This window comes from Segatella sp. (genome assembly GCF_977051555.1).
The window spans coordinates 1-115,343 of sequence record NZ_CDRSSE010000002.1; the positions used below are offsets into that span (position 1 = coordinate 1).

At 45.3% G+C, this 115,343-nt stretch carries 82 protein-coding genes and 2 pseudogenes (1 of these 84 running past the window's edge); 51 read left to right on the top strand and 33 right to left on the bottom strand.

Features of this window, described 5'->3' with window-relative positions:
* Positions 1–132: 132 nt before the first annotated feature.
* From ACWJAO_RS00660 to ACWJAO_RS00780, 25 genes are all read left to right on the top strand, one after another.
* On the top strand, positions 133–2,844 hold the full coding sequence (locus ACWJAO_RS00660) for a pectate lyase family protein (RefSeq protein ID WP_449138896.1): 2,712 nt from the start codon (positions 133–135) through the stop codon (positions 2,842–2,844).
* Between the two features lie 109 nt (positions 2,845–2,953).
* Positions 2,954–4,522, top strand: coding sequence for a pectate lyase family protein (locus tag ACWJAO_RS00665; protein ID WP_449138897.1), 1,569 nt, complete (start codon positions 2,954–2,956; stop codon positions 4,520–4,522).
* A 248-nt stretch (positions 4,523–4,770) separates the two neighbouring features.
* Complete coding sequence (locus tag ACWJAO_RS00670; protein WP_449138898.1) at positions 4,771–7,737, top strand: SusC/RagA family TonB-linked outer membrane protein; 2,967 nt, start codon at positions 4,771–4,773, stop codon at positions 7,735–7,737.
* Between the two features lie 84 nt (positions 7,738–7,821).
* Positions 7,822–9,483, top strand: a complete 1,662-nt coding sequence (locus ACWJAO_RS00675) for a RagB/SusD family nutrient uptake outer membrane protein (protein WP_449138899.1) — start codon at positions 7,822–7,824, stop codon at positions 9,481–9,483.
* Positions 9,484–9,495: 12 nt separating this feature from the next.
* Positions 9,496–10,893 carry a DUF5114 domain-containing protein gene (locus ACWJAO_RS00680; RefSeq protein ID WP_449138900.1) on the top strand — a complete coding sequence of 466 codons (1,398 nt, stop codon included), beginning with the start codon at positions 9,496–9,498 and terminating at the stop codon, positions 10,891–10,893.
* A gap of 18 nt (positions 10,894–10,911) precedes the next feature.
* Positions 10,912–11,997 (top strand): glycoside hydrolase family 53 protein, encoded by a 1,086-nt coding sequence (locus tag ACWJAO_RS00685; RefSeq protein WP_449138901.1) that lies wholly within the window; start codon positions 10,912–10,914, stop codon positions 11,995–11,997.
* Between the two features lie 37 nt (positions 11,998–12,034).
* Positions 12,035–14,485, top strand: a complete 2,451-nt coding sequence (locus ACWJAO_RS00690; protein ID WP_449138902.1) for a glycoside hydrolase family 2 TIM barrel-domain containing protein — start codon at positions 12,035–12,037, stop codon at positions 14,483–14,485.
* A gap of 146 nt (positions 14,486–14,631) precedes the next feature.
* On the top strand, positions 14,632–17,511 hold the full coding sequence (locus tag ACWJAO_RS00695; protein ID WP_449138903.1) for a two-component regulator propeller domain-containing protein: 2,880 nt from the start codon (positions 14,632–14,634) through the stop codon (positions 17,509–17,511).
* Positions 17,512–18,187: 676 nt separating this feature from the next.
* Positions 18,188–21,124, top strand: a complete 2,937-nt coding sequence (locus ACWJAO_RS00700; protein WP_449138904.1) for a SusC/RagA family TonB-linked outer membrane protein — start codon at positions 18,188–18,190, stop codon at positions 21,122–21,124.
* Positions 21,125–21,144: 20 nt separating this feature from the next.
* Positions 21,145–22,665 carry a RagB/SusD family nutrient uptake outer membrane protein gene (locus ACWJAO_RS00705; protein WP_449138905.1) on the top strand — a complete coding sequence of 507 codons (1,521 nt, stop codon included), beginning with the start codon at positions 21,145–21,147 and terminating at the stop codon, positions 22,663–22,665.
* 15 nt (positions 22,666–22,680) lie between these two features.
* Entirely contained in the window at positions 22,681–23,583 is a 903-nt protein-coding gene (locus tag ACWJAO_RS00710; RefSeq protein WP_449138906.1) for a DUF4984 domain-containing protein, read from the top strand.
* 18 nt (positions 23,584–23,601) lie between these two features.
* Entirely contained in the window at positions 23,602–25,185 is a 1,584-nt protein-coding gene (locus tag ACWJAO_RS00715) for a DUF5003 domain-containing protein (RefSeq protein WP_449138907.1), read from the top strand.
* The gene (locus tag ACWJAO_RS00720; RefSeq protein WP_449138908.1) at positions 25,185–27,869 is read left to right on the top strand and encodes a DUF4458 domain-containing protein; all 2,685 of its coding nucleotides are present in this window, start codon (positions 25,185–25,187) and stop codon (positions 27,867–27,869) included. The genes ACWJAO_RS00715 and ACWJAO_RS00720 overlap by 1 nt, the downstream gene beginning before the upstream one ends.
* Before the next feature lie 21 nt (positions 27,870–27,890).
* Positions 27,891–29,939 (top strand): BACON domain-containing protein, encoded by a 2,049-nt coding sequence (locus ACWJAO_RS00725; protein ID WP_449138909.1) that lies wholly within the window; start codon positions 27,891–27,893, stop codon positions 29,937–29,939.
* 31 nt (positions 29,940–29,970) lie between these two features.
* On the top strand, positions 29,971–32,061 hold the full coding sequence (locus tag ACWJAO_RS00730) for a subtilase family N-terminal domain-containing protein (protein ID WP_449138910.1): 2,091 nt from the start codon (positions 29,971–29,973) through the stop codon (positions 32,059–32,061).
* A gap of 11 nt (positions 32,062–32,072) precedes the next feature.
* Positions 32,073–32,810: a DUF1573 domain-containing protein gene (locus ACWJAO_RS00735; protein ID WP_118063527.1), complete on the top strand. Its 738-nt coding sequence runs from the start codon at positions 32,073–32,075 to the stop codon at positions 32,808–32,810.
* A gap of 47 nt (positions 32,811–32,857) precedes the next feature.
* On the top strand, positions 32,858–33,340 hold the full coding sequence (locus ACWJAO_RS00740) for a lipocalin family protein (RefSeq protein WP_449138950.1): 483 nt from the start codon (positions 32,858–32,860) through the stop codon (positions 33,338–33,340).
* Between the two features lie 95 nt (positions 33,341–33,435).
* Positions 33,436–34,398 carry a bifunctional hydroxymethylpyrimidine kinase/phosphomethylpyrimidine kinase gene (locus tag ACWJAO_RS00745; RefSeq protein ID WP_449138911.1) on the top strand — a complete coding sequence of 321 codons (963 nt, stop codon included), beginning with the start codon at positions 33,436–33,438 and terminating at the stop codon, positions 34,396–34,398.
* Positions 34,399–35,048: 650 nt separating this feature from the next.
* Complete coding sequence (locus ACWJAO_RS00750; protein WP_449138912.1) at positions 35,049–36,662, top strand: hypothetical protein; 1,614 nt, start codon at positions 35,049–35,051, stop codon at positions 36,660–36,662.
* 182 nt (positions 36,663–36,844) lie between these two features.
* Positions 36,845–37,561 (top strand): DUF5036 family protein, encoded by a 717-nt coding sequence (locus ACWJAO_RS00755; protein WP_287583899.1) that lies wholly within the window; start codon positions 36,845–36,847, stop codon positions 37,559–37,561.
* Between the two features lie 380 nt (positions 37,562–37,941).
* Positions 37,942–40,143 (top strand): outer membrane beta-barrel protein, encoded by a 2,202-nt coding sequence (locus ACWJAO_RS00760; RefSeq protein ID WP_449138913.1) that lies wholly within the window; start codon positions 37,942–37,944, stop codon positions 40,141–40,143.
* Positions 40,144–40,387: 244 nt separating this feature from the next.
* The gene (locus tag ACWJAO_RS00765; RefSeq protein ID WP_449138914.1) at positions 40,388–42,589 is read left to right on the top strand and encodes a peptidase domain-containing ABC transporter; all 2,202 of its coding nucleotides are present in this window, start codon (positions 40,388–40,390) and stop codon (positions 42,587–42,589) included.
* 486 nt (positions 42,590–43,075) lie between these two features.
* Complete coding sequence (pdxS, locus tag ACWJAO_RS00770; RefSeq protein WP_006847583.1) at positions 43,076–43,951, top strand: pyridoxal 5'-phosphate synthase lyase subunit PdxS; 876 nt, start codon at positions 43,076–43,078, stop codon at positions 43,949–43,951.
* Positions 43,951–44,520 (top strand): pyridoxal 5'-phosphate synthase glutaminase subunit PdxT, encoded by a 570-nt coding sequence (pdxT, locus tag ACWJAO_RS00775; protein WP_153119003.1) that lies wholly within the window; start codon positions 43,951–43,953, stop codon positions 44,518–44,520. Before pdxS ends, pdxT begins: the two co-directional genes overlap by 1 nt.
* A gap of 563 nt (positions 44,521–45,083) precedes the next feature.
* Positions 45,084–46,205: an AAA family ATPase gene (locus ACWJAO_RS00780; RefSeq protein ID WP_449138915.1), complete on the top strand. Its 1,122-nt coding sequence runs from the start codon at positions 45,084–45,086 to the stop codon at positions 46,203–46,205.
* Positions 46,206–46,522: 317 nt separating this feature from the next.
* Here ACWJAO_RS00780 and ACWJAO_RS00785 read toward each other — a convergent pair whose 3' ends face one another.
* A complete protein-coding gene (locus ACWJAO_RS00785) occupies positions 46,523–47,824 on the bottom strand; it encodes a UDP-N-acetylmuramoyl-tripeptide--D-alanyl-D-alanine ligase (protein WP_443918975.1) in 1,302 nt (433 codons plus the stop codon).
* Positions 47,825–47,967: 143 nt separating this feature from the next.
* Here ACWJAO_RS00785 and ACWJAO_RS00790 point away from each other — a divergent pair, with 143 nt between their 5' ends.
* The 6 genes from ACWJAO_RS00790 to ACWJAO_RS00815 all read left to right on the top strand — a co-directional run bounded on the left by ACWJAO_RS00790 (position 47,968) and on the right by ACWJAO_RS00815 (position 53,794).
* Complete coding sequence (locus tag ACWJAO_RS00790; RefSeq protein ID WP_118254376.1) at positions 47,968–48,189, top strand: hypothetical protein; 222 nt, start codon at positions 47,968–47,970, stop codon at positions 48,187–48,189.
* A gap of 348 nt (positions 48,190–48,537) precedes the next feature.
* A complete protein-coding gene (gene folP, locus ACWJAO_RS00795) occupies positions 48,538–49,383 on the top strand; it encodes a dihydropteroate synthase (RefSeq protein ID WP_449138916.1) in 846 nt (281 codons plus the stop codon).
* Positions 49,380–50,150 carry a diadenylate cyclase CdaA gene (cdaA, locus tag ACWJAO_RS00800; protein WP_449138917.1) on the top strand — a complete coding sequence of 257 codons (771 nt, stop codon included), beginning with the start codon at positions 49,380–49,382 and terminating at the stop codon, positions 50,148–50,150. Before folP ends, cdaA begins: the two co-directional genes overlap by 4 nt.
* Before the next feature lie 235 nt (positions 50,151–50,385).
* Positions 50,386–51,432 carry a phosphate acetyltransferase gene (pta, locus tag ACWJAO_RS00805; RefSeq protein WP_449138918.1) on the top strand — a complete coding sequence of 349 codons (1,047 nt, stop codon included), beginning with the start codon at positions 50,386–50,388 and terminating at the stop codon, positions 51,430–51,432.
* Positions 51,433–51,469: 37 nt separating this feature from the next.
* A complete protein-coding gene (locus ACWJAO_RS00810) occupies positions 51,470–52,672 on the top strand; it encodes an acetate kinase (protein WP_022121092.1) in 1,203 nt (400 codons plus the stop codon).
* A gap of 75 nt (positions 52,673–52,747) precedes the next feature.
* Complete coding sequence (locus tag ACWJAO_RS00815; RefSeq protein WP_118141656.1) at positions 52,748–53,794, top strand: sugar kinase; 1,047 nt, start codon at positions 52,748–52,750, stop codon at positions 53,792–53,794.
* 90 nt (positions 53,795–53,884) lie between these two features.
* Here the strand turns inward: ACWJAO_RS00815 and ACWJAO_RS00820 are convergent, their stop codons facing one another.
* The 5 genes from ACWJAO_RS00820 to efp all read right to left on the bottom strand — a co-directional run bounded on the left by ACWJAO_RS00820 (position 53,885) and on the right by efp (position 57,563).
* Positions 53,885–54,649 (bottom strand): UDP-2,3-diacylglucosamine diphosphatase, encoded by a 765-nt coding sequence (locus ACWJAO_RS00820; protein WP_449138919.1) that lies wholly within the window; start codon positions 54,647–54,649, stop codon positions 53,885–53,887.
* A gap of 61 nt (positions 54,650–54,710) precedes the next feature.
* Positions 54,711–55,031, bottom strand: coding sequence for a metal-sulfur cluster assembly factor (locus ACWJAO_RS00825; RefSeq protein ID WP_295416086.1), 321 nt, complete (start codon positions 55,029–55,031; stop codon positions 54,711–54,713).
* A 101-nt stretch (positions 55,032–55,132) separates the two neighbouring features.
* Positions 55,133–55,822, bottom strand: coding sequence for a RadC family protein (radC, locus tag ACWJAO_RS00830; protein ID WP_006847571.1), 690 nt, complete (start codon positions 55,820–55,822; stop codon positions 55,133–55,135).
* A 52-nt stretch (positions 55,823–55,874) separates the two neighbouring features.
* Positions 55,875–56,933, bottom strand: coding sequence for a glycosyltransferase (locus tag ACWJAO_RS00835; RefSeq protein ID WP_449138920.1), 1,059 nt, complete (start codon positions 56,931–56,933; stop codon positions 55,875–55,877).
* A gap of 63 nt (positions 56,934–56,996) precedes the next feature.
* Positions 56,997–57,563 (bottom strand): elongation factor P, encoded by a 567-nt coding sequence (gene efp, locus ACWJAO_RS00840; protein ID WP_022121096.1) that lies wholly within the window; start codon positions 57,561–57,563, stop codon positions 56,997–56,999.
* Positions 57,564–57,784: 221 nt separating this feature from the next.
* On the opposite strand from efp, the gene rpmH reads away from it, so the two are divergent.
* The 5 genes from rpmH to ACWJAO_RS00865 all read left to right on the top strand — a co-directional run bounded on the left by rpmH (position 57,785) and on the right by ACWJAO_RS00865 (position 62,316).
* Positions 57,785–57,940, top strand: coding sequence for a 50S ribosomal protein L34 (rpmH, locus tag ACWJAO_RS00845; protein ID WP_004351099.1), 156 nt, complete (start codon positions 57,785–57,787; stop codon positions 57,938–57,940).
* 225 nt (positions 57,941–58,165) lie between these two features.
* The gene (locus ACWJAO_RS00850) at positions 58,166–58,900 is read left to right on the top strand and encodes a PASTA domain-containing protein (protein WP_006847567.1); all 735 of its coding nucleotides are present in this window, start codon (positions 58,166–58,168) and stop codon (positions 58,898–58,900) included.
* Positions 58,901–59,041: 141 nt separating this feature from the next.
* Positions 59,042–60,100 (top strand): RluA family pseudouridine synthase, encoded by a 1,059-nt coding sequence (locus tag ACWJAO_RS00855; protein ID WP_449138951.1) that lies wholly within the window; start codon positions 59,042–59,044, stop codon positions 60,098–60,100.
* A gap of 5 nt (positions 60,101–60,105) precedes the next feature.
* On the top strand, positions 60,106–61,101 hold the full coding sequence (locus ACWJAO_RS00860) for a D-alanine--D-alanine ligase (RefSeq protein ID WP_449138921.1): 996 nt from the start codon (positions 60,106–60,108) through the stop codon (positions 61,099–61,101).
* A gap of 66 nt (positions 61,102–61,167) precedes the next feature.
* On the top strand, positions 61,168–62,316 hold the full coding sequence (locus ACWJAO_RS00865; protein ID WP_287862670.1) for a 1-acyl-sn-glycerol-3-phosphate acyltransferase: 1,149 nt from the start codon (positions 61,168–61,170) through the stop codon (positions 62,314–62,316).
* Between the two features lie 525 nt (positions 62,317–62,841).
* Here ACWJAO_RS00865 and ACWJAO_RS00870 read toward each other — a convergent pair.
* The 4 genes from ACWJAO_RS00870 to ACWJAO_RS00885 form a co-directional block, all read right to left on the bottom strand.
* On the bottom strand, positions 62,842–63,870 hold the full coding sequence (locus ACWJAO_RS00870) for a Rid family hydrolase (protein WP_287871468.1): 1,029 nt from the start codon (positions 63,868–63,870) through the stop codon (positions 62,842–62,844).
* A gap of 180 nt (positions 63,871–64,050) precedes the next feature.
* Positions 64,051–65,013, bottom strand: coding sequence for an acetylornithine carbamoyltransferase (locus ACWJAO_RS00875; RefSeq protein ID WP_317585186.1), 963 nt, complete (start codon positions 65,011–65,013; stop codon positions 64,051–64,053).
* 72 nt (positions 65,014–65,085) lie between these two features.
* Positions 65,086–66,372 (bottom strand): glutamate-5-semialdehyde dehydrogenase, encoded by a 1,287-nt coding sequence (locus ACWJAO_RS00880; RefSeq protein ID WP_449138922.1) that lies wholly within the window; start codon positions 66,370–66,372, stop codon positions 65,086–65,088.
* A gap of 234 nt (positions 66,373–66,606) precedes the next feature.
* Positions 66,607–67,764 (bottom strand): PDDEXK nuclease domain-containing protein, encoded by a 1,158-nt coding sequence (locus tag ACWJAO_RS00885; RefSeq protein WP_449138923.1) that lies wholly within the window; start codon positions 67,762–67,764, stop codon positions 66,607–66,609.
* Between the two features lie 515 nt (positions 67,765–68,279).
* Between ACWJAO_RS00885 and ACWJAO_RS00890 the strand changes: the two genes are divergently transcribed.
* The 8 genes from ACWJAO_RS00890 (at position 68,280) to ACWJAO_RS00925 (ending at position 73,388) form a co-directional block, all read left to right on the top strand.
* The gene (locus ACWJAO_RS00890) at positions 68,280–68,588 is read left to right on the top strand and encodes a Cys-Xaa-Xaa-Xaa repeat radical SAM target protein (RefSeq protein WP_287801980.1); all 309 of its coding nucleotides are present in this window, start codon (positions 68,280–68,282) and stop codon (positions 68,586–68,588) included.
* A gap of 510 nt (positions 68,589–69,098) precedes the next feature.
* Positions 69,099–70,307 carry a radical SAM peptide maturase, CXXX-repeat target family gene (locus tag ACWJAO_RS00895; protein WP_449138924.1) on the top strand — a complete coding sequence of 403 codons (1,209 nt, stop codon included), beginning with the start codon at positions 69,099–69,101 and terminating at the stop codon, positions 70,305–70,307.
* A complete protein-coding gene (locus ACWJAO_RS00900) occupies positions 70,304–71,278 on the top strand; it encodes a CXXX repeat peptide maturase (RefSeq protein WP_449138925.1) in 975 nt (324 codons plus the stop codon). Before ACWJAO_RS00895 ends, ACWJAO_RS00900 begins: the two co-directional genes overlap by 4 nt.
* Before the next feature lie 33 nt (positions 71,279–71,311).
* Positions 71,312–71,587, top strand: coding sequence for a CXXX repeat peptide modification system protein (locus ACWJAO_RS00905; protein WP_449138926.1), 276 nt, complete (start codon positions 71,312–71,314; stop codon positions 71,585–71,587).
* A gap of 37 nt (positions 71,588–71,624) precedes the next feature.
* Complete coding sequence (locus ACWJAO_RS00910) at positions 71,625–71,873, top strand: Sec-independent protein translocase subunit TatA/TatB (RefSeq protein WP_287801985.1); 249 nt, start codon at positions 71,625–71,627, stop codon at positions 71,871–71,873.
* A complete protein-coding gene (gene tatC / locus ACWJAO_RS00915) occupies positions 71,863–72,648 on the top strand; it encodes a twin-arginine translocase subunit TatC (protein WP_449138927.1) in 786 nt (261 codons plus the stop codon). Before ACWJAO_RS00910 ends, tatC begins: the two co-directional genes overlap by 11 nt.
* A gap of 181 nt (positions 72,649–72,829) precedes the next feature.
* Positions 72,830–73,057, top strand: a complete 228-nt coding sequence (locus tag ACWJAO_RS00920) for a DUF3791 domain-containing protein (RefSeq protein WP_449138928.1) — start codon at positions 72,830–72,832, stop codon at positions 73,055–73,057.
* Positions 73,058–73,181: 124 nt separating this feature from the next.
* Positions 73,182–73,388 (top strand): DUF3791 domain-containing protein, encoded by a 207-nt coding sequence (locus ACWJAO_RS00925; protein WP_317605967.1) that lies wholly within the window; start codon positions 73,182–73,184, stop codon positions 73,386–73,388.
* 434 nt (positions 73,389–73,822) lie between these two features.
* Here the strand turns inward: ACWJAO_RS00925 and ACWJAO_RS00930 are convergent, their stop codons facing one another.
* The 3 genes from ACWJAO_RS00930 to ACWJAO_RS00940 form a co-directional block, all read right to left on the bottom strand.
* Positions 73,823–73,951: a hypothetical protein gene (locus tag ACWJAO_RS00930; RefSeq protein ID WP_254949479.1), complete on the bottom strand. Its 129-nt coding sequence runs from the start codon at positions 73,949–73,951 to the stop codon at positions 73,823–73,825.
* 28 nt (positions 73,952–73,979) lie between these two features.
* Positions 73,980–75,398 carry an AAA family ATPase gene (locus ACWJAO_RS00935; RefSeq protein ID WP_449138929.1) on the bottom strand — a complete coding sequence of 473 codons (1,419 nt, stop codon included), beginning with the start codon at positions 75,396–75,398 and terminating at the stop codon, positions 73,980–73,982.
* A gap of 239 nt (positions 75,399–75,637) precedes the next feature.
* Positions 75,638–77,254, bottom strand: a complete 1,617-nt coding sequence (locus tag ACWJAO_RS00940) for a DUF6377 domain-containing protein (protein ID WP_449138930.1) — start codon at positions 77,252–77,254, stop codon at positions 75,638–75,640.
* Positions 77,255–77,588: 334 nt separating this feature from the next.
* On the opposite strand from ACWJAO_RS00940, the gene ACWJAO_RS00945 reads away from it, so the two are divergent.
* The 3 genes and pseudogenes from ACWJAO_RS00945 to ACWJAO_RS00955 form a co-directional block, all read left to right on the top strand.
* Complete coding sequence (locus tag ACWJAO_RS00945; protein WP_449138952.1) at positions 77,589–79,793, top strand: alpha-galactosidase; 2,205 nt, start codon at positions 77,589–77,591, stop codon at positions 79,791–79,793.
* 284 nt (positions 79,794–80,077) lie between these two features.
* Entirely contained in the window at positions 80,078–80,329 is a 252-nt protein-coding gene (locus tag ACWJAO_RS00950; protein ID WP_203055297.1) for an AAA family ATPase, read from the top strand.
* Positions 80,330–80,618: 289 nt separating this feature from the next.
* Positions 80,619–80,864 (top strand): annotated as a pseudogene (locus ACWJAO_RS00955) (IS982 family transposase); the annotation flags it as partial.
* A gap of 95 nt (positions 80,865–80,959) precedes the next feature.
* Here the strand turns inward: ACWJAO_RS00955 and ACWJAO_RS00960 are convergent.
* From ACWJAO_RS00960 to ACWJAO_RS00990, 7 genes are all read right to left on the bottom strand, one after another.
* On the bottom strand, positions 80,960–82,786 hold the full coding sequence (locus tag ACWJAO_RS00960) for a sugar-binding domain-containing protein (RefSeq protein WP_287828555.1): 1,827 nt from the start codon (positions 82,784–82,786) through the stop codon (positions 80,960–80,962).
* Between the two features lie 29 nt (positions 82,787–82,815).
* Positions 82,816–83,574, bottom strand: coding sequence for a glycerophosphodiester phosphodiesterase family protein (locus tag ACWJAO_RS00965; RefSeq protein WP_373690186.1), 759 nt, complete (start codon positions 83,572–83,574; stop codon positions 82,816–82,818).
* A 268-nt stretch (positions 83,575–83,842) separates the two neighbouring features.
* Positions 83,843–85,750: a RagB/SusD family nutrient uptake outer membrane protein gene (locus tag ACWJAO_RS00970; protein WP_287819241.1), complete on the bottom strand. Its 1,908-nt coding sequence runs from the start codon at positions 85,748–85,750 to the stop codon at positions 83,843–83,845.
* Between the two features lie 21 nt (positions 85,751–85,771).
* On the bottom strand, positions 85,772–88,924 hold the full coding sequence (locus ACWJAO_RS00975) for a TonB-dependent receptor (RefSeq protein ID WP_287828557.1): 3,153 nt from the start codon (positions 88,922–88,924) through the stop codon (positions 85,772–85,774).
* A gap of 294 nt (positions 88,925–89,218) precedes the next feature.
* Complete coding sequence (locus ACWJAO_RS00980; protein WP_287859368.1) at positions 89,219–89,542, bottom strand: carboxypeptidase-like regulatory domain-containing protein; 324 nt, start codon at positions 89,540–89,542, stop codon at positions 89,219–89,221.
* A 92-nt stretch (positions 89,543–89,634) separates the two neighbouring features.
* The gene (locus tag ACWJAO_RS00985) at positions 89,635–91,644 is read right to left on the bottom strand and encodes a hypothetical protein (protein WP_287828560.1); all 2,010 of its coding nucleotides are present in this window, start codon (positions 91,642–91,644) and stop codon (positions 89,635–89,637) included.
* A gap of 19 nt (positions 91,645–91,663) precedes the next feature.
* Entirely contained in the window at positions 91,664–92,677 is a 1,014-nt protein-coding gene (locus ACWJAO_RS00990) for a glycoside hydrolase family 43 protein (protein WP_118154081.1), read from the bottom strand.
* A 179-nt stretch (positions 92,678–92,856) separates the two neighbouring features.
* Here ACWJAO_RS00990 and ACWJAO_RS00995 point away from each other — a divergent pair, with 179 nt between their 5' ends.
* Entirely contained in the window at positions 92,857–96,873 is a 4,017-nt protein-coding gene (locus ACWJAO_RS00995) for a hybrid sensor histidine kinase/response regulator transcription factor (RefSeq protein WP_449138931.1), read from the top strand.
* Between the two features lie 53 nt (positions 96,874–96,926).
* On the opposite strand, the pseudogene proB reads toward ACWJAO_RS00995, so the two are convergent.
* The 8 genes and pseudogenes from proB to ACWJAO_RS01035 form a co-directional block, all read right to left on the bottom strand.
* Positions 96,927–97,694, bottom strand: a pseudogene (proB, locus tag ACWJAO_RS01000) (glutamate 5-kinase); the annotation flags it as partial.
* 68 nt (positions 97,695–97,762) lie between these two features.
* Entirely contained in the window at positions 97,763–99,421 is a 1,659-nt protein-coding gene (locus tag ACWJAO_RS01005) for an AMP-binding protein (protein WP_287828564.1), read from the bottom strand.
* A gap of 10 nt (positions 99,422–99,431) precedes the next feature.
* Entirely contained in the window at positions 99,432–99,986 is a 555-nt protein-coding gene (locus ACWJAO_RS01010; RefSeq protein WP_449138932.1) for a helix-turn-helix domain-containing protein, read from the bottom strand.
* A 23-nt stretch (positions 99,987–100,009) separates the two neighbouring features.
* On the bottom strand, positions 100,010–100,792 hold the full coding sequence (locus tag ACWJAO_RS01015; RefSeq protein ID WP_449138933.1) for a pyrroline-5-carboxylate reductase family protein: 783 nt from the start codon (positions 100,790–100,792) through the stop codon (positions 100,010–100,012).
* Between the two features lie 121 nt (positions 100,793–100,913).
* A complete protein-coding gene (locus tag ACWJAO_RS01020; RefSeq protein ID WP_449138934.1) occupies positions 100,914–102,989 on the bottom strand; it encodes an outer membrane beta-barrel protein in 2,076 nt (691 codons plus the stop codon).
* Between the two features lie 21 nt (positions 102,990–103,010).
* Positions 103,011–104,069, bottom strand: a complete 1,059-nt coding sequence (locus ACWJAO_RS01025) for a tetratricopeptide repeat protein (protein ID WP_449138935.1) — start codon at positions 104,067–104,069, stop codon at positions 103,011–103,013.
* Positions 104,070–104,081: 12 nt separating this feature from the next.
* Positions 104,082–104,603 carry an energy transducer TonB family protein gene (locus ACWJAO_RS01030; protein ID WP_449138936.1) on the bottom strand — a complete coding sequence of 174 codons (522 nt, stop codon included), beginning with the start codon at positions 104,601–104,603 and terminating at the stop codon, positions 104,082–104,084.
* A 5-nt stretch (positions 104,604–104,608) separates the two neighbouring features.
* Positions 104,609–104,977, bottom strand: a complete 369-nt coding sequence (locus ACWJAO_RS01035) for a LytTR family transcriptional regulator DNA-binding domain-containing protein (protein WP_449138937.1) — start codon at positions 104,975–104,977, stop codon at positions 104,609–104,611.
* Between the two features lie 324 nt (positions 104,978–105,301).
* Between ACWJAO_RS01035 and ACWJAO_RS01040 the strand changes: the two genes are divergently transcribed.
* Together ACWJAO_RS01040 and ACWJAO_RS01045 are read left to right on the top strand one after the other, a co-directional pair.
* Complete coding sequence (locus ACWJAO_RS01040; RefSeq protein WP_449138938.1) at positions 105,302–107,428, top strand: TonB-dependent receptor domain-containing protein; 2,127 nt, start codon at positions 105,302–105,304, stop codon at positions 107,426–107,428.
* Between the two features lie 137 nt (positions 107,429–107,565).
* Positions 107,566–109,137, top strand: a complete 1,572-nt coding sequence (locus tag ACWJAO_RS01045) for an AAA family ATPase (protein WP_449138939.1) — start codon at positions 107,566–107,568, stop codon at positions 109,135–109,137.
* A gap of 224 nt (positions 109,138–109,361) precedes the next feature.
* On the opposite strand, the gene ACWJAO_RS01050 is transcribed toward ACWJAO_RS01045, so the two are convergent.
* The 5 genes from ACWJAO_RS01050 to argR form a co-directional block, all read right to left on the bottom strand.
* Complete coding sequence (locus ACWJAO_RS01050; protein ID WP_449138940.1) at positions 109,362–110,504, bottom strand: aspartate aminotransferase family protein; 1,143 nt, start codon at positions 110,502–110,504, stop codon at positions 109,362–109,364.
* Between the two features lie 109 nt (positions 110,505–110,613).
* Entirely contained in the window at positions 110,614–111,615 is a 1,002-nt protein-coding gene (gene argC / locus ACWJAO_RS01055) for an N-acetyl-gamma-glutamyl-phosphate reductase (RefSeq protein WP_449138941.1), read from the bottom strand.
* 2 nt (positions 111,616–111,617) lie between these two features.
* Positions 111,618–112,820 (bottom strand): argininosuccinate synthase, encoded by a 1,203-nt coding sequence (locus ACWJAO_RS01060; protein WP_089544441.1) that lies wholly within the window; start codon positions 112,818–112,820, stop codon positions 111,618–111,620.
* 79 nt (positions 112,821–112,899) lie between these two features.
* Positions 112,900–113,511, bottom strand: coding sequence for a GNAT family N-acetyltransferase (locus tag ACWJAO_RS01065; RefSeq protein WP_449138942.1), 612 nt, complete (start codon positions 113,509–113,511; stop codon positions 112,900–112,902).
* Positions 113,512–113,600: 89 nt separating this feature from the next.
* A complete protein-coding gene (argR, locus tag ACWJAO_RS01070; RefSeq protein WP_294821383.1) occupies positions 113,601–114,089 on the bottom strand; it encodes an arginine repressor in 489 nt (162 codons plus the stop codon).
* A 331-nt stretch (positions 114,090–114,420) separates the two neighbouring features.
* On the opposite strand from argR, the gene ACWJAO_RS01075 reads away from it, so the two are divergent.
* Positions 114,421–115,343, top strand: the 5' portion of a protein-coding gene (locus tag ACWJAO_RS01075; protein WP_287867258.1) for an inositol-3-phosphate synthase. It continues 406 nt past the right edge of the window; 923 of the gene's 1,329 nt are visible here — the first part of the coding sequence; the start codon lies at positions 114,421–114,423; the stop codon falls past the right edge of the window.

Consider the following 115,343-nt stretch of genomic DNA (forward strand, 5'->3'; position numbering starts at 1 on the left):
CATATTTTACATGAGGATTTTGTCTCAGCAACCATCCAAGATATATAGATGGTTGCCAAGCCTCTGTGTCCCTTATATAAAAACATTATAAAGCCTTTAGATAGAGCTCGTTATCCCGAACTGAGGTCAGAATTGAACTTTGCCAAAGGTTTGCTCTTTAAGTGTGGTGCTGCAGTTGCGTCAAGTAATGGCACTCCTGCTAATCAGAGTGGTAAAATCCGCTTGAACTATAAGTCTGAATATTTGGAGTTGAATGGTTCTAATCTTGTTGTAACTATTCCTAATGTTCAGAAAGACTGGGTTGTAACTGTTGTTTGCAAGACGGCAAGTAGCAAAACATCCCGTGGACTTTATGCAAGTGCCAATATTGATGGAACTACCGGTTTCGGTACAAAGTCTACGAGTCTGACTACTTGTACAGGTACTGTTACAGAGGCTGGTAATGTAACTTTGACTACTACTGATGGTGGTATGTTGATTTACAGCATTTCTGTAAAGGATCCTAATTCTATTGTTCCAGACCCTGTAGATCCTGATGAGTCTAATAAGGTAAACAATGCAGTTAGCCGTGATACTTATAAGAATCAGATGTTTGTAACTACCAATAGTGGTTCTGTTAAGTATTACAATACAGAAGACTTGACCAAGGTAACTTTCGAGGGTGACAAGACCATCGTAGTTCCAGCTAAGGCTGGTGCTGAGAATGATGAGTTCAATGCTACTGTTAAGGAGTTGAGCTTTGCCAAGGCTGCAGAGCGTGGCGAGAGTGGTGAGGTTACTGAGAAGGGTATCACTATCACTGAGAGCAAAGGCTGGCAGGAGAGTGCTTACGCTAAGTGGACTCTGCTTTCTGATACCAAGAGCTACAACGTATATGTAAAGGGTGGTCAGTATGCTGACTATACCAAGGTGGACCAGCAGCTCGTTCGTAACTACGGTTCTTATGGTCGTGTGGATGTTGTTGGTTTGAAGGCTGGCAACTATTCATTAAAGGTTGTTGCTGTTGATGCTAGTGGCGCAGAAACTTCAGCTTACGGTATTGCCGACAACTTGAAGGTTGTCAACTACGACCGTCAGGGTTTTGCTCATAAGGGTATCAGCGATGGTGTAGGTGCTTACAACAATGATGGTACTTTGAAGGCAGGTGCTAAGGTTCTTTATGTTACAAAGAATACTTTCAAGACTATCAAGGCTTCTTTGAGCGATGGTAAAAAACCTGTTGAATATACAGGTATTGGCGATATCCTTCTTGCAAAGCAGAAAGGTCAGGATAAAACTCCTCTTGCTGTTCGCGTTATTGGCGAAATTAAGACTGCTGATGCTGGCGACCAACTTAAGACTGACCAGAAGGGTCTTTTGTTGAAAGGCAATAGCGAAACTACAGTCATGAATGTTACCATCGAGGGTATCGGTGATGATGCTTGTTTCAATGGCTTCGGCTTGGGAATCATCAATGGTACAAATGTTGAGGTTCGTAATATGGCCTTCTTCAACCAGGGTTCAAGCAACGACAACATGGAGATTAAGGGAACTCAGCACATCTGGGTTCACAACAACGACTATTTCTATGGTGAGAAGGGTAGCGGTGACCACGGTAAGGGTGATGGCTCTTTGGACTCTAAGGATGGTGCTTCTTTCTGCACATTCTCTTACAACCACTATCACGACACAGGTAAGTCAAACCTCTGTGGTATGAAGAAGGAAACTGTTGATAACCTGATTTGCTACCACCACAACTGGTTCGACCACTCAGACTCTCGTCACCCACGTGTACGTACATCTTCTGTTCATATCTGGAACAACTACTATGATGGCGTTGCTAAGTATGGTGTAGGTGTGACAATGGGCGCAAGTGTATTTGTTGAGTCAAACTACTTCCGTAACACCAAGTATCCTATGATGATTTCTAAGCAGGGTACAGATGCCAAGGGCGATGGTACATTCTCTGGTGAGAGTGGTGGTGTATTGAAAGCTTATGGTAATATCTTTGCAGAAAAGAGCAAATACTTCAGCTATATCACCTGGAAGAACTCTAACACCGATTTCGATGCTTACGAGGTAGCTTCTCCTTCTGAGACAGTTCCTTCTTCTGTTGTAGCCAAGGCTGGTGGTACTTCTTACAATAACTTCGATACTGATGCTTCTAAGATGTATGCTTACACTCCAGATGCAGCAGTTGATGTACCTGCTAAGGTAACTGGTTTCTATGGCGCTGGTCGTTTGAATCAGGGTGATATTCACTATACATTCAATAATGCTACAGATGACGCAGACTATGGTCGTTGCGCAGGTCTCGATAATATTCTTTCTTCTTACAAGACAGGTCTTGTAAATATCTTCGGTGATGAGAGCGCATCAAGTGGTGAGACTGGTTCTGGTTCTACTGAAGGTGGCAGCACTGGTGGTTCTGGTGAAGGTACTGGCTCTGGCGAAGGTGGTAGCACAGGTGGCTCTACTGGTGGTTCTGAAGGTGGTAGCACTGTTACTCCTATTGAGGGTACAGTAACTTGCAGCTTTGCTACTGATGGTACTCTTTCTAACACAGCATTTGCTTTGACAGGTACAAAGAAAAATGTAAGAAAGGAGAGTACCACAATAGAAGGTGTTACTTATTCCGCAAGTCTTAAGATGGAAGAAGGTACAGAAGTATCTTTCACCACATCTCAGAAGATGACTTTGTATGTATATTATGGGGTTTCTGGTGCAAAAACTAATGTAAAGGTTGATGGTGTAAAGCAGGCAGGTGCTCCAACTACAGTTGTACTTGAGGCTGGTGCCCATAAGATTACAAAGGGTGAAGCTACTACAATAGCTCTCATCAAACTTGTACCAGTAACAGAATAATGAATGTGTTTTACCCGATGAGGGAAAGATGTATACAATAATTTTAAGGGCTGTCTTTTCTTGAAGAGGACAGCCCTTTTTTAAGAAACAAAAACTAATCTTATCTAAAATGAAACAAACAAATTCTACTTTTTCTGCACAGTTCAAGGTTGTTTGCCGTAAAACCATATTGGCTACAGCTTTCTTCTGTGGCTTCTCAATGATGGCAAATGCACAGACCCAGGATGGTCGTGACTTCTCTATAGATGGCTTCGCTGCCTACGAAGGTGTTCCTGGTACTAACTGGTTTCGTGCCGGAGGTACTACCGGCGGTGCCGGTGGCAAGGTGGTGAAGGCTGATAACTTCTCCCAGTTGCAGGCTTATCTCCAGGCAACAGATCCATATATCATTATCGTAGATCATGATATTACTACAGGTATCAAGTGTTATGTGGATGATTTGAGTACCGGTCGTTTGCTTGACGACCAGAGTGGAAAGTCTGGTGTGGAGTCAGTCTATGGCGAGCGTATTATGATAGCTTCTAACAAGACATTGATAGGTGTCGTGAATCCTACAACAGGCGAGGCTCCTCTCTTCTCACATATCACCTTCGTGATGCAGTCAGTTGATAACATCATCATTCGTAACTGCCGTTTCACCATGAAGGGTGTTCCTGTGCTCAGAACGGGTGAGAATAAGATTGTGGCTTGGCGTGATGGTGCACAAGTAGAAGTGGGCGACCCAGACTGTATCGGAATCCAGGCTGATAAGGTAAGTGCCAAGACCAATTGGGGTGGACATATCTGGATAGATCATTGTGAGTTTTTCAATGGTGGTGCTGCCAATAAAGACCGCTATGATGGTTTGCTTGACTGCAAGAATAATGTGCAGTGGATGACATTCAGCTATAACTATTTCCACGACCATGACAAGAGCTGTTTGTGGGGTAAGGGTGATTCAGATGTTTATGAAAACTGCCGCACCATCTCTTTCCATCATAATTTCTTTGATCAGATCGAAGGCTCCCGTCTTCCTCTCCAGCGTGGTGGTCATGTACATTATTATAATAATTATATGCGTGGCTGCGAGGATGGCTGGGATATCCGTACAGGAGCTGTGGCATACGAAGAAGGTTGCTATTTCGAAGACACGAAGTCGCCTATCCGTTCAGATAGAGGTGGTAGCTTGAATATCTCTAAGGCAGAAGGCTATGATTGTATCTACAAGGGCTGTAACAACTTGATGGAAGGTTACACAAATATTGATGGCGCTAAGATTAGTAAGTCACTTCCTGTTACCAAGATAGATTGGGTTCCTACTCAAACCACATCCTCTTACACCCAGCATTATCTCGACAAGACGGTGGATGTTCCTGCTATCTGCGAGAAGTATTCTGGTGCAGGTAAGGTAGAAATCTGGAAGGCTTATACTTCTTCACTTCCTACGGTAGACATGTCTGAACTCGATCATGCCATCAAGAACTACAGCACAGCTAAGACCTACGATGCAGAAGGAAAGGTATTGACAAGTGCTACTACAGGCATCTCTTTTGCAGAAAAGGCATCAGAAACCGGCTCCTCTCGCATAGAGTATTATGATTTGGCAGGTTCCCGTCTTTCAGCACCTCAGAAAGGTATCAATATCGTCAAGAAGGTGAACCATGATGGACATGTAAGCGTGAAGAAGGTAATTTTCTAAAGAATAAGGTAATTTTCTAACAGGAAAGTTTTTACCGGCGAGATATCAGGTATGAATCCGATAAAGATTCCTGCTTTTTAAATGACAAAACGGACAAAAGCTAGATAAAGATTTGCTTTTGTCCGTTTTTTCTTTATTTTTGTCTTAAATCTATCTGCTGTTTTCTTCTCTTTTCTCTACTTTTGCAAGCGAAAACAATTTTAAACGCAAACGCATTTAAACGTAAAACGCAACCTAAAAGTAAAACAATGAAAGCAATCCAGAAATTAGCAAAGAGAAGTTTGCTTCTCGTGGCATTGTTGCTCATCGGATGTCTGCAACTCATGGCGCAGACAAGAACCATCAAAGGTGAGGTGACTGATGCGCAGAATGGTGAGGCTCTGATTGGCGCCACTGTCATGGTGGAAGGCGAAAAGGGCGGTACAGTTACTGATTTTGACGGTAACTTCAGTCTTCAGGTATCTTCTTCAGCCAAGAAGATCAAGGTATCTTATATCGGTTATATTGATAAGGTACTCTCGATCTCTGACAATATGAAGGTGAAACTCGAATCCGACAGCAAGGCGCTGGCTGATGTCGTGGTCATCGGATATGGTACAGCAAGAAAGAGCGACCTTACTGGTTCCGTGGCTACCGTGAAATCGAAGGACTTTAACAAAGGTCTTGTTTCTTCTCCAGAACAGTTGATCAATGGTAAGGTTTCGGGTGTACAGATTATGTCCAACAGTGGTTCTGCCTCTGCCGGTAGTACCATCCGTGTGCGTGGTGGTGCATCTCTTAATGCCAGCAACGATCCTCTTATCGTGCTCGATGGTGTGCCATTGGAGCAGGGTGGTATCTCTGGTAACAGCAGCAACTTCCTCAGCATGATCAACCCTTCTGATATCGAGAGCATGACAGTATTGAAGGATGCTTCTTCTACAGCCATCTATGGCTCCCGTGCATCTAACGGTGTCATCATCATTACCACCAAGAAGGGACAGCAGGGTGCTGTAAAGGTGAACTTCAATACTACCAACAGCATGCAGACCCGTGCGCAGATGGTAGATATGCTGAGCCGTGATGAATTCGTGAATGTCATCAACCAGTTTGGTACAGATAACCAAAAGTCATTGCTCGGTACAGCCAATACCGACTGGAACGATGAGGTTTACCGCACAGCTTTCGGTACAGATAATAACCTCAGCGTGAGCGGCAGTATCGACAAGTGGTTGCCATTCCGCGTGTCTGTAGGCTATTACAACCAGAGCGGTCTGGTTCGCAAGGATAATGTAGAGCGCTGGACAGGTAACGTGGTATTGACTCCTAGCTTCTTCCAGGATCACCTGAAGTTGACCATCAATGCCAAGGGAACCCTCAATAACAACTCATTCAATAATGGTGGTGCCGTATGGGCAGCTGCCACATTCAACCCAACCATTCCGGTTTATTCCGGTAACGACAAGTATGGTGGCTATAATGAGGCACTCGATGCTGATGGCTATCCAGTGAATGCTGGTGTAAGAAACCCTCGCGGTCTGGTTGATCTGTATGATTCAAAGAGTGAGGTAAGCCGCTTCATCGGTTCGATGGATGTAGATTACAAGGTTCATTTCCTGCCAGACCTCAAGCTCCATGCTACCGTGGGTGCTGACTATGCCAAGGGCGATGGAACCATTCATGTCCCTGTCTATGCAGCACAGAGCTACAACAAGGATGAGTCTTTGGGCGGTAGCGATTATAAGTATGGTCCTCAGAAGAACGAGAACCGATTGCTTACCCTCTATGCCAACTATGCAAAGTATTTCGAAGATATCAAGAGTAATGTAGATCTGACAGCCGGTTACGACTACCAGTACTGGAAGAGTACTACACCTCTTTATTATACCAAAAGTGCGGCAGGCACAACCCTGTCAACCGTAAAGGCATCAGATTACCGTCATGTAATGTTGTCATATTACGGACGTATCAACTATTCATTCGATGGAAAGTATCTCCTGACGGCTACCGTTCGTCGAGACGCATCTTCCCGTTTCTCTAAGGATACCCGTTGGGGTACTTTCCCATCGGTTGCTTTGGGCTGGACTTTGACAGAAGAGCCTTGGTTGAAGAACCAGAAGGTACTTTCTAACCTGAAACTCCGTGCCAGCTATGGTGTTACCGGTCAGCAGGAAGGTATCGGCAACTACAATTATCTGCCGGTTTATACCTACAGTGTAGCAGGTGCCGAAGCATTCATCAACGGACAGTATATCAATACCTACCGTCCTGAGGCATACGTGTCAGACTTGAAGTGGGAGACAACAACCTCTTGGAACTTCGGTCTTGACTTCGGATTCCTGGATGGCCGTATCGGTGGTGCCATCGATTTCTATACCCGTAAGACCAAGGACCTGTTGGCTTCTGTACCAACAGCTGCAGGTACCAACTTCTCAAAGACTATCCTTACCAACGTAGGTAATGTGGACAGCAAGGGTATCGAAGTTTCTCTGAACGCAACCCCTATCCAGACCAAGGACTGGGAGTGGAACCTGAGCTACAACTTCACCTGGCAGGACATGAAGGTGAAGAACCTCTCACTCACAAAGGGTGGAAGCCAGACCAACGTGAAGGTAGGTCCATCTATCGATGCTTACCAGTTCCAGGTACTCTCAGAGGGATATGAGCCATACATGTTCTATGTATATCATCAGCTCTACGACTCTAAGACAGGCAAGCCAATCGAGGGTGCTTATGCTGATCTCAACAACGATGGCGAAATCAATGAGTCAGATCTCTACCGCTATCATTCTCCAGCCCCTAAATACATCATGGGCTTGAGTACATCTTTGAGATACAAGCAGCTGACACTCGGTATGAGTTTCCGTGCCAACATCGATAACTATGTATACAACGGAATGGGTATGAGTACAGGTGCTTTCGAGACCGTAAGCTACAACAACTCACAGCTCAACAACCTCAACACCAGTTTCCTGAAGACAGGTTTCAAGACCCGTCAGTATCTCTCAGATTACTATGTAGAGAATGCTTCTTTCCTGAAACTCGACAACTTGAGTTTGAGTTACAATGTAGGCAAGATCAACAAGTGGGCTTCGCTCACCGTATCTGCGATGGTACAGAATGTATTCACCATTACCGGCTACTCTGGTACCGATCCTGAGGTGCCAAACGGAATGGACAACTCATTCTATCCACGTCCTCGCACTTACTCAGTAAGCCTCGGACTTCAGTTCTAGTTAATAGTTAACAGTTAATAGTTAATAGATTGAGGCTTTACAGATCATAAAGCTCAAAGTTCAACGTTCAAAGTAGAAATAACAATGAAACTTAAGAATATATTATATAGTATGATGTTGGGAACAGCGGTGCTGACAGGCACAACCAGCTGTGTTTCCGATCTCGACCAATATCCTCATACGGAGACAACCTCCAAGAATGTTTATACCTCGCTTGCCAATTACGAGGCTGTGCTGGGTAAGATTTATGCTGCCATGGTGACCAGTGGTCAGGGCAAGGGCGGCGACAACAAGGATATGGAATCCGTATTGAACAATGGTAGTGGTTTCGATTACATGCGTATGTTTATCAATATGCAGGAGTGTGGTACCGATGAATTTGCCTCCACCTGGCTGACAGGTGAGCAGACCACGGGTCTTACTTATCTCTCTTGGGATGCCAACGATGCTTGGATCTCAGATATGTATTATCGTATCTACTACAACATCGCCCTCTGCAACGAGTTCCTGCGCAATGCCAACAGTGCCAGTTTCTCAGGTGCTGATGCAGAGAAGATGAAGGAGTATAAGGCAGAAGTCCGTTTCATGCGTGCTCTGTTCTATTACCATGCCCTCGATTTCTATCGCAACATTCCGATGGTGACAGAGAATGACCCTGTGGGCAGCTACATTCCTCCTCGTTATACTCCTCAGCAGACATTCGATTATATTGAGAGCGAGTTGAAGGATTGTGTAGGCGATATGCTTCCGGCATCCACCTGTCCTTACGGTCAGGCTTCTCAGGGTGCTGCCTATACCTTGCTTGCCAAGCTTTATCTGAACAGCGAGGTTTATACCGGCGTTGCCAAGTATGCCGAGTGCAAGGAGGCTTGTAAGAAGGTGATGGATATGGGCTACTCTCTGGAGTCTGATTATAGCAAGCTCTTCAATGCAGATAACGACAAGCGTACCAACGAGATTATCTTCGCCTTGCCGGTAAGTGCTGAGCATACTGTAAGCTGGGGTTCTTCCACTTACTTGGTGTGCGGACAGTTGAGTATGTCGAATGCCAACCAGAATGTTGCCGACTTCGGTGCTACCAGTGGCTGGAGCGAGTTCCGTCTCCGTCCGGAGTTCGTGGATAAGTTCACCCAGACAGATATCGATGGCAATGGCGACAAGCGTTGCAAGTTCTTCACCAACGGTCAGAGCAAGGATGTAACCAGCATGACCGATGAAACCGCTGGCTATCTTTCTGAGAAGTGGAGTAATCTGAAGGATGATGGTACTACGGCATCCAATACAGACAATGATGGTGTTGATACCGATTTCCCTCTCTTCCGTCTTGCCGATGTTTATCTGATGTATGCCGAGTGCGTGGTTCGTCTGCATAACGACTGGGATAACTGGGCTGGTGGTAGCGATGCTGCAGATCCTGACGTGATTGCTTCCCGCAAGCAGGGCGCTATCTATTGGATTAACCAGCTTCGTGAACGCTCTAATGCTTCTGATGTTTGGTCTAGCAATTTTGCCAACGATGATGCCTTCCTCCAGTTCATCCTCGATGAGCGTGCCCGTGAACTCTATCATGAAGGTTATCGCCGTACCGACTTGATTCGCTATGGTCAGTTTACTACTAATAAGTACATCTGGCAGTGGAAGGGTGGTGTCCACGATGGACAGGCTGTTGACAGCAAGTACAACATCTATCCAATCCCTAACACCGAGCTTACCGCAAATCCAAATCTTCATAACGACAACTATTAATAGGATAAAAGAATGAAAAAGATATTTAGAAACCTGATGATGCTTCTCTGCGCACTCACCGCCCTGGTGAGTTGCGACGAAAGTGGCGACAAGATATATCTGGATGGCTTCAAGGCATCCGATCTGATGGCATCGGCATCCGATGTGAAGCTGTCTGTAGATAACAGTAAGGACGTTGTCCTCTCGTTGGCTTGGCAGAATCCTAGCTTGCTTTCGAGCGATGAAACCAAGCCTGCGGGCAGTGGAGTGCTGAAAACTTATCTGCAGGCATCAGCCTCAGAAGATTTTACTTCAGAAAAGGAATACACCGTAACCGACCTTTCCAAGGCTTTCATCGGTGCAGACCTCAATGCTGCAGCCAAGGATCTCGGCTTGACACCCGATGTGAGTTCACCTCTTTATTTCCGTATCAAGAGTCAGATGGGTAGCAATCTTGATGCTGCTTACAGCAATGTGTGCCAGGTAAAGGTTACTCCATACCTCATTGATATGAGCTATATCAATATCCTGAAAGAGAAAACGGATGTGGACCACCCACTGACCTATCTTTATTCTCCAAACTCTGATGGTGTTTATTCTGGCTACATGAATGCCTCTTCTTGGTTCAATATCTGGGGTAAGGAAAATGATGGTACCATTTGGGGTAATGTAGGACTGGATAACCATGTGTACGAAATGGATAATACGGAGTCGGCATGGAATTTCTGGTTCCCTGGACAGACAGGTATTTATTATACAGTGGTAGATACAAAGGCTAAGGAATTCAAGCCAACCTACATCAAGGCTATGCAACTGAATGGTGAGGACATGACTTATGATGCTCCTAACTATGCTTGGACCAAGGTCATTACAACTACAGCCGATAATACTCCAGTCAGCATCGTAGCTACAGGCGCTGAGTACAGCAAGGCTACAGGTACAGATGATGCTGCAGCTGTGGTGAAGACCATGAACTATACTTTGGCTGATGGCAAGATGACAGACTCTGAAAGTGCTGGCAGCGTGAATATTGCCAAGGCAGGTACTTATACCATAACCGTGAAGGTTGGTGAGCACAGTCAGTTGGAATATACCATCGTTGAGGGCGACCAGACAACTCCAGAGCCAGAGGTTAGCAATACCCTCTGTATGTTCTCTAAGGATGGCAACACCCTTCTTGCTGTAATGAATAAGGTGAGTGATGGCGTTTATACCTGCACGTACAAACCAACTGCTTGGGAGAACTTCCGATTTATCTACGTAGGTGAAAACAAGGACGACAAGCAGACTTGGTATGGCTCTGTTGCAGACAATCTCTTTAATTTATCTACTGCAGGTGACTGTTGGGACATTTGGTTCAAGGATGATGTAACTGGTGGTGAAGTTACCGTTACCGCCGATCTCAACACCATGACATGGAAATATGAATAATTAATAAGAAAAATAGCAATGAAAAATATATTTGGAAAAGCCATGTTGCTGGCTACAGCGCTCTTGTTCTCTATTACGGGAACAAGTTGCAGCAGCGACGATTCTACTGTTCACGAGCAGGAGAAAACATACGATATGAGCGGTTTTGCCAAGGGCGCCGATGTTTCCTGGCTCACAGAGATGGAGAAGGATGGTGTGAAATTCTATAATCAGAATGGCAAGGCTACAGAATGCATGAAGCTCCTCCGCGAAGAGGGAACCAATTCCATCCGTCTGCGTGTCTGGGTAAATCCGGAAGGTGGCTGGTGTGGCAAGGATGATGTCATCGCCAAGGCTTGGCGTGCTCAGCAGCTCGGCTTCCGTCTGATGATTGACTTCCACTATTCTGATACCTGGGCTGACCCGGGTAACCAGAAAGTTCCTGCTGCATGGCAGGGCTATACTGCTGAGCAGATGAAGCAGGCTGTGGCTGATCATACCAAGGATATATTGAAAGCCCTGAAGGATAGAGGTGTAACCAATGTAGAGTGGGTACAGGTGGGTAATGAAACCCGCGACGGAATGCTCTTCAACAGCGATGAGGCTGTAACCGGTCAGGTATCAAAGAATGCAGCCAACTTTGCTGCTTATGTCAACGCCGGATATGATGCCGTAAAGGAAGTTTATCCTGAGGCAAAGGTCATCGTGCATGTAGATCAGGGTCAGGACCTCGGCGGGCTTACCTGGCTCTTCGATAAATTGAAGAACAATGATGGAAAATGGGATGTCATCGGACTTTCTCTTTATCCAGAGGATGATAACTGGCAGAGTTATGCAGAGAACTGTCTCGCTAACATCCAGACTCTTTCTACCACGTATGGCAAGGACGTCATCATTTCAGAAATCGGTATGTGGTGGGGCTCTGAGCAGGCTGCGCCAATGATGAAGAAGATGGTGGATGGCTGCAAGGCTATTTCTGCCTGCGAAGGTATCTTCTATTGGGAACCAGAGGTTTACAACAACTGGAAACCAGCCAACTATACCACTCTGGGTTGGGCTGCATATATCAAGGGGGCCTTCGACAACAGCGGCAAACCAACAGCTGTATTCGATGCATATAAATAATTCGATGCATACAAAATAAGAATTTTAACGAAGAGATATGATTAAGAGAAGCATTACTTTCATGACTCTTGCCCTGGCACTTTCCACATTGTGCCAGGCGCAGAGCAGAAAGGTTATCAACCTGCCATCGTGGGATTTCTCCCGTGATGGTGAGTCGTGGCAGCAGGTTGCTGTTCCGCACGATTGGGCTATCTCGGGACCTTTTGATAAGAAATGGGACCTGCAGATGGTGGCTATCGAGCAGAATGGCGAAACCGAAAAGACCGAGAAGTCGGGCCGTTCGGGTGCGCTGCCTTGGATAGGTGAGGGCATGTACAAGATGAACTGGACGGCTCCTAAGGGCTATAAGCGCGCCGTACTCGTCTTCGACGGTGCCATGAGCCAGCCTGTTGTCACCGTCAATGGCAAGGAGGCAGGCAAGTGGGCTTACGGCTACAATGCCTTCCGCATCGACATCACACCTTTCATCCAGTTTGGTAAGAGTAATCTCATCGAGGTACATCTTAATAATGTAGAGGAGAGCAGCCGTTGGTATCCGGGAGGCGGTCTTTACCGTCCTGTTTCCGTAGAACTCTATGGCAATGAAAACTTCGCTACCTGGGATACTTTCGTGCGCACGCTGAAGGCTGATAAGCAGGAAGCTGAGGTGGAAGTAAATGCGCTCCTCGAAGGCAAGACCGGTAAGTCGGGCAAGACCGTCATTGCCCTGTTGGATGAGGCTGGCAAGAAGGTTGCCGAGCAGACCATCCCTGGTGCAACTCCTGCCGTAAAGACTACCTTGAAGGTGGCAAACCCACAGCTCTGGTCGCCGGAATTTCCTTATCTCTATCAGGTAAAGCTTACCCGATATGAAGGAAAGAAGGTGGCTGATGTCCAGACGCTGAAGACCGGTATCCGCACCATCTCGGTATCCAAGGATTATGGTTTCCAACTCAATGGCGTTACCCGCAAACTGAAGGGCGTCTGTCTGCACCACGACCTCGGTCCATTGGGTGCAGCAGAGAACAAGGCTGCCCTCATCCGTCAGATCAAGATGATGAAGCAGATGGGTTGCGATGCCATCCGTACAGCCCACAACATGCCTTCTACCATGCAGATGGAAATCTGCGACTCTCTCGGTATGATGGTGATGGCAGAGAGTTTCGATATGTGGATTTATCCTAAGTGCAAGAACGGCTATGCCAACTTCTTCAAGGAGTGGAGCGATAAGGATATCATCAATCTGGTGAAGCACCATCGCAACCATCCTAGCATCGTGATGTGGAGCATCGGTAACGAGATTCCTGAGCAGTGGAGTCAGGAGGGTGTACAGATCGCCAAGCATCTGCAGGATCTCTGTCATCAGTACGACCCTTCCCGTCCTGTTACCCAGGGTATGGATAGGGCAGAAGATGCCCTGAAGAGCGGTTTTGCACAGACCATGGATGTGCCGGGCTTCAACTATCGTGTACATAAATATTATAAGAATATCGAGCAGTTGCCTCAGGGCTTCCTCCTCGGTTCAGAGACCGCCTCTACGGTCAGTTCCCGTGGCGTATATAAGTTCCCGGTTGTCGTGAGCGATAAGGCTACCTATCCTGATGGGCAGTGCTCAAGCTATGATACGGAATACTGTTCATGGAGCAATCTTCCGGATGATGACTGGAAGATGCAGGACGACTACAGTTGGGTAATCGGCGAGTTTGTATGGACCGGTTACGACTATCTCGGCGAGCCTACTCCATACGATACCTACTGGCCAAGCCGCAGCAGCTACTTCGGCATCTGCGACCTTGCCGGACTTCCTAAGGACCGCTACTATATGTATCGTGCCCGCTGGAATGAGCAGCAGCATACCACCCATCTTCTTCCTCACTGGAACTGGAAGGGTAGAGAGGGCGAAGTGACTCCTGTATATTGCTATACCGATGGCGTGGAAGGCGAACTCTTCGTCAACGGCAAGAGCCAGGGCAGGGTTCGCAAGGACAAGTCAAGCCGATTGGACCGCTACCGTCTGCGCTGGAACAATGTGAAGTATGAACCAGGTGAGATTCGCGTGGTTACCTACAACCAGTATGGCGATAAGGTAGGTGAGGACGTGAAGCGTACTGCCGGCGAGCCTGCACAGATGAAGTTCAGCGTAGAAACTCCAGACCATGAGTCTATTGCCTGCATGGTAGAAGGCTGTACCGATGAGCACAATGTGCTTCTCAATGCCGATGGCAACGACCTTGCCTTCATCACCGTGAGTCTGCAGGATAAGGACGGCAATGAATGTCCGCTTGCCGATGATGAACTGACCTTTGAGGTGAGTGGTGCCGGCACTTTCAAGGCAGCCTGCAACGGCGATGCCACATCGCTCGAACCATTCACCCAGCCACAGATGAAACTCTTCTCCGGCAAACTCGTAGTCATCGTACAGAGCAGCAAGCAGAAGGGTGACATCATCCTGAAGGTAAAAGACTGCAAGCGAAATATCGAAAAGTCGATTACGCTCCAGGCAATATAAGATGTTATTAGAGTATTAAGTCCATATACATTTTTTATCGTATCCTCTGGGAATAGCAATGGCTATTTTCCCAGGGGATTCTTTTTTATATGATTTTCCTCCGATTTTTTTTGGCATTATCATGAATATTGTGTAAATTTGCACGCATGAAAAAGTCAACAAAACCTATATACCGCATCAGCATGGCAATTGCTATGCTCTTTGTTTCGCTCGCTATCCATGCGCAGCGCTTCGTCAACACCTCCCTTGAAGGTGCGCAGACAGTTTGTGCCATAACCCAGGACCATGAGGGAATGATATGGCTCGGAACCGACAATGGTCTTTACAGCTATGATGGTTATCATGGTTATCGCCATTTCCAGGAACATACTTTCAGCAATACGCGTGTCAATGCGCTCGGTTTCGAGGGCAGAATGCTCTATCTGGCTACCGGCAACGGTATTCTGAAGTTTGATACCGAAGATTATCAGTATGCTGAAACACCTGCCATGAAGGCTTTTGCCGATGAGACGAAGCGCAGGCAGTTGAAGGAACTCCGTGTGCTCGATATGAAAGGCGGTAAGACAGAATTCGGGGGCGATGTCTATGCTTTGCTCTCTACTCCGAAAGGCTTGCTCGTAGGTTCGCTTGCTGGTCTGCATCTCGGCAGCAGACTGATTCCGCTCCGTGCCGGAGAACAGCCGCTGGTCAATGCACTTGCCTATGATGCCAAGCGCCGATGCTACTGGATTGGTACCGAGGGTGCTCTCTATTGTGCCGATCTGCAGCTCAGGAACTTCTCCCAGATTCCTGCTCTCAACGGCAATTCCATCAAATGTCTTTCTACAGATGCTGCCGGCAATCTCTATATCGGAACCGATAACGGACTCTATCAGATGGCACTCTCCAATGCCATCACCCATTATATCCACGATTCCCGCGATGATGCTTCTATTCCTAACAACATCGTCTGGGCTTGCTTTGTAGATAAGTGGCAGAATGTATGGGTGGGTACCGACAATGGTCTCTCCCGTCTCACTACCCATACCTATTACCGCTATGTGTCGCTCGATAAGATAACGATGTCGGGTGAGGGCAACTGTCTGCATGCCATGCTCCAGACCCGTAACGGCGAATGGTGGATGGGCGGTACCAATGGTCTGATTCGTTTCACCCGCAATACTGAAGGTTATCAGAATGTGGCATGGTACAAGCAGAACAGCTCTGCCTTCCCGCTGAGTCATAACCGTGTTCGCAAGATTTATGAAGACCATGACGGCGATGTATGGATCTGTACCGACCACGGTATCAACTTCTATGACCGCAATTCCCGTCAGATGCGCAACTTCATCGTCTACGATAAGAGTGGCAAGTATTCTACTGCCTGGGCTTACGATATTCTCCAGGACAAGAAGGGCAGGATATGGATGGGTTCTTATCAGGGCGGTGTCTTCGTGATGGATAAGGCGGCTCTGCTGAGCGGCAAAACCATAGCCGACTGGCATTACTCTGACAAGGGAAAGAATGCGCTCTCTGGTCTGCATGTAGGTCAGATGGTGATGGATGGAAAGGGTAGGATTTGGGTTTCTACCTATACCCGTCTCAACTGCATCAATCCGAACACGATGAAGGTGGTGCAGGTGGCTAACTCTGATGTTGTCAACTATCTGATGGCAGACAGCAAGGGCAATATCTGGATGGGTGATAATACTTCGGTAACCTGTTATTATGCATCCGGTTCAGTGCTGGGTAACAGTTTTTCTTCCAAGACATGGCAGATTGGTGGCAAGGTAAGTACCATGTGCGATGTGGAAGGGAAGATATGGGTAGTATCGGGCAATGAATGCTGCGTAATCGATCCTCAGGGCGGGAGCCAGCGCTTCATGATTCCTTCTCTCGTGCCGCTTACCATCTGTTACAGCAGACAGACTCATCAGGTAATGATGGGTGGCAATGACGGCTATGTGGCAATCAGTTCTGATGTCGCGCAGAAGCCTAAGCAGTTTACCCGTCTGATGCTGGCAGGAATCATCGTAAACGGACAGGCTCGTGAGGAGCGTGGAGAAATCCTGAAACTGAAGAGTGATGAGAACAACTTCACCCTGCAGCTCACCGACCTTCCTTTTGCCGACCATCCTTCAGCTGTTTACGCCTATCAGCTCGAAGGCAGCGACCACGACTGGCATTATCTGAACTCCGGCAATATTGATATCACCTATAACGGCTTGTCTTATGGCGATTATCATCTTACGGTTCATGCCGTGGATGGTGAAGGCAAGATTGCCGCCGAGGTTTATTCGCTCGACATCTCCGTCCTGCCACCTTGGTATCTCTCCCTGTGGTGCAAGCTCTTCTATATCACAGCACTCATCGTGTTTGTGGCATGGTTGGTAAGCTGGTATTTCCTGCGTAAGGAACTGGCTGATGCCCAGAAGCAGAAGGCTGAGGTGTTGGAGCAGGTACAGATGCGTATGGACTTCTTCAACCGTTTGACGGAAGATTTGAAGGCAGCCGTAGCTCATCATTCGTTCGAAGAGGTAACCGATCTGATGGTCCGCTATCTGAATGTAAAGATACCGAAGGAGCCATCATCTGTTGCTACAGAGTTATCCGCTTCGCCAGTATCTGAGCCAGAGTCATCATCCTCAGAACCGGTTCCTGTACTCTCAGAGTCTTCTGATGAGGAAAAGAAGGGAGTAGACGTCAGCGAATTGGATCCGGCAGATAAGCGTCTGCTCGAAGAGATCAATGAGGCGATAGAGAAGCACATGATCGATTCCGACTTCAATGTTTCGATGTTGCAGGATGTGATAGGCATTGGTGGAAAGCAGTTGTATCGCAAGACGAAGGCGATAACGGGTCGTACGCCTGTAGAGTATATCCGTGAGATGCGTATGAGCCGTGCTGCCGAGCTCCTGAGCCAGGGCAAGTTCAGTGTTTCCGAGGTGATGTATACCGTTGGTTTCTCCAACAGCAGCTATTTCTCCAAATGTTTCTCCAAGGAGTATGGCATGACACCTACTGAATACATGAAGGTTAAAAGGTAAATTAATGAAGTGCTTCCGTTTGCCTATAGATATGGCTGCGTGGGGTTAAGAATATGACTGCACTGGGTTAAGGATATAACTCCGTCGGGTTACGGATACGACTCCGTAGGCTAATGGAGACGTATCCTTCGGCTTGTCGAGATATCTGCGTCAGCTGATTGAGCCACTTGAGTCAGCTGATTGAGCTACTTGAGTCAGCTGATAAAATACGTTCCGATGCAGTAAAAAATGCGTCGGGATGTAGCATTTGCTACGTCCCGACGCAGCAAAAGATACGTCCCGACGTAGTACAAGATGCGTCGGGACGTAATTTCAGTTTTATGAAAACGGCTGCATAGAAACAAAAAAAGGTGTGTATTGAACTTGTTTTTGCAATCTGTAATCGGACGTGACGAAAAATCGACAATTAACTAAATTTATGAGCATATATGCTAAAAAACATAGATATTTCGTGTTAATTATTTAATTTTTAAGCGATTATCTTGTGCAAATAAGAAAATATTCGTAATTTTGCACCGATTTAAGTTAAATAGGTATTTCCATGCGTGCATATTAGTGAAAGAATGTATAAATGGAGGGGCGAAGTGTTGCCCTGAGTGCTTTCGGCTTTTACCAAACGAGAAAAAAATGAGAAAAAAATAATAATTATTAATTAATAAACTTGAAACAAACAAGGATGAGAAGATTAACTCTTTTACTTGTCTCACTTGTATTGTTGTCTATCCAATCGGTCTTGGCGCAGAGTTTCAGCGTCAAGGGTACAGTCGTGTCTGCTGATGACAACGAACCGATGATTGGTGTGACCATTATGCAAGAGGGAACATCAAATGGCGTAGTGACCGATATTGACGGTAACTATACCATCGAAATTAAGGGTGCTTCGAAGGCTACGCTTGTCTACTCTTATGTGGGCTGCGTTACGCAGAAGCACGTTGTGAAAGCGCAGACAAATACGCTCAACATCACCCTTGCTTCGGATTCCAAGATGATGGATGAAGTGGTTGTGGTGGCGTATGGCGTGAGAAAGAAGGGAACCATTGCGGGTTCCGTGTCTGCCGTAAAGTCTGAAAAGATAGAAAATGTGCCGGCGGCAAGCTTCGACCAAGCTTTGCAGGGACAGAGTACTGGTTTGCAGGTCATCTCTTCTTCGGGTGAACCTAGCAAGGCGGCTACCTTCCAGATCCGTGGTACCAACTCTATCAACTCCGGCAAGTCGCCTCTCTTTATCCTCGACGGCGTGCCAATCTCAAGTTCTGATTTCAATACCTTGAGTCCTAACGACATCGAAAGTATCTCTGTATTGAAAGATGCCTCTTCTACCTCTATCTATGGTGCACGTGCTGCCAATGGTGTGGTTGTCATCACTTCCAAGCGAGGCTTGGCAATGGACAAGGCGAAGATTACGCTCCGTGCACAGTATGGTTTCTCTGAGTTGGCACAGACCAACTGGAAAATGATGAATACTGATGAGCGTATCCAGTTTGAGAAAGAAGTAGGTCTGGATACAGGTAAGGATTACAATCTCCTTTCAAGAGTAAACGTAAACTGGCTGGACGAGGTGTTCAACGACCGCGCTCCGCTGCAGAGCTACGAACTCTCTATCAACCGTGCTACCGACCGACTGAACTACTATGTTTCTGGTGGTTTCTACGATCAGGACGGTATCGCACAGAATTCAACCTTCCGCCGTTACAACATCCGCACCAATGCTGATGTAAAGGCAGGCAAGTGGTTGAAGGTAGGTACCAACACCATGGCTGCCTACGAGGAAGCTCAGCAGGCTGACGACGGCAGTTATACTACCGTTACTCCTATCTCTGCTTGCCGATTCATGTTGCCTTACTGGAATCCATACGCAAAGGATGGCAGTCTGGCTTCACTTTCAGCAGGCAACTGGGCAGGAACCAGCGAGAACCCTATCGTTTACATGGGCATGAATCCTATCAAGAACAAGAAATATAAGGTGCTCTCTACCATGTATGCTGAAATCTATCCGATAGAGAATCTGACTATCCGTACTCAGTTTGGTGCCGATTTCACCCATTCTACAGCGTTCCTCCAGTCGTTCCCAAGTCTCTCTTCAAACAACGGACAGGGTACTGCGGCACGCCAGAGCAGCGATGCCATCAACCTGACAGAGACTACTACGGCTAACTACCGTTTCACCCTGAACGATATCCATTCGTTCAACGTGATGCTGGGTCAGGAGGCTGTGAATTTCCACTCAGAGGGTTTCCAGGTATATTCCAAGGGTCAGACCAGCGACCTCCTGACCAATGTATCATCAGGTACACGTGCCAGCCGCTGGGCAGATTCATCTTCTGACTACTCTTACCTGTCATTCTTCATGCGTGGCGAGTATAACTATAAGGAGCTCTACTATGCCGACTTCTCTCTGCGTACCGATGCTTCTTCACGTTTCGGTAAGGATCATCGCTGGGGTACATTCTGGTCGCTCGGTTTCATGTACAACGTGAAGTCAACCGACTGGCTGAAGGATATGAAGTGGCTCAGCACAGCCCAGATTGCCGTAAGTACCGGTACATCGGGTAACTCTGAAATTCCTAACTATTATCACCTGGCTCTGGTATCGGGTGGTGCCAACTACGATGATACTGCCGGTTTCTATCCATCACAGAGTGGTAATGAAGATTTGGGTTGGGAGTCAACCTGGGCTAACAACTTCGCCCTCCGTCTTGGTTTCCTCGACAGAATCAACTTCAGTTTCGAGGCTTACTACAAGCGTACCTCTAACATGCTGATGCGCGTACCTGAGTCTTACACCGTAACCGGCGAGGGTTATCGCTGGAAGAACGTAGGTGTGATGGCTAACAAGGGTATCGAGTTGAGTGCTGACGGTGATGTAATCCGCACCCGCGACTTCACCTGGAATGTAAGTGCCAACGTATCTTACAACCAGAACCGCTTGAAGGAACTCTATAACGGTGTAACCGAGTATGTAAACTCAACCACCGGTTTGAAGTATGTAGTAGGTCACTCAGTAAGCGAGTTCTTCCTGAACCGTTATGCCGGTGTGAACCCAGCGAATGGTGAGCAGCTCTGGTATGACAAGGACGGCAACGTAACCAACGAGTTCCGCGAGAGCGACAAGGTGATGACAGGCAAGACCTATGATGCACCTTGGATGGGTGGTTTCGGTACAAGCTTCCGTTGGAAAGGCTTGCAGCTTTCTGCCCAGTTTAGCTGGATCGGTACACGCTACGTGATTAACAACGACCGTTACTTCGAGGAGAGTGGTGTAACCTTCGGTACAGCTTACAACCAGTCAAACCGTCTGTTGTACGACCGCTGGAAGCAGCCAGGCGATATTACCGACATCCCACGTTGGGGCGAGGTAACCCAGCTCGACGACCGCTTCTTGGAGAATGCATCGTTCCTCCGTCTGAAGAATCTCAGTCTGTCCTATTCATTGCCACAGAGCTTGTTGCGCAAGACCAACTTCTTCTCTATGGTCAGAATCTATGGTCAGGCACAGAATCTCTTCACAGTAACCGGTTTCAACGGTCTGGATCCTGAGGTTTCATCCAATATTTACCAGGCACAGTATCCGGCATCACGCCAGTTTACTCTGGGTGTTGAATTGCAATTCTAACCAAGAAAGGAGAAAAAGAAATGAATATCAAAAATATAAAGACATACATCCTGTCGGGAATCCTAGCCCTCTCGATGTCTTCCTGTCTTGATAAGTATCCTGAGGATTCTATCCGCATGGACGAGGCTATCAACACGGTGGACGATATGGACAAGCTGGTGTACGGTATCTACGACAGTTTCAAGAGCAGCGCCCTCTATTCGGGCAATCTGACTATCCTGCCAGATCTGCAGGCAGACTTCGTGTACTGCGTGAAGGGCTACTCTAATGCCTATGGCGATATCTACCGTTGGAAAGATATCAAGGCTACCAACACCGACATCGAGTCGGTATATGGTGCGCTTTATGGTGTTATCAACAATGCCAACTTCCTGCTCGATAATGTAGATAAGGTAAAGGCAAACACCAACAGTGATCAGGAGCTCGACAAGTTGGAGCAGTATCAGGGCGAGGCTTACTTCGCACGTGCACTGGCTTATTCAGAGTTGATCAAGTGCTTCTGCAAGGCTTACGATAGCGATGAGCAGGCAGAGAAGGAACTCGGCGTGGTACTCACAGAGCACTATTACGGCAATGAGCCACAGAAGAGAGCCACTCTGAAGGAATCATACGATTTCGTATTGAGAGACCTTGACAAGGCTGCTGAATATCTGAAGGTAGACGAAGACTTCACAGGTACTCTCTATGACGAGATTTACTTCAATGAGTATGCCTGTCATGCCTTGCGTGCGCGCGTATCCTTATATATGCATCGCTGGGATGATGCCATCAAGTATGCATCTAAGGTAATCGATAGTAAGTATTACGTGCTGGCAAGCTGCACACAGAAGATAGGCAACACCAGTTATTATCAGTATCAATGGACAGCAGGTAAATCTACAGAAGGAATCTGGAAGGTAGGCTTTACCGTGAACAGCTATGGCGGTGCACTGGGTACCATCTTCGATAACTACAACTTCGTAACTTATCGTCCAGACTATGTGCCTGAGACATGGGTCATCAACTCATTCGACAGCAATGACCTCCGTGCAGCAGCCATCTTCACAACCCGTGTAACAGGTTATGAGCACGGTTTGCAGTGGCCTTTGCTGAGCAAGTATTTCGGCGATGCAGAATTCCGGAACAACAATATCCTGCATGTTCACCAGCCAATGGTATTCCGTCTCTCAGAGCAGTATCTGATTCGTGCTGAGGCTTACGCCATGAAGAAGGACTATGGTAAGGCAGGTAAGGACATCTCTACCTTGCGTACAGCCCGCTATTCATCTTATGGTGGAAACACCTCGATGAGCGAGAGCAACGCCATGAAGATAATCGAGGCAGAGCGCGTGAAGGAACTCTATATGGAAGGCTTCCGTCTGAACGACCTCAAGCGCTGGCACAAGGGATTTGAGCGTAAGGCTGCCGACCAGCCTGCTGCCAACTTCGTGCAGAGCAGTCTGAAGGTTGAAAAGGATGACCCTCTCTTTGTCTGGCCAATTCCTCAGCATGAGCTTGAGGCACCAGGTTCTGAGATTCAGCCTAATGAAAGTAACAAATAAAATAAGGAGACGATCATGAAGAAAATAATGATGGGATGTTTGGCAGCCGTAGCTGCACTCATCGCTCTTGTGAGCTGTTCACAGGATTATACCACTTATGCTGGTCCAAGTCATATCATGTTCTCTGATACGCTCTATCAGTATGCTGTACAGGAAAGCAACGAGGTTTTCAATGTGCCTGTATCAGCAACCGAAAAGGCTGACTACGACCGCACCTTCGGTGTAGAGGTTGTAGACAAGCAGAGCAATGCCATCGAGGGTAAGCATTACCGCATCCTCAACAACACCGTTACAATCAAGGCGGGCGAGATGGTAGGAAATGTGAAGGTTCAGGGTATCTATGATAACATCGGCAAGACCGATTCGCTCGGCTTCACCCTGAAACTGGTGATTCCGGAGAAGTATAATTGGACGGAACTCTATAAGGACTATGCCCACGTGGTAATGCAGAAGTATTGTCCTTTCGATATCCACAACTTCTCAGGCTGGTGTAAGGTAACATCTACCTTCTACAGCCAGTATCTGAACAACGTAACTGACCGTCTGATCAAGACAGAGGTAGTGGAAGGCGAGGAGAATACCGTTCTCTTGAAGGATGTTTATTATAAGGGCTACAACCTGAAGTTGAAGTTCAATACAAAGAACATTCTTGAGCCAAAGGTAGAGATGGATGACCAGATAGCCGGTGAGACCGGCGAGGCGTTCGGTACCATCTATGGAGATGGCAAGTTGCGCATCAGCCAGCCTTCTCTCTATACCTCTTATTATAACACCTGCCAGAACTATGTATTGCAGTATGTCACCATGAGTGTAGACAACAAGGATGGTTCAACCTTCGGCAACGTAGGAACCTTCATCAATATGTATGAATGGATCAGCGATGCAGAGGCAGAGAAATTGAAAGAACAAGGATATTAATCGTAGAATAAAAAGAAAATGAAAACATTGATTTCAAAATATTGGCTCGTATTGATGGCGCTGGTATCAGTGACTCTGTTCACAGCTTGTTCCAGCGATGACGACGATGCCGTAACTCCTGTGTTCCCACAGGTACAGACTATCGGCGGTGCAGCTGGCGCTGAGTTGGACTTCACCTTCGATGCCAACGAGAGCTGGAGCCTTTCTTCAGACAAAATCTGGTGTAAACTGGTGCAGGGCGAGAAAGCAGACGCCTTCGTACTCAATGGTACTGCAGGCAAACAGACCATCAAGGTTAAGATTACTGCTGATGATGCCAGCAAGGATATGAGCGTGGCTCAGCTCTTCCTGAATATGGGTGGACAGAAGGTTGCCATCGCTGAGGTTAAGCGTTCGGCTGCCGACCATATACTGACGGTTTACGATGCGGATGGCAATGATATCACCAAGACAGGTATCACTGTAGGTTACAATGTATACACCAAGTTTACTGTAAAGTCAAACTTCCGTTTTGCTGTTACCAATACTCCAGCTTGGGTAGACTTGGAAGGCGGCTTCCTGGTAGGTACACCTAACAAGGCTGTTGTTGGCGGTGTTGCCTTCAAGGAGAATCAGGGCGTAAGTGCTAAGTATGCCATCGCTAAGGACGGCAACTACACCATCACCTTCACTTCTGAGGATGGCAAGGCTGCTGTAACCATACCTGTTATCTATAATGGTATGACCACCAGCACCATGGATGTTACTTATCCAACCTCTTCACAGTGGGCAGTATGGAATGTATCTCTCGATGGTAAGGTGTTCACTCAGAATGGTTCTAGCCTGAATGGTGGTGATACCAACAATTTCACCTTCTACAACTTCGTTCCTTTCACCCTCAAGACCTTGGGTGATGCTTACCAGCTGGTAGTCTTCGAGAAAAAGGAGAATGGTTTGTTCGAGGCTGAAACTGGTGCGGTGAAGCTGCAGGGTGAGAAGGGTGATGTTAAGCTCACTATTGATGCCTTGAGCAGCGGAAGCCGTGAGTTCCTGGTTTATGCATTGCCACAGAGCGTATTCGAGAGTCTGGAGAATGGACTCGACGGAATGCTGGAGAACAACTTTACAACTGTGAAGAGCGATTATGACCGCTACTTCCTGATGGATGTTGTACAGAAGGAGGCCAACTCTTCTGCTGATGATCAGTCTGCAGCACCGACAATCTTGAAAATGGGCAATTTGCCAGTAGAGTGCAAGAAGGATAAATCAATGTATGGTTCTATCATATCAGAAACATTTGGCTACAATGGTGACGAAATATATGTCGCTCAGTCAGAAGTAGGAAGCTCTCTTACAGTTGATCCTAATATCAAGGATTGGGATCCTACCACAATGATGGAGACAGGCTATCTTACAGTTATGGATAGCAACGGAAATGATGTTAATGCAGAGCCTAATATGGATGCGAATAATAACTGGATATTCTTCGTAAATGTTCCTGCTGCTACTCCGATGTTTATGGTATTCAAGGACAACGGAACTCCTGTAAAGGTTCTTGTTGTTGAATCTCCTGGTGAGGGAATGAGTAAGAAACATACTTCTATCAGAAAAATTAGAAAGTAATGAACAGAATGAAAATATTTTCAAAGGCACTCTTGTTGCTCTTGGTCTCTCTCCTGACCTTTGCAGCAACAAGTTGCTCGGATGATGAAACCGAGGGCTGGGACGGCACATACGGATATGTGCAGTTCAAGCTCAGCAAGAAGGTTTCTTCTAGAGCTACCCGTGCTGCTGCCCTTGACAAACTTGAGAAACTGGATGATGCCAAGAAAATCAAGGTGGTCATGGAGCACAACGGTACAACTGTGTCTCAGACACTGGTGCTCAATTCTTATAATTCAGAGAATGCTGAGTATGGTCTGAGAAGTGAAAAACTGCAACTCGCTTCGGGTACTTACACCGTCATCGGTTTCTATCTCTATGATGCTGTAGACGAGGAGTTGCTGGCTTCTTCTGCCGGCGAAACATTCACTGTAGTAGGTGGCGGTCTGGAAGTACAGAACCTCATGGTGGAGACTGTGGAGCGTGGTAAGGTGAAGTTCAATCTCGTGAAGGAGTGGGAGAAGACCCGTGCCGGTGGCACAGAGTATCTCTTCTCTAACATCCGTCTCGTTGACGTAAGCGTAACCAACCTCTTTACCCGTGAAACCTATACCTTCCCTGAACTGAAGGTGAAATATAAGGAGGGAAGCAAGGAGAATCAGAATCCTGACAATGAGAACGATAAGTATATGGATACAGGTACAGCTTACTGCGATTCTACCGTATGGCTGCCTGCCGGTACTTATCAGGTTACCTCTTATACCACCTACGGCAAGACAGGTGCGGTGAAGACCAAGTACGAAACCCAGCCTGTAAAGGGTAAGGCGTTTATTGTAGAGGATAATCAACTGAATGATACGGCTCAGGTGCCTATCCTCCTTTCCAAGACAAAGGAGTATATCAAGGATTATGAGGCTTTGAAGGCTATCTGGGAATCTCTCCATGGTAAGGAGTGGAGCTTCTATGGCGATGCTACCTTCAAGGGAGCTAACTGGAACTTCAACAAGGAACTCGATATGTGGGGCGAACAGCCGGGCGTAACGCTCAACAGCAACGGCCGTGTCATCGGTCTCGTTATCGCCGGTTTCGGTGCAAAGGGAATCGTACCTGATGCCATCGGACAGCTGACAGAACTCCAGGTGCTCAACCTCGGTTCTCACGATGAGAAGATTGGTGCCAACATCTTCAATGATTATGATGCAAACAGTCTGACTGCTGCAAAGAAGAGCAGCATGCGTCACGACTATGAGAACAAGTTCCTGAAGTATGACCCACGTGCCAACATGTCGAATATGATTGTAGAAAGCTACAACTCAGATCCTAAGGTGGCACCGAAGAACAGAATCAAGAAGGACAGCCGCATCAACCTGAAGGATGCACAGATCGGTACATTGACCAACAAGATTACAGGTGTATCTAAGGCCATCTACCGTCTGACTAAGTTGCAGCAGTTCTATATCGGTAACTCTTCTATCACATCCGACTCGGTTTGTGCGGAGTTCTACAATGCTAAAGATCCTGTTTATGGTAAGTTTGCACAGGAGTTTAAGGAAGAGGATTGGGACAAGATGGAAAACCTGACCGATATCGAACTTTACAACTGTCCGAAGATCAGTCGCATTCCAGACTTCTACTATAAACTCCCTAAATTGCAGGCGATGAACCTGGCACGATGCAAGGGCATCTCAGCTAATCAGTTGAGAAATGATTGGACCCGCTTAGCTGAGGAGAAGACAGGTAAGACACTCCAGATTCTCTATATGAGTTACAACAACCTGGAGGAGTTCCCTGAGACATCTGCCTTGAGCAAGATGGTAAATCTCGGTCTGCTCGACCTGGCTTACAACAACATCAAGAAGTTGCATCCGTTCGGTTCTGGGGTAGCGCTTTCTTCACTCTATCTGAACAACAACCAGATTGAGGAGGTTCCTGCTAATCTCTGTGCCTTTACAGATGATGTAGAGAGTCTGACCTTCGCCCACAACAAACTGAAGAAGATTCCGAATATCTTCGATGCAAGTTCTGTTCGCGTGATGGGTTCTGTAGACTTCTCTTACAACGAGATTACAGGTGTAGATAATAATAATGGTACTTACAAGGGTATCAATGCAGCAACCGTTACTCTGTCTAACAACAAGATAGAGAAGTTCCCTTCAGAGCTGTTCACAGCCGGTTCGCCAATCACAACCATCGATTTGAGCGGCAACCAGATGCGTACCATCCCTAAGGGTTCCATCAAGGGCAAGAAGGCTTATCTGCTGCAGGTCATCGACCTCCGATTCAACAAGTTGACATCCCTCTCTGATGACTTCCGCTCAACCACATTGCCATACATTACCAATATGGATTTGAGTTACAACTGCTTCACCGAGGTGCCAACCCAGCCGTTGAACAGTGCCGTGCTCCGTGCCTTTGCCATCAACCACCAGCGTGATGAGAATAACGACCAGCGTTGCCTGCGTACATGGCCTACAGGAATCACAACCTGTCCGAGCCTGATCCAGTTCCAGATTGGTTCCAACGATATCCGTAAGGTAGAAGAGACACTGACCTCTCACCTTTATATCCTGAATATCGCAGACAACCCTAACATCTCTATCGATGTAACCAGCGTCTGCCCATACATCAAGGCAGGTAGGTATAAGCTGTTCTACGACAAGAATCAGGACATCCGCGGTTGCGATGCTTTGGATCTCGAAAATTAAACCCTATAAGAAAGTAGTAATATGAAATATATGAATAAACTGACATTAGGTATCGTTCTCGCTGCCGGGCTTTTCACAGCCTGCAGCGATAAGGATGATGTCGATATCCCAGGAGGACTGGCACTCGATAAAAAGGAGATAGCCATAGGTCCTCAGGGTGGAACAGAGCAGATTGCCATCGCTGCCTCACAGGACTGGGTGGCAAATACCTCTGAGCCTTGGCTGGTGCTTTCGCCTGCCAACGGCGTGGGCTCTGTTGAGGGTACCATCAAGGTGGATTCTACTCTTTCCAACACGCTCCGCAGCACAGAACTCAGCTTCCAGGGTGCCAACGGACAGAGTCGCAAGCTTACCGTCACCCAGTTCGGTTATGGCAAGCAGATCTTCCTGAAGAATCCTGTTGTAGAAATCGAAAACTCCGGTTCTTACGATAAGCGTGCTTTCGAGAGTTTGATTTCTGCCAATGTGGAATGCAAGATTGGTAAGATTGAGTATTCTTTCGAGGGTGATCTGACCGATGCTGAGAAGGCTGAGAACGAGAGCGAGCGTGAGGGCTGGCTCCTGAACAGCAAGGATGAAGATAAGCTGACAGGTACTAACCTGGGCATCGTGCTTGACAGAAAGTATCGTCCTCGCACCGTGAACTTCAAGTTCCGTTGGGCGATGAACGTTGTTCCTGCTGTTCGTGTGGCAAAGGTTCACTTAGTACCGGTAAAAGCTGAAGATAAACTGGTGGATGCAGATGGCAAACCTACAGATGATGTTATCCTGACCGTTCGTCAGAAGGCAGCACCAAAGATTGAGGACAACCGTGCCGGTGACTCTCTCTCTGTCATCATGATCAATCAGAAACTGGGTAGCATTGCTACCTTCGATTCCAGCGATAACATGCGCAACTGGAGCGGCGTAACGCTCTGGGAAGCTACTGATGCTTTCGTGAAGGATCATCCAGAGGCTTTAGGACGTGTACGTTCTGTCAAGTTCAGCATGGTCAACCTCAAGAGTGGCGAAACTCTTCCTAAGGAAGTGGGTAATCTCAAGTTCCTGGAGTCATTCTCTGTTGCTGCCAACGAGAATAACCAGATTCGTGAAGTGAAGCTCGGTGAAGAAATATGTTCGCTGAAGTACCTGAAAAATCTTACCGTTCAGGCTTACGGTCTGACTCAGTTGCCTGCTAGCTTTGTTAAGCTGGGCAAGAGTCTTGAATCGCTCAACCTGGTAAGTAACAACTTCAACCAGTTGTCGGATATCACCAATATCGTCAACGAGAAGAACTTCCCTAAGTTGCGTAACCTCATTCTCTATGCACAGCGCCGTACGGATGTTGTCATCGACATTAAATCGCTGGGCGAAAAGAATGGATCAGGTGTCTATGTTTATAATAACTATCCTATCGGACTGTATGGTAAGGTAAATGACGGATCCGCAGACCGCCAGGCGCTTCTCAAGCTCCTGACATGGGATAAGTTGAATACACTGGAGTTGTCTTACTGCTTCCTGGAGGGTGAACTTCCTACCGATGAGGAAATGACCGATGCGCTGGAGGCAGCCGGAAAGGCTACCCGATACAGCAAGTCAGACTTCTCCACCAATAAGTCTGATTATCTCGACAAGCTGGTAGGCGATACCTGCAAGTGGTTGCTCTCAGGCTGGAATAATCCTGTAACCTGCAAGCACAAGGATGGTTCTGTAGTATGCGAGGATGTTTATCCTCTCAATGTGCCACGTGTATTGCCAAACTGCCGTCAGTTGTCACTCAACCTGAACTTCTTTACAGGTGAGGTGCCTAAGTGGATTCTCTTCCATCCACACCTGGTAGAATGGAATGCACCAACGATGGTATTCAACCAGCAGCCTAAGGGTAAGAACAGCGATGGCGCTGCCGTAGGTTTCTCTAATATGACAGAAGACAGCTACAGCTACGACTACTATTACGGAACCAGCGACCCAGGAAGCAAGTGGGAGGTTCCGGGTGTAGCTTATCCGCTCTACTACCGTACATACGTGGCAGCAGGCGATATTGATGAAGCTGCGCTGATGGCTAAGTACAGGAGAAACAAGAAAAAGTAAGATAAACATAAAAACAATATAGAAGCAAACAATGAAGAAAAAGTTTTTCTATATAGCAATGGTCGCATTGGCATTGACAGGCTGTTCTGACAGCCTGTCAACCATCGGCTCTTCTGACGGCAATTCAGAAATCACCATCCCTGCAGATGCTGAGGCTGGTGAGCTGCTGATTAAGTTCAGTCCGGAGATGAGCGATATCCTCGACCAGGCACAACTGGGCAAGACACGCGCCGGAAAGGCTACCCGTTCGGGTATTCCATCTACCGACGAGGTGCTCGACATCCTGGGAAGCTACAGCTTTGAGCGTGTGTTCCCGGTAGATGCAAAAACTGAGGCAAAAACCCGCGAGGCGGGACTCCACCTCTGGTATACGGTGAAGTTTAACAAGGGAACCGACCTGAAGGCTGCTGCCGAGCGCCTGAAGCAGTTGGGCGAAATCTCAAAGGTTCAGACCAACGGCCGCATCAAGCGTGCTTACAATACCGACAGCAAGCGCATCTATCTCAGCGATAAGGCGCTTCAGCAGAAGTCTACCCGCGCAGCAGCTGAGGGTGAGCCAAACGACCCAGGCTTTGCCAGCCAGTGGCACTACCGCAACCTGGGTGAGGGCCACTATGGCTTCGAGAATCTCAATAATAATCACGTAGGCGCTAAGGCTGGATGTGATGTGAATGCACTTGAGGCATGGAAGACCTGTACGGGCGATCCTTCTATCATCGTGGCTATTCTCGATGAGGGTGTGATGTATACTCACCCTGATCTGGCTGCCAACATGTGGTGTAACCCGGGCGAAAGTGTTCAGGGTGCACAGACTGACGGCGACGGAAACGGTTATGAGGGCGACCTTCATGGCTACAACTTCGTAACTGAGAGTGGCGATATTACCTGGACTGATGCGAATGACACCGGTCACGGTACTCACGTAGCTGGTACCATTGCAGCCGTAAATAATAATGGTATTGGTGTATCTGGTATTGCCGGTGGTGACGGAACTCCTAACTCTGGTGTCAAGATTATGTCTTGCCAGGTATTCTCCGGTCAGAACAGTGTAACCTTGGCAGGCGAGGCAAGAGCCATCAAATATGCTGCCGATAATGGTGCAGTCATCCTGCAGTGCAGTTGGGGTTACAACTCTTCAGAGTCTAGTATCATCAATGGTTATACTCCTGGACCTGCTACCGAGAAGGAGTGGGCAGAGACTTATCCTTTGGAGAAGGAGGCTTTGGATTACTTCATCAACAATGCCGGTTCGCCTAATGGTGTCATCGACGGCGGTATTCCAGTCTTCGCAGCCGGTAACGAGTATGCTGGCAATCCTGCTTTCCCTGGTGCTTACTCTAAGTGCGTCTGCGTATCTTCAGTAGCAGCCGACTTTACTCCAGCCTGCTACACCGATTTCGGTTCGCTCGTAACCCTGAGTGCTCCTGGTGGCGACTTGGAATATTACAGCAAGATTGGCGAGCAGGAAGATGAATACTGGGCAGAGACGACAACCGAGCAGAAAGGTGCTGTGCTCTCTACTTTGATACAGAACGGCAAGCCTGCCTATGGCTATATGGAGGGAACCTCTATGGCTTGTCCTCACGTTTCGGGTGTAGCTGCCTTGGGTCTCGCTTATGCTGCCAAGACGAACCGTCATTATCGTGCTGCCGACTTCGTAGCCCTGATGAAGAAATCAGTAAAGGAACTGGATAGTCATTATCAGAATGGTGCAACCAAGACCTACTATATGAACCATACTACCGTAGGTGCTTCGCCTGAGATTGTACAGCTCTCTAAGTACATCGGCAAGATGGGTGCTGGTCTGATTGATGCAGCTCAGCTCTTGAATAACATCAAGAACAAGGAACTCAGTTCTGATATGAAGTTGCCTAACGTGTATGTGGGCATCGAGAAGACTGTTTCTCTCAACCTCGCTGCATATTTCGCAGGTCAGATAGAGGGATTCACTTGCTCTGTAGCGAATAGCAGCGTAGCTTCTGCTTCGGTAGATGGCAAGACGCTCATCGTGAAGGGACTCGTTGCCGGAAGCACATCGCTCACCGTAACAGCTGCCGATGGTACCAGCCAGACCGTAGTTGTGACCGTTAGAAAGAGTGCCGGTAACAATGGTTGGATGTAATTGGATGTAATATGAAGATATTTGCTTTCCTGTCGCTTTTCTTCCTGGCTTTGCCTGTTACGGTGAATGCGCAGAAGGAACTGCTGAAGTTTGAGCATCCGCTTATCGATGCGGGTACGATGACCGAGGACGATGCGCCTCGCACCTTCACCTTCGTGGGTAAGAATGTGAGCAAGAAGATACTGCACATCACACAGGTGAGAACCACCTGTGGATGTACCAGTTCTTATGTCAGGGGCGATGTGATGAAGCCTGGCGATACCTGTCAGGTGCAGATCACCTTCACGCCTAACCGCTATCCGGGCACCATCAATACGGGTGCTTATCTCTATCTGAAAGAGGTAGAGGGACAGCCTGCCGTTAAGCTTGCCTTAACGGGCAAGGTGCTGCCGGGTGCTGACCAGTGGGCGCGCTATCCGCACAAGATGGGCGCACTCAGACTGAAACAGGCGAAGGCAAGTATCACAGAGGTAAGGCCGGGCACAGAGCCTGAGGCACGTATCCTCTGCGGAAACAGCGGCGACAAGCCGCTCCGTATATCCAGCCTCCTTCTTCCTCCTTATGCCCGTCTTACGACAGAGCCTGAGGTGATAGAACCGGGTGATGAGGCTGACCTCGTCATCACCATCATAGCCGATAAGATTCCGGCTACGATGCCCGAATCCTTCACCTTCCCTGTTATTCTGGAGGGCTTGGATGCCCGTCCGTCTGACAGAACGATACAGGTCGTTGTAAAGGTAAAAAGGTAAAAAAGGAAAAAAGTAAAAAAGAAAAAAATACCAAGACAATGAAATATTTGAAAAAACTCTTCACCCTCCTGGTGATTGCTTTGTTTGCCTGCGGCTTTGCAGCCTGCAGCAGCGATGATGATGAACCGGAGGAGCCTTCTCTGGAAGTTACTGCTGCCAATCTTCATGGCACATGGAAGTTGGCTGAGTGGAACGGTGAACCTCTTGCTGAGGGCACATACTGCTACATCGTTCTCAACCGCAAGGACCAGACTTTCGAGATGTATCAGAAGTTTGATAGTATGTATGGTCGCCATATCACCGGTTCGTTCGCTATCAAGAACGATCCATACCAGGGCTACATTATCAGCGGAAGCTATGATAACGGTAAGGGCGACTGGAACCAGAGTTATCTCGTAACCCGTCTCCTGGCATCGGGTTCCATGATATGGACTGCCAAGGACGATGTTACCGACATCAGCCGCTACGAGCGTTGCAATGAGGTACCTGCCGAGATACTCAAGGAATGTAAAGATCTCACCGAAGAATAAAAAAAAGAGCGAATTATCTGCAAATTCTGCGGATTATTCGCTCTTTTTTTGTATCTTTGCCCTCAAACTTATCATCGGGTTCAAAGTTTAAGGATATGATATTAACGATTACAGGTTCAGACAGCACCGGCGGCTCTGGTGTGCAGGCGGACATCAGGACGATTTCTGAGTTGGGCGGTTATGCTGTTTCGGCAATAACCAGCATCACTGTGCAGAATACGCTCGGTATTCAGGAGTTCTTCGATATTCCTGCCGAGATTGTTTCGGGGCAGATTGAGGCTATCATGAACGATATGCAGCCCGATATTGTGAAGATTGGTATGATACGCAGGGTGGAAACGCTGAATGTGGTCATCGATGCGCTGACCAGATACCGTCCTGCCCATATCATCTATGCCCCTGCCATCTGGTCGAGCCAGGGCGATGCGCTGATGACGGAAGATGTGGTGAGCCAGATTAAATACCGCCTGCTGCCGCTCTGTTCGGTAGTCGTGGCGAGAAAGAAGGAGAGCGACATCATTCTTCAGAATTCCAAACTGCTGAGCCTTGCCGAGAAGCAGGGACTCCGGATCTATCGCCTCGACAATGCCAATTCGCATGGTCTTATGAACCGTTTCTCTTCAGCTCTTGCCGTCTATCTGAATCTGGGCAAGAAGATGGAGGAGGCGTTGGCGATGGCGCAGGATTTCATCAATGTAGAACTCGTGCGCCAGAGTAATCTGCAGGGTAGGAGTTCCGAACTCTACAACCAGTTTATCTCGCAGGTGAATAACTTCTGCCGCACTTACAGCGATGTTCATTTCTATGCTGACCAGTTGAATGTGAGTGGCCGTTATCTGGCTCAGGTTACCCGTCGCATCTCCGGCAAGACGCCGAAGGCAATCATCGATGAATACATCGTGAAGGAGATAGAGCGCGAGCTTTCTACCACCACGCATACGGTTCAGGAGATAGCCAATACCTTCGGCTTCTCATCCCAGGCTCATCTCACCAAGTTCTTCAAGAAGATGAGAGGGGTAACGCCTTCTGCTTTCAGGCAACCAAAACCTGTTGATTAAAATGAGTCCAGCCAATTAAGGAAATAAAATACGGCCAACTGAGGAAACAAAATTCAGCCAACTGAGGAAATATCGAAGAAAAGATGGTGTTTTTGTAGTTCCTATCAGATGCTTGAAAGATTAAAACAAGGCTCATTCTACTTCTTGCCTGGTAACGGTACTAAGTTGCATCAGCGTAGTGTATGAACGAAGAAAAGTTAAAGTAATTAAGTTAAAATAGAAACACGGACAAATTGAATTTGTCCGGCTCTTTTGTCCGGTCGCTTGTAAAGTGTTAAATATTAGTAACTTATAAGCTACTGGACAATTTGTCCGGACAAATTCAATTTGTCCGTGTTATTTTTTTCTTTTTATCTCTATGTTTTCCACCTCGGAACTCATAGACTTTGGAGCCATAAAACTATGAGTTAGTATTTTTAACATAATGACTCCTGACAACCAAAGCGTGAGATTCTGTTATCTGATGCAGAAAGGTTGGTAATGCGAAAATACGACTATTATTTAGACCCTCTTTTGTTATAAATATTATATATATACCTGATAATCAGTTGTGTTGTGCTTTTCTGCAGACTTTGTATTTTAGACCCTATTTAGTTCTATTATTGAAAAATATTTTGTATTTTTGCGCCCAGAATGTAATTATACTAAATATGGGAAGAAGTATTTCGTTTACGATATTGTTTTTTATGATGCTTTCGGTGTTGGTATCATGTCATCAAAGTCATAAGAGAGAGTTAGACTTAGCTTATACGTTGGCAGAGTCTAAGCCAGATAGTGCCTTGGCCTTTTTGAACCGTATCAATCAAGGTAAACTCTCAGATAAAGATATGGCGAAGTATGCCCTCATTTATTATATGGCACAAGATAAGTCGGGTTTGGATGTGGATAACGATTCTTTGATTCGCATAGCGTATGATTGGTATGAGGGTCACCAAGAAGATTCTCTTTATGCTTCATCCTTATATTATATGGGAACATGCTTTCTGCTGAATGATAGTATGGAGCAGGCAAAGAGTTGCCTGGAAAAGTCGTATTCCATATCTGACAGCCTCCATAATATGAATTTAAAATGCTTGGCATTGGATAAGCTGATTGAAGTAGAAGAACAGCTGGCACCTTACAAAGCTTTGAACTATGCTAAAGCTTTGGTGAAGATGTATGACTCTATGGCAAATGTTACTATATATAATAAGGTGGCAGCACGTTTGAGATTGGGTGAGAACTTCTTTTATGTTGATAGCTTGCAGCATGCTTTAGAAGAAGAGAGAAAAGCATATAGAATGGCAATGAAAGCTGGCGATAGCAACTTGTTGTCTTATGTAAGGCAAAATCTAGCTAGTACATTTGAGGAGATGGGTGAAAAAGATAGTTGTTTGTATTATGCACGACAGGCTTATGACTTGACTGCTGCAAATAGATTTTCTTGCTTGTTGACGTTGGCTTCTGCTTATATCTCTGTTGATTCTATAAACCAAGCCTTTAGGTTGTTGAAACAAACAACGCCAAAAACGGCAGAAGACCGCTATTCTGTGTTTTATATTCAAAGTCAAGCTGCTATGAAAGCGCATGATTTCAAGTCTGCTAAAAGTTTTAGCGATTCGGCGTACCATTATTTGGAGGATATGTATCGAATTGCATTACAAGGTAAGGCTGCTTATTATACATCCTTTTTGAAAAAGGAAAGTGAAAGAGCTAAAATGCAAGGTAAAGCAGAAATGCAGCAGTGGGTATTTAGTTTGATAGTCTTATTGTGTTTTATAGTAGTCATATTTATTTTATATGTTTATAAATCATATAAGCACCAGATAAAACTACGTATGGAGCATGAAAGAGAGGTTCTTCTCCAAAAGCAACAAATGCAGGAAAAAATACACCAAGAGGAACTTTCGCATAAAGAGATTCAACTATCTGTGATGCGTAATTATTTACAAAAGAAAATAGATGTTGTAGAAAAATTAAATTCGATAGTTCTAAATGAGAATAAGCATATAGTGTTGTCGGAGAGTGATTGGGACGAATTGGAGATGTTTTTAGATAGTGTGGAAAACCTATTTGTAAAACGACTCAAGCAAAAACATCCGAATTTATCTAAGACCGATTTACGGCTAATGATGCTGTTGCGTTTAAAGCTGTCGCAAAAAGCGTTGGCTTCTATCTATTGTGTGAGCGAGAAAGCTATCAAGCAAAAGTTGTTCTTGTATAAGGATAAGGTAGGCATTAAAAATGAGCATTTTTCGCTTCGTAATTATATAGAAAACTTCTAGAGATAGGGACTATATACAGCTTTTTAGACCTCGAAAATCAAGGCGGCAACTGTAAGTGTTTGGAGCTTAGAATTATATGCAATATGTTCGATGTTAAAGAAATAGACCTGGTTTATTAGGAATGTATTGGAAAAACGGATAATTTTGCAGCTGTGATTAATAACAATTAAAATGGCAAGGTTATGAAGAAAGTAAAAATGTTTGTTTTGTTGGCATTGAGTTTGTGCATTACTCTGTTTGCTACAAGTTGCAGTGAAGATGAAACTTCACAGGTATCTTTTACCTCACTGAATATGCTCGATGAGAATCATGGCAAGACCCTGTTAGGTGAAACGGGAGTTTATATAAACGGCTCGATAAATTTCCGGTCTGACAGTTGGCAAGTAGTTGATTTGGGAATCTCTTCAAGTTTCCCGAGTAAGACGATGCCAATTTTGGATAACTTGTCAAACGAAACAAGCGTATTGCCAAATCACCGGTATGCATGTTGTAATACCGAAAATGTTTTGACTTTTCCTTCTCATAAGAATGCATATGAGATAGGATGCAAATATTATCAGTTTGTGGTATCTTCTTTCTTAGAGAAAGAAACTGGCAAGATTGGCGCTGTCGTAGAATATATGTCGTCTTTGTCTAATGAAAATGAATTGCCTCAAAAAGATACTAACATAGGTAACTTGTTTGGACTAGACGACCAATTGTCGTTTGATGCTCTTGGTGCAGAAGAATATTGTTTTTTCGGAAAGAGTGAAGACTTTGCAATAAGTCTGTCTAATGGACATTTAAAAGTGGCTTTGCGTAAGTCTTCAAATGAACTCTATGGGCCTTATGGCAAATATTCGATATATCTACGCAAAGGCAATGTGTATACTAAAGTGACATTTGATGTCAATCTTTAGCTTATGTTTAACAACGGATTTCCCATGATGCTCATTTTGAAGATTGGCTAAAAGTGTTGCTGTATCCAGTGGTGGGTTAGTATATTCCATACGCATATAAACAAAAAGTTCTAATTTCTATAAAATTCCCATTGTGAATCATTGGATATTTGGTATTCCGGAAGAATAGTAAACCTACATCATTTTTACATAATAAACTGGGTTATAAATATTATATTATGTGAGAAATGATGTAAAACGTTTGGCGGTTTGAGCAATTTTCGGTATTTTTGCACCGAGATCATTTTAATTTACTGAGCCTACTTTCAACAAGCCTTACTTTTTTAAGTGGACTCAGTAAATGAAAAAGGTGATTCTTTAAACTTAAAGGTTATATTAATATGGTTGTTAAGATATTTTTTATAAGTATGTCCATGTTGCTCTTGGGTGCGCTTCTGTTGCAAGCTAAGAATATAATAGAAAGGGATATGGGAGTTAACAAAGGTGATGTTCCGGCAAACATTGCTATCCTTGATTCTGATAGTAGCGTTGTTGCCAAAAACATGACCGGTATCTCGGATTCTACAGCAATCTCTCTATCTGATGTAGAGGTGATAGGGCATCGCAAAAACATAAAGTTGTCTGGTCATAATTTACTCGTAGACGTAGAGCATGATTCTATTCTTAACCATCAGAATGATATATATGAACTGATTGGTAAGGTTCCTGGTGTCTTACATTTAGGGAATTCGTTCAATGTGTTGGGTAAGGGAGCACCGGTCTATTATTTAAACGGGCGTAAGGTGAGAGATCAAAGTCTTATCGATAACTTACCAGTTGATCAAATCAAATCTTTAAAAATCGTTGCCATGCCAGGGGCGGATTATGACACGTCGGGTTCACCTGTGATTGATATAAAAACTAAGATTTTAGGAGATGGTGTGGCATTTAATGTCATCGGAAATGTCACTCAGGCAAAGCATTTGGCTCATAAAACAGGTTTCTCTTCAACATACAATTCCGGAAAAATAGATTTGTATGGTAAGTATTACTATAGGAGAAATAATGCTTCCGAAAGTTCTGATTATGATAAACAGGTATTAGCTGATACCATTTGGAATAAAATGCAACATATTGAAAGCTTGACGCATTCCGGTAGTCATACTTATTCTGCTGGTATGACTTATCATCTGTCTGATAAATCAGAACTGGGAATGCTTTATAGTGGAATGTACACGGATGGAAAGGTTGAGACTCGGGATACATTTAGTGTAGTGCCAAATGCAGGACCTGCATATTATCTCTTTGATAAGAATAAATCCAAAAACAACCTCCTTACGCATCATGTCAATATGTATTATGATGCAAGTTTGAATCATGCCTGGCACGTGAGTGTAGTGATGGATTATATTTCTAAAGCATCGAACACTAATTCTGCTTTAAAGGAAAATCATATAGGTACGAGTTCAGAGGTTTCATATATGGGACATTCTAAATGGAATGTCCTGGCTTCTAATTTCCATGCTACCCATGATTTTGGAAAGTGGGGCACTTTGGGTATGGGATATGATTTCAGCTATAGTGAGGGAGTAGACAAGATAGATTATGAACGGTTGAAGTTCGATGGTCGCTTTGAGAATAAGGAAGTTAAAAATGCTGTATTTATCAACTACGAATTAGCCTTGGGGAACTTTTCTTTGAGTACAGGAATACGTTATCAGAATCTATATTCTCGTCGGAAGAATGAAAAGGCGTCTGTGATAGAGGCGCATAGTGATAATACATTCTTGCCATCGGTAACCCTAAGCTATAGTCATGGAATGTTGGTGCAGAATCTTAGCTATTCGATAGGAACAGAGCGGGCTAATTATGCAGATATGAATGATAATGTGACGTATGTGAACCGTTATGAGCAATCTAAGGGTAATAGCCAGTTGAAGACAGCCATCACTCATAGCTTGTCTTATCTGTTGATGTATAAGTCTTTGTTTCTTACATTAAATTATGATTATGTTTATCGTCCATTATTGCCGGTGATTTATTCTTTGGAAGGTAACTCAGCAGTAACGGTTTCGTCACAAGATAATTTGTCGCATCGTCAAGCTTTGTCGGCGATGTTGAATTGGCGTAAGACCTATAAATGCTATACTGCATCGTTGACGGGATTCTTTCAGAAGTCAATTATGCATTATCCGGGTATTGATGGAACAACATTTCATGATGGACATCCGTCGACAATTCTTAATTTTGATAATGATTTCAAGCTTCCTAAGCATTTTTTGCTCTCTTTATCTTGGCAACAAGTTTGGGGTGGGTACATGGAGTCGATAAATGTAAAAGCATCTTCTTCCGTCAATTTGAGTATCAAAAAATCTTTCTTTAAAGATAGGTTGCGATTATCATTAGATGGGTATGATATTTTTAATGGAGATAGAAATCGTGCTTGTAGGCAGATTTATAATGTTAAATCTAGTTTTAATACAAAGTATGAAACTCGAAAAGTAGGATTGACGTTAACATATCGTTTCCATAAGATAAAAGAAAGAGAGAATCAAACATCAGCAGAGGTAGAAATGAAGAGACTTGGTATTCCGGAAGAATAGACTTTTCTTTGCTATTTTCTAATGAAACTAAGACATGGGGTAACTATAAAAATCATCTTGCTCTTGTCGATGCCTCCATCAGTTGTGGCTTTAGGAATGGTATGGAGTTGAGTTTGATAGCGCTTAATCTTTTCAATCAGGGCACCTACGGCAATACCGTTTATTCAGGGGTGCCCCGTACGAGCAAGGAGTATCAGTTGCGAGGTAGAACAATATTAATGTCTATATTTTTTTATTTTTAGTAATGGCACATATAAAGATAGAACATCAGCATGACAGCATGCAATGCGGTATCACCTGCTTGCAGATGATATGTAGATATTTCGGCAGGGAATACTCTTTGGACTCTCTGTCGAAGATTTGCTTTGCAACAACGGAAGGTGTCTCCATGCTGGGCATCAATGAGGCTGCAAGAATATTGGGATTTCAAACGGTTTCGGCTAGGGCTACAATAGAGGAACTTAGCGAGACTCCGCTCCCTTGCATCCTTCATTGGAACCAGAACCATTTCGTGGTATTATATAAGATGAAGAAGGGCAAGAAATTCTATATCGCAGACCCTGGCAAGGGAAAGACAACTTATAATCTTGAAGAATTCAGGCGGCATTGGATAAGCACTCGCTCTAATGACGAGGACAAGGGCATCGCCATGTTCTTCGAGACTACTCCTGCCTTCTTCACCTATCAGATGGAAGGAGAAGATAGACAGAAGGAGAAGCGTTCCTTCAAGTTTCTTTTCAGATATTTCAAGAAATACCGCAAGGCATTTTCCTGGATAGTCTTGGGACTGCTTGCGGGCAGTGCCCTGCAGCTGGTGTTGCCGTTCCTTACCCAATCCATCGTGGATGTCGGTATCAAGAACCAAGACATTGGATTCATCTGGCTCATTCTCTTGGGCCAGTTGATGCTCACCATCAGCCGAACAGCGATAGACTTTGCCCGCCGATGGTTCCTGCTTCGCATCTCCATGCGTATCAACATCTCCCTGGTGAGCGATTTCTTCATCAAACTGCTGAAACTGCCGATGTCGTTCTTCGACACCAAACTGATGGGCGACTTGATGCAAAGGATGAGCGACCATAGCCGTGTGAACAACTTCCTCACTCAGCAGACGCTCAACATCACCTTTGCCATGCTTACCTTCGTGGTGTTCTCGGTAGTGCTTTTTATATATAATAAGGTGGTGTTTGTCATCTTCTTATTGGGCAGCATCCTGTATGGAGGATGGATGGCTCTCTTCCTGCGTCGAAGAAAGGTGCTCGATTATGAACTCTTCGAGCAGCAGGCCATCAATAACAACAGGACATACGAGTTCATCACTTCGATGCAGGAAATCAAGTTGCAGGATTGCGAGCAGCGCAAGCGGAAGGAGTGGGAGGAGACACAGGTGAATCTTTTCAGGGTGCAGCAGAAATCTCTAAAACTACAGCAGACCCAGGAGGCAGGAAGTATTTTTATCAATGAGGTGAAGAATATCGTTGTGACGGTGGTTGCCGCTACGGCGGTAATCCAAGGGCACATGACCTTGGGTATGATGCTCGCCGTGCAATATATCATCGGACAGCTCAACTCGCCGGTGGAACAGCTGATGAACTTCTTCTATTCCGTTCAGGATGTGAAAATCAGTCTGGAACGAATCAATGAGATTCATCAGATGGATGATGAGAACGGAAAGGAGGGCTTGCTAACAGGTCTTGAACATCCTGAGGATGGTATCCATATCAGCAACATCCTGTTCAAGTATGATCCTCATGCCCTCAGAAAGACAATAGATGGGGTGGATATTCATATTCCTCAAGGCAAGGTGACGGCGATAGTGGGAGCTTCGGGCAGCGGAAAGACCACGCTCATCCGATTGATGCTGGGGTACTACCCGGTGCTGGAAGGAAAAATCACCATTGGCAATACCGACATCAATCAGCTCAACAGGAAATGGTGGCGCAGGCAGTGTGGCGTGGTGATGCAGGAGGGTGTCATCTTCTCGGAGAGCATCGGGCGCAACATAGCTGTGGATGATGCAGAAATAGATGAAGCCCGTTTGATGAAAGCTGCTGAGATAGCTTGCATCAGGGATTATGTGATGGCCTTGCCGCTGAAGTTCAACACCAAGATTGGGCGTGATGGCGTGGGACAGAGCCAGGGACAGAAGCAGCGCATCCTGATAGCGAGAGCTGTTTATAAGAACCCAGACTATATCTTCCTGGACGAGGCAACCAACTCGCTAGATGCCAACAATGAGCGTAATATCGTGGAGAACCTGGATAAGTTCTATCAAGGCAAGACGGTTGTGATTGTTGCTCATCGCCTGAGTACCGTAAAGAATGCCGACCAAATCGTAGTTCTTGACCAGGGAAAGGTGGTTGAGGTTGGCAACCATGAATCTTTAACCGCCAAGCGAGGGGCATATTATAATCTTGTGAAGAATCAGTTGGAATTGGGAAACTAAAATGCGTTTGAGATGGAATAAAAAGAATCAAATAATATAGAGTTGAAACTTCTTGATATCCTATCAAAGTCCAATTTGGAGCGAGTTTTTTTGTTGAAACATAGATAAATCTCTCTTGCAGAATCGCCAGCGATGCTGTAGAAAGGCTTCGCTGGCGATTTCTCTGTATATAATCTTACTCAATCATATTCTTGAGTATCCATTTCCTGAAGAATGGGTCTTCTATATTCCATAATCGAAATTTTTCGTTACGAAATTTTTCGCTAAGATACAAAAAATATAGAAGTTCAGAAGGTGAACTCCTCTCGGTTTCTCTTTGCAGCGCAATTTGTGTACTGCTTTATATATTCAGGAATATCTCTTATATATTTGCGAATCATCCTTTATACAAAATGACTCAATGTTTGCAGAAAATGGAACTTTTTTCGGCTATTTCGTTGAAAAATGTTTCCTTTGCAGCCGTAATTAAATAAAAATATAAGAATTATGGCAGAAAATAGACAAGAATTGAACCGCAACTTGGCTCAGATGCTCAAGGGTGGTGTGATTATGGACGTAACAACTCCAGAACAGGCAAAAATCGCAGAGGCAGCAGGTGCATGCGCAGTAATGGCGTTGGAACGTATTCCAGCTGATATCCGTGCAGCAGGTGGTGTTTCTCGTATGAGCGACCCTAAGATGATCAAAGGTATCCAGGAGGCTGTTTCTATCCCTGTAATGGCTAAGTGCCGCATCGGTCACTTCGCTGAGGCTCAGATTCTTCAGGCTATCGAAATCGACTATATCGACGAGAGCGAGGTGCTCTCTCCAGCTGATAATGTTTATCACATCGACAAGACTCAGTTCGACGTGCCATTCGTTTGTGGCGCCAAGAACCTGGGCGAGGCACTCCGCCGTATCGCTGAGGGTGCTACCATGATTCGTACCAAGGGTGAGCCAGGAACAGGTGATGTAGTTCAGGCTGTTACCCACATGCGTATGATGCAGAGCGAAATCCGCCGCTTGGTTTCTATGAGCGAGGATGAGCTTTATGAGGCTGCCAAGCAGTTGCAGGCTCCTTACGACCTGGTGAAGTATGTTCACGAGAACGGCAAGTTGCCAGTAGTTAACTTTGCTGCCGGTGGTGTGGCTACTCCAGCTGATGCGGCCCTGATGATGCAGCTCGGTGCTGAGGGTGTATTCGTAGGTTCTGGTATCTTCAAGAGCGGTAACCCTGCTAAGCGTGCCCAGGCTATCGTGAAGGCTGTTACCAATTACAACGACCCTAAGATGCTGGCTGAGTTGAGCGAGGACCTCGGCGAGGCAATGGTAGGTATCAATGAGCAGGAGATTGCTTTGCTCATGGCTGAAAGAGGTAAGTAATGAGAATAGCAGTATTAGCTTTACAAGGCGCTTTTGCTGAGCACAGACAGAAACTGGCTCAATTGGGCGTGGATAGTTTTGAGGTTCGCCAGTTGAAGGATTGGGACCAGCCTAAGGATGGCTTGATTATTCCGGGTGGTGAGAGTACCACTCAGGCGAAACTCTTGAATGAACTGGGATTGATGGAGCCTGTGAAGGAGGCGATTGCTGCCGGCTTGCCAGTTTATGGTACCTGTGCCGGATTGATTCTTCTTGCCAAGAAGATAGAGGGCGAGCCAAGTCATCGCATTGCTTCGATGGACATCACGGCTTTGAGAAATGCCTACGGTCGCCAGTTGGGCAGTTTCTACATCGAGGCTCCGATGAAGGGTATCGAGGGAAATATCCCTATGACTTTCATCCGTGCTCCTTATATTAAAGAGGTATGGGGAGATGCTGAGGTTCTGGCTGAGGTAGATGGCAAGATTGTGGCTGCCCGCCAGGGCAACCAGCTGGTTACCGCCTTCCATCCTGAACTGAACGAAAGTCTGGAGATTCATAAGTATTTTCTGGGAATGTGCAGCAAGTAAGCTTCATCCTGAGATGAAACTTATTTCGTTGGCCGATGAAACAGGCTTCATTGGCACATGAAGTTATATTGCAAAGTATCTTAGGATACATTGCCAAGTATCTTAAGATACATGAGCAAGTATCCTAAGATACTTTTTTTATCACTTTTTCATCTACCATAATAGCTCTATTTGAGGATTATTTCTTATTTTGATTGTAAAAGTGCAATAAAGTCTTTAATACCAGCTGGTTACCATTCTTATACTTTGCTAAAATGCATATTTTTGTCCTTCAAACTTTGCTAAAATGCATATTTTTATCCTTCAAACTTTGCTAAAATGCATTTTGTTGCCCTTTAAACTTTGCTAAAATGCATATTAGACATGAATGTTGTAGCAGCTTCCCAAAGTGGACACGAATAGGCTTCATAGATGCATGATGCTATATAGAAAAGTATCCTAAGATACTTTTTTTTGAATGTCAGATACTTTTTTCCGATAAATGTTTGCTGTTTACAAATATTCATCGTATCTTTGCATTATGAAATCTTCGTTACGTAAAATTCATAATGATGTAAATGCTTATGGTACAGTTAAATCCTTTTATTATTGAAGGCTATCTTTCGCCGGAATATTTCTGTGATAGGGTAGAGGAAACAGCTCTTCTTACCCGCCATTTGACCAATCGGTGCAATGTCGCGTTGATTGCGCCAAGACGTCTGGGTAAGTCGGGACTGATTTATAATTGTTTTCAGCAGGAAAACATCCGTGAGCAGTATCATTGCATCTATATTGATATTTATGATACGAAGAATTTTAACGAATTCGTCTATGCGCTGGGCAAGGGAATCCTGACGGCACTCAAGCCAAAGGGCAGGAAAGTATGGGAATTTTTCCTGAATATGCTCCAGTCTCTGAAGTCAACTATCTCTTTTGACATCAATGGAAATCCGGAGTGGAGTGTTGGTTTGGGAGATATTCAGGCTCCGGATATTACGCTGGATGAGATCTTCGCTTATCTCGAACAGGCAGATAAACCTTGTCTGGTGGCGATAGATGAGTTTCAGACAGTTGCAAACTATCCAGAGAAAACCGTTGAGGCAACCTTGCGTAAGCGAATACAGAATTGCCACAATGCAAACTTTGTCTTTTCTGGCTCCAAGCGCTATATGATGGCATTGATGTTTACTTCCCAGTCACGCCCGTTCTATCATAGTTCGAGTATCATGGGGTTGGAGGCAATCAATGAGCATACTTACCTGGAATTTGCCAATCACCATCTTGCCAGGAACAATAAAGAGATAAGTGCAGCGGCTTTTACCTATTTATATCATCATTTCGATGGCATTACCTGGTATATTCAGTATGTTCTCAATATGCTTTATACTTCTATATCTGATAAGTCTTTGTTGCAGGAAGATGATGTCAGAATGGGTATTGATGGCATCCTTTCCCAGCAACGCTTTGCCTATCAGGCCTTGCTGTATCAGCTTACAGCCAAGCAGAAACAGCTTCTCATAGCCATTGCTCAGGAAGATAAGCCTTCTTCCCTAATGTCGCAAGAGTTTTTGCAGAAGTATCATCTTGGTGCAAGCACCGTGCAAGGAGCAGTCAAGACCTTACTGGACAGAGACTTTATCACGCAAGATGAAGGCGTTTATCAATTATGTGACAAGTTTTTGGAGTTGAGCTTGCGAGCTGGTTGAGTAAGTAAAAGATACGTCTGAGTAAGTCTACAGATACGACTGAGCAAGCACACGGATATGACAGAGCAAGCACACGGATATGACTGAACAAGCACAAGGATACGACTGAGCAAGTGAAAGAATACGTTTGCTCAGGTTCAAGAAGTCGGAATATCAGGTTCAAGGAGGCTGTTTCTAAGAGATTCCCACTAGGCTCAGCAGCTCTGCTGAGCCTAGTCAGCAGGTCTGCCGACTGCAGTCAGCACATCTGCCGAGCCTAGTGGCAACACCCTATAATCGTACAACTACACACCTTTTAGTTGTACGATAATAACCGTTTATAACAACTCCGGAAGCTGGAAGAGCTTCACGCTGTTGCTGCCCTTGATGAGGATGTAATGGTCGTGAGGCTGGTTTGCCTTGAGTGCTTCCTTCACTTCCTCTACATTCTGGAACTTGCGGTAGCTGCATGGAATATCCTTGAATTCATCGCCTACCAGCCATACATTCTCCAGACCGGCTGCCTGCAACTGGTCTACTACCTTCTGGTGCTCCTCGTGGCTCACTTCGCCGAGTTCGCCCATCTGTCCGAGAATTGCCATCTTATGAGGCACATCCATCACGTGGAAGTTCTCGATGGCGGCTGCCATGCTCGATGGGTTGGCATTGTAGGCATCTACCACCAGCTTGTTGTGCGCCGTCTCTTCCAATTGCGAACGGTTGTTGCTTGGGATGTAGTTCTCCAGGGCATGATCTATCTGCTGAGGCTTCACATCGAAATGAAGACCGATGGTGATGGCGGCAAGCATGTTGTCGATATTGTAAGAGCCGATGAGATGGGTTTGAACCTCATGCCAGTCGAAACTCTCGGTGCGCCAGCGGAACTTCAGGAAAGGAGCGCAGGAGATGACTTCTCCCCATACATCGCAGTTTTCGTCCTTGCCGTAGGTGATGAGGCGGTTGATGTTGCGCTGCTCGGCCATCTGCATCAGATGCTCGTTGTCTGCATTGATGAAGACGAGGGCATCGTTGGCTGCGAGGTAATCATAGAGCTCTCCCTTGGTCTTCTTCACGCCTTCGAAACTGCCGAATCCCTGCAGGTGGGCACGGCCTACGTTGGTAATCATACCGCAGGTTGGCTCCACGTATTCCACGAGTTTTCGGATGTCACCAGGATGGGAAGCACCCATCTCTACAACAGCAATCTCGTTTTCCGGAGAGAGACGGAAGAGCGTCTTTGGTACGCCTACGTCATTATTGAAGTTGCCCTGGGTGAACATCACGTTGAACTTCTCGCCGAGAACAGCAGAGACGAGTTCCTTGGTGGTGGTCTTGCCGTTGGTTCCGGTGATTCCTACTACAGGAATATCGAAGTGGCGGCGATGCTCACGGGCTAGTTCCTTGAAGGTGGTGAGGCAATCCTCTACGAGGATGTAGCGCTCGTCGCCTTCCTTGGCATACTCTTTTTCATCAACAATCACATAGGCACAGCCTTTCTCCAAAGCCATGTCGGCAAACTTGTTGCCATCAAACGATGCGCCCTTCAAAGCCAGGAAGATGCTGCCCTCTGGGCAGTCGCGGCTGTCAGTGGTAATCACTGGGTGCGCTTGGTAAATCTGATAGAGTTCTGAAATATCCATAGTCTATAACTGTTATTTTGAGTGCAAAAGTAATCTAAATTATGGACATAACAAACAATTTTCCCAAAAAATGATGGTAATCTCGAATATTCTTTCTATTTTTGCAGAAATATTCGATGAATCTTTAGAAAGTGAGGCTCTTTATGGGTAGTAGAGATGAAAAAGATAAAACGAAAGTAAGGAAGGAAAAGCTGGCAGGCTATTTCTATAATCTATCCCAGTTGATATTTACGGGAACTGGGGTTGGAGGCGTGTTGCCGTTTTTACATGGAACGGCTTCATCAGGTGATATTTCCGTATTAGTTTTTGGCGCAGTTGCAACAGCAGGCTCTGCATACTTCGCCAATAGAATTTTAAAATATTAGGATTTATGAGTTATTTAGCGTTATTTTTTATGATAACTTCTATTGTTATTATTGCTCTTATAGCTTGGAGTTATACAAAGTCAGGAGAAAAGTGGCTTAAAGAATTGTAGTATTATGAGCTATTTGGCATTGTTCTTTTTAGTATGCTCGATTTTCGGTCTTGGTTTTATAGCTTGGACTTATACTAAGTCGGGTGAAAAGTGGCTTAAAGAATTGTAGAATATTAAGCTATGGAAGTTTACAATGGACTATTGTTTTTCTTTGTGGTTGGAACAATCATAGGTGGAAGCTTTCTTGCCTGGACTTACACAAAGCCAGGGAAAAAGTGGCTTAAAGAATTGTAATCCGATGGAATATACAATCAATATCAAGGGGCGCTTGATGGATTTGAGTACCCCTCAGGTGATGGGCATCCTGAACGTTACGCCCGACAGTTTCTACTCTGGCAGTAGAAAACAGACAGAAATGGAGATAGCTCAGAGAGCTAATCAGATTATAGAAGAAGGTGGAAGCATCATCGATGTGGGTGCTTTCTCCACCCGTCCCGGTGCCGATGAAGTATCGGAAGAGGAGGAGGGAAGACGCCTGAAGTTCGCTCTCGACATCGTTCGCAGAGAGCAACCGGATGCTGCCGTCTCCGTAGATACCTATCGCCCAACCTTGGCACGCAAGTGTATCGAGGAGTGGGGAGCTGACATCATCAACGATGTATCAGAAGGTGGAATCACAGGCATCACCTTTGTGCCGCTGGAGCAGAGACAGGAGGAATATCCTGAAATGTTCCGGGTGGTGGGCGAACTGAAGGTACCTTATATATTACTGTCGGTGCAGCCAACGCTCGAAGCGATGATGAAGGGCTTTGCCAAAGAGGTGCAGCAGTTGCGCGACCTGGGAGCCAAGGATATCATCCTCGACCCGGGTTTCGGCTTCGGCAAGAATCTCATCCAGAACTATCAGATTTATAATGAGATGGAGAAGTTGAACGTGATGGAACTTCCGGTTTTGGTAGGAATCTCTCGTAAAACTATGATATATAAGCTGTTGGGTGGAGATGCTACGACATCGCTCAACGGAACTTCCGTGCTCGACACCATCGCCCTGATGAAGGGCGCAAGCATCCTCAGGGTTCACGATGTGAAAGAAGCTGCTGAGGCCGTCAAGATTGTAGAAGCAATGAAGGAGGGACGCACATGATAGAATTTGGAATCAAAGACTTTCTCGATATTCTCCTGGTAGCCTCGCTGCTGTTCTATGTTTATCGTCTGATGAAGGAATCGCGCTCACTGAACATCTTCGTGGGCATCATGCTCTTCGTGCTTATCTGGCTCTTTGTGAGTCAGATACTGGAAATGCGCCTGCTGGGTTCTATCCTAGATAAACTGGTGAGTGTGGGAGTCATCGCCCTCATCGTCATCTTCCAGGAGGATATCCGCAGATTCCTCTATGAGATAGGTTCGCAGAAAGGTATGCGCCGGCTGGTTCGCTTCTTCCACTCCAGCAAGGAGAGCCAGAAGGAGGCTAACAAGGAGACCATCATGCCGATTGTTATGGCGTGTATGAGTATGGCGAAGAAATACGTAGGTGCTCTTATCGTTATAGAGCGGGGCGTTCCACTGAAGGACATCATGGATACGGGCGAGGAGATAGACGCCAAGATTAACCAGCGGCTGATAGAGAACATCTTCTTCAAGAATTCGCCGCTTCATGATGGAGCCATGGTGGTGAGCAATAAGCGCATCATGGCTGCCGGATGTATTCTGCCTGTGAGTCATAACCTCGATATTCCGAAAGAACTGGGACTCCGCCACCGTGCAGCCCTCGGAATTTCTCAGAGCAGTGATGCTATCGCCGTCATCGTATCTGAGGAAACCGGACGAATCAGCGTGGCCATCAAGGGCGAGTTCAAGCTCCGACTCTCTGCCGAGGAATTGGAAAGCATCCTCACTCAGGAAATGTTATAATAGTGAAGAGTGAAGAACGAAGAATTCTTCACTTTTCCTGCTACGTAAACCTTTACGATATGAATAATCTCCCGATTTAGCTTTTTTTACACATTTTAATCGCTGCTATTTCAAAGAAAATGTGTACTTTTGCAAAGTCGATGTGGCAAAAAGGCGAAAAACAAGATAACATCGCCTAACACTTTGACAGATCTACTTAGGAAACAACAAAATATATAAAATATTAAAAAGTAAAATGGATTTATTACAGCAAATCGTAGCTCGCGCTAAAGCTGACAAGCAGCGCATCGTGCTCCCTGAAGCAGAAGAGGAGCGTACATTGAAAGCAGCCGATAAAGTTTTGGCTGATGATCTCGCAGACATCATCCTCATCGGTAACCCTGCCAATATTAAGAATCTCGCTGCTCAGTGGGGTCTTAACAACATCGACAAGGCTACTATCGTTGATCCACAAAACAACCCTAAGACTGAGGAGTATGCTGAGAAGCTCGCTGAACTTCGCAAGAAGAAGGGCATGACCGTAGAGCAGGCTCGTGAACTCGTAACTAAGAACAACCTCTATCTCGGTTGTATGATTATCAAGACTGAGGGCGCTGACGGTCAGATTTCTGGTGCGTTGAGCACTACTGGCGATACACTTCGTCCAGCTCTTCAGATTATCAAGTGCACTCCAGGTATCACTTGCGTAAGTGGTGCTATGTTGCTCATCACAGACCAGAAACAGTATGGTCAGGATGGCATTGTAGTAATGGGTGACGTTGCTGTAACTCCAAACCCTACAGCAGACCAGCTTGCTCAGATTGCCTATACTACAGCTCATACAGCTCAGTCAGTGGCAGGTATTACTGATCCACAGATTGCCATGTTGAGCTTCTCTACAAAGGGTAGCGCAAAGGATGCTATCAACAAGGAGACTGGCAAGAGCGTTTATATCATTGACAAGGTAAAGGATGCCGTAGCTATTGCTAAGGAGAAGTTCCCAGAGCTTCATCTCGATGGTGAACTTCAGGCAGATGCAGCCCTCGTTCCTGAGGTAGCTGCCAAGAAGGCTCCAGATTCTGACGTAGCTGGTAAGGCTAACGTATTGGTAGTTCCTAACCTCGAGGTTGGTAACATCGGCTACAAGCTCGTTCAGCGCTTGGGTGGTGCCATCGCTATCGGTCCTATCCTTCAGGGTATTGCCCGTCCTGTAAACGACCTCTCTCGTGGTTGCTCTGTAGATGACATCTACTACATGGTAGCTATCACAGCTTGCCAGGCACAGGACGCTAAGAAGGCTTAATTCAACATTCAACATTTAACATTCAACATTTAACATTATGAAAGTATTGGTTCTGAACTGTGGTAGTTCATCTATCAAGTACAAATTATATAATATGGACGATGAGTCTGTATTGGCACAGGGTGGTGTAGAGCGTATCGGTCTTGATAACGCTTTCATCAAGGTGAAATTGCCTAACGGCGAGAAGAAGCAGATCATGCACGACATGCCTGACCACAAGGAAGGTGTAAACTTCGTGTTCAAGTGCTTGCTCGACCCGGAAATCGGCGCTATCAAGGATTTGAAGGAAATCGACGCTGTAGGACACCGTGTCGTACAGGGTGGTGACAAGTTCAAGGAGAGCGTTATCGTTGACAAGAGCGTAGAGGATGGTATCGAGGAACTTTGCGACCTCGCTCCTGTTCACAACGCAGGTCACCTGAAGGGTATCCGTGCCGTTGACTCATTGATGCCTGGCACTCCTCAGGTTTGCGTATTCGACAACGCATTCCACAGCACAATGCCTGACTACGCTTACCTCTATGCAATTCCTTACGAGTTGTACGAGAAGTATCACGTACGCCGTTATGGTTTCCACGGAACATCTCACCGCTATGTTTCTAAGCGTGTTTGCGAGATTCTCGGTCTCGACCAGAACAACTCTAAGATTATCACTTGCCACATCGGTAACGGTGGCTCTGTAGCTGCTGTATTGAATGGTAAGGTATTGGATACTTCAATGGGCTTGACCCCATTGGCTGGTTTGATGATGGGTTCACGTTGTGGTGACATCGATGCTTCTGCCGTTACCTACTTGATGGAGAAGTTGAACATGAAGCCACAGGAAATGGCTGACTTCCTGAACAAGAAGAGTGGTGTGCTCGGTATTACAGGTATTTCTTCTGATATGCGCGACATCGAAAAGGCAGCTAACGAGGGTAACGAGAAGGCTCAGTTGGCTCTCCGTATGTATGAGTATCGCATCAAGAAGTACATTGGTGCTTACACTGCAGCTATGGGTGGCGTTGACGCAATCGTATTTACTGCTGGTGTTGGTGAGAACCAGACCGATCTGCGCGAGGAAGCTTGCAAGAACCTGGAGTATCTTGGCATCAAGATTAACAAGGAAGTTAATGACAAGGTTCGTGGTGAGGAAGCTATCATCTCTACTGACGACAGTAAGGTGAAGGTAGTAGTAGTTCCTACCGACGAGGAGATTGTTATCGCTCGCGATACAATGGAGTTGGTTGCTAACAAGTAATCATACGCTATATATAATAAGGTGAAGACTAGAAACATAAGTGAATGGTCTTCACCTTTTTAAATTTTTAGAATTATGAAAACAAAGATTGTAACTTTCGGAGAAATATTGCTTAGGATTTCTAAGCCTGGTTATCAACGTTTGTTTCAGGGACATCATATGTTTGGCAATTATGGTGGCAGTGAGGCTAATGCAGCCATCTCTTTGGCTTATTTAGGCGATAATGTAGAGTATGTAACCCGTGTGCCATACGGTGAGATGGGTGAGGCGGCGTTGATGCATCTCAGAGAGTACGGTCTGAATGTTTCTCATGTTGTGCGTGGCGGCGAACGTCTCGGAACTTATTATTTCGAGGAAGCTGTAGCTATGCGCAATTCCCGTGTGGTTTACGACCGCAAGAATTCTTCTTTCTATACGCTGAAGCGCGGAATGGTGAAATGGGAAAAGGTGCTGGCTGATGCAGCTGTATTCCATTGCTCCGGCATTACCTGTGCTATCAGCCGCGATGCGATGGAGTCAACTATGGATGCCATCAAACTTGCTGTTTCTGACGGGTTGACCATTTCCTGCGACATTAATTACCGTAAGAATCTCTGGGGATATGGTCTGGAGCCTCATGATGTGCTATTCCAGATGATGCAGTATAGCGACATCATCTTTGGTGACCAGAATGAGTGGGAGGTAGCCAGCGGTGTGCCTCATATTCCTTTCGAGGCTTTGGATGCAGACTATGAGATAGACAAGGAGGCTTATCTGGAGTATTTCCGCAAGATGCATCAGCTCTTTCCTAAGTGTAAGAAGATGGTGATGGCGGTAAGAAATCAGATTGCCAGCAGTCATCATACCTTGAGCGGCTTGCTCTATGATGCAGTGGAAGATCAGCTCTATACTACAAGAATCTATGATATTGAGCCGATTGTTGACCCGATGGGTGTAGGTGATGCCTTTATTGCTGCCTATATTCATGCCCATCAGAAGTGGGGCGACAAGAACCAGTATTGCCTGGATTTCTCACTGTCAGCAAGCGCAATAAAAAATACGGTTCCGGGTGATCAGAATCTGGTTACAGAAGAGGAAATCATCAATAACATGACTTCTTCAGGAGGTCGCATACAGAGATAAAAGTTTAGTTGATAGTTAATAGTTTATAGGGCAATCTGGCTAAAAGCGGTTCCTGCTATAAACTATCAACTATTAACTATCAACTATTTATTACGGTTGGCTTTCGCCTTCCACATATTCTTCCATAAACATGTGTTCGCCATCAAACACGGCGTAGGTGAACTGCCATATCCAGTCGCCCAGAATCATCAGTCGGGTCTTTTTGCTCAACATCAGATCCAGTTCGATGTGGCGATGGCCGAACATGAAGTAATCTATATCCTTGTGGCTTTGCATATACTGTTTGGCAAAGCGCACCAGGAACTCCTTCTTTTCGCCCATATAAGGCTCTTCCTTTCCGTCAGCACGTTTCAGTCGGCTATGCTTAGCCCAGTTCAGACCCAAAGCCATTCCCCAGCGAGGATGGATGGCGTTCAGTAGGCGTTGGCAAGTATGGTTCTGGAACATTCTTTTCAGGAACTTGAATTTCTTGTCTGGGTCACCCAGTCCGTCTCCATGTGCCAGATAGAATACTTTATCGTATATCTCTACGGTCTGAGGCTTGTAATGTACGGTGACGCCACACTCTTCCTCCAGGTAGCCATAGGTCCAAAGGTCGTGGTTACCCGTAAAGAAATGTACTTCCACTCCCATATCGGTCAACTCAGAGAGTTTGCCTAAGAAGCGTGTGTAGCCTTTTGGTACGACATATTTATATTCGTTCCAGAAGTCAAACATGTCACCCAGAAGATAAACTGCAGCAGCCTTCGTCTTGATGCTGTCCAGAAAACGAACCAGGCGGCGTTCTTGCATGCGGGCATGCGGAATGGCTAATGAGCCAAGGTGCGCATCTGAGAGGAAATATACATTTTTCATAAGCGATTCTTTTTAAGTGAAAAGTGAAGAATGATGAGTGAAGAATTCAACGGCTTTGTCTTTATTCAAAGCCGAGTTCTACGCGAGCTTCCTCGCTCATCATACTCTGATCCCAAGCCGGTTCGAATACCAGGTTCACATTGGCAGATTTTACGCCTTCTACACTGTCTACTTTGCTTCTTACATCCTCCAGGATGAAGTCGGCAGCAGGGCATGAAGGGGCTGTGAAGGTCATGTCGAGTTCTACGGTGGCATCGTCCTTCACATCTATTTTATAAATCATACCTAGGTCCCAGATGTTGACAGGAATCTCTGGGTCGTAAACGGTCTTGAGCACATCTACGATCTTTTCTTCTATCTTTGTCTTTTCTTCTTGTGTCATAATAATCTTTGTTTTTGCCTACAAAGATAACAATTATTGCAGACAAAACAAAGAGAAAAGCTGTTTTTTTCTTGCAGAAGGTCTAATATACCCCAAATAGACTACAATTTACCTTTATCGTGATATGAATAAAAGGCACCATCGGTTATGATGACATGGTCCATAAAGAAGAGGCGCATGATTTCGCAGGCTTTGGCAATCTTCTGGGTAAGTACATCATCGGCTTTGCTTGGCTGAGGATTGTTGCTGGGATGATTGTGGCAGAAGGCGATAATGGTAGCGTTGTTGAGCACCGCTTCTTTGATGATAAGACGGATATCGGTTGCCGTTTCTGTAATGCCGCCTTTTGAGATGCAGCTCGCTTTGATGAGCTTGAAGTTCTGGTTCATCATCAGGAGCCATGCTTCCTCTGTATCTAAATCTTGCATCTTTGGAAGCATATAGTTGTAGATGGCAAGGGATGAGCCTAAGTCGGGACGTGTGCCAATCTTATCAAGAGCACGACGCTTGCCCAGTTCGCAGGCAGCAAGGATGGTGATGGCTTTGGCGGGTCCCATTCCTTTATATTGCGTCAGTTCTCTGATGGACTTCTTTCCTAGCTGGTTCAGGTTGTTGTCGCAATCCTTCAGAATGCGTTTCATCAGGTCTACGGCACTTTCGTCAGTAGATCCCGAACCAATCAGAATACCTAAGAGCTCGGCATTGGATAAAGCTGAGGCTCCCAAGCGCTCCAGTTTCTCGCGAGGCTTGTCTTCTTCTGCCCAATTGGCAATGGTTAGTTTCTCTGCCATAATAATAACTGATTAGTAGATTATGATTGGCTTCTCTTTTGGCGGGGAAGTCTTATTTGTAGAAAGTCTTGTTGTATGCGCTGAATTCGCTCTGTCCCCGTACGCATCTCTTCCACCATGCAGAAAGAAATCCGCATCCGTAACCCATCAGCTGTGTGAAGGCAGCGCGAATGCTCAGCAAGCCTATCTTCACGCTGTGATTCTCTCTGCTGCTGTCGATAAACAGTGCGATGGTATAGAGAATGATGCCGGCGAGACCGATGCAGCCCAATGCTGCCATCGCATTGCCTAAGGTTGGGAATACGTGAACGGTGCCAAGCATGTATGGCAGGAAGCCGAAGAAGAGCAGAAGCAGCGTGCCTATTACGCCCACGGTGAAGACCATAGGAAGGAGATGCACGAGTTTGAGACTCTCTGGATATTTCTTGTAGAGATTGATGCGGGCGATGCCACTGTTGTAGACCTGTCGCCAGAACTTGCGGAAGTCGGTGCGGCGCTTATGCCAAACCCATGCTTCAGGGAACAGACGGCAACGGCAGCCTGCCTTGAAGATACGGATAGAGAAATCAATGTCTTCACCGAAACGCATGTTAGAAAAGCCATTCAACCTGAGATAAACATCCCTGCGGATGCCCATGTTGAATGAACGGGGATAGAACTTATCCATCTTCTTCTTTCCGCCACGGATGCCACCGGTGGTAAAGAAAGAAGTCATGGAATAAGAAATGGCTTTCTGAGTATCTGTAAATGATGAGTGCGCCTTGTCGGGACCGCCGAAAGCATCGGCTGGCTCACGGCTCAACTCATCACTTACAGCCTTCAGATAGCCCTCTGGCAAGACCACGTCGCTGTCGAGTATCAGAAGATACTCACCCTTGGCGCGCTCGGCACCATAGTTGCGACTCTGGCCCGGACCAGAGTTCTCCTTATAGTAATAATGTATATCCATCATGTGCTCATATCGCTTGCACACCTCCTCGCAGGGAGTTTGTGAGCCATCCTCAACGATGACAACTTCGAAGTCTTTCTCTGATTGATGAGTCAGACTCTCTAAAAGTTCGTCCACTTCATCAGGACGATTAAATACAGGTACTATGATGGAATATTTCATTCTTCTTACTATTAAGGGTTAGTTTTACTCAATAAGAGCACAATCTTCCTGTTGGAGGATGTATTACTCGCTTACACGACCGAGGTAGCTACCGTCACGGGTATCGATCTGGATAGTCTCGCCTTCGTTGACGAACAAAGGAACACGAACCTCAGCACCAGTCTCCAATGTAGCTGGCTTTGTAGCGTTGGTAGCAGTATTACCCTTTACACCTGGCTCAGAGTGAGTAATCTTCAAAGTAGTCTTCACTGGCATTTCAGCCAAGAGGATAGTACCATCAGTTGTATCAGTAACAACCTCAACAACGTCACCCTCCTTCATGTACTGGCCACCAGTAACGTTCTCCTTAGCGATAGGCACCTGCTCGAAAGTCTCCTGGTTCATGAAGATGCAACCAGTAGCGTCCTCGTAGAGGTACTGGTAAGGACGGCGCTCAACGCGAACATCCTCCAATTTGAAACCTACCTGGAATGTACGCTCCAACACACGACCGTCGGCAACATTCTTCAATTTTGTGTTCATTACGGTGTTACCTTTACCTGGCTTTCTGTGCTGAAAGTCGATGCAAACCCATACTTTGCCATCCATGCGGATGCAAGTACCAATCTTAATTTCCTGTGAATTAATCATTTCTTGTTTATCTTGAATGTTATTATAATAATCTCAAAATCGAGTGCAAAGTTACGGCAAAAACATGAAAAATCAAAGGAAATATCGAAAAAAACATAAATATTTAAGCTAAATTTGGTAGTTTTCTTGGTTATTTCAGAAAATATGCGTAATTTTGCAGCCCAAAAAGGGCGTGTTTTGCACTTTTGTGAAGAATATTAATTAAAAAATAAATAAGAAAAATGAAAAGAACATTTCAGCCTCACAATCGTCGTCGCGTAAACAAGCATGGTTTCCGTGAGCGTATGGCAACTAAGAATGGTCGTCGCGTATTGGCTTCTCGCCGTGCTCATGGCCGTAAGAAGTTAACTGTATCTGACGAGCACCACGGAAAGTAATTCCGAGGAAAGATTCGTCTGTTGACGATGACATTAAAAGCAGCAAGGAGGTATTCTTTGCTGCTTTTTGTTGTTTATAACGCCCCTTTCTTTTCTGAGATTGCTCTTTTGGGAACAAAGATGTTTTGTTTTTATATCATAAAATAGGTGGTGAGAGTGCAAAAACTTTCCTTTTTATTTTGTTCTTCCCCCAAATACTTGTATCTTTGCACAAAAAAATAATATATGACTTCATCAGAGTTTATAAATAAGTTTAAGAGTAAGTACCTTTGGGGGAATATCGGTGCCATGATTCTGGTACTGGTGTTGCTCTGTGTCGGTGTCAAGTACGGCATCGATATCTATACCCATCATGGTGAGGCCATCCGTGTGCCGGATATTCGATATAAGAATATCGATGATGCTACACATATTCTCGACGATGCGGGATTGGAAATTGTTGTAACGGATACGGGATATGTCCGCTCTTTGCCGCCTGATGTCATTCTGGAGCAGACTCCGGTTTTCGGAGAAGTGGTAAAGTCGGGACATGTTATCTATGTTACCATCAATTCAGATCATTCTCCACGTATCACCATTCCTGATGTCATTGACAACAGTTCGTTGCGAGAGGCAATGGCTAAACTTACTGCTATGGGATTCAAACTGGGTACACCTGAATATATTCCTGGCGAAGAGGATTGGGTTTATGGTATCCTCGTTAAGGGTAAGCATGTTGTAGCTGGTGATAAGGTTTCTATCGATGATGTGCTTGTCATACAGGTTGGCAATGGTAAACGGAGCGTTGATGATTCTATCGATGTGGTAGATCCGGTTTATCACGGCGAAGAAGATGTGATGGAAGGCGAAGGTGACATGAGCGGAGAAACTCATGAAGACAACTTCGAGGTGGTTCCTGGTACGGAAGCCACAGAGCCTGCTCCTTCGCATGAGCACCACCAGAAGGAAGTGGTGGAGTAGGAGAAATGAAAAGTGAAGAATTCAATAGTAATACGAATGATATTTTTAGATTATATATATAATAAGGTATATGCTCCTGTAGAGGATGACTTCGGGTTTGATGATGCAGGAGATATGGACGAACTGGATGATGAACTCCAGATGGAGGAAGGAACCGCTGCTTCTGGTGGAGGAGGAGATGAACTCTATGAGCACTGGAAGGTTCAGGTGGATGCCAACCAGGATCCGGTCCGCATCGATAAGTACCTGGCTGATAAGATGGCCTATCAGAGCCGTAACCGCATTCAGCAGGCTGCTGATGCCGGATTCATCCATGTCAATGGTAAACCGGTAAAGAGCAACTATAAGGTGCGCCCTAATGATCTGGTTACTCTGATGCTCGACCGTCCTCGTCATGAAACGAGTATCAAACCTGAAGAAATCGCTATCAATGTGGTTTATGAAGACGATCAGCTGATGGTGGTCAACAAGGCAGCAGGTATGGTGGTGCATCCGGGTGCGGGCAACTTTCATGGAACCTTGATTCAGGCGGTAGCCTGGCATTTAAGGGATATGCCTGAGTTTGATGCCAATGATCCGGAAGTGGGCTTGGTGCATCGCATCGATAAAGATACCAGCGGACTGCTCGTTGTGGCAAAAACTCCTACGGCAAAGACCGCACTGGGTAAGCAGTTCTTCAACAAGACTACCCATCGCAGTTACAATGCGCTCGTTTGGGGCAATATTGTAGAAGATGAAGGTCGGATAGAAGGCAATATCGGCCGTGATCCGAAGAACCGCCTCCGTATGAAGGTCTTCGATCCGGACAGCGGAATAGGCAAGACGGCGGTTACGCATTACAAGGTGTTGGAGCGTTTCGGTTATACCACCTTGGTGCAGTGTGTGCTTGAAACAGGCCGTACCCATCAGATTCGTGCTCACATGAAGCATATCGGTCATCCGCTCTTTATGGACGAAACGTATGGCGGAACAGAGATTCTTAGAGGTCAGCGTAGTAGCAGCTACAAGGCATTTATCCAGAACTGCTTCAAACTCTGTCCGCGTCAGGCTCTCCATGCCAAGACACTCGGCTTCGTGCATCCTACAACCAAGCAGCAGATGGATTTTGACAGTGAGTGGCCAAATGATTTTAGACAATTAATAGAAAAGTGGCGCGGCTTCATCGCTGGCACCACACAAGATACATTCAAAAATATTTAGTAATTATGGAAAATAGCAAGAGAACGATAGCCATCGTATGTGGTGGTGATTCTTCTGAGCACGATGTATCATTGCGCTCAGGACAGGGGTTGTACTCTTTCTTTGATAAAGAGCGCTACAATATTTATCTCGTCGATGTGAAGGGCACCGACTGGCATGTTGCTTTGGATAATGGTGAGACTATCGAGATTGACAAGAACGATTTTTCTTTCGTTATGAACGGCAAGCATGTCTATTTCGATTATGCTTATATCACCATCCACGGACAGCCTGGTGAGAATGGTGTGATGCAGGGTTATTTCGACCTCATCCATCTGCCATACTCTACAAGCGGTGTTCTGGTAGAGGCAATGACTTTTGATAAGTATGTGCTCAATAATTATCTGCGCGGTTTCGGTATAAACGTAGCAGACAGTATCTTGCTCCGTCGCGGTGAAGCTTATGATGAAGAAGAGATTGCCAAGCGTATCGGTATGCCTTGTTTCGTAAAGCCTGCTGCTGACGGAAGTAGCTTTGGTGTGAGCAAGGTGAAGAATGCTGACCAGCTGGCTCCAGCCCTCCGTGTGGCTTTCATGGAGAGCAATGAGGTAATGATTGAGGGCTTCCTTGATGGAACAGAGATTTCACAGGGTATCTACAAGACAGCCGAGAAGAGCGTTGTACTGCCGGCTACAGAGGTGGTTACCACCAACGAGTTCTTCGATTACGATGCCAAGTATAACGGTCAGGTACAGGAAATCACTCCAGCCCGTCTCTCTCCTGAGACTGCAGAAGAGGTAGCCAAGACCACATCACGCATCTACGACATTCTTCATGCCAACGGTATCATCCGTATCGACTATATCATCTCTAAGGATAAGGATGGTAAAGACAAGGTGAACATGCTGGAGATCAATACCACTCCAGGTATGACCGTTACCAGTTTCATTCCTCAGCAGGTTTGTGCAGCAGGTCTTGATATCAAGGATGTGCTCAGCGAAATTGTGGAGAATCAGTTCTAGAATAACAAACTCATATATGGTTCTGCGACTTTTTCGCAGAGCCATATATATTAATAGGTATATATTATGAATATCCCTCAAGAATTTGATACCATCCGTCCTTGGGAGCCTGAAGATCTCCCAGAGGTATTCGACCGTTTGCTTTCAAACGATCAGTTTAAACAAGTGCTTGCCTATCTCTATCCACAAGTACCTTTCGAGATGATTGCCCAGAAGTTGAAGGCATGTAAGACCAATCTGGATTTCCAGCTGGCTTTTGCTTACGATTTTGTTCATGGCATTCTGAAGAAGGCAGCAACAGGCTGCGAGATGGATTGCTCATCGCTCGATAATACCCGTAATTATACTTTCATCAGTAATCACCGTGATATCGTGCTCGATTCAGCCATTCTCGATGTCCTTCTTATCGATAACGGGTTTAAGACCACTTGCGAGATAGCCATCGGTGATAATCTCCTTTCTCTTCCTTGGGTCAAGGACCTGGTACGAGTCAACAAGGCGTTTATCGTAGAGCGTGCCCTGAGTATGCGACAGATGCTGATGTCGAGCAAGCGCCTCTCCGACTATATGCATTTCGCCATCAAGGAGAAGAACGAGAACATCTGGATAGCCCAGCGCGAGGGTAGAGCCAAGGACAGTAATGACCGCACCCAGAAGAGTATTCTGCAGATGATGTCGATGGGCGGTGAGGGCAGCATTATCGACCGCCTGAAACAACTCCATCTCGTACCGCTCTCTATCAGTTACGAATATGATCCATGCGATTTCCTGAAGGCACAGGAGTTCCAGCAGAAGCGCGATAATGCCGACTGGAAGAAGGGACCAATGGATGACCTGGTAAGCATGCAGACCGGTATCTTCGGTTATAAGGGTCATGTTCATTACCATGCAGCCCCATGTCTTGATGATTATCTGGACAGTCTTGATCCTGATATGCCTAAGCAGGATATATATAATAAGGTAGCCGCCTACATGGATGAGCAGATATTCAAGAACTACCGTCTCTATCCGGGCAACTATGTGGCTCTTGATTTGCTTGAAAACTCAACTGCTCATCAGGCTGAATATACAGCCGAAGATAAGGCAAAGTTTGAAAAATATATGGCTGGTCAGCTTGCGAAAATTGACCTTCCAAACAAGGATGAAGCTTACTTGAGAGAGAGAATTCTCGAGATGTATGCCAATCCTGTACGTAATTACCTTGCTGCTCAATAGCGGCAAGGTAATACTTTTTCTGTTTGATGATGTTGGAAACTGTTATTGTCTGCCTGTTTTAATCAGATTCCTAATTGGTAATTCATAAGCTGTTTACGACAGACAGTTAACAGGCAAACCACAGACAGCCTACTGGCGCTATAGCCGCTAGTGGACTGTTCGCCTAGAACAGCCATCCCCAATGCCTTTGTTTCGTTTTTATGCGAAGCTTACGAAGAAATACTCTTCACTCTTCACCTTTCGCTCGGAATCCCCTGTGTTTATCGACATTCCGGGCGGTGAAGAGTATTCGGGCACTCTTCACCTACTCTTCACCACTCTTCACCTTTCTTCGCCTCTTTGTTTCGGCGGATTTGCGTTTCTTCTTACGCCTCGATGCCTAGTGCCTAGGTGAAGAGTGGTGAAGAGTGGGTGAAGAGTCGCTGATAGCTCTTCACCCCTTGAAACGCCCTGTTTATGGGCGTTTCAGGGCATAAGGTGAAGAGTGAAGAGCTTTTGGCTGTAAATTCCTGCATTTATCAGCATTTATTTCTGTTCTTGTTTTTCTGCAATGCATTCCATTTCTATCAGCCAGCCTGGTCTGCATACTCTTGCCTCTACGGTGATATGCGGTATCTGAGGATAAAACTGATTCATCAGTTGCTCTACGGTATAATAGTCTGAGATGTCGCGCAGGTAGATGATAAAGTATTGGATATCGTTCATCATAGCATCGCCATCCTTCAATAAAGCACCGATGTTCTCGAGCAATCTGCCAGTTTGTCTTACAATATCACCTTCGTATACAACCGCTCCATGTTTGTCTATACTGGCTGTTCCTGATATGAAGTATTGTTTCTTCTGGGGCAGAGAAAGGCTGGTTCCCCGTTCAAAGGCTACTCCGTATTCGTGAGTAGGATTCAGATGGTTGAGTGCCTGAAGATATTGCTTGTCTTCTTCCCTGATGCCGGGAACGGTCAGAAAGTCGATAGCTACAGATGCATGACGTACGGATGTTGCTCCGCCGATGCCCGTACTGGCTATATAATGGTTTTCTGCCGTCAGACCTTGCTGGTCGAAAACATCATTGCGCGCTTCTACTACTCCCTGATAGTTTACATCGATATGAGTTACGTATATCCATGTTCTTACCAGGTTGCGCTCCATCGTCATATCTGTACCGGCGATAAGTTGCAGGTATTTGTCGAATAGCATTCGGGTCTGTTCGTATGAATCCTTTCCCTTCGCTTCTTCCTCAGTGAGGCGAAGACTATGGAACAGGATAGGGGTCTTATCGTCTGTGGTCTTGATAAGAAGTGAAATCTTGCTCCCGTTGAGCGGAGGTTGCTCCACAACCGTAAGATGGGTATCCTTAAGAAACTCCTGATAAAGGAGTGATTCCTCAAACTCTCTTATCTGGTTCTGGGCGTCGCTGAGGAATACTTTACAATATTGCAAAGTACGATTTCCCAGTTTCTCGGTGTCGAGATAGTTACCTAGTTTCAGATACAGAAAATTCAAGCGGTCGTTGAACGTCCCCTTAGCTTCTGGTGATAGTATTATGTATTTGTCCATCTTGTTTTTCTTTTTTCGCCGGCAAAGGTACGGATAATATATGAGATATAAGAATATAGACAGGATGAAAAGATGAAAATACCGAGAAATGGGGATAGGAACAGGTTGGGTAGAACGGAAAAGAGGGAAATAAAGGTTTGTTTTTCTTTACTTCCCCCTATCTTTTTCTTATTTCCTGCTTTAGAGTGATTCGAGCATGCGCTTGATGACAACCTCGGCTGAAATCTCACGGTTGGCTGCTTCTGGAATCACCAGACTGTTCTTGCTCTCGATGACATCATCGGTAACAATCAGTCCACGGCGTACTGGCAGACAGTGCATGAAGCAACCATCGTTGGTCCAGCTCATGTGCTCCTCGTCGATGGTCCAGCTCATATCCTTGCTCAGGATTTCGCCATACTGTGCTGGGTCTTTCACGCCCGGACAGCTCCAGTTCTTGGCGTAAACGAAGTCTGCACCTTCCAGAGCCTTCTTCTGGTCGTATTCCACCTTGGCATTGCCCACAAACTTAGGGTCCAGCTCATAGCCCTCAGGGTGAGTAACCACGAAATCAACATCGGCTGCGTTCATCCACTGGGCGAATGAGTTCGGAACAGCCTGAGGCAGGGCACGGCAGTGAGGAGCCCAGGTCAGGACTACCTTAGGACGAGCCACCTTCTTATGCTCCTCAATGGTGATGAGGTCGGCGAATGCCTGGAGTGGGTGAACGGTGGCTGTCTCCATGGCGAAGACAGGGCGACCGCTGTACTTTACAAACTGGTTCACGATGGTCTCGGCATAATCGTAGTCACGATCTTTCAAACCGGCAAAGCTGCGCACACCGATCAAATCGCAGAAGCTACCCATCACTGGGATAGCCTCCAGCAGGTGCTCGCTCTTGTCGCCATCCATGATGACGCCACGCTCTGTCTCCAGTTTCCATGCACCGGCATTCACATCGAGTACGATAACATTCATGCCCAGGTTCATCGCAGCCTTCTGTGTACTCAGTCGGGTACGGAGGCTGTTATTGAAGAATATCATCAGCAAGGTTTTGTTCTTGCCCAACTCCTGATAACCGAAACGGTTTGCTTTCACTTCCTGTGCCTCGGTGAGCGCTGCTTTCAGGTCGCCAAGGTCTTCAACATTAAAGAATGTCTTCATTGTTATTTCGTTTTTTTGTTTGTTATTTCTGATATAAAGCTATTGAATTCTTTACTCTTCACTTTTCGTTCTTCACTTCCTTGTTTGTCCATTTCCTGTAATCAGCCACTTGTAGGTAGTAATTTCTTCTAGTGCCATTGGTCCGCGGGCTCCAAGCTTCTGGGTACTGATACCAATTTCTGCGCCCAATCCGAACTGTGCGCCATCGGTGAAACTGGTTGGAGCATTCACATAAACGCAGGCTGCATCTACCATCGCCTGGAATTTCTTCTGGGCAGTTTCATTGTTGGAAACGATGCTCTCGCTGTGACCACTGCCGTAGGTAGCGATGTGTTCGAGTGCCTCATCTTCCGAAGCTACGGTCTTGATACCCATCTGCATGCTGAGCCATTCGGTGTTCCAGATGCTCTTCACGTTAGTATCTGTTTCTTTCATCTTCGCTTCGCTTTCTTCTGCCTTATATAATAAGGTATCAGGATAGTGTCCCTTTAAGGCTTCGTAAGCCTTGGCATCAGCATGAATCTTGGTTTGCTTCTCGGCGAGAGCCTCGCAGAGGGCAGGGAGGTCGCTTAATCTGCTTTCGTGAATCAGCAGACAGTCGAGTGCATTGCATACGCTCACTCTTCTGCATTTGGCATTGGTGATGATGCGCTTGCCCATCTCCAGGTCGCCATCCTTGTCGAAGTAACAATGTACCACGCCGGCTCCTGTCTCGATAACAGGAACTTTGGCAGTATCACGGACGAAGTTGATAAGCTTCTTTCCTCCACGAGGAATACAGAGGTCAATATAGCCCACGGCATTCAGCATTTCGCCGGTAGCTTCATGGGTAGCAGGAAGGAGCGTGACTACATTCGGGTCAATACCAAAAGTTATCAACACTCTGTGGATAAGTTCGACACCCGCTGAGTTTGAGGCGTTTGCATCCCTTCCACCTTTCAGTACGCAAGCATTTCCACTCTTGAAACAGAGTGAGAAAACATCGTAAGTCACATTAGGACGGGCTTCATAAATCATACCGATAACTCCGAAAGGAACGGCAACTCGCTGCAGGTGCAAACCATTTTCGAGTGTTTTGTCTTTGAGAACTCTTCCGAGCGGTGCGGGCAGGGTACTTACGTGTCTCATATCCGAAGCAATATCCTGGAGTCGCTGCTCTGTGAGTTGCAATCGGTCGTAGAGCGGGTTCGCCTTGTCCATTTTCGCCAGGTCTTCTGCGTTAGCTGCAAGGAGCGCAGGAGTCTCTGCGATGATAGCATCCGCCACCGCCTGCAGAATTTCATTACGTTGTTCATCAGTTAGCAAACCAAGTGTTTTGCTAGCTGCCTTCACTTTTTGGAAAGTCTCTTTCAGTTCCATTCGCTATTTCCTTTCTTATTTTTATGATAAGATATTTTGTAATGTGTTACGAGTTCCCTCTTAACAACGGCAAAGGTAAGCATAAATATCGGAAATTGCAAACTTTATGCAAGAAAAAGTAATGATTTTATAGATAAATGGATAGTTATACGGAAAATGAGATTTAAAAAGGTCAGGCAGCGCCTGACCTTTTTGTAATGGTTCCTTCTAATTATTCTGATACTGCCAGAAGAATTACTCTTTATCGTTTTCTTCAGAGTGAGCCATTAGATACAGTTCCTTCTGTCGTTCGATTTCTCTTCTCAAGTCTTCCTTGTCTGGCAGGTATAACTTGTATTTAGCTGCGAACATCTGGTCGTTTTTGGCGAGGGTAGAGTATCGTGCCACATCCGAATCTGTTTCGGTACAAAGGATGATGCCGATGGTTGGGTTGTCGTCTGGTCCTTTTTTCATCTTATCGTACATTTGGAGGTACATATCCATTTGTCCTACATCCTGGTAAGTGATGCGATTTACCTTCAAATCGACCAAAATAAATGATTTGATGAGGTAATTGTAAAACACCAAGTCGATATAGTAGTCATTTTCCTCAGTTCGAATATGTTGCTGGCGAGCCACGAGCGCATACCCTTTTCCCATTTCCATCAAGAATTTCTCTAGGTTGTTGATGATGGCTGTCTCCAGTTTTGATTCTGCAAGGGATGAGTCTTCTGGTAATCCAAGGAATTCCAAGACAACTGGTGATTTGATGTATTCGAGTTTGTCTTGCTGATAAGCCTTTGTCTTGTCTTGCATCTCCTTAACAACAGGCTGCTTCTTCGTTGACATAAGAAGACGTTCATAATATAATGTGTTGATATTGCGGTTGAGGGTTCGGTAACTCCAACCTTGTTCGAATGCCTCCTTTGCATACCATTCACGTGCCTTCTTATCTTCTACTCGTATTAGACGCTCGTAATGAGACCAAGGAAGAAGGCGTAACTCGGATTGGGCAGGCGCTGTCTGACCTTTTTGGGGAAGCAAAGAAGATTCATCAGACAGTGTCTGATGTTTTTGCTTTTTAAATTCTTCAGACACTGTCTGAAGAATTTGTAAGTCGTTGAATGTCAGATAAAACCTTTTGTAATTGGCAATATTTGTATATGAGAATCCTTTACCGAATTCCTCCGTAAGAGCAGCCGAAGCGATTTCTATCACATGCTTTCCGTATTCTGCACGTGATGCTCCGTTCTGTTCCTGTTCCACAATACGTTGTCCTATTCTCCAGTTTCTTTCCACCAGAGAATAATTGACGGCAGCAAATGCTTTGCTGCGAGCCTTGCTGACGATGGAACGCAAGTCGTTGACGAGCATGTTGTCTTCATCGTTATATTTCTTGTTGAGTTGCTTCATAATGCTACTGATTTTAGCTGTTCAAAGTGCAAAGATACGATTTTATATCGAAAAAGCAATCTTTCTCTTCACTTTTTTCAATAAAAGTTTGGAGGTTTCGAGATTATTTCTTATTTTTGCAACCGACTCAGTTAGCCCGTTTGTATGGGTGAGTGGGTTATTTACTGGTAAAGGACGTTTACGGAACGTAAATCTTCAGATCTCAAATCTCGCAAATTTGACAATCATCGGAAGAGATATGGCAACGAGAACGTCCACGAAGGGTGTATTATATCCTGTCGTATCTGAACATATTGTTGTTTAATTACAATAGTATGGTCATACGTGGTATACTATAATGCGTCATGACGTGGGCTATCTGTGTTGCTTATCCTCGATGATGGGCAATGCGAGAGCCTGAGACTGGGATAAGCGAGAAGTAGAGACTCCCACGTCTTTTTTAGTATCTTATAGCTAAGAACTATTTATAAATCGCCTAATCTCGGGAAGTTCTACAAGGCATAATCTATTTTGTTATGGCAAATAAGAAGAAAAAGGAAGAGCTTCAATCTCGTAGAGATTTCTTCAAGAATGCGGCTAAAGGTGTGTTGCCAGTTTTAGGTGCAATTGTTTTATCAGGTATTCCTAACCTTGTGAAGGCCGAGAAAGCACCGATGGGATGTCGATACGGCTGTTCTGGTAGTTGCTTGGAAAATTGTTATACTACATGTTATCAGTATTGTTCAAGTAGCTGTAAAGGAACTTGTAAATATACTTGTCGTGGAAATTGTCGTGAATCTTGTACCGGAACTTGTAGTGGTGGATGTTATGGTATGGAGTATTAAATAGAAATATATGGAACAGAATATTCATTCTCGTAGAGAATTTTTCAAAAAGGCAATTAAGACCTCATTGCCAATCCTCGGAGTTTTGGCTTTGCCAACAGGACTGTTTTCTTCATGTAGTTCTTCTGATGATGGATTGTATGATGACGAGGAGGATGGTGGTGGCTCTTCCTCAGGTGGTGGAGGATGTGGAGGTTCTTGCACTTCTCATTGTATGAACGAATGTCGAGGGGTGGCCACTACTTCGATTCCTGCAAGTTGCAAAACGAGTTGTCAAGCAGCTTGTGTTAGTACTTGTAAGTCAACTTGCATAAGTTCAGCAAAATCACATTCTTCTTCTGGATGTGGTGGAGGATGTTCTGGCATATGCACAGGCTCTTGTGGTAATAGCAGTTGTGCTGGTCAATGTAAGGGGAGTTGTGGCTCTGGGTGCTCTGGTAAGTGCTCTAATGCTTGCCAATATGCTTGCTCTAAAACTTGTCGTACAAATTGTACAGGAAGGGTTCATTAATGGCTAGCATAAAGAAAAATGCTGAAGCTTGGCAAGATGGCATGGCCAAGAATATCACCTTCATTGTCACCAAGGACTGCCAACTCGCTTGCAAATACTGCTACCTCGTAGGTAAGAACTCGAAAGAGCGAATGACCTGGGAGGTAGCTAAGGCTGCTATAGACTATATCCTCGATCATGAGGATGATATGAAAGAGGAAAGTGTCATTTGGGACTTTATCGGCGGTGAGCCTTTCTTGGAGATAGATTTGATAGATAAGATATGCGATTATCTCAAAGTGGAGATGTACCGTAGAAACCACCATTGGTTCAATTCCTATCGCTTTTCCTTCTCCACTAATGGCATCAACTATGGCTCGGAGAAAGTGCAGAACTTTATCAAGAAGAATCGAGAACATCTGAGTATTGGTATTACCATTGATGGAACCAAGCGCAAGCACGACCTCAACCGTATTTGGAAAACCAAGGAGATGGAGCAAGGTATCCAGCCAAAGCCTGAGGATGAGAAAGGCTCATACGAGGATGTGGTGAAAAACATTCCTTTGTGGTTGGAGCAATTCCCTGGGGCAGGTACGAAGGTGACGATTAGTAGTGCTGACATTCCTTATATCAAGGAGAGCGTGCTGCATCTCTATAGTCTTGGCATCCACGAGGTGAACATCAACTGTGTGTTTGAGGAAGTTTGGAAAGATGGGGATGATGCACTCTTCGAGGAACAGCTAACCAGTCTTGCGGATGCCATCATTGATGGTGGCTATTATCAAGACTATGCTTGCTCGTTCTTCTCAGAGCACATGGGCAAACCGATGGATTGTCAACTGCAAAATCAAAATTGGTGTGGTGCAGGCATGATGCTTGCTGTGGATGCAGAAGGCAACTTCTATCCTTGTACTCGATTTGCCCAATATTCACTTCGTAGCAAGAAGGCTTGGATTATCGGAAACATCCATGATGGAATCGACAAGAATAAGCTTCGTCCTTTCTTGACCTTGGATAGATGTACGCAATCTACCCAAGAGTGCATCGACTGTGAGGTGGCAGAGGGCTGTGCTTGGTGCCAAGGTGAAAACTATGATGCTGCCGACACGCCTACCATCTATCAGCGAGCCACCGCCATTTGCAAGATGCACAAGGCTCGTGTGCGTGCCAACAACTATTATTGGAATAAACTCTATCGTAAACTCGAAAAGGAAGGAGGTGCAGAATGATACAATATCTCGTGATATTACTGGATGATACATCTGTTTCTTTCTGCCATTATCAAGATGATAAGAAAGAACGGAATCTGATGCCGTTTGAAACCTTGAAAGCTGGCATCGTCTATGCGATGAAGGAGAATCTGAACATTCAGTTCGTTTATCCCAGCTATTCTTTGCCAAAGGATTACTTGGAGGTGATAGATTGTATCGACCATACGGACATCAAGCCTGCTAGCCTTGGGGATGAGGCTGATGTGGTGGTGATTGATGGCATCAATCAAGTTCCTAGTGCAAATGACAATGATTTTAAGCAGGGTGTATCATACGTACTGAGGCTCTCTAAGCATGAACTATTCGAAAAAATAGCTAATGTTAGTGCTTTGTTAAATAAGGTGGAGCGATTGAATGTGGTGATTACTGATGTTGAAACTTTCAAGGATGCTGATTTCGAATGTTATTCGGAAGTGCTTAGAATGCTTTTAGAAGAAGTGGAGAAACTGTATGTCGCAGGCAAGGTTGTTCAGTTGAATCTCTTGACCGACCGCATGATGCTCGACAAGATGAATAACTGTGGTGCAGGTGATACGAGTATCACCTTGGCTCCTGATGGTAAGTTCTATGTTTGTCCAGCTTTCTATCTTACAGATGAAGATGATGGAATGGGGGCGTTGCATACTTCCATTGGAGATGTGAAGCATGGATTGGACATCAAAAATCCACAGTTGTATAAACTCGACCATGCTCCGCTATGTCGTCGTTGTGATGCCTATCAATGCAAGCGTTGTATTTGGCTAAACCATAAGATGACTTACGAGGTGAACACCCCAAGCCACGAGCAATGCGTGATGGCTCACTTGGAACGTAATGCCAGCCGAGATTTGCTGAATGCAATCCGTAAACATGGCGCATTCTTGCCTGAGCAAGAGGAAATCAAGGAGATAACTTACCTAGATCCTTTTGAGGTGAGAAAAGAATGGTAAGGAAATATGTGTATTTTTTAACAAGATAATAGTATGGCAACTAGAAAAGTAGTGGGGCAGGTTACCCCAGAAGAGAAGAATGAAATCCAAATGTTATTTGAGCGTCGCAATGGCTTGAATGAACTGGCTAAGATTTTGACAGCAGACAATGCTGAGTTGTATGAGAAGTTGGTGAAAGACCTTGGTGAGACTGGGACAAAGTTTCAAGCTTGGTGGGACAGAATGGGTGCCAAGTATCAATGGGAGAGCGTTGAAGGTGGCAACTGGGAAATCAACTTTGATACTTGTGAGATTTATTTGGTTGCATAAGAATTGTGGCAGGTAATAATTCTAAAAGATTAGGCATATGATAAATTTAGTGTTAATGATAGGTACATCGGAGTTGCTGCTTATTGCAGCTTTAGTACTCTTGCTTTTTGGTGGTAAGAAATTGCCAGAGATGATGAAGGGCTTGGGGCAAGGTGTGCGTAGTTTCAAGGATGGGATGAAGGAGGTAACGGATTTGGATGAAGGCGTTCCTGCTTCTGAAACATCCCAAAATGCTTCTGATAAGAAAGAATCTTCCAACGAACAAGTAGAGAATAATGGAAAATAATCAGAATGATAATCTGATGACATTCGGAGAGCATCTTGAGGTATTCCGCAAGATGCTCTTTCGCATCATTGGTATTACGGTATGCTTAGCTGTCATTATTTTCTGTGCAAAGGATGTTACGTTCCGTTTGTTGTTGAGTCCAAGTGATAATCACTTCATAACTTATCGCCTAATAGAGGAGGGTTTTGCAAGATTGGGGATCGATTTTCATTTTGATTCATACTCAATACAGTTGATAAATACAGAGTTGACTAGCCAATTTATGGTTCATATGTCAACATCTGTATATTTGGCATTGCTTCTTGTGTCTCCTTATATTATGATAGAATTGTATCGCTACATTGCACCTGCGCTGTATGAGAATGAGCGCCGATACTCCGTGTCGGTGGCAATAGCTATATACTTATTGTTTATATTGGGAGTGTTAATGAGTTATTTTATATTGTTTCCATTCTCTTTGCGCTTTTTAGGTACGTATCAAGTGTCGACGAGTGTGGTTAATCAAATCAATTTAGATTCGTATATTTCTACCTTTGTTACTTTGACATTGATGATGGGATTGGTATTCCAACTGCCTGTCTTGTCTTTCTTCTTAGCTAAGATGGGGATATTGGAGGCTGGTTTTATGAAGCAATATCGCCGTCATGCATTTGTGTTGATAGGTATTGTTGCAGCAGTGATAACTCCTCCGGATTTATTCACATGTTTTATGGTAATGATGCCAATGTATGGACTTTATGAACTAAGTATATTGATTGTTGGACGAGTAAACTGACGGCTGTGCTTAGGAGGCAAGGCTTTTCTATCACTTGAAACAAAGAAGCTTTGTTTAACCTCTGTAAAATCAGGAAGCCAAAGAAAGTTCGTTTTTTCGTTTAAAAAGTTGCAGATAAAAATTGTATTTCCAAAAGAAAGTAGTATCTTTGCATCATCGTTTAATATAAAACATAAATATTATGGGTACAGCAGAAACTCAACAGGCATTGGCTTTTGTAGCGATGTGTGTCGATCTTACTGCAAAGGCAGAAGGATGCAGTAGGCAAGAAATGTACTTGCGGATGAAAAAAGTTGGACTGATACATGGTCTTACCACAAGGCTTGATGCCCTTCATACACAGAGTAAAGATTATGTTGTAGCAGCTTTGCAAACTGCCCTTCATCGTCTGGAAACAGCAAATAATTAATAACTATGCGTACGGTTTTTCATGGTGCAACTCGAATAGTGGACTAGCCGATTATATCTGCGGAGCCGTTAAACGATTTAGCAAGAAAGGAGGTAAAGTCATGTTAAGAGATTCACAGCTTTGGATGAAGATAGGTAGAATATGTACATTGTTGGCAAAGCGATTGGATATTTCTCCAGAAAGAGCGTTTGATATTTTTCAAATGAGTAAGACCAACGAACTGCTCCATGATGAACGTTCTTTGCTCTATCTGATGAGTGATTTGTATATTGTTGATGATGTGATTATGGAATTACAATCAGCTGATGGACCTCACAGAATTTATAAGTAGAATTCTTCTAATTTGGAATTCTACGACTATGGCTACTGTATTTGAGGCGTTTGCTGCCATAGTTGTTCTACTAAGATTTTGTTGTTGTACAACTACAAGGTGTAAGGTTGTACGACTATAGGGGGTAAGGTTGTACAACTATAGGGTGTAAAGTTGTACAACTATAAGGTGTGTTGTTGTACAACAATAAGGTGTTGTCACTATAGTCAGCAGATGTGCTGACTGCAGTCGACAGACCTGCTGACTAGGCTCAGCAGAGCTGCTGAGCCTAGTGGCAAACTCCGAGAAGCAGTATTCTCTTACCCAAGAAACTGTCTCCGCTAACTCAAGAAGCTATCTCCGTTAACCCGAGATTCAGTATCCGTAAGCTTAAGCAACCACATTCTCTTACTAAAGCAACCACATTTTCTGGCTTGTTAAAGCAGTTAGGGAATCTACATATCCATAGTGTAGTTGTGGAGATATTCCCAAGCATCGTTCAAATCACGCAAAGGGAGGCGCTCTTTTACGAGTTTTATCTTTAATGCCTTGCAGAATGCTTTCAGAACAGATTCTGTTGCCATCTCCTCCAACTTAATATAGTTAGGACGCTTAGAGAACAAACAAGTCGTCCATTGTTACTACCGACTGAACATCCCAGGCATAAGGATTGTCGCATAATCCCATGGTCGTAATCATTGTAAGATGCACGGCTTTTTCGGTACCAGTCTCTTGGATGAAGCGCTCTCGCTTGTTTTGTAAACTCGCATCTATCGTATTAGTTATCTGAAATGGAGCCTTGGAGTATTTGATTTCACAGAGATTGATGACATCATCGTTCCTGTCTATCAGCAAGTCGATTTGTGCTCCCGGCTTTTCCTTGTTCCCAGCTACACTCCAAGAATAAACCGTGGTGATAACGCCTTGAATGCCAAGCTTTGCCTTGATTTGCTCCACATGTTGTAGGCATACTCGTTCAAAAGCCAAACCGCACCACGTATTGTACTCGGGTTTGCCGGTAATCTTGGTCCAATATTGTGCATCATTGATATAGCTGTCCTTGATAAACTTATAATAAAATAAGGTGTAATTATCCATTAGCTGGAACAAGGCATTCTTGGCTTTCATTCCGATGCAATTATATTTTCGGATAAATCCGCAATATTCCAAGTTCTCTAAGTATTCCGTCAATTTGCCATTGTCGGTCAACTTGGTTGCTTGTAAGATTTCTGTTCGGGTCATTCCAACTTTCTTGGTTGCCAAAGCATCTACTATCGAGAGATAAGGCTTAGGCTGTTTGAACAAAGAGTCGTATAAGTCATCAAACTCGTGACGAAGATTGCCATCTTCTGAGAAAAACAACTGGTTGATGTTCTGTGCCAGACTCATTCCCGGTTTCAGTTGAGACCAATAAAACGGAACACCTCCCATGATCATATAGCCTTCTAAAACCTGTCGGCGATTGAAGCGCAGTCCCATTTCTTCGGAATAGAGTTCGCATTCCCTTAAGCAAAACGGTTTCAGATGAATACGGACAGACACACGGTTGTGCAATCCACCATGATTTTTTATCACCTTATTGATAATCCATGAGGTAGCACTGCCGCAAACGATGAGGAGAATATCCTTGCGGGCGGAAGCCCATCCATTCCAGAAATGTTCCAAAGCCGAAAGAAAATTGGAGCGTGGAGAATCCATCCATGGCATCTCGTCGATGAACACTACTTTCTTGGGGATAGTAGATTGTGCCAACAGTTGCCCCAACCTGTCAAAAGCATCATACCAATCTTTTAACTTCGACTGTTTCTGTTTGCTATATGATGTGAGTGAACGGTTGAACTCTGCCAATTGTATGCGATTGGTCTCATTTGCCAATCCTGTATGATAAAAGGCAAAGTCATTGTTGAAGGCCTCCCTTACCAGGAAAGTCTTTCCCACTCGTCTGCGCCCATATATGGCAACAAACTTCGACTCATCTGCAATCAATGCTTGATGAAGTGTCTTCAGTTCTTCTTTTCTACCTATTAACATAGTTCAAATAGTTATATTTCTGGGGCAAATATACGAAAAAATAGTGAGATAACGTGCGGAATCTATCTTTTTTAGATACATTCCGCACGTTTAAAGTATATTTTTAACGTTTGTTGCTATAAAAAGTAAAGAAAAGAGTATGCGGAATAGCCCAAATATGAAGCGATATCTAAGAAAATGTGCTTTAAACGTGCGGAATGTGTCTTTTTTAAGCACATTCCGCACGTTTAAAACACATTTTAGCCTATCACATTGCATAGTCGGTTGATGGCTGCATCAAAAGTGGTGAGGTCTTTGGCTCGCTTTCTGATGGCTGCCTTGTAATTATAGATGGTTTGCGTAGAATAGAACAGGAGGGTGGCCAGTTCCTGACCATCCGTAATTCCCAGTCGCATCAGTGCATAGATACGCAGTTCCTTGGTGAGACTGTTAGGGGCAGGGAGAACTATTTGCTTTTCTGGCAACAGCAGTTGGTTGAACTCTTCCACGAAATTCGGATACAAGTCAATGAATGCCTTGTCGAAGCGAATATTGAAGTTGGCTGCCTCTTCTTCTGCCAGCTTGTAGCTGTTGGTGGCAGTCAGAAGATCGGCAGTTTGCTTTGCCTTGATTTTGCGGCTTACCAATTTGCGATAATCATCCAGTTTCTTGATATATACGGCACTGATGTCCATAAATAAATGCATATAGGTCTCTCTTCGCTTATTGGTGTTGAGCAGCTTCTGGTTCAGTTCGTCCAAGAGTGTATTTTGGCTTTTTATCTCCCTACGGCTCTTGGCTAGACGCTTGTTCATCTTGAATGCAAAGAAAGCCATGGCAAGGAATCCTAGCGACAGGATACTCACGATGACGAGAGAGGCTGTTACGATGCGGTTCTTGCGTACTTCTGCCTGATGGTTCGTTTCTGTGATAAGGGGAAGTATGCGGGAAATCTCAACCATGCGGAGACGGTTGTTGTAGAATTGGGCATCCTCCATGGAGCAATAGATGTATTTGGCAACCCTCTTTGCATAGGAGGCATCCTTATGATATAGATAGGTGGAAAGTTCCTGAAGGGCCAGATTCTCCTTCAGGGGACATATCTGGTCTGAGATGGCTGCTTCTACAATATACTTTTCGTATAAATCCTTTTGGTCGGTATCATAATAATAGCGGGCTATGCAATAAGCCGATGAGGCATGCACACGGCTGTTCAGGGGACTGGCAGAAAGCGCCTTCATGTAGAACTGAAGCATCTTTTTGCTTGTACGCTGCTTAAGATATTCAAACTCTCCTGACAGATAGTAATAAAGAGCGGATTCCTTGTTGCCGATATGCTCAAGAGTCTTGCCTAAATAAAAACGTTTCTTGGCTGCCAATCCTTCTTGAAACTCCGACTTGTTGCAGAAAGTTTCCCAGTAGTTATATACCCAAGTCAAGGTATAATAATAGTATTGCAATAACTTAGGTGACATTTTCTCCACATCCATTGTGAGCATTAAGTCTTCTGCCTGGCTGTAGAAACCGCCTGTTGACAGTACTGCCGCACGATTGATTTTATTCAGGTTGATGAAATAATCATCCTGAAGTTGTACTGCCAGCTGGTAGCCCTTCTTGGCGTATGTCATGGCAGAGTCGTAACGGTAGGTATAATACTCCCTGTAGATTTGGTTATAGAGCCTAAGCTGGCTGCGCTTGTCGGAAGTCATGTATAGTTGCTTTTTGAGTCTTAGCAGTTTCGCTTCTTTTCTTTGGGTAAACTTGCTTCGCTGAGCGATGTAACTGTCTAAACGATGGAACAGCTGTTCCTCGTTTAAGGAAGAAGCATTTGCCAGTAATGGCATAAACATCATTAAGAACCACAATACTACTTTCATAACTATTTAATTGTTATTGTTACTATCTGATAGGCTATAAGAAAGCCTTATAATTGTATTTACTGCAAAGATACTACATTTATTTTTCTTTTTAACATCTACTCTATTAAAAAGTATTAATATCTTTGATGTCTTGATTATTAGTGGCCTATGAACTTAATAAACCTAGTATTTATCTACTCGTAACCTACACATGATGTCAATGTTTGAAAAATCTCCTTAACTTTGCAACTGCAATCGAATCGCATTCGGTAGCAAGTGAAATCATGTACAACTAAGAATAAACAACTGTAAGATTTGTAAGATTATGAACTTAAGAATCCGTACATTCTCTATGGAACGTAAAAAACAAAGAACAACGAAAAAGGTATTTATGATTATCGCAGCGATGTGCATGACATCTATTATGGCATCTGCTCAAAAGACCATCAGAGTGTCAACCGACAAGACCGACCTCGTGATGCAGGTTTCTCCTAAGGGTCGCCTCTACCAAGTGTATCTGGGTGACAAGTTGAAGAATCCTTCAGATTACAATCATCTGAAGTGGGATGTATATGCGGCTTCTGATGGTTCCGTCTGCCAGCGAGGTCATGAGGTCTATGCAACCTCTGGTGCTGAAGATTTCTTTGAGCCGGCAGTGGCAGTGACCCATGCAGATGGTAATATGACTACCTATTTGTATTATCAGTCTTCTGAAGAAAAGGCTATCAGTGGAGGTGTTGAGACCATCATCACGCTTAAGGACAAGGTGTATCCGCTGACCGTGAAACTCCACTATGCAGCTTATCCTAAGGAGAACGTCATCAAGGCATGGAGCGAAATCTCTCATAAGGAGAAAGCTCCGGTTACGCTTTGGAGATATAGCTCAACAATGCTTTATTTCAAGGCAAACAAGTATTTCGTTACCAATTATCATAGCGATTGGGCTAAGGAAGGACAGCCTGAGACTTGTCAGTTGACTGCTGGTAAGAAAATTGTTGATACCAAGTTGGGTACCCGTGCAGCCATGCAGGAGGAGCCTTTCTTTGAACTGGGATTCGATGAGCCTGCCAAGGAGAATGAGGGCAAGGTGATGCTTGGAACCATCGGATGGCCTGGCAACTTCCGCTTTACCTTCGAGGTAGATAACGTGGGAGCCCTTCGTGTTATCCCTGCCATCAATCCATACGCCTCTAACTATAAGCTGAAGGCTGGTGAGACGTTCACTACCCCTGAGTTTATCTTTGCCATGAGCGATAATGGTATCGGTGAGGCTTCCCGTAATTTACACAATTGGGCTCGCCAGTATCAGGTAAACATGGGTATGGAAGATCGCCTTACGCTCTTGAACAACTGGGAGAATACCGGCTTCGACTTCAACCAGAAGAGTCTTGCAGAGTTGATGAAGGATGCCAAGGACCTGGGTGTAGATATGTTCTTGCTTGATGATGGTTGGTTTGCCAACAAGTATCCTCGCAAGGACGACCATGCAGGTCTCGGCGACTGGGAGGCTACCAAGAGCAAGCTGCCTGATGGAATCCCTGGATTGGTAAAAGATGCCAAGAAGGCTGGTGTAAAGTTTGGTATTTGGATTGAGCCTGAGATGGTGAATCCTAAGAGTGAACTCTTCGAGAAGCATCCTGACTGGGTCATCATGCAGCCAAAGCGTGATACCTATTATTACCGCAACCAGCTGGTACTTGATATCAGTAATCCTAAGGTACAGGATTATGTGTTCGGCATCGTGGATCGCATCATGACAGAGAATCCGGATGTGGCTTACTTCAAGTGGGACTGCAACAGTGTGATTACCAATATCTATTCTCCATATCATAAGGAGAATCAGGGTAATTTCTATATCGATCATGTGCGTGGTATCTACAAGGTGCTTACCCGTATTCATAACAAGTATCCTAAGTTGCCGATGATGCTCTGCTCTGGCGGTGGCGGCAGAATGGATTACGAGATGCTGAAGTATTTCACTGAGTTCTGGTGTTCAGACGATACGGATCCATACGAGCGCCTCTACATCCAGTGGAGCCTGTCAAAGTTCTTCCCAGCCAAGACCATGGGTTCGCATGTAACCAATTGGAACAAGAATACCAGTGTGAAGTTCCGCACCGATGTTTGCAGTTCATGTAAGTTGGGCTTTGATATCGACCTCAAGTCGCTTTCTGGTGATGACTACAAGTTTGTGCAGAATGCTGTTAAGAACTACGATAGCATGAAGCCTATGATTCTTGAGGGCGACCAGTATCGCCTGGTTTCTCCTTACGAAGGCAACCACTGTGCCATTAACTATGTAAGTAAGGACAAGCAGCGTGCCGTTCTCTTTGCTTACGACTTGCATCCACGCTACAAGGAGCCTGTGATGAATGTGAAGATGCAGGGATTGGATGCCGATAAGGTTTATACCGTAAAGGAAACCAATCTGATGCCTGGAAAGGAATCTGATTTGGAGTTCAATGGCAAGCAGTACAGTGGTGACTATCTGATGAAGGTCGGCTTGAATGTATTCGGTCAGACAGATGGAACGAGCCACGTATTGGTATTAGAATAAAGTATCTCTGTAAGAATCAGATAATAAAGAAGTTAATCAAGACTGGTTTAATCTTATGCATAAACCAGTCTTGATTTTATTTGTTTTATAGTATGTCATCTGCCCGTTATCGCATGGCTGGGGCAATAATACATTCTGGTATTTCTAAAAAGTTTAGACTTTTATGGATTCAATTCCTTAAAAGTTATGCTTTTTATGGAATTAATTCCATAAAAGTGTTGTTTTGTTTGGATTTCCCAACGAAAGTATGTACTTTTGCACCATCTTAACAATGAAATAAAAAAATGATTAATAGATATTTAGAGTCAATTATAGGAGGTAGAATGGGACAAGGCAAGGCAATAGTCTTATTTGGAGCACGTCAAGTAGGCAAGACTACTATGCTGAAAAACTTGCTGGCAAGGCGTGACGACGTGCTGTGGCTTAATGGCGATGAGCTGGATGTGCGCAACTTGTTTGAGAACGTTTCATCTACAATGCTAAAGACGATAATAGGCAAGAAGTCTGTGGTGGTGATAGATGAAAGGATTCACTAATTTCTTGTTGCCTAGTTTCATGCGCCATTACATATTTTATGTAACAACTTTTTTGTAATGGCAAAGATACGGCTTTTTTCTGAATAGAACAAATAAAAAGCCCAGAAAGTATATACTGGGCTAAGAAATGATATAAACTTCTCTATGTTTGTCTGATGTTCCCTTGGCGATTTTATATCTTATTTGTCAGGATGCGCCATGAGGTACAACTCCTTTTGTCGCTCTATCTCTCTTCTTAGGTCTTCCTTATTTGGCAAGTAGAGCTTGTATTGTATGCTCGGCATGAGCATTGTCTAATGGGTGCAAGTCCCTAGTAAGCCCTAATAGCGGGAATTACCTAGCCAAAGGAAAGGGTGTCTTTCTGTTGTTTCACTTCGGGAGTTATCGTAATTTCAAGCATTATTATCTCTCATTTATAAAGCTTGTATTGAAGAAAGAGTTTCCAACAGCTGTATCATACAATCGCTTTGTGGAGTTGGAAGGAAGAGTTTTCTTCCAGATGATGTTCTTCCTGAACTTGCAGGCTTTTGGAAGATGAACTGGGGTAAAAACTAAACATGAAGAGTATATTAAGACGAAAAGGGAAGGCTTATGAGTTCAAGCCTTCCCTTCCTTCCACTAAGAAAAACATTATTGATTGAATAGATGACAGATTTCTTGATTTACTTTTCTTACTCTATCTTCTTCCACCTTAATCACTTTACGGTCGTATGTCATTAAGCCATTCACTTCTCCTTCCACATCCGTGGTCTGGGTATAGACGGCAGCAGAAAAACCTGTGTGAGCCAATTTCTTAAGCTTTTCGGCATACTTCACGTACTCGTCGGTAACTTCCTTTGCATTCTTGAACTGAACATATCCCCAGTTCTTGTCTGCTTGCCAAAGATGCCCTTTGATAGGTAAGCCAATGCCTCCATATTCTCCTAGAACTGTAGGCCTTTCTCCATCGGCTAGATACATTTCAGGACCTGGGTAGTTGTGAAGGTCGAGCATATCACCTGTATGATAGAAATTACCACCACTGGCAGGATTCACCAAACGAGAAGAATCATATTTCTTGGTCCATTCTGCTATTTCGATAGTCTTAAACTGTCCCCATGCTTCATTAAAAGGAACCCATGTAACGATAGAAGGGTAAGAGCGCAGACAATCTATGATTTCTTTCCATTCCTTCTTGTAGTTTGCTTCTGATTCAGCTGAACGTATTAGTTCTGAACCATTGAAATACTGGTGATTCTGCCATTGAGGTGATTTGTCTCCACTAGGCATGTCTTGCCAAACCAAGATTCCTAATTGGTCGCAATAGGTGTACCAGCGTGCTGGTTCTACCTTCACATGCTTGCGAATCATATTGAAACCGAAGTCTTTGGCTTTTTGTATGTCATAGCGGAGTGCCTCATCCGTAGGCGCTGTATATAAACCGTCAGGCCACCATCCTTGATCCAATGGACCAAACTGGAAATAATCCTTGTTGTTCAGCTGTAAACGAACGATGCCATTACCATCTCTTTGGGTTGAAATCTTTCGCATGGCAGCATAACTCTTTATTTTGTCTTGCAATTTACCGCCACTGAATAGTTTTACCTCCACATCATATAGCGAAGGAGATTCTGGCGACCATAGCTTAGGATTCTCAATGGCGATATCTACAGGTTGACCTACAGCACCTTTGGCATTGGCAACAACGGTGTTTCCGTCTTTGACCTGAATGTCAACAAGGTCTCCCCAAGTAGTTCCTTCCGTAGCAACATGAACGGTCAACTTTTGAGAGTCAATGTCTGGAGTTGATTCGATATGGGTGATATGCTTGTTGTTGACAGGCTCCATCCATACGGTTTGCCAGATACCAGTAACAGGGGTGTACCAGATGCCATTAGGATTTGCATTTTGCTTTCCTACAGGTTGGTAACCATCCGTTGTCGGGTCCCACACTTTTACCACCAGCTTCTGATTTCCCGGCTTGAGATAATGTGTGATGTCGAAACAGAATGGAGTATATCCACCCGTATGTGAGCCGATTTTAATGTCATTCAGATAGACCTCAGTCTTCCAATCGACTGCTCCAAAATGCAGCAATACCGTCTTGCCCTTCCAAGATGATGGAACCGTAAACGTGCGCTTATACCAGAGTTCCTTATCTTTGCCAACTTGCTTTTGTACACCAGATAGACTTGATTCCACGGCAAAAGGGACTAAAATCTTGCCCTCAAAGGCTTGTGGCTCTTTTTGTCCGATTGGTTGGATGGCGTATTCCCAAAGTCCATTTAAGTTAGCCCAGTTGGAGCGTTCCATGATAGGGCGGGGATATTCGGGCAACACATGGTTGGGATCCAAGGTCTCAGCCCATTTTGTCTTGATCTTGTCTCCTGCAGGTTTCCACGGAGAGTTGGGAGCTTTGGCAGTGGCGGTCAAGCTCATCAAAGCTAAAAATAGCCAGATTAATGCGTTCTTTTTCATTTCAATGTTTTTATTTTCATTGTATCAGTCTATTTATTGACAACTTTCAGGGCTTCGGCGGGCAGGTCGGTTGTGAGGAAGTCGGCACGTCCGTCAAACTCCCTCATGACGTCAGTGTTCCTCACGGTCCAAACGTTGACTTTCATACCCAGCCTGTGGCACTCGTCAATCCACTCGGGGTGCTTGCGCAGCACGTCATAGTGATAGTCAAGTCCGGCGCAGCCCAGTTCTTTAAGCTGTGAGGGTGTCATTTCACCGTTCAGATAATAGACGGGAGTGCCCTTGGGTGCATTTTTCAGCAGCGTGCGCAGTGCGTTTGCCGAGAAAGTTATGTACTCCACACGGTTCTGCAGCTTCATCCGTTCCACCATTTTTACAATTTTTTCGGCTGCAAGGTCCTCGCGTTCAGGTGTTGAATGGTGTTTCAGCTCGAGTATCAGTTTCAGCGTTGTGTGCTTTTTGGCAGCCTTCAAAAATGCCTCAAGAGTAGGAACATGCTCTCCATTCTTCAGTTTCTGCGCCGTGAGGGTCTTTGCATCGGTCTGCTCAATCATGTAAGGATCAATCTTAGGGTCGTGGTTTACAATCAGGTGATTGTCCTTCGTAATCCACACGTCAAACTCCGAGCCGTAACAGCCGATGGAGTCAGCCTTCAGCAGAGCCGTTATGCTGTTTTGGGCAGAGCCTTCCGTCTTCCAGTAACCACGGTGTGCAATGACCCGTGTCTGTGCCTGTGCGCTGCAAAACACCATGAGCGTCACGGCAAGAATCATTAATCTGTTTTTCATTTTTATAAAGTTGTTTTTTAAAGTTTTACTCCTTTTACAGATGCCAAATATACTTCTATTTTGCAAAACCCATTGTTTTCACAAAAAAAACATGAACTTTTGCAACATATTGAATATCAACACGTTGCACAATGGCTATTATTGGGTCCCGAAAATTCCGTGTTCTTTACGGCCAAGACCTCTGCCGCCGGTCCCCCGAAAAAGAAACAAGCGGCAAAGGTTCTAATTGCTAATTGTCAAATACTAATTAAGCAGTGTGTCAGCACATTTAGTACCCCGGATTCTGTACGAGGTTGTGGTCAATCTGTATCTGGTCAAGAGGAATTGCCAGCCAATAGTTACGCGGAGCCTTGAACTGTGAGCGGTCAATCTCACTTCCGTCCTCCATGTCCGTTACCTTGTAGAAGGTTTCGGCGGTCTTTCCTGACAGCGTCCATGACTTCTCTTTGGGGTTGATTTCCTTCTCGGCAATCTTCCAGCGGCGTATGTCGTGGAAGCGGCGGCCCTCCATTGCAAGCTCGTTTGAGCGTTCATCGTGAATCACGCTGCGCAGTTTCGCCTCGTCGGCCGGTATTCCGCCGGCATAGCTCCATGACTTCTCAAAGGTCGGAAGTCCACAGCGCGCACGTATTTTGTCAAGGTACGCCAGACTCTTTGCGCTGAGTTTCTTGTTGTATTCAAAGTCGGCCTCAACGTAGTCGAGGTAAAGTTCTGCCATGCGCAGGTAAGGGAAGACCCATTTGTTGTAGGTTATCTTGTCCTTGACATTATCATACGAGTCAAATTTCGACACCCATTTCTGACAATAGTAACCGTTGTTCGACTGATATTCGTTCTTCACTATGCCGTCATCCTGCTGGGGTTCACCGCGCCGGCATTTCAGCATCATGGTTCCGTTCTGTACCTCGTAGGGGCCACGATCGTAACCCACAGATGCGTAGAAGCGCGGTTCGCGGTTCACATGTATGATTGATGTCTTCTCACCTGGGAACCACGGTGCGTCAACAATCGTCTCCGGATTCAGGTTTTTGGTGTCGGGGTCATCGGCAAGAGGCAGTCCCTTGGCGGTGAAATAACGCTGCACACAGCTCCAAGTGGGCACCATATAACCACGGAAGCCCTTTGAACTGTATTTGGTGAAACCTATACGCGGTGCAATAGTCTTGATACAATAGCTGATTGTGCCCTGGTCGGCAAGACCGAACAGAATCTCGTCCCAGTTGTTAAAGCCTCCAGCATTGTCACCGACAAAGGCCGAGTGATAGTTGCGGGCACCCTGCACGGGGTCGGTCGTGGTACCACCGTACAGTTTATAGCCGTTGGCCTCACAGTAGATTATGGCTGCTTCGGCGGCATCCATAGCTTTTTTCCACTTCTCGCGGTCATAGGTGAGGTTTATGAGCGGCGTTCCGTCAGGGTTTTTAAAGTCAGAGTAGAACTCCGTGTCACCATTAACAAGTGGTGAGGCTGCGTAAAGCAACAGCCGCGCCTTGTACCCCAGAGCGGTTGCGGCAGTTGCGCGGTTGCGGTTTCCGCTGCTCTGAGTTGCCGGCAACAGCTTTGCGGCCTCATCATACTTTTCGGCAATGAAGTCCACGCACTCATCGTAAGGACTGCGCATTAGCTCGGTTGACATTGAAGAGCTTTCCTCCGACTTGATGAGGAATATCGGTCCGTAGTACTCAAGCATTATCTGGTGATAATAAGCGATGAGAAACAGGGCCTCACCTTTCCAGTGATTCTTGTTCTCCTCTGTAAGTCCTGGCACGCGGTCAAGGTTGTTCAACACGTTGTAACAGTTGCGAATGGCACCCCAGATATCCTTTTTAACCGCACCGGTAGGATAACTTGCGGCGTTGTTGCTCCACAATCCGTAGTACGTACTGCTGGGTGACTCCTGTCCGTTCATCAGACTTTTATAGTGAAACCAGCGGGTTGTACCCCTGTAACCCACAATGAACTCATCGGCTCCGGTGGCATCCGGGAACTGTTGGGGATGAAAGTAATTAGGTATTTCCTTGTAGCAGCCAATCACCATCTTCTCGGCTTGCGTCTGCGTTTTGTAAACATCGTCTGTCGTGGGAGTGCCTTCGGGCACCACGTCAAGATAGTCGCACGAGGCAAAAGCTACCGCTGCAACCGTCAGAACGAAGTATTTTATGTTGTTAAGTATCATTTCTTAAATGTTTAAAATTGCTTAATAATTGAACTGAACTCCAATTTTCACTGTGCGCTGGATAGGATATTTCAGTCCGTTTCCGCTTCCCATTTCAGGGTCCCAGGTGCTGAATGGCGAAATGGTCAGCAGGTTTGTGCCCGCTACGTATGCCCGTAGCCACGGCGTGAAGGTGTAACCCAGCTCGGCATTCTTCAGTCTGAGGTAGCTGGCGTTACGCAAATAGAACGTGCTGGGCACCACGTTGTTCTGCACATACGTGGTTGACAGGCGCGGATAAGCGGCATTTGCCACATTGTTTTCCTCCGACCAGTGGTTGTCAACAATGTATTTTGCAATGTTCATACCATCGCCTGACTTGTCGACAAAAGGCTGTATGTTGCTCATAAGCAGACTTACGTTGCCCGAACCTTGGAAGAACAATGACAAATCCCACTTCTTGTACTTCACGGTTCCGCCTAATCCGTAGATTATTTCGGGTATTTCGGGGTGGCCGATTGTAGTGTAATCGCTGGCATCAACAGTTCTGTCACCGTTCAGGTCCTTGTATTTTATGTCACCAACAACAGGAGTAGAGCCCAGGTTTTGCACCGGAGCATTGTCTATTTCCTCCTGCGAAGTGAAGATACCCTCGGCAATAAGACCACGGATACTGTTTATAGGATGACCTACGCGGGAGTAGTAAGAATCGATGTTTGCAGGCTCATCAACATTCGTAATCTCATTGTGGGCATAAGTAAAACTGCCGTTCAGCCGCACTGTAAAGTCTTTATTAAACGCTTTCTGATAACTTGCACTAACGTCAACGCCATGGTTCTTAACCGCTCCGATATTGGCGTAAGGCAGTGCGGAGCCATAACCTGCGGCAGAAAGAAGTGCTTGACGCTGCATGAAAATGCCTGTTCGCTTCTCGCTGAACACATCTACAGTAAGGTCAAGACCACCGAACAATGTCATGTCAACACCGAAGTTGAACTTCTTTGACTTTTCCCATGTGGCGAAAGAATTACCATACTTTGTCACAACCGGCACCGCGTTGTTCACGTAACCGTCACCAATCCACCATCCACCTTTTCCGCTCATGTCAACAGTGGTTACGTATGGGAATCTCTCAGAGAGAGCATCATTGCCAACAAGGCCGTAAGAGCCGCGCAACTTTAAGTTGTTAACCACCTCTTTGAGTGGTTTAAAGAAGGTCTCGTTTGATATTGTCCAGCCTAAAGCCACTGCGGGGAAGAAGCCGAAACGCTGCCCGCTGATGAAGTTCTCGGAGCCGTTGTAACCAAAAGTGGCCTCAAGCAGGTAACGGTGGGCGTAGTTATAGGTAAGACGGCCTGCCAGTCCTTGCTCACGGTAAGGCAGAAGGTCATACTCGGTTCCGCCGTTTGCCACCTTCTTGGTTTCCTTCATGTGGTACACAAAAGTGGCTCCGATGTCGTGTTTACCAAAGGTACGGGCGTAGTCAAGAGTACCCTGAAGCGACCATACGCTCTCCGTCGGGTCGCGTCCTGAGTTTGATTGCAGGTAGGGCTGCCCCGGTGTACCTATCGACTCGGTGGTGTAGTTGAATGAACCGTCGGGATTCTGCGTGTAGCCATCGCCCACTTTGTAGTAGAAAGGCACAATCCAGTGGTCAAGCCAGTTGAAGCTGTAATTGTAGAAAGATGCCAAAGCACTGGCTTTAAGTCCAGGAGTAATGAACTTCAAGTCTTGATCCACGCTGAAAGCGGTGGTTGAATAAACGTAGTTGCGCTCAGTGTAGCCGCTGCTAAGCTCGGCATACGGATTGTTGAAAAGTCCGCCTACACCCTGCCGTGTGCCATTTCCGTAACGCACAAATGTGTCTCCCTCCTCGGCGGGAAGCGTAGCCGGGAAGGCTACAGGATTAACCGTCATTGAATAATTGAACAGGTTTGACGTTGAAGCCTTTGGTCCGTGATAGAAAAAAAGCTGCGTATTCATGTTCAGAGACACCTTAGTTGTTGGTGTGAGACGGGCCGAAACGTTGCTCTGGAACAAGTATTTCTTGCTGCGCATACCCACGTCGAGCGCCTGCGCCTCTTTGGGTTGGCGCATTATTCCGTTCTCATAGAAAATGCCTGCGTTTAGGAAATAGTCAATGAAACGGGTTCCGCCCTTCATGTTTATGTTGAGATTCTGGTTCGAGGCAAAGTCTTTGAAGAGCATGTCGTACCAGTTCACGTCAGGAAAGAGGTAAGGATTGGCGTGGTTTATCGTGTTCTGAATGCGCTCGTCAGAGTACGGCTGCTCATAAGTAGAGCCTGCCACGCGGGCATCATTCTTGCTTGCTTCGTTGAACATCCGCATGTATGTGGGTCCGTCGGCCATGTCCTGAACGGCCGTAGGCATTGAGAAGGTGTTGTCAAAGCGTATGTTCAGCTTCATCTTCTCTGATGCCTGACCCGCACGGGTGTTTACGATGATCACGCCGTTTGCACCGCGCGAGCCGTAAAGAGAGGTTGCCGTGGCGTCTTTCAGCACCGAGAACGACTCTATAGACTCAGGCGGAATGTTGTTGAGCATGGTGCTGTTAATCTCCACTCCGTCAAGGATTATGAGCGGCTGAGTGTTGGAACCGAAGGTAGAAATGCCGCGAATGTAGAACTCGGCATGGTCATAGCCTGGCTCGCCAGTGGTCTGACGGGCGATTATTCCGGGTACATTGCCCGCAAACGAAGTAGTCAGTGAGCTTGAAGTCATCTTCAAATCTTCTGGCTTTACGGCCTGAACGGCACCCACGAGTGTCTCTTTCTTCTGCTTGCCGAAACCGACTACAACCACCTCATTGAGCGATTTCTCCTCGGGAATAAGGCCTGTAGTTATGAAGGAACGGTTGTTCACGCGCACCTCCTTGGTTTTGTAACCCACGTAAGAGACAACGAGCGTGGCGTTTGACGGCACATTCAGCGTGAAAGTTCCGTCAACATCGGTGGCGGTTCCGTTAGTTTTGCCCTTTTCGAGCACTGTTGCACCGATTATGGGGGCGCCATTTTCATCGCCGATAAAGCCTCTAATCTGCTTCACCGCAGGCTGTACGGCCTGTTGTACGCCCTGTGTTCCGCCAGTCTCGGGGCCGTTTTCGGCAGACGAGTGCAGCGGCACCGCTGCCGCTCCGATAAAGAATAGCATGGTGTGAATGTAATTTTTAAACATTGTGAATGTAATTTTTAAACATGTTAAAACAATAATACTCCGTTAATAATCACATAATTGCTGGTGATGTATTACTATTGCTGATAATACAATCGCATGTACACGTTGTAGCAATGGAATCAAATGATTCGTTCAAGCCACCTTTGATGTAAACCATGTCTTCTGTGGTCATAACATCTTTGTTTTTGATAACTTTTATGTCCATAATTTTGATATTTTGTTGCCTACATTTTAGCGCATCGGCTTTCGCTCCTTGTTATAGTTTGGTCTATATATACAATACTCTGTTAATAATCACATAATTGTTTGAGTTAGGTTGTTGGCAGCAGGCAACTTGACATCCGTGAATCCAATATACGAGAACTTAAGCATCGCATTGCTTTTCGTCATGTTGAGAGAGAAACTGCCATCTAGTCCTGTTACAGTTCCATTTTGTGTTCCCTCTTCCATGATGGTTACGCCGATGAGAGGCTCTCCATTGGTGTCGAGAACTTTTCCACTTGCCGTTGCTTTCTGCTGAAGAATGGCTGCAGAATGTGTAAAATACTTGTTTGGCGTCGATGCTCCTTCTGCCATTGCGGATGCAATAGACATGAGAGCAATGCTTGTTAGTAACAAATTCTTTTTCATATTCTCTTTTTGTATTTGGTAGTGACTGCCTTTTGAGCAGGTCTTAAACGTTAGATAATTCATACATGATGGACTTCCTCTTATTTTTTGAGGAAGTTGTCAGTACGGTTTGGTGAGTACATTTCCCACAGTGATGCTACTGTCCAGCCTGGGGCGAAGTAATTGTTGTAGAATCCCTTGCCGTTCATACCGTAGTCCCAAGTTGTGTGCTGTACCACCTCTGGATAGAAGCCTGGTACGGCAATGCCACAGTTGCGCTCCTTGGTAGGCATCAATTGTGAGAGTGAGGTGAAGATGACATCGTAGATCTGCTGGAATCTTGGCTCGTTCACTTGCTTGCTCAACCATTTGACGATGTGAGGCAGCTCAAAGACGAATACATCGATGTGGTTGTTTTCTACAGATACGTTACCCCATCCACGGGTCTTGAGACCTAAGTCGCCGTGCATTTGACCTTGCGCAAAAGGTACATCCCATAGGTAGTACCATGACAGGGCGAAGTAGGCTGCTTTCTGGCAAAGGTCGATGTAGCGTTGACGTTCCTTACCCTTGGTCACGGATGCCATGTAGTAGTTGGCAGTGACGGCAGATATGGCAGCTTCTTTGTCCTCGCAGTTGGCATCGAGGGTTGAGGAGAAATAGTCACTCTTTGAAATGATGTTTTTCTCCAGATAGTCGATGGTTCGGCGAGCTGCCTCAAGGTATTGCTTCTTGCCAAAGTAACGATAGCCCATCACCAAGGCTGATGTGGCAGAAGGAGTGCTTCCACCTGAGGCGTCTATATCGGAACCGTCGTCGTGGAACTTTCTGGCAAAGTTGCCGTCCTTCTTCTGTAGCTTGATGAAACCATCCAGGATCTTCTTGATGTGATTCTCCCATTCTGTATGCTTGCGTCCTTGGCTCTTCTCGTATTTCAGGTACAAGAGGATGGCATATACTGCTTCTGACTGTTGACGAATGGAGTGAACAACTTTCTCTTCGGTAGGGAAACCCTTGTTGAAGTTCACATCGTCATAGAAGTAGCCTGCACTGGTGAAACCATGTTGTAGGAAACTCTCAAGAATTTCATTTCCCATGTTCACCAAGTCTTTCTCCTGATGTTGCTCTCCATATTCTATTGCGTTGAAGGCATTGAGCAATACTCTTCCGCAGAAACCAATCTGCATGGCAGGATATGGCTTGCAATCATAAGTGAGCAATGTATGTCCTGAATGATATTTCAATGGATAACGGTCTATGTAAGAGCGTCTGAAATAGTTGCATAATCCTTTTTTCATTTCGTCTGGTCCGAAGATCGGAGTCAGAGGTTGTGGATTGTAGATGTCAAAGCATTTCTTCCACATGTTGGTTACATGTTCTCCATAATTGTTGGCAGAGCCATCGATAATTCTCCAAGAGATGGTCTTGCTCTTTCCTTTTTCTAGCTTTGCGTATGTGAAGATTGGAGCGATAAGTGTTAGTTTTCGGATATAGCGCTTTGGGGTCTCTATATAAGGATAACCAAAGGTAAGGGCAACGTCGTTGTGCTCGTTGTCGAAACCGAGATATCCCAAGGAGGTTTCTCCACTGAGGATGACTTCCCCGCTTGTATGGGTGGTCAGGGTCTCACTGGAACTGTCAAGGCAGCGCATGACGGCTATGGATTTCTTCTCACTCTCATTGAAGGCGCTGGTCATCGGGGATGATAGGCGATCTTCTCTGAAATTCCAACTCTTCGAGGTGTGGAAGGCTGGCGCCTCCTTAGGAGAGCGAAGGTTTAGGTGATACCAGAAACCAGGCAAGTAGAACTCGCTGCCATTGGAAGGCAAACCCGTGTTGAGGCTGGCTTCGAAGTTGTAGAAGGCTGTTTGTCGTGCCGTCAGCGTAACCTGGTAGATTTGGTCTTTGCCGTCATTGGTTACTTGTTGCTTGATTTCGATAGGCAAGGCAGAGCCATTTGCTGATACCAATTGTCCGGCATCCTCCTTCAGTGAATAGGTGACGGCAGGATTGCCTGGCTGCTTGATGCTAATCTTCGTCTTGACATCAAGAGCATTGGAACATAGTGTGACAACTGTGAGTGCCACTGTAAGTAATGTTCGTCTGTACATAGTTGTATAATAGTTAGAGTTATTTCTTATATAAATAGGTGAACGTATTCTCTTCGATGGTAAAACTACCATTCTTGAAGTTCAATCCTACGAGAGCGGTCTTGCGAGGAGCTACCTCCGTGAAGCTTTGGTGCGTGTGGAATACGTACTTCCACTTGCCTGCATCATCTAGAAAAGCATCTCCATGTCCTGTTCCGTAATACCCGATGTTAGTTCGTGAGATGATAGGTGCATTCTGCTTGGTCCATGGTCCGTATGGATTATCGGCTGTGGCTATGCCCACTGCATAATCAATGTTACGAAAGTCGTTGGCGGAATAGAACATATAATAGGTGTCGCCGATATGCAAAACCGTTGGGCCTTCTGTCACTTTCCATGCCACTTGTTCGGTATCTTCCCATGGCAAGCTGGCGCTGATGCATTCCTTGGCGGTTTCTTCCTTGATGGAGCTAAGGTCGTCTGTCATCTCGGCTACATAGATGCGATTGCCGTTTTGAAGTCTTACATGATAAAGATACACCTTTCCGTCGTTGTCAAACAATACGTAGGGGTCAATAGTCTTGCAAGGTGCTTGAATCATCTGCTTGTTGGGTTGACTGAATGGTCCCAATGGAGATGGGGCTGTGGCTACAGCAATTTGCTCATTGGCTGTATAGAACATATAGTAGGTGTCGCCTCGTTTGGCTACTTGTGGCGCCCAAAAACCTGTGGTTCCGAACGAAGTGTTGCTCGTGAGGCAAAAGCCGTTTTCCTTGCCAACAGGTCCAGACCATTCCTTGAGATCCTTCGACTGATAGACATAGAAGCCTTTGTCGGATTGAGCTCCTGTGCCATATAAATAATAGGTGCCATCGGTGTCTCTGAAGATGGTAGGGTCGGCTTCTGTCAAGATAGTCTTTTTCTCCTTATTATTATCTTTATTGTTGATCTCAGGATATTGTGGCTCGTTTGAACTACAAGATGGTATCATGAATAGGGAGGCCATGCATGTAGAGAGTAGCCGTGCTGAAAGGATGGTTGTTCTTTTGTACATCGTTATAAATAATTAGATTGTTAATTTCGATTGCAAAAGTACATAATATTTCAAGCCATCATGGGTAATATCGTCTTGGATATGGGTAATTCTGTCTAGTCTGGTCAAAAATACTTGTAAAAAGTGCAGGATTACCAATAAAAAAGGTTATATTTGCACTTGAAATAAAAGTAACATAGATGAAACAAATACTCTTGACATTAGTTTTTTCTGTAGTCAATACATGGTCAGCATGGGCCTTGGACTTCGGCTTTCGACATCTCAATACCTCTAATGGCTTGCCTAATCAACAAGTGGAAGCCATCGTGCAAGATGCCGATGGATATATCTGGATTGGTACCCGAAATGGGTTGGCCAAGTTTGATGGTTATAATGTGCAGACTTATCACCATCAAGAAGGAATGGCACATTCGTTGATACATAATTTCGTTCATGGAATGTTTTTGGATTCCAAGAAGAACTTGTGGGTTGCTACCGAAAATGGTGTGAGCCGTTATCGCTCCAAAACGGACGACTTCCAAAATTATGGTAATGTCAAGGGGTATTGCGCAAGTTTCGTGGAAACGAAAGATGGTCGAATCCTAACGGGCCATGACAAGCTCTTTGTCTATGACAAGAAAACGGATGCCTTCTCCGTTTATCCGTCTCTCAACTATGGAGCCATCGCCTCCATGGCAAGGGACGGTAAGGGTAATATCTTTGTATCTACCAACAAGGCTGTCTTTTCTTTTAATGCAACGCTATCCAAGATAAATCTTCACAAATTGGATGGTTTGGGAAATTCGAGCATAGAGTTAAACACCATCAAGCCACTTTATGTGGATTCTCGTCAACGCTTGTGGATTGGATGTGACAATGGGGGATTGGCATGCGTCACTCTTGCCACTGGTAAGGAAGTGAAGTATGAAGCGAAATGGCTTACGGGAGGAATTGTGCGAACCATCACCGAGGACAAGCGCCATAACATCTGGCTAGGCACGGAGATGGGTATTGCCGTGATTGCTCCTGATGGGCATATAGAGAGAATCAAAAAAGAGCCTAATAAGTCGAACAGTTTGACGGATAATGCTATCTATAGTATCTTGTCGGACAAGGAGGATAATATCTGGATTGGCTCCTATTTCGGAGGCGTGGATTACTTGGTCAAGCGCAACTCTTGGTTTATACATGATTATGCCAATGGCAAACCTGGGGCATTCAATGCACGTATTCCTCGCTCAATAGTTGAGGCGGAGGGCGGATTGGTTTGGATTGCTACTGAGGATAATGGTGTCTTCATCTATGATATGCAGAACCATGTCTTTACTCCTTTTACGAGCATCCCAACGCTAGGTTCCAATGTGCATAGTCTTTATTATGACCCTGTGTCTCGTGACATGTGGATAGGCTCACGCTTCAATGGATTGTTCCGTTATCAATTAGGAACGCATCAATATTCGCAATATTTTTATACGAATGGCATCACATCGGCGGGAATCTTTGATGTCTGTAAGACTTCGAATGGTAGGATTTGGGTCGCTACCATGGATGGTCTACGCTATTATGATGCCAAGTACAATGTTTTCCGCAAGATAGGTCATCAACTTCTTGACCATGTGTTCATCTATTCGCTTTTTGAGGATAGCAAGCATCGCTTGTGGGCGTCAACTACTTCTTATGGCCTTTTCTGCATAGACCATGGCAAGGTGATACGCTACAGTAAGGAAAGCCATTGTGGGTTGACGGATAATTATATTATCGTCGTATTTGAAGATTCTCAAAAGAGAATTTGGATTGGCACCAACAACTGCGGAATGTTTTATCTAAATGTTAACGACAAGCAGAAGATAAAGCATGCTTCTTGTGGACTTCCGCAGGAATGCACGATTTGCAGCATTGTCGAGGATGCCAATCATTGTTTGTGGATTGGTACGGATCGCGGTCTCTATCGCTATCATCTCGTGGATGGAAGCACGCGTTGCTTTTCTGCGAATGCAGAGCTACCAGTCAATCAGTTTAACTTTACCTCATCTTATTACTCTCCACGGGGCTTTATGATGATGGGTACCTTTGATGGACTGCTAACTTTCTATCCTCAAAAGATAGTGGATAAGGCCATTCATTATCAAATACATTTCAAGCAGCTTTACATCAACAACAAGCTCATGAGTGTGGCAAGTGAAGACTCCCCACTCAAGACTCGCCTAGACTGTACCGACGAGATCGTCTTGAGCTATGACCAGGCAAAGTCGTTCTCCATAGAATATGGTGTCGTCATGCCAGGCTGTATGGAGAATGTGAGGTATCAGATTAAGGTGGATGGCATAGACAAGGATTGGCGAGATGTGGGTACGGAGCACCGATTTAATGGTTATCTGCTTCAGCCAGGCAACTATCGCCTCCATGTAAGGGCCAACAATGGCATCATGAAAGAAGACAACATGAGTGAGCGGGTCTTGGATATTGTTGTTGAGGCTCCGTTCTATCGCTCCAATCTAGCGATATTCATCTATTTGCTTCTTCTGTGTGGTGTAGCTATTGGAACTATCGCTTTCTATAATATGCGAATGAAGGAAAAGGCGGAAATCAAGTATGTGAGTTTGGAGAAGGAAAAGGTGAAGGAGGTGGATAAGATGAAGTCCAACTTCTTTACGATGGTCTCTCATGAGTTGAAGACGCCGTTGGCACTGATTAAAGCCCCTTTGAAGACGATTGCCGTCTCACAACTCAGTGATGAGGCTAAGACTTCGCTCGATATGGCGATACGTAATGCTACCAAGATGGAGCACATGATCAATGAGTTGGTGACATTCAACAAGATAGAGTCCGACAACTTCCCATTTTATGTACAACAAGGCAATCCTGTGGAATTTGTAGCCATGGTGGCTGCCAATTTCAAGGAGGTGGTTTCCGCAAAACAGCTCAAACTGGAGATTCATACCATTGATAATGGTGAGGATGGATGGTTCTCACCTTCTTATATAGAGCATATCCTCAACAATTTGATGTCGAATGCGATGAAGTTTACTTCCACTGGTGGTGTCATTACCATTGGGGCGGAGATGGTGCGGAAGCTAGAGTCTCCCGACTTGTTCCTGAAGATGGAAGTTGCCGACACGGGCATTGGCATCATGAAAGAAGAAATCGCTAATATCTTTGAGCGATATTATCAAACCAAGCGTGGCTTTAATGCCAATAGTAAAGGCTGGGGTATCGGCTTGTCTTTGGTTCGTCGCTTGGCAGAGATTCATAAGGGTAGTGTTGCTGTAGATAGTGAATTGGGAAAGGGTAGTACTTTCACGGTATGGATTGATGTGGCAGAAGACGCATTTACTGAAAAAGACAAGATCTCATCTGACAAAGAATTGGTTACCGTGAAGGATTATGTCAGCAAGGCAGAGCCTTTGAGTGTAGATTCCCAAGATGGTGTTGTGACACAGCTTTCAAAAGAAAAAGAAGTTGGCGAAGGCATGCATACCTTATTGGTTGTGGAGGATAATGCGGACATGTTGAAGTTCTTGGCTGATTTGTTGGGCAAGGAATATCATGTCGTTACGGCGAAAGACGGACAGGAGGCTTGGAATATTGCCATCTCTCGACAGGACATTGAAATGGTGGTATCAGACGTGATGATGCCTAGGATGACAGGTAATGAACTTTGCAACATGCTGAAAGGTAATATGGCTACATCGCATATTCCTGTCATTCTGTTGACTGCCAAGAGCGACCCTGATGACATCAAGAGCGGTTACAAGGATGGTGCGGATGTGTATATCTCCAAGCCATTTGACCCTGTTGCCCTATGTTATCAGATTGGTAATATCCTTCGATTGGTGCGTAATCGCCAAGAGAAGATCGTTGAGGGAGGCAAGGAGGCCATTGAAGCCAACAATACATTGACACAACTGGACAAGGACTTTGTCACGAGCATTAGCGATATGGTGGAAGTAAACTTGGAAAATGCTAATTTCTCCATAGACGACATCACTTCTAGTATGGGCATTTCCAGGAGTCTCTTATATACCAAGATGAAGAGCCTCATGAATATCTCTATGGGTGACTATATCCGTCATAAGCGTATAGAACGTGCTTGCCACATGCTTTCCGAGGGTTATAATGTGTCGGAGACAGCATACGCTTGTGGCTTCTCTGACCCTAATTATTTCTCAAAGGTGTTTAAGAAGATGAAAGGGATGGCACCATCCGATTACTCGTGACAAGCCTCTATGTCAGATAAAAGGGCAAGGCCCCAAATATAGATTTATATTTGAGGCCTTGGTGCAAATTCTGTATGTAAGGTTTCCATGGGATGCTCCTTCAAGTCGATGAGGATGTTGGGCGTGTTACCGTTGGCGATGATGACCTTGATGCCCGCATTGGCTACATCCTGTGCGGTCTTCAACTTGGAGATCATACCACCTCTGCCATGGCTGCTTTTCTCGTCACTCACATACTCGCTCACGTCTCTGTCGTAATATACCGAAGGGATGATGCGAGAGGTTGGTAGGGAAGGGTCGCCATTGTAGATGCCATCTACATTGGAGAGCAAGACGAGGGCATCGGCATTCAGCATCCTGGCTATCAAGCCTGACAACTCGTCATTATCGGTGAACATCAACTCGGTGAGGCATACGGTATCGTTCTCGTTGACGATAGGGAGAACGCCGTTCTCCAACATCAGTTCCATACAAGCCTTTTGGTTCTGGTATTGTTCCTTGGCGAGGAAATTTTCCTTCATGGTCAATACTTGTCCCACCTTGATGTTGTATTCTCTGAACAAGTCGTAATACAATCTAATCAGCTTGCCTTGACCTACCGAAGAGAACAACTGTCGCTGTTCTACACTGTCCAGCTGGTGGTCTACCTGAAGCTCGCCTCTTCCTGCCATTACGGCACCAGAAGATACGAGGATCACCTCGTAGTCGTGCCTTCTCAACCAAGCCAGTTGGTCTACCAAAGCCGACATTCTTGTTACGTTCAAATGTCCATCCTCTCGGGTCAGTACGTTGCTGCCCACCTTTACTACTATTCGTCTCATAAATTCTTTTATGTTGACATACTGGGTGAGGGTAGGAAACAAAACCTGCCCTCCCAGCGCATTCTTCTTTATTTTTTATTGTCTTTTTCTCGAATCTCTACTCTTCGAATCTTGCCCGAGATGGTCTTTGGCAGTTCATCTACGAATTCGATGATGCGAGGATATTTATAAGGGGCAGTCTCATGCTTCACATGATCCTGCAGCTTCTTGACGAGGTCTGGACCTGCCATACTCTTGTATTCATCCTTCAGTACGACGGTAGCCTTGACTACCATACCGCGGATTGGGTCTGGCACACCGGTGATGGCGCACTCTACTACGGCAGGGTGAGTCATCAGGGCATTCTCTACCTCGAAAGGACCGATACGGTAGCCAGAACTCTTGATCACGTCGTCGATTCTGCCCTCAAACCAGAAGTAGCCTTCTTCATCACGCCAGGCCATATCGCCCGTGTGATAGAAACCATCATGCCAAACCGATTTGGTCTGCTTTTCATCACGATAGTAATATTTGAAGAGACCGATAGGCTTGTCGTCGCCGATGCGGATGCAAATCTCGCCCTTTTCACCATCCTCGCATTCTGTCATGTCTGGACGAAGGATGTGAACATCATATTGTGGGTTAGGCTTGCCCATGCTTCCTGGCTTTGGCTTGATCCAAGGGAAGGTTCCCAATGTCATCGTGGTCTCTGTCTGTCCGAAACCCTCGTAAATCTGAACACCCGTCAGCTTCTGGAAGGTCTCTGCCACGGATGGGTTCATTGCCTCACCCGCTGTGGTGCAGTATTCAAGACTGCTGAGGTCATACTTAGAGAAATCCTCCTGAATCATGAAGCGGTAGATAGTAGGAGGGGCACAGAAAGAGGTGATGTGATACTTCTCAATCTGGCGCATGATCTTATCAGCCGTAAACTTCTCGTGATCGAAGACGAAGACGGTGGCTCCGGCAAACCATTGTCCGTAGAGCTTGCCCCATACAGCCTTGCCCCAACCGGTATCGGCTACGGTAAGGTGGATGGAATTCTCGTGGAGATTGTGCCAATATACACCCGTGGTCAGATGACCGAGGGCATAGAGGTGATCGTGTGCCACCATCTTTGGCTCGCCAGTGGTTCCCGATGTGAAGTACATCAGCAGGGTATCTTCGTTAGAGTTTACATGATCCGGACGAACGAAAGGAGCGCATTCGTTCCATTCCTTCATCCAGTCGTGGAAACCTTCAGGGATATCCGGACCGATACTGATCAATGTCTTGACAGTCGGACTCTCTGGCATTGCCTCGTTAACCTGCTCTACCACGTAATCATCGCCGCAGCAGATGATAGCCTTCACGCTTGCTGCATTGTTGCGGTAAACGATGTCGTGCTTGGTAAGCATGTGGGTAGCAGGGATGGCTACGGCACCCAACTTGTGGAGACCGAGCATGGCAAGCCACCACTGATAGTGACGCTTCAGAATCAGCATTACCTTATCATCGTGACCGATGCCGAGACTCTGGAAGTAAGCAGCAGCCTTGTCGCTCTGCTCCTTCAGGTCCTTGTATGTAAAACGGATTTCCTCACCACGTTCGCTTGCCCAAAGCAGCGCCACGTGGTCTGGTTTGATCTTTGCCCATTCGTCCATCACGTCGTAGGCAAAGTTGAAATCTTCTGGTATGATAAACTCCAGATGCTCCTTGAAGTCTTGCTCTGAAGTGAATTTTGTCTGTTTTAGAAATCTCTCGATCATAGTTACTCTTCTAGATAATTATACAAAGGAACTTGGCTGGCTCACCATTGAGTGAGCGGAAGCAATGCGACTTCTTGCTGTCGAAGTAGATGCTGTCGCCTGGGTTCAGCACCATCACTTTCTCTTCGATGGTTACTTCCAGCTGTCCCTCAATCACATAGTCATATTCCTGTCCGTCGTGTCCGTTCTTGTTAGGCTTCTTGTCGCCTGGCAACGGATCCACCTGCACCATGAACGGATTCACCTTTCTATCCTTGAATCCTACGGCGAGGCTCTGATATTTATACTGGTTGTTGCGGTCAATCTCCGGTCCCTGTCCCTTGCGGGTTACGTAGTATCCCTTCATGCGAGGCTCCTCGCCGAAGAGCAGCACGTCGAGATCGATGCCGTATCGCTTTGAAATCTTTGAAAGTCGATACACGGATGGGTCGGCTTCTCCCGACTCAATCTTGAGATAGTGGTCAAGACTGATTTCGCAAAGTTCAGCCACTTCCTCTGCCGGAATGTTGAGAACATCGCGAAGACCTTTCAGTCTTTCACCGATTTGCTTGATAGCTTCGTCCATAATCGAATATTTTATTGGTTGTTTTATCTTTTTCCTGCCAGCAAACCATTGATCACAGCGCTGGTAAAGCCGCCCTGTTCCATGGTGTTGAGGCCCTTGATGGTGCAGCCGCCAGGAGTAGTAACCTTATCAATGGCAGCCTCTGGGTGTTCGCCAGTTTCCTGAAGCAGCTCTACGGCCCCCTTGATAGTCTGCAAGACAATCTTCTGGGCATCCTTAGCCTTGAATCCCATCTCTACGCCGCCTTCCACATTGGCTCTTACATAGCGCATGGCGTAGGCGATGGCACACGACATGGCTGTGGCTGCAGGGAAGAGACGCTCTTCCATGATGAGGCTTTCGCCCAATTCATCGAAGATTTCTGTAATCTGCTGGATTTCTGTAGCAGATGCATCTACTGGAGTGATGAAGGTCATCGACTGCTTGTAGGCGATGGCGATGTTTGGCATCACGAGGAAGAAGGTAGGGGTGATACCTTCCTTGTCGAGCCACTCCTTGATGTTGGCTGATGGCACACCGGCTGCTACGACCACGAGTTTCTGACTCTTGTAGTTGAGTGCATCCTTGATACCCTTCAATGTCTTCTCTACACACCATGGTTTTACTACCACGCATACGATGTCTGCGCCGTGGCAAGCCAACTGGTTATCGAGAGTTACGCTGGCTCCTTCGCTTGCGAAGTGATCCAATACTGGTTGGTTATGGTCTGATACCGTAATATCTGATGGAGTGAACTTCTCGCTCTGCAAGAGTCCTTCTGCCATGGCACCGCCCATAGCACCTGCTCCGATAATTGTTATTTTCATTGTCGTCTTATATTATAATGCTATTGCGGTGCAAAGATACTACTTTTATCTGAAAATAGCGTGTTTATAGACGATTTTTTAAGAAAGAACGCTTGTTTCTGACGATTTTTTAAGAAAGTCGCTAGTTAACTCCCATTCTGGAAGTATCCACGTCCTTGGTTCTCTTCTCCTTGTACTTGCCTATCTTACAGATGATGGAGATGGAGGCTGATGCCCAATCTTGTTTGATGTTCATGTGATAGTCTTGATTGCCTTGTACTGATTTTGTAGAGAATCCCTCGTTGAAGATGTTGCTGCCTTTAACCACAATGCTCCATTTTTCATTATCGGAAGCCCACCTCAACATAGCATTCAAGAGAAAGACTGATTTGATGTCATAGAGCCCTTGAATGGCTTTCGACTGATAGAATGGGTTAAGTATGAAATGGATGTGATGGCTTCGACTAAGTTGAGCGGATAGATTTCCTGCAAGAATGGCAGAGATATGTTTGCGATTGAAGGGCAAGTCAAAGAAATCGCTACTCTTGTCATGTCTGTAGATTCCTGTTGCCGAAACACTTCCGTTCATCCAATTGCCTATACCGAAAGTCGTCGATGCTCTAATGCCCATAGTATGGTTATAGTCGAAATTGGTCTCCTTCATGATGACTGCCAGATGGTCGGTAGTCTGATAAGGCAACTGCACAGAATAGTTGGGTTGAAACTCTGCAAATGCCATTAATGTATGGCGACTTTTTATCGTCCACATCAAGTTGGTCTCGTATGTAGAGTAAGGCTTGAGATGAGGATTTCCCCATATCTCCATATAAGTAGAGGCATAGTAAATGCTGCTCATAGTTGACCAATAGCTAGGAAACTGTGAGCTGGAACTGAAGGATAAGTTGAGTATGTTGCCAGGATTGGCTTTCCACGATGCATTAAGTGTGGGATAAATATGCCATTTGTTCCACTGTGGAGAATGGTATTGTTCTGCTTCGACAGAGGCTTCCAAGCTGATTCGCTCGTTTATCTGTTTGCTTATGCCGCCATAGAAACTCAAGATTCTTTCTTCGATATTCACCTGGCTGGTTGCATCTGGAATTTCTGCTTCATCCTTGTTGGTCGTGGTTTGGTAGCTTCTGTTGTTGCTGTTTTGGAATTTCATACCATACGATAGTTCCCAACCCTTCTTCAATGAGTGGGATTGATCGGCGGTGAAAAGCCATTTGTCTATTACTTGTTTGCTGTTTGTGTATAGAATACGCTCTTCGTCAAGAATCGTTCCTGCCAGATGTTGCTGGTTGGGATTTTGGTAGTTGAGATAAGATATGCCTATTTGTAGTCCAAAGGGCAGGTTGTAGCTGGCATCTACATTGTGCAGGTAGGTATGCTCATTGCCCTGTTGCTGGGATGTGCCTGTTCCCATCGTTTCATGATGAGGATGGCTGCTATCCCATTTTCCTGTATATGCCAGGGATAGCTGGTGGTTATTAGCAATGGCATAGCTCAATCCCATGCGATAGTTGTGAGTCAATCCAAGGGCTTTCTGTGAGGTCTTGTCATGATACGCTACTCGTTTCCCTTGAAGGGGATGATTGGCATTGGTAGTCGTCTCACCGTATGATGTCCCATCTGTAAATGAATACATGGCATCCAGTCCGAATTTTCCTTTTTGGAACAGCAGGTTGCCTTTGCCTTCTCCTTCTCCGTATTTGCTTTGGTTCCAGGTGCTTTGTATTTGCCCTGAAAGCAGATTCTTTCCTGCATAGTCTTTGATAACCAGGTTGATAACCATTCCACGAATATGTAAGCGTGCTGGCGCTGCCAGCATCACTTCGGCTTTGGCTAATTGAGATGCGGGCATGGCTTTTAATCGCTCTGCCAGTTGTGCGTAGTTGAGCGTGGTTGATTTGCCGTTGATGATGAGGGTCAGTTCTTTTCCTGCATAATTGATGTTACCGTTTAGCTCGTTTACTCCTGGTATTCGGGTAAGGGCATCATAAGCGTTGTCAGCCGGCATTTTCTCTATGAGAAGTGGCATATTGTAAACCAACTGTCCTCTTTCTGCTTTGACGATAGGGCGTGTCGCCTTGACGAAAACCTCTGGCAGGTTGTGCATCATCATCTGTGTGGTAAGCGTGTCTTTTGTCTCTTCGTTTTGAGCGCAAAGGGGCTGGCTCAGCAATAATGCTGAACCTAAGATAAAATTTATTTTCATGTGTTTATGTGAGTTTGATGGTTATTGTTTGAGTTGCTCTTTCGCTTTGGATATGAGTTGTGCTGCCTCTTTCTTGTCTTCCAGCCTGTTTGCATTTGCTAAGAACATCTGGAGATACAGTTTCGCTTTCAGTTTGTTTTTGGAAGCTATGAACATTTGGGCGGCATTGTAATAGTTGAGAGGATTATCTTCCTCATCGTATAGGGTGCATAACTCAAAGTCACGTGCGGCATCTGCATATCGGTTATGTTGAAAATGCAAGTCGGCCAACCATTTATAGGTACGCAATGCTCTGCCTTTGGGTAGGGAGACTTCTAGCGACTGATTGAAATGAGCCATGGATAGCGAATCCATGTTGAAGGCTTTCTCTACCAGAGCCAAGTGGAAAAGGCAAGTGGCATTGTCGCTTTTGAACAGAACTGCTTTTTGGTAATGTTTCAGCGCTTTTTCGTTGTCCGGCAGGTCCTCATAACAGAGACCAAGGATGAAGTTGGATTCGAAATTATCAAATCCTTGCGCTATCAGTTTCTCATACAAGGGTATAGCCTCATCGTATTTGAATTGCATGAATAGGGAATAAGCATATTCCTTGTTGATGTACAAGTTCGTGGAATCACATTTGTAGATGTAATTCTTTGCCACTTCCTCGGCTTTGCCAGGTTGGTTTGCTCCATTGTAATGAGAGGCAAGCGAAGCAATAATTTCGCTGTCGTATGGAAATGAAGAGGCTATGCGCTCGCCCCAAAGAGAAACCTTGTCATTGTTATTCTGATTGAGATACGCATAATAGTACATTCGCATGTCTTCGTGGTGGATGCTATCTGATGGAATCTTGTCTAGGCAAGAAATGCAGGCGGTGTAGTTGCCTACTTTCCGGTAGCAGGAAGCCAGTTTCCTGCGTGCTTCCAGGTGAGATGGATTTGTTTCCAAATACTTTTGGTAGTATTGGGTAGCATGAAATACATCATATCTACTCAAACAGCTATCTCCTTGTTGAAGTAGATTAGCTGTGGTCTCGTTGCCCATGGCATTCATTGCCATACATAGCCATAATATAAGGATCAATCTAAACTGTTTCATCGTTTTTGCTGATTATTTCTTTCTTACTTCGGGAGTGAAAACGACTGGCAAGGTAAACTCCATGTTTACTTCCTCGCCATCGGAGAGTCGGGCAGGCTTCCATTGGGGACTTCTCTTGAGCAATTCAATCACAGTCTGCTCATAGGCCTTTTCTTTTGGAGCTTCGAGAACTTTAAACAATCCCAATGTTCCATCCTTTTGAACGGTGAAGTTGATGACGACTCGCGCAGGCTTGTCTTCCAATCCTTTAGGATATTGGATGTTTGTCATCACCCATCTCAAGAAATCGTTGATGTCGCCATTGCCGTTGAAGATAGGCATCTGACCACCTTCTGGCAAAACAGCTATCGTCTTTAACACATGGGGTTGCGATACGCTTTGCGGTTTGAACATAAGGATGAGGGTTATACCTATTATTGCTATCACGCAAGCGACTAACCCAAATACCTTTTTATATATATGAGATTTTGTGTATCTTGTTTCCTGAGCTTTGCCCAGGAAATAAGTTTCTTCCTGATTGTTTTTTCCTTTCATACCTTTTATGATTTTATGGAGTTGTCTAAAAGTGCTTTTAATTGTTTGAGTGGTTCCTTGCTGACGTGCAGGGTGAATTTCTCGCTAAACCGCTCGTTGTACAACACTAGTTCTGAAGTGTTGAGGTTGATGCTGAAAATGTGCTGACTATTAATAATGTAGTTTCTGCCGACACGAGCGAAGAAGTGAGCCGTTTGGGCAAGTTGCTCTACTATTTTTTTCTCGAAGACCACAAGGTTGAACGCGAAGGTGTATTCATCGCCGTTGGTGAGTCGGAGATTGCAATAGCTTCCTTCCGAACAGACGTATGCTATCTGTTCGGAAGCCACTCTGAGCAAAAAGTTGGCATTTGATATGATGAGATATTCTTCCATACTGATAAGTTTGGTGCAAAGGTAAGCAAAATATTTAAAAAGTATGGCTGGAGGTAGCGTGTTTTTTGTGAACCAGTGGACTTGTTTTGTGAAAAATATGAAGTCAAACTCCAGATATGGCTATCTATTTAAGGTGGTCAACTAAAATCGTTAAACCACAGAGTGTCTAATAACTAGACAGCCGTGTCAAGTATTTAGACAGGTCGTTTTATGGACTTTCTTTCTATATATTCTGATAATCAGTTGTTTATGTTTTTGGCATAGTCGTTGCCTTGCTATTTAGCAACAAATAAGAATAGTAACAACATAAAGAATAGTAAGAAAATGAAAAAACTTGCATTAGTAGCATCCTTCTGTGGCATTACTTTAACACAGATGATGGCACAGAACATCAACGGCGAACAGATTTCCGACACGACCCTATTTGATAAGTTCTCCAAAGAACTTGGCGAAGTGGTGGTGAAAGCTCATCTTCCTCAATATAAGAAGACCCACGAAGGACTGCTGACCAATGTGGCAGGAACCGTGCTTAGCAAGATGGGTACGGCAGAAGATGTATTGAAGCATGTGCCGAGTATCGTGAAGAAGAAAGATGGATATGAGGTGGTCGGCAAGGGTACACCTATTATATATATCAACGGCAGGAAGATACAAGACATCAGTGAGTTGGATAACATCAAATCTTCCGACATCAAGAGTGTGGAAGTCATCCAGAATCCAGGAGCCACCTACGATGCTTCGGTAAATGCGGTAATCAAAATCAAGACCATCAAGAAGAAAGGCGAAGGTTTCGGCTTTGATACTCGCTCTGTGTATTGGTACAATAAGCACGACAATACCATCCAACAGGTTAACATGAACTATCGCCATAATGGGCTGAATCTTTTTGCCACTTATAAGTTCTCTGATGCAACATGGATGCAAAAGGCCACCTACGAGCAGACTGTACATGTAGATACGCTTTGGCAACAGCATAACAACAACGAAGTAACAGGTCGCAAAGAATCGCACCGTCTTATCAGTGGTTTTAGCTATGATTTCAATGCCAATCATTCTATTGGTGCGAGATACACCTTGACCTCGCCAGGCTATTCTCGCTCAAAAGATTTTTTCGATAGTCAGGTGACAGCCGACGGTAAGTTTTACGACTATATCAAAACCGATGGTCTGACGGTTGACAAGGACAATCCTAGCCATCAATTGAATGCCTACTACAACGGCATTTTGGGCAAGACTGCAATTGACCTGAATACCGACCTCTATTTCAGTACAAACAGGGCTTATGCCTATAGCGATGAACAGAGCCAGGAGCACGATTCTCGTAACATCAACTCCAAGAATCGTGTGAGCAACAAGATGGTAGCCGCCAAACTCGTAATTACCTCTCCTCTCTTAGGCGGTAATCTCTCCTACGGAGCTGAGTATATCAATACCCATCGCAACGATGACTACGAAGTGAATCGCACCGACCTCCTCGCCAACTCTTATAGCAAGTTGGAGGAGCAGACGGCAAGTCCATTCATCCAATATGCGCGCCTCACCCCGATAGGAAACATCACGGCAGGATTGCGATACGAGTATGTAAGGTTCAAGTATTATGATGCAGGCATCTATCAGCCTGAGCAGAGTCGCTCCTTCCGCAACCTCTTTCCTACCATCAGCTATGGTGCGAAGATAGGCAAGGTAATGGCACAGTTGAGCTATTCGGTAAAGACCTCTCGTCCTTCATATAGTCAACTGAGCAACAATGTATCTTATATGAATCGATTTACTCGCCAAACAGGTAATCCTTATCTCGACAACGAAACCAATCACAGAGTGGAATTATCGGGTGTATGGAAGTTCGTCCAGTTTATGGTCAACTACAAGGACTCTCGCAATGCCATCATCTATTGGGCGGAGCAAATTCCTGAGAACGAAGCGATTACCATGGTAAGTCGTAAGAACGTGAAGAGCCTCAAGAGCATGACTGCCTACATTAGTGCTGCTCCAAAGATAGGCATTTGGGCACCGCAAATCAACTTGGGCATGCAGAAGCCTTGGTTCACCCTCCATACTGATGTGGCATCTTATCGTTTGAACCGTCCTATCTTCATGGGCAACTTCAACAATGCCTTCTCCTTGCCATGCGGCATCACCCTTAACGTGGATTATCGCTATCAGAGCAAGGGTAACACAATGAATGTATATCTTGCCAAAGAGCAGCATGTGCTGGATGTCAGCATCAGCAAGTCATTCCTAAAGGATGCACTTACCTTGGAAATAAAAGGCAACGACCTGCTTTATAAATGTTGGGATGCCGACTTGCTCTATAACCAGAAGATGGAACTTTTGCAAGTGTCTAAGCGAGGTACGAGAGACCTGCAACTCACCCTTCGCTATAAGTTCAATACCACACGCAGCAAGTACAAGGGGACTGGTGCTGGAAATGCGGAGTTGAATCGACTATAAATATCTTTTATTACTTTTATTAGAAAGTAGAGCCATTTAAGGTGATTTTTCGAATTATCGGGCTAAAAGGCTACAAAAAGTTTGGTTAATCAAGAAAAATACCTTAACTTTGCCACAATAATTAAAGGGAATAGCTTATGAAAGGTAGAAGATATCCTCTAGGAATACAGACTTTCAAGAATATCATAGAGGGAAATTATGTATATGTAGATAAGACCGACTTAATCTATGAGTTGGTGCATGAGAAGAAATATTGCTTTCTGAGTCGTCCTCGACGATTCGGAAAGTCACTCCTTGTCACAACCCTACAGGCCTACTTCGAGGGGAAAAAAGAGCTATTCAAAGGGCTGAAGCTGGAAGCTTTGGAAAAAGATTGGGAGAAACACCCCGTTATCCATCTTGATCTTAGCAAGGGGAAATACTATAATATGGAAAGCCTGATAGAAACTCTTGATAAGATTCTTGAAACATACGAGGAATTATACCAAATAACTTCTGTTAGTACCGAGGCTTTTAATGTCCGATTGATTCGCATCATCAATGCCGCCAAGCAAAAGACTGGCAAGAATGTGGTTGTGCTCATCGATGAATATGATGCGCCGATGCACGACTCTATGAAAGACAAGGACTTGCAGGACAAGATACGTGACATCATGCGCAACTTCTTCAGTCCTTTGAAGTCAGAAGAGGACAATCTTCATTTTGTCTTTTTAACTGGTATCTCCAAGTTTAGCCAGCTGAGCATCTTCAGCGAACTGAACAATATCACGAATATCAGCATGTGGGATAAGTACAGTTCTATCTGTGGCATCAGCAAGGAAGAACTCTTGAAAAATTTCCACGATGACATAGAGGTATTGGCGCAGGCCAATGATATGAACTATGAGGAGGCCTTAGCTGAACTGAGATATAATTACGATGGCTATCACTTTAGTGGGAAAGGTGCCGATATGTATAATCCTTACAGTATGTTCAATTGCTTAGAGACCCATGAGTTTGATAGCTATTGGTTCTCTACGGGCACTCCTACCTTCCTGATAGAACTGCTTCAAGAGAAAAATGTCGATATGCTCCAGCTAGACGACATTTGGACAACCTCCGACCGCTTCGATACCCCAACAGAGAAGATTGTTGACCCTGTGCCGGTATTATACCAAAGCGGCTATCTCACAATCAAGTCATACAATCGTTTGGCGAAGTTATACAAGCTTGCCTTCCCTAACGAAGAGGTGCGCAAGGGCTTCTCCAACAGCCTCTTCCGTTATTATGCCCCAGACGGCATGGGCGACCGTGATGCTATTTACATGGCATGGGCTAAGAACTTCATCCTGAGTGCCGAGGACAATATGGAGGCATTCCTCCCTCATCTCCAGACTTTCTACAAGAAGTTCCCATATACATTGGTCAACAACAATGAGCGCCACTACCAAGCCGTGCTCTACACCATATTGTTAATCCTCGGATGTGATGTAACTCCAGAGGTGCCTACATCTGATGGCAGAATCGACATGGTGCTGAAAACCAAGCGCAGCATCTATGTAATGGAACTGAAATACAAGAAGGATGCAGAGGCAGCGATGGAGCAAATCGACTGCAAGGACTATCTCGCTGCCTTCGCCGATGACAGCAGAAAGAAATACAAGGTGGGCATCAACTTCTCGGAAGACCGAAGAAGTATCGACGACTGGAAAGTGGAGGCATTGGCATAACACTGCTTGTGATGAATGGGTTAAACATCTTCTTATTACTATTTAAAAATGAGGAGGTAAATATGGATAGATATCAAATTATACGTATAATCCATGACTATATGTCTAGATATGATAAGAAGAACAAGAGCGACAGCCAAAAATGTATTCGGCTGCCGCTCTCTTTCTTTTCTTTCTATTTCTTTTATGGGTTGAGTTTTCTTTATATCCTTATCAGAAAGGTTTTATACTTCCTTTAATACGGTTTCCAATCTTCCGATGAAGTCATCTACATTTTCCTTGGTCAATACCAATGGAGGGAGGATACGGAGGATGTTGGTGCCGGCGCAACCGGTGAAGCAATGCTGCTCGTGGATGAGCTTGCTGCGAACTTCCTTGTGAGGAATATCGAGTACGGCGCCTACCATCAAGCCACGGCCACGAACCTCTGTGATGTGACTGTTGCGCTTCTGCAACTCCTTCAGCTGGGCGATGAGATATTCTCCAACCTCATGCGCATTCTGTACCAGCTTCTCCTTCTCGAAGACATCGAGAACGGCAAGAGCTGCTGTACATGCCAGGTGGTTGCCACCGAAGGTTGTACCCAACTGACCATAAACAGGAGTAAACTCTGGAGAAATCAACACGCCACCCATAGGGAAACCATTGCCGATACCCTTGGCTACGGTGATGAGATCAGGCTTGATGCCCAACCACTGGTGCGCAAAGAACTTTCCGCTTCTGCCATAACCACACTGGATTTCATCGCAAATCAAGAAAGTGCCATATTTCTTGCAGGCTGCCTGCAAGCCCTGTGCAAACTCAGGAGTAACCATGTTGCAACCACCTACGCCCTGAATCGCCTCAATGATACAAGCACATACATCGCCCTTGGCAAGTTCCTTCTCCCAAGCCTCCAAATCGTTGATAGGAAGATAGGTTACGTGACCATTGTCATTGATTGGAGCGATAATTTTTGGATTATTGGTAACCTCTACGGCAAGGGATGTCCTGCCGTGGAATGCTTTTTCTAAAGAGAGCACGCGGGTTCTGCCGTTGGTGAAGGAAGCCAGTTTCAAGGCATTCTCGTTTGCCTCGGCACCCGAGTTGATGAGGAAGAACTGATAATCCTCATAACCGCTAGCCTTGCCCAGACGCTCAGCGAGTTTCACCTGTAACTTGTTGATGACAGAGTTGGAATAGAAACCCAGGTTGTTCAACTGGTTGGTGAGCATCTCCACATAGTGAGGATGGCAATGACCGATGCTGATAACGGCATGACCACCATAGAGGTCGAGATATTCCTGACCCTTGTCGTCCCATACCTTGCAGCCCTGTCCTTTTACAATATTAATATCGAAAAGAGGATATACGTCGTAAAGTTTCATGTTAAATCTATGTTTTAAGAAAGACAACTCATAGAGTTATCTTATTACAAACTATTCTTTATGATAGAAGAACGAATGATTTTTCATCCGTTCTTCCGAATTCTTTTATCTAAAATGCTGATGGCTTGAGTTTCAAACCTGCTGTCTGGTCGAGACCAAACATGATGTTCATGTTCTGAACAGCCTGACCTACGGCACCCTTCAGAAGGTTGTCGATGCAAGAAGTGATGAGGAGCTTGTCGCCATACTTATCCACATGAACCAGGCACTTGTTGGTATTCACCACCTGCTTCAGGTCGATCGCCTTATCCACATAGTGAGTAAACTTGGCATCCTTGTAGAACTCCTTGTAACCTGCCACGATTTCCTCGATAGGCTTGTCGGTCTTCACAACTTCTGTAGCGAAGATACCACGGGCGAAGTCGCCACGGTAAGGGATGAAGTCGATGGCTGCATCGAGATAACCCTGTGTCTGCTTCAGACTCTCACGAATCTCAGGCACGTGCTGATGGTTGAATGCCTTGTAGATGCTCATGTTGTTGTTGCGCCATGAGAAATGGGTAGTGGCTCCTGGCTTCTGACCAGCGCCGGTGCTACCGGTAATGGCATTGACAGATACATCGTTGTTGATGAGACCCATCTTAGCAGCAGGCAACAAACCAAGTTGAATGCAGGTTGCAAAACAACCTGGGTTTGCCACGTGCTGAGCTACGGCTATTTTTGATTCATTTATTTCTGGAAGACCATATACAAAATCGTGAGCGGCTGGAGTTGGCTGCTGGGTAGCAACCACAGTCTCTGGGGCAAGACGGAAGTCCTGTGCTAGGTCGATAATCTTCACGTTCTCCGGAACATTGTGCTCCTTCAGGAACGCCTCGCTCTTGCCGTGACCGAAGCAGAAGAAAATAACATCCACCTGGTCGAAAGGCATCTCGGCGGTAAACTTCAAATCAGTTTCGCCATACAATCCCTCGTGAACCTCAGCCACCAGGTTGCCGGCGTTACTCTCGCTATTAGCGAATACAATCTCTGCCTCAGGATGGTTGATAAGGAGGCGAATCAACTCACCTCCTGTATAACCAGCTGCTCCTAAAATACCTACTTTTACCATAATTATCTTTCCTCGTTAGGGTGCATACCATAATAAACACGGAGTGGGGTAGAACTTACCTTGATGAAGCCCTTTGCATCCTCGGCTGTCCAACCGTGCTGCATCTCACCATACTCACCGAGCTTAGACTTGGTCAAATCGTCTGGTGAATCGATACCTACAGTCTGGAAACTGTATGGACGGAGCTTCAGGATTGCTGTACCGTTTACGTTGCGCTGAGAAGAAGTCAGCATCGCCTCGATATCCGGCATCACTGGCTCCAGGTACTGACTCTCGTGGAGGAACATTCCGTACCAGTTGCCTACCTGATCCTTCCAATACTGCTGCCACTTGCTCAATGTGCTCTTCTCCAACAGGCGGTGAGCCTCGATGATGAGCTTAGGAGCTGCAGCCTCGAAAGCTACACGACCCTTGATACCAATGATGGTGTCACCCACGTTGCAGTCGCGACCGATGGCGTAAGAAGCGCCAATCTCTTCAATCTTCTGGATGGCAGCAATCTTATCATCAAACTTCTCGCCGTTGACAGCCACAATCTCACCCTTCTCGAAGGTAATCTTCAGCTCAGCCTCTTCTTCCTTGGCAGTAACGTGCTTCAGATAAGCCTCCTCTGGGAGACCCTGGGTTGGGTCGAGAATCTCACCACCGCAGATGCTGGTTCCCCAGATACCTACGTTATAAGAATACTTCAACTTGGTGAAGTCTGCATAGAAACCGTGCTCGTTCAGGTAATCAACCTCCTCCTTACGAGAAAGCGCCTTGTCACGGGTCAGAGTGATGATTTCTACACCAGGAGCCATAACCAGGAAGGTCATGTCGAAACGGATCTGGTCGTTGCCGGCACCTGTACTTCCGTGAGCGATGGCGTCAGCACCAATCTCCTTGGCGTAACGAGCGATGGCGATAGCCTGGAAGATACGCTCAGAAGATACAGAGATAGGGTAGCAGTTGTTACGGAGTACATTACCGAAAATCATGTATTTCAAAGATTTCTCGTAATATTCGTGGGTAACGTCGAGAGTGACGTATGCCTTGGCACCCAACTTATATGCGTTCTCCTCGTTGGTCTTCAACTGCTCGGCAGAGAAACCACCTGTGTTAGCGCATGCTGCATAAACATCCCAGCCATCCTGGGTCAATTTCATTACTGTGTATGATGTATCGAGACCGCCGCTGAAAGCGACTACTACTTTCTTATTTGCCATAACCTTATGATTAATGTTAAGTGTGAAATGTTAAGTGTTAAATTGGCATTCTTGTCAACACCTTATTATATATAAGGATTTAAATTTTTGCAGATGGACCGTCAAGCTTTCTGATTCTCTCAATTACTTCCTGAGGAAGCTTGATAGGCAGATGCTCCTCTGGGTCGAAGAGCATGGCGGTGCAGATGCAGTATTTGCGGTTGGTACGATGGAGCACATCTACGTTGATGCACCCCTCGCAACCACGCCAGAATGACTCATCGTCGGTCAGGTCGTCGAAGGTAACAGGAAGATAACCCAACTGAGTGTTCATCTTCATTACAGCCGAACCGGATGTCAAAGAGAAAATCTTGGCATGAGGCCATCGCTGTCGGGCGAGCGTAAAGGTAAGGTTCTTGATACGCTTAGCCAAACCCATACCACGGAAGTCTGGGTGAACGATCAAACCAGATGTGGTGACATAGTGCTTGTTGCCCCAAGTCTCGATGTAGCTGAAGCCTGCGAACTTATCGCCCTGTAGTGCGATAACCGCCTTCGCCTCTCTCATCTTGGTAGCCACATACTCTGGTGAACGCTTGGCGATACCAGAACCACGCTTCTTTGCAGCTTCTGCGATTGTAGTCAGAATGGTGTCGATGTACTTGATGTGACTTTCGTCAGCCACCATTACTTTAACTTCTGCTTCTTCCATTTTTTCTCTTCTATCTTAAAATGTTTTTGGTTTAATATTCTTTCTTTATATATAATAAGGTGTATGTTTTCCATAAAAATGCAACTACCTTATACATATTTATGGTGAATGTCTGGAATAACCTCTGCTAGTGCATTGATGATTTCCTCTTCTGTTGTCCCTTTCTTTTTAACCAGGAAGATGGTGTCATCGCCGGCGATGGTTCCCAGAATTTGAGGAATGTCACTATTGTCTATATTATAGGCAATGCTGCTTGCATATCCCGGACGGGTCTTGATCACGACCATGTTTCCCGAGAAGTTGATAGACTGGAATCCGGTATTCACCATCATCTTGCTTACTGGAATATGGTTTGATACTCTCTTATATAATGTATCATTGGGCAGAACATATGCATATTTTCCACTCGAAGATGCTGCTTTTGCTACCTTGAGCAGTTTTAAGTCACGGCTCAATGTAGCTTGCGTAATCTTAAAGCCTTCTTTGTGAAGAGCCTCCAAAAGTTGGTCTTGCGAACTCAACTCCTGACTTGATATGAGCATCTTCAAAGTTTCCAATCTGCTATTCTTTGCCTTCATATGTTGTATTTTTATTCGTTTAACGGCTGCAAAATTACAATATATTTTGCAAATAACCAAATAAAATGAAAGAAAAATGCATAAAATAACATTATTTTGTCTTTCGCTATGCATAAACATGGAATAAATATGCATGTATTGCCTTCTTTCATACAAATATTCTATACTTGGCTTTTGATGCAGAATAGTCTTTTTGTCCATTTTAAGCTAATTATTGTAAATTATTGAAAAAAAATCTACGGAAACCGCATCGGTTCAATAAGTTTTTGTTATCTTTGCAGACACAATTCTTAGATTATAATCAACTTAATATAAAATAAACCTTTAGAAGATGGAAAAAAACAATGTTAAACCAGCTGATGGAAAGTTGGGTATCTTGGTTGTAGGTTGTGGCGCAGTTGCTACTACCTTCATGACCGGTGTTTTCATGACTCGTAAGGGACTTGCAAAGCCAGTAGGTTCAATGACTCAGTACGACAAGATTCGTGTGGGCAAGGGTGCAGACAAGAAATATCTGCACTACAAGGACATCGTTCCGCTTGCTGACCTTAATGATATCGTATTCGGTACATGGGATGTTTATCCACAGAATGCTTATCAGGCAGCTATGTATGCTGAGGTATTGAAGGAGAAAGATATCAATCCTGTACGCGAGGAGTTGGAGAAGGTAGTACCAATGAAGGCTGCTTTCGACAAGAACTATGCAAAGCGTCTTGATGGCGACAATGTGAAGGATTGCAAGACCCGCTGGGAGATGGTAGAGGCGCTTCGTCAGGATATTCGCGACTTTAAGGAGAAGAACGGTTGTGCCCGTATCGTAGTTATCTGGGCGGCATCTACCGAAATCTACGTTCCTGTAGATATGGAGATTCATGGTACATTGGCAGCACTTGAGGCTGCAATGAAGGCTGACGACCGTCAGCATATTGCTCCATCCATGTGCTACGCCTATGCAGCTTTGACCGAAGGTGCTCCTTTCATCATGGGTGCTCCTAATACAACTGTAGATATTCCTGCTATGTGGGAACTCGCAGAGAAAACCAAGATGCCTATCGCAGGTAAGGACTTCAAGACAGGTCAGACACTTGTTAAGAGTGGCTTTGCTCCTATCATCGGTACCCGTTGCCTCGGTTTGAATGGCTGGTTCTCTACCAATATTCTCGGCAATCGTGATGGTCTCGTTCTCGATGAGCCAGCAAACTTCCATACCAAGGAGGTAAGTAAACTCTCTACTCTTGAGACAATTCTGAAGCC

Bases quoted from the DNA above. Each gene is read 5' to 3' on its own strand.
- ACWJAO_RS00665 (WP_449138897.1), top strand. From the start codon at position 2,954: ATGAAACAAACAAATTCTACTTTTTCTGCACAGTTCAAGGTTGTTTGC.
- ACWJAO_RS00670 (WP_449138898.1), top strand. From the start codon at position 4,771: ATGAAAGCAATCCAGAAATTAGCAAAGAGAAGTTTGCTTCTCGTGGCA.
- ACWJAO_RS00675 (WP_449138899.1), top strand. From the start codon at position 7,822: ATGAAACTTAAGAATATATTATATAGTATGATGTTGGGAACAGCGGTG.
- ACWJAO_RS00680 (WP_449138900.1), top strand. From the start codon at position 9,496: ATGAAAAAGATATTTAGAAACCTGATGATGCTTCTCTGCGCACTCACC.
- ACWJAO_RS00685 (WP_449138901.1), top strand. From the start codon at position 10,912: ATGAAAAATATATTTGGAAAAGCCATGTTGCTGGCTACAGCGCTCTTG.
- ACWJAO_RS00690 (WP_449138902.1), top strand. From the start codon at position 12,035: ATGATTAAGAGAAGCATTACTTTCATGACTCTTGCCCTGGCACTTTCC.
- ACWJAO_RS00695 (WP_449138903.1), top strand. From the start codon at position 14,632: ATGAAAAAGTCAACAAAACCTATATACCGCATCAGCATGGCAATTGCT.
- ACWJAO_RS00700 (WP_449138904.1), top strand. From the start codon at position 18,188: ATGAGAAGATTAACTCTTTTACTTGTCTCACTTGTATTGTTGTCTATC.
- ACWJAO_RS00705 (WP_449138905.1), top strand. From the start codon at position 21,145: ATGAATATCAAAAATATAAAGACATACATCCTGTCGGGAATCCTAGCC.
- ACWJAO_RS00710 (WP_449138906.1), top strand. From the start codon at position 22,681: ATGAAGAAAATAATGATGGGATGTTTGGCAGCCGTAGCTGCACTCATC.
- ACWJAO_RS00715 (WP_449138907.1), top strand. From the start codon at position 23,602: ATGAAAACATTGATTTCAAAATATTGGCTCGTATTGATGGCGCTGGTA.
- ACWJAO_RS00720 (WP_449138908.1), top strand. From the start codon at position 25,185: ATGAACAGAATGAAAATATTTTCAAAGGCACTCTTGTTGCTCTTGGTC.
- ACWJAO_RS00725 (WP_449138909.1), top strand. From the start codon at position 27,891: ATGAAATATATGAATAAACTGACATTAGGTATCGTTCTCGCTGCCGGG.
- ACWJAO_RS00730 (WP_449138910.1), top strand. From the start codon at position 29,971: ATGAAGAAAAAGTTTTTCTATATAGCAATGGTCGCATTGGCATTGACA.
- ACWJAO_RS00735 (WP_118063527.1), top strand. From the start codon at position 32,073: ATGAAGATATTTGCTTTCCTGTCGCTTTTCTTCCTGGCTTTGCCTGTT.
- ACWJAO_RS00745 (WP_449138911.1), top strand. From the start codon at position 33,436: ATGATATTAACGATTACAGGTTCAGACAGCACCGGCGGCTCTGGTGTG.
- ACWJAO_RS00750 (WP_449138912.1), top strand. From the start codon at position 35,049: ATGGGAAGAAGTATTTCGTTTACGATATTGTTTTTTATGATGCTTTCG.
- ACWJAO_RS00755 (WP_287583899.1), top strand. From the start codon at position 36,845: ATGAAGAAAGTAAAAATGTTTGTTTTGTTGGCATTGAGTTTGTGCATT.
- ACWJAO_RS00760 (WP_449138913.1), top strand. From the start codon at position 37,942: ATGGTTGTTAAGATATTTTTTATAAGTATGTCCATGTTGCTCTTGGGT.
- ACWJAO_RS00765 (WP_449138914.1), top strand. From the start codon at position 40,388: ATGGCACATATAAAGATAGAACATCAGCATGACAGCATGCAATGCGGT.
- pdxS (WP_006847583.1), top strand. From the start codon at position 43,076: ATGGCAGAAAATAGACAAGAATTGAACCGCAACTTGGCTCAGATGCTC.
- pdxT (WP_153119003.1), top strand. From the start codon at position 43,951: ATGAGAATAGCAGTATTAGCTTTACAAGGCGCTTTTGCTGAGCACAGA.
- ACWJAO_RS00780 (WP_449138915.1), top strand. From the start codon at position 45,084: ATGGTACAGTTAAATCCTTTTATTATTGAAGGCTATCTTTCGCCGGAA.
- ACWJAO_RS00785 (WP_443918975.1), bottom strand. From the start codon at position 47,824: ATGGATATTTCAGAACTCTATCAGATTTACCAAGCGCACCCAGTGATT.
- ACWJAO_RS00790 (WP_118254376.1), top strand. From the start codon at position 47,968: ATGGGTAGTAGAGATGAAAAAGATAAAACGAAAGTAAGGAAGGAAAAG.
- folP (WP_449138916.1), top strand. From the start codon at position 48,538: ATGGAATATACAATCAATATCAAGGGGCGCTTGATGGATTTGAGTACC.
- cdaA (WP_449138917.1), top strand. From the start codon at position 49,380: ATGATAGAATTTGGAATCAAAGACTTTCTCGATATTCTCCTGGTAGCC.
- pta (WP_449138918.1), top strand. From the start codon at position 50,386: ATGGATTTATTACAGCAAATCGTAGCTCGCGCTAAAGCTGACAAGCAG.
- ACWJAO_RS00810 (WP_022121092.1), top strand. From the start codon at position 51,470: ATGAAAGTATTGGTTCTGAACTGTGGTAGTTCATCTATCAAGTACAAA.
- ACWJAO_RS00815 (WP_118141656.1), top strand. From the start codon at position 52,748: ATGAAAACAAAGATTGTAACTTTCGGAGAAATATTGCTTAGGATTTCT.
- ACWJAO_RS00820 (WP_449138919.1), bottom strand. From the start codon at position 54,649: ATGAAAAATGTATATTTCCTCTCAGATGCGCACCTTGGCTCATTAGCC.
- ACWJAO_RS00825 (WP_295416086.1), bottom strand. From the start codon at position 55,031: ATGACACAAGAAGAAAAGACAAAGATAGAAGAAAAGATCGTAGATGTG.
- radC (WP_006847571.1), bottom strand. From the start codon at position 55,822: ATGGCAGAGAAACTAACCATTGCCAATTGGGCAGAAGAAGACAAGCCT.
- ACWJAO_RS00835 (WP_449138920.1), bottom strand. From the start codon at position 56,933: ATGAAATATTCCATCATAGTACCTGTATTTAATCGTCCTGATGAAGTG.
- efp (WP_022121096.1), bottom strand. From the start codon at position 57,563: ATGATTAATTCACAGGAAATTAAGATTGGTACTTGCATCCGCATGGAT.
- rpmH (WP_004351099.1), top strand. From the start codon at position 57,785: ATGAAAAGAACATTTCAGCCTCACAATCGTCGTCGCGTAAACAAGCAT.
- ACWJAO_RS00850 (WP_006847567.1), top strand. From the start codon at position 58,166: ATGACTTCATCAGAGTTTATAAATAAGTTTAAGAGTAAGTACCTTTGG.
- ACWJAO_RS00855 (WP_449138951.1), top strand. From the start codon at position 59,042: ATGGAGGAAGGAACCGCTGCTTCTGGTGGAGGAGGAGATGAACTCTAT.
- ACWJAO_RS00860 (WP_449138921.1), top strand. From the start codon at position 60,106: ATGGAAAATAGCAAGAGAACGATAGCCATCGTATGTGGTGGTGATTCT.
- ACWJAO_RS00865 (WP_287862670.1), top strand. From the start codon at position 61,168: ATGAATATCCCTCAAGAATTTGATACCATCCGTCCTTGGGAGCCTGAA.
- ACWJAO_RS00870 (WP_287871468.1), bottom strand. From the start codon at position 63,870: ATGGACAAATACATAATACTATCACCAGAAGCTAAGGGGACGTTCAAC.
- ACWJAO_RS00875 (WP_317585186.1), bottom strand. From the start codon at position 65,013: ATGAAGACATTCTTTAATGTTGAAGACCTTGGCGACCTGAAAGCAGCG.
- ACWJAO_RS00880 (WP_449138922.1), bottom strand. From the start codon at position 66,372: ATGGAACTGAAAGAGACTTTCCAAAAAGTGAAGGCAGCTAGCAAAACA.
- ACWJAO_RS00885 (WP_449138923.1), bottom strand. From the start codon at position 67,764: ATGAAGCAACTCAACAAGAAATATAACGATGAAGACAACATGCTCGTC.
- ACWJAO_RS00890 (WP_287801980.1), top strand. From the start codon at position 68,280: ATGGCAAATAAGAAGAAAAAGGAAGAGCTTCAATCTCGTAGAGATTTC.
- ACWJAO_RS00895 (WP_449138924.1), top strand. From the start codon at position 69,099: ATGGCTAGCATAAAGAAAAATGCTGAAGCTTGGCAAGATGGCATGGCC.
- ACWJAO_RS00900 (WP_449138925.1), top strand. From the start codon at position 70,304: ATGATACAATATCTCGTGATATTACTGGATGATACATCTGTTTCTTTC.
- ACWJAO_RS00905 (WP_449138926.1), top strand. From the start codon at position 71,312: ATGGCAACTAGAAAAGTAGTGGGGCAGGTTACCCCAGAAGAGAAGAAT.
- ACWJAO_RS00910 (WP_287801985.1), top strand. From the start codon at position 71,625: ATGATAAATTTAGTGTTAATGATAGGTACATCGGAGTTGCTGCTTATT.
- tatC (WP_449138927.1), top strand. From the start codon at position 71,863: ATGGAAAATAATCAGAATGATAATCTGATGACATTCGGAGAGCATCTT.
- ACWJAO_RS00920 (WP_449138928.1), top strand. From the start codon at position 72,830: ATGGGTACAGCAGAAACTCAACAGGCATTGGCTTTTGTAGCGATGTGT.
- ACWJAO_RS00925 (WP_317605967.1), top strand. From the start codon at position 73,182: ATGAAGATAGGTAGAATATGTACATTGTTGGCAAAGCGATTGGATATT.
- ACWJAO_RS00930 (WP_254949479.1), bottom strand. From the start codon at position 73,951: ATGGCAACAGAATCTGTTCTGAAAGCATTCTGCAAGGCATTAAAGATA.
- ACWJAO_RS00935 (WP_449138929.1), bottom strand. From the start codon at position 75,398: ATGTTAATAGGTAGAAAAGAAGAACTGAAGACACTTCATCAAGCATTG.
- ACWJAO_RS00940 (WP_449138930.1), bottom strand. From the start codon at position 77,254: ATGAAAGTAGTATTGTGGTTCTTAATGATGTTTATGCCATTACTGGCA.
- ACWJAO_RS00945 (WP_449138952.1), top strand. From the start codon at position 77,589: ATGGAACGTAAAAAACAAAGAACAACGAAAAAGGTATTTATGATTATC.
- ACWJAO_RS00950 (WP_203055297.1), top strand. From the start codon at position 80,078: ATGATTAATAGATATTTAGAGTCAATTATAGGAGGTAGAATGGGACAA.
- ACWJAO_RS00960 (WP_287828555.1), bottom strand. From the start codon at position 82,786: ATGAAAAAGAACGCATTAATCTGGCTATTTTTAGCTTTGATGAGCTTG.
- ACWJAO_RS00965 (WP_373690186.1), bottom strand. From the start codon at position 83,574: ATGAAAAACAGATTAATGATTCTTGCCGTGACGCTCATGGTGTTTTGC.
- ACWJAO_RS00970 (WP_287819241.1), bottom strand. From the start codon at position 85,750: ATGATACTTAACAACATAAAATACTTCGTTCTGACGGTTGCAGCGGTA.
- ACWJAO_RS00975 (WP_287828557.1), bottom strand. From the start codon at position 88,924: ATGTTTAAAAATTACATTCACACCATGCTATTCTTTATCGGAGCGGCA.
- ACWJAO_RS00985 (WP_287828560.1), bottom strand. From the start codon at position 91,644: ATGTACAGACGAACATTACTTACAGTGGCACTCACAGTTGTCACACTA.
- ACWJAO_RS00990 (WP_118154081.1), bottom strand. From the start codon at position 92,677: ATGTACAAAAGAACAACCATCCTTTCAGCACGGCTACTCTCTACATGC.
- ACWJAO_RS00995 (WP_449138931.1), top strand. From the start codon at position 92,857: ATGAAACAAATACTCTTGACATTAGTTTTTTCTGTAGTCAATACATGG.
- ACWJAO_RS01005 (WP_287828564.1), bottom strand. From the start codon at position 99,421: ATGATCGAGAGATTTCTAAAACAGACAAAATTCACTTCAGAGCAAGAC.
- ACWJAO_RS01010 (WP_449138932.1), bottom strand. From the start codon at position 99,986: ATGGACGAAGCTATCAAGCAAATCGGTGAAAGACTGAAAGGTCTTCGC.
- ACWJAO_RS01015 (WP_449138933.1), bottom strand. From the start codon at position 100,792: ATGAAAATAACAATTATCGGAGCAGGTGCTATGGGCGGTGCCATGGCA.
- ACWJAO_RS01020 (WP_449138934.1), bottom strand. From the start codon at position 102,989: ATGAAAATAAATTTTATCTTAGGTTCAGCATTATTGCTGAGCCAGCCC.
- ACWJAO_RS01025 (WP_449138935.1), bottom strand. From the start codon at position 104,069: ATGAAACAGTTTAGATTGATCCTTATATTATGGCTATGTATGGCAATG.
- ACWJAO_RS01030 (WP_449138936.1), bottom strand. From the start codon at position 104,603: ATGAAAGGAAAAAACAATCAGGAAGAAACTTATTTCCTGGGCAAAGCT.
- ACWJAO_RS01035 (WP_449138937.1), bottom strand. From the start codon at position 104,977: ATGGAAGAATATCTCATCATATCAAATGCCAACTTTTTGCTCAGAGTG.
- ACWJAO_RS01040 (WP_449138938.1), top strand. From the start codon at position 105,302: ATGAAAAAACTTGCATTAGTAGCATCCTTCTGTGGCATTACTTTAACA.
- ACWJAO_RS01045 (WP_449138939.1), top strand. From the start codon at position 107,566: ATGAAAGGTAGAAGATATCCTCTAGGAATACAGACTTTCAAGAATATC.
- ACWJAO_RS01050 (WP_449138940.1), bottom strand. From the start codon at position 110,504: ATGAAACTTTACGACGTATATCCTCTTTTCGATATTAATATTGTAAAA.
- argC (WP_449138941.1), bottom strand. From the start codon at position 111,615: ATGGTAAAAGTAGGTATTTTAGGAGCAGCTGGTTATACAGGAGGTGAG.
- ACWJAO_RS01060 (WP_089544441.1), bottom strand. From the start codon at position 112,820: ATGGCAAATAAGAAAGTAGTAGTCGCTTTCAGCGGCGGTCTCGATACA.
- ACWJAO_RS01065 (WP_449138942.1), bottom strand. From the start codon at position 113,511: ATGGAAGAAGCAGAAGTTAAAGTAATGGTGGCTGACGAAAGTCACATC.
- argR (WP_294821383.1), bottom strand. From the start codon at position 114,089: ATGAAGGCAAAGAATAGCAGATTGGAAACTTTGAAGATGCTCATATCA.